This window comes from Variovorax sp. GW821-FHT09D05 (assembly GCF_059416325.1).
In genome coordinates, this window is the sequence record NZ_JBWKOZ010000005.1 from 54,430 (window position 1) to 165,219 (window position 110,790).

Below are 110,790 nucleotides of genomic sequence, written 5' to 3' on the forward strand. Positions count from 1 at the left end.
CCGCGCCCTCAGACGATCCGCACCGACAGCTCCGGCAGCCGGTCGATGTGGATCTCGATCAGGTCGCCGCGCACCACGGGCCCGACGTTCTCCGGCGTGCCCGAGTAGATGATGTCGCCCGGCTTCAGCTCGAAGGCCTGCGACAGCCGGCTGATCTGCTCGGCCACCGACCAGATCATGTGCTTGAGCGTGGCGCTCTGCTTCGTCTGCCCGTTCACCTTGAGCCAGATCGCGCCGTCGGTGAAGTGCCCGACCTTCGCCACCGGATGGATCGGTCCGATGGGCGCCGAATGGTCGAAGCTCTTGCCGATTTCCCATGGCTTCTTCTGGTCGCCCATCTCGCGCTGCAGGTCGCGGCGCGTCATGTCGAGACCGAGCGAATAGCCGTACACGTAGTCGAGCGCCGAGCTCGCCGGGATGTTGCGCCCGCCCTTGGCCAGCGCTACCACCAACTCCACTTCGTAGTGATAGTTCTTCGTGAGCGAGGGGTAGGGATGGTCGGCTACCACGCCGGGTGTCACGACCTGGATCGCGTCGGCCGGCTTCTGGAAGAAGAAGGGCGGCTCGCGGCTCGGGTCCGAGCCCATCTCGCGCGCATGGGCCTCGTAGTTGCGGCCGATGCAGTAGATGCGGCGCACCGGATAGACCTGCTCGCTGCCCACGATCGGGATGGTCGATGCGGCGACATCGAAAGGCGTTGCCTGCGTGCGGCTGGCGCCTGCGGGCAATGCACAGCCGGCAATGGCGCCCGTGGCCATGGCGGCGGAACCGGCCAGCAGGCCGCGACGGGAAGTGATCATGAGGGTCTCCTTGTTCTATGAAGAAATGCGCGTGCCTTACCCCGCACGGCCGGTTCATTCTGGGACGGCGAACTGCTGCCCAACCGTACGCATCTACGCAAAAACAGGACAGAACCCACCTGGCGCCCGCCAGGCCTCGTGCGCGAGGCGGAAGAGAAGAAAACTTCAGCCGAGCGCGCGCTCCACCAGCCGTGCAATGGCCAGCAGGTGGTCGTCGTCGTACCAGCGGCCCGCCAGCTGCAGCCCGATGGGCAGGCCGATCGCGCTCTTGCCGCAGGGCATCGAGAGCGCGGGATGGCCCGTCAGGTTCATCGGGTAGGTGTACGGATACCAGGCGCCGCGGATGGTGCCGGCGGGCCTGCCGCCGATCTCCACTTCGCCGCTCACGTCCATGTCGATGGGCAGCGGTGGCGCCGAGACGGTGGGCGACACCAGCACGTCGAAGCGTTTGAAGAGCGTCTGCAATTCAGTGAAACAGCGGGTCTTGGCGAAGGTGGCGTCGTGCAGGTCCACAGCGCTGTGGCGGCGGCCCTTTTGCACGGCGTCGATCAGCGTGGCGTCCAGCCGGTCGCCGAAGCGCTCGAGGTTGGCGCCCACGCGTGCGGCCAGCATCGACTGCAGCACCACGAGGAAGTGGCGTTCGAGCGCCACGAAGTTCAGCTGCACGGTTTCGACGATGGCACCTTCGCGTTCCATCGCCTGCACGGCGGCCGTCGTCACGGCCTCGACTTCGGGGTCGATCGGGTTGCCCGCCGTGGGCAACCACGCCACGCGCAGGCCGCGCAGCGACGTGGGCATCGCACGCTGCGGCACCGGCCCGCCCAACCCATAGGGATCGCGCGCGTCGAAGCCCTTGATGACATCGAACAGCAACTGCGTGTCGGCCACGTCGCGCGCCATCGGACCGGTGAAGGAATTGGCCGAGAACAGGTCGGGCGCCTGCAGGTTCGGCACCACGCCCAGCGTGGCCTTGAGCCCGACGATGCCGCAGCACGAAGCCGGAATGCGGATGGAACCACCGCCATCGGTGCCGAGCGCGAGCGAGCCGAGGCCCGCCGCTACCGCCACCGCCGCTCCGCTGCTCGACGCACCGGGCGTGTAGCGCGCGTCGATCGGGTTCAGCGTGCGGCCGAAGATCGGTGCGGTCGCCACCTGCTTGTGGCCGAACTCGGGCGTGGTCGTCTTGCCGATGAGGATGGCGCCGGCGGCCTTGGCGCGCGCCACCGCCACGGCGTCTTCCTTCGGCACGAAGTCTTCGTAGATGGCCGAGCCCATGGTGGTGCGCACGCCGGCCGTGAGCGTCAGGTCCTTCACCGAATACGGAACGCCGTGCAACGGACCGAGCGTCTCGCCGGCCATCACGGCGGCTTCGGCGCGTCGCGCGGCATCGATCGCCTGCTCGCCCGTCACGGTGATGAAGGCATTGAGTTCGCGGCGTGCCTCGATGCGCGAGAGCGCGTCGCGCACCGCCTCCACGGGCGAGGCTTCCTTGGTGCGGATCAGTGCGGCAAGTTCGCGCGCGCTGTGGTCCATCAGGTCCATGGTCGTGTCCTTGAAAAGAGGTCAGAGCATCCAGCGGCCGCCGTCGATCAGCAGCGTCTGGCCGGTGATGAAGCGCGCTTCGTCGCTCGCGAGGAAACGCACCGTGGCGGCCACGTCCTCGGGCGAGCCGACGAAGCCGGCGGGCGTGTCGTCCACGATCTTCGCGAGCACCTCGGGGCGCAGCCTGTCGTGTGCGCGCGTGCGAATTGCGCCGGGGCACACCGCATTCACGGTCACGCCATGCGGCGCGAGCTCCCGCGCCAGCGAGCGCGTGAAGCCCACCACGCCCATCTTGGCGGCGGCGTAGTCGGCCAGGCCCACGTCGCCGGCAAAGGCTGCGTCGGTGCTCATGTTGACGATACGCCCGAAGCCGCGCGCCTTCATGCCAGGCGCGATGCAGCGCGCGGCGCGCATGGTCGTGAGCAGCGACACCTCGATGACGAAGCGCCACACGGCCTCGTCCGATTCGGTGAACAGGCCACCGCGTTCGCGCGCGCTCTGGCCCACGTTGTTGAACAGGATGTCGACCGGGCCCAGTTCCTTTTCGACCCTGTCGAAGAAGGCCGAGACCACGGCGGCATCGGTGCAGTCGCCCGTCACGCAAAGGCAGCGCGCGGCGACTTTGGGCCTGGTCGCGAGTTGCTGCGCGAGTGGATTGCAGTCGAGATCCAGCACGGCGACGCGCGCGCCCTGGTCCAGAAAGTCGAGCACCGTGGCGGCGCCTATGCCCTGGCCGCCTCCGGTGACGACGGCGATGCGATGGTCGAAGCTCATGGCATCTGATCTTTCAGTGGAAGGTGCGCCCGCCGTCGACGGCCAGCGCGGTGCCCGTGATGTAGCTGGCACCCGGGCCGCTCAGGTAGAGCACGGCCTCGGCCACTTCCTCGGGCGCGGCGACACGGCCCAGTGCATAGCGCTGGCGGATCTCGTCGAGCGTGCGCGCCGGGTCGTCGCTGTGCTCGTAGCTGGTGCGAAACAGAGGCGTGTCGATGGCGCCGGGGCACACAGCGTTGACGCGGATGCCGTCCGCCGCCGCTTCAATGGACAGTGCCTTGCCGAACATGATGACGGCCGCCTTGGTGGCGCAGTAGGCGGTGCGATTCGGCAGCGGCCGCAGGCCTGCGCCCGACGCGATGTTGACGATGCTGCCGCCGCCCGCCGCGCGCAGGTGCGGCATGGTGGCGCGGCACATCAGCATCGGCCCCGTGAGGTTGACGGCCAGCGTGTGGGCCCACTCGGCGTCGTCGGTCTGCTCCAGCGGTTTCAGCGAATCGACGCCGGCCGAGTTGACCAGCGCGTCGATGCCGCCGAGCCACTGGGCGGCATGGTTTACCGCGGCCTTCACGGCCGGTGCGTCGGTCACGTCGCACACCAGCGGCAGCGCTGCGTCGCCCAATGCCGCGACGCATACCTGCAGCCGTGGCGCATCAAGGTCGAGCAGTACGACGCGTGCGCCACGTTCCACCGCGAGCCGTGCCACCGCGAAGCCGATACCGCTCGCGCCGCCGCTCACCACGAAACGCAAGGCGGCGGTCATGCCTTGACCGCCGCCTTCAGGCGCGGGCGCATGTCGTCGGAGATGCGGTCGCAGCGGTCGATCCACACACCCGAGTGCGCCAGCGCATGCTCGATGAGCCCTTCGAGCACCTTGAGCCGCGATGGCTGGCCGATGATCTGCGGGTGCATGCCGACCATCATCATCCGGTCTTCGGCGTACAGCATGTCGAACTCGCTCGTCCACGCCTCGAGCACGGCAGAGGGCGCCTGCAGTGTGCGGCCCGGCAGGGTGATCGAGTACTGGAAGAAGGGCGCGTCGTCGAGCACCCAGCGAAAGGGCAGCTCCACGATGTCGGTGCGCCGCCCGCCGATTTCCAGCAGGTAGGGTGAGTCGTCATCGAAGAAGTTCGACGAGTAGTCGAAGCCGTACTCCTTGAGCAGGTCGAGCGTGATGCTGCTGAACTCCGCCGCCGGCGAACGCCAGCCGCGTGGGCGGGTACCGGCCAGGCGGGTGAGCGTCTCCATGCCGCGCTCCATCTCCTCGCGCTCCTCGGCGGGGCTGAGGTTGACGATCCAGCGGTGGCTGTAGCTATGGTGCGCCACCTCGTGGCCCTTGTCGACCACTTCGCGCACCAGGTCCGGGTGCTTGTCGGCCACTTCGCCGGGAATGAAGAAGGTGGCGCTGATGTCATAGCGCGCCAGCAGCGCGAGGATGCGCGGCATGCCGACCTTCCAGCCGTAGGCGCCCTGCGACATGAGGATGGGGCGCTGCGCGTTGGCGGGGTCGCGGCCGGTCCACATGGTCTCCGCGTCGAGGTCGAAGGTCAGCATGAGCGGGAAGCCTTTGCTCGTGGTCGGCATCAAGAAACTCCTTGGCGAATGAGGTGAAAAGGGGGTGTGCTCAGACGTGCTTGTGGAAGCCTGTCCATCGCTCGGCCAGCAGTAGCACGACGCCGGTGGTCACGATCAGCAGGGTGGAGACGGCTGCCACGCTCGGGTCCACGCCCTGCTCGACCGAGGTGAAGATCTTCACGGGCAGCGTCGTTTGGCTCGCGGAGAGCAGGAACACCGAGACCGGCACGTTGTCGAGCGAAGTGATGAAGGCGAAGAGGCCGCCAGCGACGAGGCCGGGCTTCACCAGCGGCAACGTGACCAGGCGAAAGCTCGTGAAGCCGTCGGCGCCCAGCACGCGCGCCGCGTCCTCGAGCGACTCGTCGACCGCCGACAGGCTGCCCAGGCTCGCGCGCACCACGTAGGGCACGGTGATGACCACGTGTGCGAGCCACAGGCCCAGCGAGTTGCCGCGCAGGCCGGTCATCGTGTAGTACTGCAGCAGCGCCACGCCGAGCACCACCGAAGGCAGGATCAGCGGCGCCATGAAGAGCGAGGTGAGCGCACCCGCGCCTGGCACCATGCGGCGGTGAATGGCGTAGGCGGCAATGAGGCCCAGCACCAGCGCGGCGGCGGTCGATGCGGCGGCGAGCCACAGGCTGGTCCAGGCGGCGCTGAGGTACTCGGGGTCGCGCAGCACCACCTCGAACCAATGGAAGGTCAGGCCCTTGGGCGGGATCGTGAGGTAGGCCGTCTTGCTGAAGGCCGCGAGCATCACCACCAGCACGGGAATCTGCAGGAACACGACCACCGCGATGGCCGTGGCCGCGAGGAACGGCGCCTTCTTGCCTTCGATGCTCATGCGTTGCCTCCCCAGCGCCTGAGCACGCGGCTCGACAGGCCGATGACCACCAGCGTGAGCGCGGTGAGCGCGAAGGACATCGCGGCGCCTGCGGGCCAGTCGAGCGTCTGCAGGAAGTCGTCGTAGATCAGCGTGGCCATCACCTTGTAGGTGGGCCCGCCCAGCATGCGCGGCGTGACCAGTGCGCTGATGGTCAGCACGAACACCAGGATCGAGCCCGACAGGATGCCCGGCGCGCTCATCGGCAGCGTGATCGACCAGAACACGCGCAGCCGGCTTGCGGCCAGCGTGTACGCGGCCGCCTGCACGTCCTTGGAGATTGCCTGGATCGCCGGCACCAGCATCAGCACCATGAACGGCAGGAAGATGTGCGACATGCCGACCAGCAGGCCGAACAGGTTGAACATCATCTTGATCGGCCGCTCGATCAGGCCGATGTCGATGAGCAGGTTGTTCACCAGCCCGCGGTTGGCCAGCAGCGCGATCCAGCCGAACGAGCGCACCACCAGGTTCAGCAGCATCGGGAAGATGACGAGCATGGTGAGCGTAAGGCGCATCTTCGGGCCCGCATTCGCGATGTAGTAGGCCAGTGGGTAGCCCAGCAGCAGGCAGATGGCGGTGACGCCGAAGCCCAGTACCAGTGTGCGCACGACCACCTCGCGGTAGTACTCGTCGGTGAGGATGCTGGTGTAGTTCTCGAGCGTCCAGCCGGCGGCGATGCCGGTGCCGGGCACGTAGGGGTGCAGGCTCAGCGGAACCATCAGCAGCACCGGCGCGACGAATGCCAGCAGCAGGAGCAGCAGCAGCGGCGACGCCAGCAGAGTGCCGGTGATCTTGCGCGGCGTCATGCGGTGGCCTGGCTTGCCGTGGGTGTCACGTACACGTGCTGCGGCTCGACGCTCACCCGAACCGGTGCGTCGACCGCCAGGCCGGCGTGCGGGCCATTGGTGAGCGCCTCGGCGATGAGCTCGGTGCTGCCGAAGGCCAGCAGATATTGCACGCGCGAGCCGACGAAGGAACGCATGGCCACGCGGCCCGAAAGCGTCGGGCCGTTCGACGCCGCCGAGTCGGCGAAGCGGATGTCTTCCTGGCGCACCACCACGTCGACCGCCGTGCCCTGTGTCATGCCATCGGCAGCCGTGGCCGCAAGCACCGGGCCATCGTTCAACTGCACCGCAGCCGCGCCTTCGGGCGAGCGCACCACGCGGCCCGCGAGACGGTTGGGGCGGCCGATGAAGCTCGCGACAAAACCGGTGGCGGGGCGGTGGTAGATGGCCTCGGGCGTGTCGAACTGCTGCACCAGGCCGTGCGCGAGCACGCACACGCGGTCGGACATTGACATCGCCTCGCCCTGGTCGTGCGTGACGAACAGCGTGGTGATGCCCACTTCGCGCTGCAGGCGCTTGAGCTCGATCTGCATCTCGTCGCGCAGCGAGGCGTCGAGGTTCGACAGCGGTTCGTCGAAAAGAAGGATGCTGGGGCGCGGCGCGATCGAACGTGCCACGGCCACGCGCTGCTGCTGGCCGCCGGAGAGCTGGCGCGGCAGGCGATCGCCGAGCGCGGAGAGCCGCACGCTGGCCAGCGCCTGGTCGACGCGCTGCTTCAGTTCGCTGCCTTGTACGCCCTGGCGACGTAGGCCGAACGCGACGTTCTCGAACACGCTCATGTGCGGGAAAAGTGCGTACGACTGGAAGACCAGGCCGATGTTGCGCTTGTTGGTGGGCAGCGCCGTGACGTCGCGGCCATCGACGAGGATGCGCCCACCCGTCGGCTCGATCAGGCCGGCCACCATGCGCAGCACGGTGGTCTTGCCACAGCCCGAAGGGCCGAGCAGTGAGATGAACTCGCCGTCGTGCACTGACAGCGACACGGACTGTGCGGCAATGTGGCCCGGGTAGCGTTTCTCGAGGCGGTCGAGCGTGAGTGCCGGCATGTCGTTCGGTCCTGGAGGTTGCGACGGCTCAGCGAGCCACTTCGCGCTGCCAGCGCTTGGTCCATTCCGGCAGCGACTTGGCCACGGCCTCGAGGTCGGGCAACCAGAGGTTGTCGAAAGTCTCCTTGTAGGGAACGATCTTCGCGGCCTTGTCGCTGAGCTTGACCTGCGTGTTGACCGGACCCGCGTACTTGCGTTCTGCGAAGCAGGTCTGGCCTTCCTTGGACAGCACCTCGTCGATGTACTTGAGCGCCAGCGCAGGCGACTTCGCGCCCTTCGGGATCACCAGCGCAGGCAGGATGCCCACTGCGCCTTCTTTCGGATAGACGATGGCCAGCGGCAGGCCCTTGTCGATGGCCGAACCGGCACGGTCGGGGTACCACACGGCGGCGGCGATCTCCTGGCGTTCGAAGAGCGACACGATCTGGTCGGCCTGCGTGTAGAGCGTGACCGACGATTTCGCGATCGGCTTGATGGCCGTGAACCCCGCGTCCATGTTCGCGAGCGTGCCACCCTTCATGCGGTTGAGCGCCATCAGGAACTGCGAGCCCGAGGTGCCGCTGATGTCGCCGATGGCGAGCTTGCCGTCGTACTCGGGCTTTGCAAGGTCGGACCAGGAGGTGGGCGGTGTCTTGATCTGCTTGGTGTCGTAGACGATGACGGTCGCACCGGTCATGAACACGACGTACTGGCCGTCCTTGTCGAGTGCGCGCGGCGACACTTCGGCGGCGTTCGTGAGCTTGCTCTTGTCGATGGTCTCGAGCAGCTTCTCGTTCTTGAGTTGAGCGGCGAGCGAGTTGTCGATGTAGACCACGTCGAAGTCCGACTTGCCGCCGGTCGCGCGGATCGCGGCCGCGAACTGCGAGGAACTGCCCAGCTTGAGCGCGACCTTGGCCCCTGTTTTCTTCTCGAACGACGCAATGTGGCAGGTCTTGGAGTCGTCGGCGAACGAGCCGCCGAAGATGCCGACCACCAGCTCCTCGGCCTGTGCAGCGCCTGCGAAAAGAGCGGCCACCAAGCCGGAAACGAGACAGCGCGAGAACATGGTTTTCATGAAGAGCTCCTGTGGGGAAAACCCGGAACGAAGGGCCGGATGGCTGCGTTGGAATTCACTTTATCTTTCGCAAAAGATAAATGCAAGGCATTTAAGATAGGGACCAACCCGCGCCATCGCGCCGCACCACAATGGCAGCGCATGGGGCATCAACCTGGATGGAAAGCACGTCATGCCGCACAAAAAAGAAGCGTCGAATCGACGTCCGCCCCAAGGCGATGCAAGGCATCGCGACGATGCCGCTGAGGCCGCTGAGGCCGCCAAGCCCGTTGCACCGGCCGATGAAGCGCCGATGGAAGGCGGCGCAGACCTGGTCGAGCGCGGCATCCAGCAATGGAGGCGCGAGCGGCCTGACATCGACAGCAGCGGCAAGTCCGTGGTCGGCCGGCTGCTGCGGCTCGAAGAGGTGGTACTGCGCACGCTGAACCAGGTGCTGGAGCCCTTCGGCATGAAGTACCAGGAGTACGCGGTGCTCGCTACCTTGCGCGTGGCGGGCGCGCCCTACAGGCTGTCGCCGTCGCGGCTGCAGAGCACGCTGCTCTTCACTTCGGGTGGCTTGTCGAACCTGCTGAAGCGGCTTGAGAAGGAGGGCTGGATCAAGCGCTCGATCGATCCGAACGATGGCCGCGGCGTGCTGGTCAAGCTAACCGCCAAGGGCATTCGCCTGGCCGATGAAGCGATGCCGCGCCACGCGGCCGCCGAATTGCATTTGCTGCGCATGTTCGATGCGCCGCAGCGCGACGTGCTCTCGAGCCTGCTGAGCCAGATGATGACGGGCAATGCGCCCGAGACTGGCCCCGAGCCCGGCCAGGCGCTGCGCACGAAGAGCGACTGACCGAGAGAGCTATGCCGCGGCCTGAACGCCGAGCGCAATCAGCGGAACGCCCGCATAGGCCAGGCTGAACATCCGCAGAATCAGCGCCGCGTAAAGGCCCGTCAGGAGCCAGACTGCCGCACGGCCCCATGGCATGAGCGACACGCTGATGAGCGCGCCCGCCAGCGGCAGCAGCTGCTGTGCGTGCACGCCGAGGAAGTGCGGCACGCGCAGATCGCCGCCGGTGGCTGACCAGCCGAACAGGGGGAGCATTGTGCCGCCTGCAATGGCGCCGATGGTCGATCCCCCGTGCTGGCTGATCGCGATGCCCGCGCCCGCTCCGGCGACGAAGGTCAGGACCAGCCCCAGCACCACGGCCAGCCGGTAAGGCGCCGCCAGCGCGTCGCCGTGGCGCGCGAACAGCCACGCGAGCGGCAATGCCGTGGCGTTGAGCGACAGCGCACCCACACCCATCAGGCTGTACATGACGATGTGGAAGGTCGAGTCTTCATTGAAATGCGAGGCTTGCCCGAGGGCACCTTGCAGCGTGATGTAGCCGACTTCGAAGACGCCCGTGGCGATCACCACCGCGACGATGGCACGTTCGATGCGGCTGCCGCGTCGCTCGCGCGGCAGGTCGCCGAGCAGCCATGCAGTGGTCAGCGCGTAGAGGCTGACCGAAGCCATGAACTTCAGCGGCTTGACCCATACGCCTACGCCGTTCAGCGTGCGCGGATCGAGCCATGCAGCCACGAGGGCAGGCACCATCACCGCGAGCAGCAGGCCACCGAACCACGCCAGCTGCGGTTGTCGCCGATGCACTTCGCGCGCCAGCGCCATGCATGCGGGCGCGACCCGCAGCGCCAGGAAGGCCAATAGGCCGACTGGCCCGAACAGGAAGGTGAGAGCGAAGCAAGGAATGAGCAGCACTGGCGCGATGCCCGCGCGCTCTCCCTCGCGTGCGATCCACGTGCCCACGAACAGGTCGAAGGCGAGGTAGTGGAACCATCCGGCGGTGAGCAGGCCCGGATGCTGGAACAGCGCATGCACCGCCGACAGCGAGCTGTAGCCGCCACCGGCCGCGGACCAGTACGTCGCCATCAGCCACCAGTACGCCAGCCCCAGGCCAACGGGAATGACGATGCCCGTCGTTGCCCATATCACCGGCTTGGCACGCCCGAGCCACGGGGCTGCACCGAGCGCGGCCCAGGCAGGAAGGGCGACGGTGCTGCCTGCGCTGAAAAGTGAGTCGAACATGGAAGAGCCTCGCGTTCAAAAAAGGCATGCCGGGATTGGCATGGCATAATCTTTACACTGTTTAGATAAAAACGCCAGCAGATTCTTTAGAAGGTAGAGTCGCCCCTTTGAAGACCGAAAGCAGCAACCAGCCATGGCGGCAAAGAAAACAGAGGAAGCCCCCGCGCCCTATCACCACGGCGATCTGCACGCGGCGCTGATCGGGGCGACCGAAGCCCTGCTGGCCGAGCGCGGCATTGAGGGCTTCACCCTGCGCGAGGCGGCGCGGCGCGCCGGCGTGTCGGCGGCTGCGCCCATGCATCACTTCGGCAGCGCAGCCGGGTTATTGACCGAGGTGGCGATCCTGGGCTTCGAGGAACTCACACGCTGCCTGCGTACCGGCACGGAAACGGGTGGCACTGACCCCGCGCGTCGCTTGCGTGGGCAGGGCATGGGTTATGTGCGATTCGCGCTGGCCTACCCGGCGCGCTTTCAGCTCATGTTCCGCAAGGACCGGCTGACGCAAGACCTCCGGCTGCAGGCGGCCGGCGATGCGGCATTCGCCGAACTGGAGCAGGCAGTGCGCGACTACAACGGCTGGAGCAGCAAGAAGCCGCCGAACCGCGCGATGCAGGCCGCCGCGCTCGGCGCCTGGTCCGTCGTGCACGGCTTTGCGCATCTTGCGCTGGACGAGAAGTTCGGCGAGCAGGCCGGCAGCGCTTGCACGAACGATTTTGTCGAGAGCATGCTGCCGGAAATACTGAAGCAGTTCTGGCCCTGACCTTCACTGAGCCGGAAAGGGCGGTAGCCGCCTGCGGATCGTCTGCGCCTTCACGATGGAGGTGTTGGTCTCGGCCTTGCTCGCGATGCGGTCGAGAATGCCGTCGAGCTGTTCGAGCGATTGCAGGAACAGCCGCGCGACGAAGCAGTCTTCGCCTGTGACCTTGTCGCACTCGCAGAACTCGGGCGTGGCCTCGATCAGCTTCTGCACCGCCTGCAGTTGCCCCGGCAATGGGCGGATGCGCACGATGGCCTGGAACTGGTAGCCCAGCGCCTTCGGGTTCACGTCCAGCGTGTAGCCGCGGATCACGTCGCGCTCTTCAAGTCGTCGCAGCCGCTCCGACACGCTGGGCGACGACAGCCCCACGTGGTGGGCCAGTTCTTTCAGGGACATCCGCGCGTTGCCGGCCAATGCCTGCACGATGGTTTCGTCGATTGCGTCGAGCATGTTGCCGATCTCCGGTGAATAGGCTGCGATGGCTTGTTTTGAAAGGTCATCAGCGGTAATTGCCTTATTCAAAGCATATCCAATGCGCGCCGGACGTGGCACGCTTGCTCCTTCCTTTCTGCCATTCGAGACAGACATGCAGACAGAGCTTCGCGGTGCGCTGGAAATGAGCGTGGCCATGGTGATTTCCGGAACCATCGGATGGTTCGTCGTGCGATCCGGACAGCCGCTGCCCGACCTGCTGTTCTGGCGCTGCGTGTTCGGCGCGGCCACGCTGCTCATCGTGTGCCTTGCGCTGGGCCTGCTGCGGCGCGGCCTGACGTTGCGCAGCTTTGCGCTGGCCGCGTTGGGCGGCGTGGCGCTGGTCGTCAACTGGGTGCTGATCTTCGCTTCCTTCTCGCGCGCGTCGATCTCGATTGCCACGGCGGTCTACAACACGCAGCCCTTCATGCTGGTCGCGCTCGGCGCGCTGCTGCTGTCGGAACGGCTGACCGCGATGAAGGCCGTGTGGCTGTGCATCGCGTTCGCCGGCGTGGTGCTGGTGGCGCAGGCCAAGCCGGGCGGCGGGGCCGACGGTTCGGCCTATTTCGTCGGCGTGCTGATGGCATTGGGCGCGGCCTTCTGCTACGCGGTGGCCGCGATCATTGCGAAGAAGCTCGACGGCATCGCCCCGCATCTCATCGCGCTGATCCAGGTCTGCGTGGGCATCGTGATGCTCGCGCCGTTCGCGCATCTGAAGACGCTGCCCAGCGATGCGGCCACGTGGGGCGTGCACCTGGCCATGGGCGTGGTCTACACGGGGCTGGTGTTCGTGCTGTTGTACGGGGCACTGCAGAAGCTGTCGACGCCCGTGGCCGGCGCGCTGTCGTTCATCTATCCGCTGGTGGCCATCGGCGTCGACTACGTTGCCTTCGGCCAGCGGCTGGGCGCATTGCAGGTGGTGGGCGCCGCGGCCATCCTGATCGCCGCGGCGGGCATGACTTTCGGATGGACCCTGCCCGGCGTGCCGAGGCGCTCGCCCGCCACCGAAGAGCGCTGAGTCAGGACGTCGTCGCGTGCGGCCGCGCCGGGCGACCGCATGGTCCGTGATGGCGTTGACCGGCTGAGGCTAGCTGGCGCTTTGCTGACGCCGTCCCAGTGCGAACACCGAGTTCGGCGCGTCGACCACAAAAGGCTTGCGCGTGGCCGGCTGACCGGTCGGCGTGCGCCGGGTTTCGGTCCGTACTGCGGCTTGCACGCCCTTGGCCTTTTGTTCGTCGACCAGGCTTTGCAGCGAGATCGACTTGAGGAACTCGACCGCCCGCAGGTTCACGGTGGCCCAGAGTTCGTCGATTTCGCAGCGGCCGGTCTCGCCCGGGGCGTCGGCGTCGCGCCGGCGGGTGGATTCGGCATCGTGTTCCTCGATCGAGAGGACGATGTCGGCCACCGAAATCTCCGCCGCCTTGCGGCTGAGCGAATAGCCGCCGCCGGGGCCGCGGGTCGATTCGACCAGGCTGGCGCGCCGCAGCTTGCCGAAGAGCAGCTCCAGGTACGACAGCGACACGCGCTGGCGCAGGCTGATCGAGGCCAGCGTGACGGGGCCCGACCGGCCGTGCAGGGCGATGTCGATCATCGCGGTGACCGCGAAGCGGCCCTTGGTGGTGAGACGCATGGGATGTTCCTTTCCTTCCTTCGTGGGGAATTACTCGTCCCGGCCGCCCGCGATGCCCAGCAGGGCCAGCAGCGACTGGAAGACGTTGTAGATGCTGAGATACACACCCAGCGTGGCGGAGATGTAGTTGGTCTCCAGGCCGTCCTTCACGCGCTTGAGGTCGTGCAGGATGAAGGCCGAGAAGATGCCGATGGCCGCGACCGACAGCGTCATCATCAGCGCGCTCGACTGGATGAAGAAGTTGGCGATGCCAGCCACCAGCAGCAGGATGGCGCCGATGAAGAGCCACTTGCCCATGGCCGACAGGTCGCGCTTGATGACCGACGACAGCGTGGCCATGCCGAAGAAGATCGCGCCGGTGCCGGCGAACGCCGTCATCACCAGACTGGCTCCGTTGGCCAGGCCGAGCACGGAGCCCACCAGGCGCGACAGCATCAGGCCCATGAAGAAGGTGAAGGCCAGCAGCACCGGCACGCCGGCGGCCGATTCCTTGGTTTTCTCGATGGCGTACATGAAGCCGAAGGCGCCGCCGAGGAACACCATCAGGCCGATGCCCGGCGACATGGCGCGCGAGAAGCCGGTGGAAACGCCGATCCAGGCGCCCAGAACGGTGGGCACCATCGACAGCGCGAGCAGCCAGTATGTGTTGCGCAGCACGCGGTTGCGTTCCTGCGGCGAGGCGAGCGGGAGGTCGAAGCCGTCGTGATAGGTGGAGGGACTGTTGTTCATTGTGTTGATTCCTTGAAGCTGGACCGGTGCCGGCTGCACGCAATGGCGCATGCAAGGGGCACAGGGCCGGAAATGAGAGATGTCGTTGCTGCGATGCGGGGGCCGCCGGATGGCGGGGAGCCTGGATCGAAAGGGTGGGAGCCATGGCGGCTCCCGGTCGCGCAAGGCCTTGAGGGGCCTAGGCGACGAAGGACGCGGCGCGGGGTGGCCGCTTGGGTCGCGCGAGGAACGGCGCGACGGAGGTGGTCAGGCCGAGCTTCGGCGGCTGTTCCGTAAAGCGCAGCAGCGCGGGGGCGCCGTTGCGTGCGTCGACCAGTTCGGCATGCTCGGAGCCGGCTTCGTCGACGGAAAGGGAGTCGTCCGATGTCTTGTCGGCATCGCTTGCCGGCGTTGCTGCATCGGAGAAGTCAGCACTGACAACCAGCGCGGACTCCTGCTGTTCGCCGTGCGAATGGCCGCCACCGATCACGCTGTGGGCAAGCACGGCAAAGCCGTAGCAGGACAGCATGATGGACAGGACAGTGGCGACAAACCAGCGGGACATGTAGGGGTAATCTTACCTGCCGCGCCGTGGGGTGTTCACGGCGGGTGCTTTCAACCGACCGGATCGCATGGATGTTCGCTCAGGCTGGCGCGGTCGTGGTTTCGCTGCCTTCGGACTGCAGCCATTCGCGTGCATGGGTGCGCAACGCGTCTATCTGCAGCCAGATCAGACCGAGTTCGGTATGAAAAGTTCGCGCCTGCGGGTCGCCGCCGTCCCCGTTCTCGCCGCTGGCGGCAACGGCCTGCGTCAGTGCGGCGCGCGCGGTTGATTCCGCAACTGCATCGCCCGGCGCCTCGATCACGCCCTTTTCCAGCCCGGCCGCCAGCCCTTCCAGCGCTGCGATCGCCCCTTCAGCGGCAGTACGCAGCACCGCCATCTGCGCCGAGTCTGGCAGCGCCGCACGGTGGGCGCCCAGGGCCGAGAGGTAACTCAGCAGCGTGTGCGACCGGATCAGGAAGCGCAGCGCCACCCCCGCGCGCGGACGCACGTAGCCCGGCTCGCGGAACATGTCCGACACGGCCGTGGACAGCGCTGCATCCGCGTTGTGGTCGTTGCGCCGCGCCAGCCGGTAGTCGAGGTGGTCGCGCGCGCCGGTGCGGTATTGCCCGACGATCTGCCGCAGGTAGCCGGCATGGCCGCGCATGGCGGCCGCCGCCAGTTCGTTGATGCGCCGCGCCTGCCAGTGCGGCAGCACCAGCAGCACCGCCAGCCCGGCGATCGCGCTGCCGATGGCGGTGTCGACCAGCCGCGGCACCAGCAGCACGCCGCTGTCGCCGACCTGGTTGAAGCACATCAGCACCAGCAGCGTCATCGAGGCTGTGGCCAGCAGGTAGCGCGTGGCGCGGGTCGCGAAGAACAGCACGCCCGCCACCACCGCGATCACCGACTGCACCAGCGGCTGCGGAAACAGCTGCAGCAGCGCCCAACCGGCCACCACGCCGAGCGCGGTGCCGGCAATGCGCTGCCCCATGCGCGAAATGGTGTCGCCATACGTCTGCTGGCAGACGAACAGCGTGGTCAGCAAGATCCAGTAGCCCTGCGCCGGGTGAATGGCGCGCATCACGCCGTAGCCCGCCACCAGCGCCACCGACAGGCGCAGCGCATGGCGAAACAGCGGCGAGCGCGTGGTGAGCTGCCGCCGCACGCGCTCGACCGCATCGCGCCACGAGCGCGGCGAGCGGTCGAACAGGCCCATCTCCGTACGGCCCGCGCGCGCCGACGGCTGGCTGGCCCCGGCGAGTTGCCCGTCGAGCAGCGCGAGGTTGCGCGCCAGCGCCTCGACGGACGCCAGCAGCGCCAGCCGCCCGGGCGTATCGGCCCGCGCGCGCTCATGCTCGATGGCGCTGCGCAGGTCGGCCAGCGCCTGCACCGTCTCCGTGCCCACCTCGAAGGGCTCGCGCCGAGCGATCGAATCGGCCAGCCGCTGGCAGGCCAGGCCCTGCAGGCCCAGCAGGCGCTGACAGCGGTAGAGCAGGTCGCTGTGGAAGAAGGCGTCGGCCAGCGCGTTGTAGTCGTCGTGCGAGGAGCTGGCGCGCTCGTGCACGTCCTGCGCGATCAGGTAGAGCCCGCGGTAGCGCGAGAGGCGCCCGGTCGGCGCGCGCGCGCCGATGCGCAGGAAGATGCTTTCCTTCGCCGCGTTGAGCTCCGCCACCACTTCGGCATTGAGCTGCGCCAGTGCGAGCCGCTTGCGTTCGATGTCGATGCCGCGCAGCGGCTCGAACAGCGAGGCCTTGAAGCGCACGAAATTGCCCAGCACCGCGAACAGCGTCACGAGCCGCGCCTGCACCGGCTGCGCCGGAAAGGCCGCGCACCACAGCACCGAGAACACGCCGTACCACGCAGCGCCCGCCAGCAGCAGCAGCGGTTCGCGCCCGCGGTGCATCACGCCGTGCGCGCCCATGTTCTCGATGCCAAGCGTGGCGTACATCGCGAGGATCAGCGTCGCATAGGCAATCGCCTTGTAGCGCGCCCCCACCGCCCCAAGCATCGTGAGGCAGAAGGCCGCGAGCGCAAGCCCGGTGATGAACAGCAGTGGCAGGCCGAACGCCGCCTCGACCGCGAACGCGATGGCCGCGAAGCAGCCCAGCGTGACCACCTGCGCGCGCAGCCGGCCGCGCCAGCTGTCGTCGGTCTCGGCGAGCGCGCTGGCGATGGCGCCTAGGAACAGGGGAATCACCGCATCAGGATGGCCGGTCCAGGCGCAGGCCGCCATGAGGCTGCCGAGGGTGAGAAGGATGCGAACGGGTTGCGCGCGGGAAGCGAAAGACCGCAGCCGCTGGCGCAGCGCGTCGGGAGACAGGGGAAGCATGGGCTGATCTTGCACGATGCATGCCACGGCCGTGTGGCGCCTTGTGGCTAGGGCGCAGGCCGGCTGCGCAGGAAGCCGTGGCGCGGGGCGATCCACCGGGCTCGGGCGTCGTCGGCTGCGGGGGCAACCCCTGTGAGCAGCATCTCGTCCTCGACCTGCAGGAACTGGCGGGATTGCGCCCCGTCCGTACCCGGCAGCACGCGCAGCGTGGCGCCGCCCAGGTCAATCCGTTCGCCCGGTGCGGGCAGCACCGTGGAGGCATCGGGCCAGATATCGCGCAGGCCGTCGAAAGCGCCCATGGCTTCTTCCGATAACGCCTGCGTCGACAGGATCCATCGCACGCGCCCGGGTGCCGCTGCAACGAGGGCCGCGGTGTGCCCGGGGCTCGCGGGCAACGCATCGACCAGCGCGCAATCGCCGCCCTCAGCTCCCACGAAGTAGCTGTGCGCCAGTTCGCCCGATGCTTCGCCCGTAACCCGCAGAACCCGCGCCGACAGCCGCGTCACCAGCCCGGCCTCGTGCGCATAGCGGCCACCGCCCTTGCCGTCCGGGTCGAGATGCGCGACTTCTTCGTATGCCGGCTCGTCCATGTTCACCGGCCGTCGTCCCGCGGGCCCATCCGCCAGCCGGGGCATGACGCGCGGAATGTGCTGCAGGCCGCGCGCATGGTCCATGAGCTCGGCCGTGCTTGTGAACTGCGCGAGCTGCTCGAGGATGCGGCGCGTCACGTTCATCAGCTTGAGCCCGCGCGCCGGGTCCACGGCCTCGGCGGGGCGCAGCCACATGTGCTCGACCGTCTCGCGGCCATCGGGCTGCACGCTCTGCGCCTCGGGCATCGGCGCGATGAAGAAGCGCGTGTCGAAGCGGCGCGGCATGCCTGGCGGCGTGAGCCAGTAAGCGAAATAAGCGAGCCGGTCGGCCGCGAGCCGCCAGCCGTGCCGCTCGCACAGCGAGAGCAGCGCATCGGTGCCTTGCTCCGCCGCATGGCGCATGGCGGCGAGCTGGTCGGGCGGGAGGCTGTCCAGCGACACCAGCCGTTCGGTGCCGCCGTCGGTCGCAAACAGCACGCCGGCTTCCTCGAAGCATTCGCGGATCGCGGCGGCGTAGTAGTCGAGCCCGCCATCAGGCACCGCGAGGCGTTCGCTCGCGGCCCTGTCGTCCATGCCGGCGCAGTGCACGTGCAGGCCGCGGTCGTGCGCATCGATCACACCGCCCGGAAACACGCTGGCGCCGCTGTTCTGGTCGTTGGCCTTCTCGGCCCGCCGCAGCATCAGCACTTCGAGGCCGTGGCTTGCGTCGCGCAGAACGATGAGGGTGGCCGCCGAGCGCACGGGGCGCGGCGGCGAAGCGGGTTGTGGCGTGGCATCCGGAGTGCTGGCTGTCATGCACGCATTGTCGCGCCGGTGGCTGCTGCGAAGGCGACAGCAGGGGCCCCGGCTGTCGCGCGGAAGACCGTCCGGAATGCGGTGCGCGACGTACCTTCAAGGCACATCGACTGTTGCTGAAGGACGCACCATGCATTTCGAATTCACACCCAGGGTGACCGCGCTGCGCGAGGAACTGCTCAAGTTCATGGACGAGTTCGTCTACCCGAACGAAAAACGCCATGAAGAAGAACTGGCCGCCAACGCCCGCGCGGGCCGCCCCTACGCCGAGCTGCCGATGATGGCCGGCCTCAAGGCCAAGGCGCGCGAACGCGGGCTGTGGAACCTGTTCCTGCCCGAGTCGGAGCACGGCCCGGGGCTGAGCAACGTCGAATACGCCCCGCTGTGCGAGATCATGGGCCGGCGCTACTGGTCCTCCGAAATCTTCAACTGCTCTGCGCCCGACACCGGCAACATGGAAGTGCTGGCGCGCTACGGCACCAAGGCCCAGCAGGAGCGCTGGCTCACACCGCTGCTGGCCGGCGAGATCCGCTCTTCCTTCGCGATGACCGAGCCCGAGGTGGCGTCGAGCGACGCCACCAACATCCGCTGCAGCATCCGCCGCGAAGGCAATGAATACGTCATCAACGGGCGCAAGTGGTACATCACCGGCGCGATGAACGAGCGCTGCGAAATCTTCGTGCTGATGGGCAAGACCGACCCCGACAACGCAGATCGCCACAAGCAACAGTCGATGATCCTCGTGCCGAAGAACACGCCCGGCGTGACCATCGTGCGCGACATGGCACTGCTCGGCGTCTACGACCCGCCGTTCGGCCACCCCGAGATCGTGTTCGACAACGTGCGCGTGCCGGTCGAGAACATCCTGCTCGGCGAAGGCCGCGGCTTCGAAATTGCGCAGGGCCGCCTCGGGCCGGGGCGCATCCATCACTGCATGCGTGCCATTGGCATGGCCGAGGCTGCGCTGGAAATGATGTGCCAGCGCCTCGTGTCGCGTGTCGCATTTCACAAGCCGCTGTCGGAGCAGGGCGTGTGGCGCGAGCGCATTGCCGAGTCGCGCATGCTCATCGAGCAGTCGCGCTGGATGGTGCTCAACGCGGCCTACCGCATGGACACCGTGGGCAACAAAGTCGCCGCAAAGGAGATCGCGATGATCAAGGTGCTCACGCCCAACAACTGCGTGAAGGTGATCGACTGGGCGATGCAGGCCTTTGGCGCCATGGGCCTGAGCCAGGACACGCTGCTCACGCATTTCTACGCCTACGAGAGGCACCTGCGCGTGGCCGACGGTCCCGACGAGGTGCACCGCAACGCGATTGCCAAGCAGGAGCTGGCGGCGTACCAGTAAGGCGGGACCAGCCGTGCTGCTTCAGGGGCGGTCCGCTGCGGCGTCGCCGCCCACCCAGCAGCCTTCCTGCGCCATCGCCTCCGAAGGCAGCCCGACGTGGATGGCGGAGGGCGACCCCATGGCCTCGCCCTGGCGCACCGTCACCGACAGCGCGCCGCGGCCGACCAGGCCCAGATGGCGCAGCCCCCACGCGAGCGCGGCTGCGGCGATGCCCGTGGCAGCGTCTTCCGGATAGCCCGAAGACTTTGGAAACTGTCGCGCGCTGACTGTGTCGGCTGCGTCCTGTGACATCGCGAAGGGATAGAGCCCGGTGGACCCGAGTCGCTCGCACAGCGATTCGACGCGCGAGAAATCCACGCGCAAGCCATGCAGCTGCGCCGTGTCCGCCAGCCGCACCAGTGTCTTCACGCGGCTGGTGGCGGCATTGAGCACCGGCCCCGCGATCTGCGATGCGTCGATGCCCAGGCATTGCGCGATCTCTTCGACCAGTGCTTGCTTCGTCACCTCCTGCACCACCGCGCGCGGCTGGCTGATCTGCACCGTGCCATCGACACGCCGTCCCGTCACGGTGCCGCTCAGGGTCTCGATGGCGACCGGTGCGCCGTTCCATTCATCGCGCTGGTGCAGCAGCCACAGCGCGCCGACCGTGGCGTGGCCGCACATTTCCATTTCGTGGTTCGGCACGAAGTAGCGCATGCGCAGGGCATGAGCGGGCGTCGCGGGCTTCAGCACGAAGACCGATTCATGCCCGCTGCGCCGCGTGTATTCCTGCATCTGCGCGCTGGAGAGGTCGTCGGCATCGAGCCAGACCGGCGCGGGGTTGCCGCCGACCTTCGGGTCGGGCCCCACGAAGACGCGGATGTTGTGAACGCTGGCCATCGTCAATCGGCCCTCGCGTTCACCGAGCGCGCGATGCCGCCCCAGAGCTTGATGTCGCCGCGGATCTGCGCCTGGAACGCGTCGGGCTGCACGTTCCACGGCGTCACGCCCTTGGCGAGCATGTCGGCGCGCAGGGCCGGGTCGTTCATTGCCGTGTCGAGCGCGGCGCGCAGGCGCTGCATCACCGGCTGCGGCGTGGCTGCCGGGGCCATCAGGCCGTACCAGAGCTGCGGCTTGAAGTCCTTGATGCCGGCCTGCTCGAAAGTGGGCACGCCGTCGAAGCCGGCCGAGGGCTCGCTGATCGCCAGCGCCCGCATGCGGCTGCCGCGCACCTGCGCCAGCAGCGCGGGCGGGTTGTCGAACAGCGCCTGGATCTGCCCCGCCATCAGGTCGGCCTGCGCGGGCGCTGCGCCGCGGTAGGGCACGTGCGTCATCTCGATGCCGGTGCGCTGCTTGAACAGTTCACCTGTCAGATGGCTCAGGCTGCCGTTGCCGATGCTTCCGTAGTTGAGCGCCTGTGGATGCGCCTTGGCGTAGTCGATGAAGCCCTTTACGTCGCGTGCCGCCAGCGAAGGCGTCACCACCAGCACGAAGGGCGTGGTGCCGATGGTGCCGACCGGCACCAGGTCCTTGATCGGGTCGTAGGGCAGCTTGGAGTACACCGCGTCGGCCGATGCGATGGTCGACGTGGTGGCGGCCACGAGCGTGTAGCCGTCGGGGTTCGCCTTTGCGCCGAAGCCCGTGCCCACGGTGCCGCCCGCGCCGGAGCGGTTGTCGATGATCACCGACACGCCGAGCGCGGCCTGCAGCCGCTGCTGCACCGAGCGGAAGATCACGTCCGTGCCGCCGCCGGCGGGGAAGGGTACGATGATCGTGACCGGCTTGCCCGGATAGTCCGGGACCGCCCAGGAGGCTGCAGGGCCGTACAGAAGCCCGGCGGCTGCCAGACCGAGGAGCGCGCGGCGCAGAGGTTGGGGTTTCATGCTTCTTGCTTGCGGGAGTGGTGTTTCCCGATTCTGTTGAGCGTGCGCAAATGCGCGCGACCGATTGCGACATGCACGAATTCAAATGCGACAAGGAGCGGCCATGCAGCTGAACAACGCGCCCTCGACGCCCCGCCAGTCGCTGTTCGTCGAACGGCTCTCGCACCACGCCACCATGGTTGCGAGCACGCGCGACCGCTATGCCACCGACACCCATGTGCACGATTGCGACATGCTGTTCGTGCCCCTCGCGGGGCGCTTCAGCGTCGGCGATGCGCGGGGCGAGGCGCAGCGACTCGGTCCTGGGCACTTCGTGTGGTTTGCCGCCGGCAGCGCGCATTCGACGACCACGCTCACCGCAGGGCAGACGCACATCGCGGTCTATGTCGATCCCGCGCTGTGGGCCACCGCCTTGCAGGCGCAGGGTGTCTCGGGGCCGCCGCAGGGCATGCGCGCGGGCAGCACTGCGCTGCGAGCACTGTCGCAGCGGATGTTCGAGTCCGCGAAGACCGGCGCTGGCGAAAACTACGCGCTGTGCGGCGCGCTCGTCATGGAGGCGGCGCGGCTCAGCGGCAACCCCCTGTCGGACGGCGATCCGTCATCGGCCCTGCTGGTGGCCGAACTGCTGGCCGAAGCCATCGAAAGCGACCTGGCAGAGCCTCTGTCGCTGGAAGCCTTTGCCCAGCAGCACCGCCTCTCGCGCCGCCAGGTGGAGCGCATCTTCCGAGCGAAGTACGGCGTATCGCCGCTGGCCTGGCTGCAGCGCCGGCGCCTGGAGCGCGCGGCCTACCTGCTGGCGCACACGCGGGAGTCGGTGCTGTCCATCGCCCTGCAGGTGGGCTGGGAGTCGGGCTCGTACCTGTCGCGGATGCTGGAGAAGACCTGGGCGAAGACCGCGACGCAGATCCGCGCCTCGGGACCCGGCTCTAGCCTTTACAGCGTCATTCCCCCGTCCACATGAATCACCTGCCCTGTGATGAAGGCCGCCGCCGGACTCAGCAGGAAGGCAATCGGGGCCGCGATGTCGTCGGGGGTTGCGAGCCTGCCCATGGGCACCTGTCCCAGGGCCGTCTTCCATTGCTGCTCGTTGAGCGCGCCTGCCTTCGCACTGTCTTTCCGGACATAGCCCGGCGCCACTGCATTGACGGTCACGCCGCGCGGCGCCATTTCGGCGGCCGCGGCTTTCACCAGAGCTTCCACGCCGGCCTTGGCAGCCGCCGTCGCGGGAAATGTGGAGCTGCCCAGCCGGAAGCGGTGCGCGACGAACGAACTCACCGCAACGAAGCGGCCCTGCCCGCTCGCCTCCAGCAGAGGCAGGCTTCTGCGCAGGAGATGTGCCAGCGAAACGACCATGACGTGCAGAGAACGCTCGACGCTGTCGTCGTCCAGTTCCGCGAGCGAGCGCCGGTCGGCAAAGCCGGCGTTGGCCACCACGCCGCGCAGGCCGCCCTGGGCTTGCGCGGCATCCAGCAGGGTGTCGATCGTCTCCGGCGTGCCTACATCCCCAACCACGACGGTGCTTCGCACCGCGCCGCATTGCTGCGCCACCGCTTCGGCCGCCGCGCGGTTGCTGCCTGTGTGGATCACAAGGTCGATGCCTTGCGCTGAAAGGAGCCGGCAGGTCGCGGCGCCGATACCCGAGCCTGCACCGGTCACGATGACGGTGTTCATGCCAAAGCCGGCGCTTCAGGCCGAGAACGCGATGCGTTGCTTCTCGACGATCTTCCAGTCGATGTCGACACCGATACCCGGACCGCTCGGTACATGCACGTGCCCCGCTTCCGCTGGCGTCATGCGGACCAGGATGTCCTCCTGGAAAACATACTTCGGCATGTAGAACTCGCAGCCCAGAGAGACGTTGGCACTTGCCGCAATGAAGTGCGACGCGGCCGCCAGTGCAACGCCGCCCTCCCACAGCGTGCCGCCGTAGCAGGGAAGACCCGCCGCCTCGGCGATCGCGTTCACCTTCATGGCCTTGCCGATGCCACCGGCCTTCATGAGCTTGATGCTGATGATGTCGGCGGCGCGCTCCTGCACCGTGCGCAGCGCCTCGGCCGGGGAGAACACGCTTTCGTCGGCCATGATCGGCGTGTCGAGTGCCGCTGCAATCTGCGCCATGGCCGCGATGGCATCGCGCGGCACCGGTTGTTCGATGAAGGTGGGCTTGAACTGCTCGACGTCACGCAGCTGCTGCAGCGCGTTGTAGGGCTGCAGGCCCTGGTTGTAGTCGATGCGCAAATCGAACTCGAAGCCCAGATGCTCTCTCAGCAGCGAGAGCCGGCGCATGTCTTCCGCATGCGAGGCAAAGCCCGTCTTCACCTTGAAGATGCGATGCCCGGCGGAGAGCATCTGCTTGGCGAGCTCGATGTCGGCGTCGATGTCGGGATTGGCGATGGAGAAAGAAAAGGGAATCCTGTCGCGCACCTTGCCGCCGATCAGCGAATACAGCGGCAGGTTGGCCGCCTTGCCGCACAGGTCGAACAGGGCCATCTCCACCGCGGCCTTGGCTTCGGGGCTGCCGACCAGCGCCCGGTCGCAATCGGCCATGCGCTGCGGAATGTCGCGCGGGTCTGTGCCCAGGAGCACGGGGCGCAGGTATTGCGCAATGCCGTGGAACAGGTTCTCGTTGGTGCCCGAGAACACCTCCCAAGCCTGCCCCTCGCCGATGCCATCGATGCCCTGGTCGGTTCGCACGCGGACCACCACGCGCTTGATGGAGGCCTGGATGCTTCCCACGCCCTGCGACCGCTTCATCTTGATGGGCGATTCGAGCAGATGAACTTCGATGTTCTGGATCTTCATGATGATGGTGCCCGGGAGTGATCGTCAGACCTTGATTTGCGGCGGGATCTTGTCTTCGCTGACGCCCCCGACGGACTTGAGGTTCGAGATGAAGGTCTTGCGGATGTTTCCGCTTGCGCGTTCGCTGGCGAGCCATCCGTTGACGTGCTTGAGCCAGCGTGTGTCGGCCTCCTTGCGAACGCCGCCATTGGAGGTTGCGACTTCTTCAGGCGTCAGGATGACCACCTGGCCCACCGCGGGATTCTTGCTGGCCAGGCTCAGGGCCAGCGGCAGGACGAGGATCTGGGCGTCGGCGCGCCCGACCTGCAGCGCAAGCGTTGCATCGACGGCGCTGTCCAGCCGGGTGATCCCCGCGTTCTTGAGCAGGCGCGTGGCGAGCGTGTCGTGCGAAGAGCCCTTGTCGACCACGACGCGGATCGTGGGCTGGTCGAGCTCTGCCCAGGTCTTGGGCGCATAGCCCTTCTTGCAGACCGCGGCAAAGGCGATGTTCAAAACCGGGTCAGTGAAGTCGATCACCTGCAGGCGCGCGGGCGTCGGGTTCAGGCCGAAGAAGATGTCGATCTTTTGCGATTGCAACTCGAGCACGGAATTGCCCCAGCTGGTGGGCGTGATGTCGAGCTTTGCGTCCAGGCTCTTGGCCAGGCCGCGATAGAAATCGGCCATGCAGCCGAGCCACTCCCCGCTCACCATGTCCTTCTTGTAATAGGGCAGTCCGCCATCGACCGCGCCGACGCGCATGACCTTGGTGCGCGTTACGCGCTCCCATGTCGATTCGCTCGCCTGCGCCAACGCGGTCGCCCACGGAGCGGCACCCGCCGCCAACATTGAACCAGCAACAAAATCGCGACGCTTCATGATGAATACTCCGTTTTCAGGGCTCGGGGGGAAGGAAAAAACAAGGCATCGGCTTCGACTTGAAGCGATGACAGTCTTCGGTGGGTGTGATCGTAGGTACGACAGGAGACCGAAGGTAGAGACCAGATCGTCGAAAGAACACTCGATCTCGTCGTTTCGACGACGGCGGATGCCGATATGCGATCCCTCGGAATGAGCAAGTCACGGCGGAATCGAGCAAGAAGCTTGCCATTGCAACGATGGATTACTGACTGGCTGGCTGGCAGTCAGGAAGCGCCGCCCCGGGCCCTTACATTCACACGAACCACTGAAAGCTCCCCATGCCCCGCCCCGTTCTCGAAGAAGCCCGCATCCACCCCGCCATCCGCGCAAGGCTGGCCGACAGCCGCCAGACTTTCGTGCGCGAAGTCATGGCGGCAGTTGCCGAGCACGACGTGGTCGTGGTCGGCATGGGCATCAACCCGTTCCCCAAGAAAGCGCGCCAGGCCCTCGACCGGATCGGGCAGCCGTACAAGTACCTCGGGTACGGCAGCTACCTGAGCCGATGGCGCGACCGCAACGCGCTCAAGATGTGGACCGGGTGGCCGACCTTTCCGATGGTGTTCGTCAAGGGCATGCTGGTCGGCGGCGCCACGGACTTGCAGAAGCTCATCGACAGCGGGGAGCTCAAGACTCTTCTCGCCAGCCGATAGCCACCGGCTAGCCCGGCACTTCCCACGCAAAGCCGACGCCGTACACCGACCGTATCCAGTCGTGCTCGGGCGTGACCGAGCCGAGCTTGCGGCGCAGGTTCTTCACGTGGCTGTCGATGGCGCGTTCGGTCACGTCAACCGTGTCGTCGTAGGCCAGTTCGAGCAGGCGGGAGCGCGAGAAGATGCGCCCCGGGTGCCGCGACAGCACCTGCAGCAGCCCGAACTCGCGCCGCGTGAGGTTCAGCGGCGTGCCTTCGAGCGAGGCGCGCCAGTGCACGTCGTCGAGCACCAGTCCCGGCGCGTCGCTCTGCGAGGCCGAGCCCTGCGCCAGCCCCGGTGCGGTGCGACGCAGCACGGCGCGCACGCGCGCCACCAGCTCGCGCGGCGAGAAGGGCTTGCACACGTAGTCGTCGGCGCCCAGCTCCAGGCCCAGCAGCCGGTCGACCTCCTCGATGCGCGCGGTCAGCATGATGATCGGGTGCGCCGTGTGCTCGCGCGCGCGGCGCAGAACCTCGATGCCATCGAGCCGCGGCAGCATGATGTCGAGCAGCGTGAGGTCGGGCGGTGCGGCGACGATGCTTTCCAGCGCGCTTTGCCCGTCGGTGAAGTGCTCGGTTTCGTAGCCCGCGTGGCGCAGGTAGTCCTGCACCACCGAGGCGATGTCGGTTTCGTCTTCGACGATGACGATGCGTGTCATGAGGATGTCCCCAGTGGAAGGGTGATGGTCACGCGCAGCCCGCCCAGGGGCGAGGCTGACGCATCGATGGTGCCGCCGTGCGTCTCGATGGTCGCGCGGCAGATCGAAAGGCCGAGCCCGGAGCCACCGTGTTCGCGGCTGCGCGAGGCTTCGCCGCGGAACAGGCGGTCGAACAGGCGCGGCAGCTCGGACTCGGGCACGCCCGGCGCGCTGTCGTCGAACAGCAGGGTGAGGCAGTTGCCGGTCCATGCGCCCTCGACCGTGACGTCGATGCGCAGCTGTCCGCCCTGGTCGGTGTAGGCCAGCGTGTTCTCCAGCAGGTTCATGAAGACCTGGTGCAACCGGTGCGCGTCGCCGTCGATGGTCGGCTGCGCGGCGGCGCCGATGAGGTCGATGGCGCGCCGGTCCACCGTGATGCCACGCGCGGCGAAGCGGTCGCGCGTGTGGTCGAGCGCTTCTTTCAGCAGCGACAGCGGAAACACCGTGGCCGTGAGCAGGTCGCTCTGCGGCTCGCGCATGCTGCTGCGCAGGTCGTCGACCAGCTGGCCGAGCCGTATCACCTGCCGGTGCAGCCGCAGCGCGGTGCGTTCGTCGAAAGTGCGCACGCCGTCCTGCAGCGCCTCGATTTCCGCGCGCATGGCGGCCAGCGGCGTGCGCAGCTCGTGCGCCGCATCGGCCAGCCAGGCGCGGCGCGAGGCCTCGACCGTGTCCAGGCGCTGTGCCATGTCGTTGAAGGTGCGCCCGAGCAGCGCCAGCTCGTCCGAGCCCTGCACCGCGACGCGGGTGGAGAGCCGGCCGCGCGCCAGGTCTTGCGCGGCCTGCGTGAGTTCGTCGATGGGCTTGAACCAGCGGCGTGCCAGCAGCCACGACAGCACCAGTGCGAAGCCGAGGCCGCACAGGCCCGTGAGCACGATCACGCCCGACTGCCGCGCCACGAAGGCGCGGTCGGCCTCGCTTTCGAGGCCCTGCAGCGGCGTGAGCGCCAGATAGCCGACGACCGTGCGGTCGCGCCGGATCGGCGTGCGCGCGGCGTTCGCCAGGTCGACGTCGGCGCCCACCACGCGCGCGCCGTGCGCGTCGAGCACGGCCAGCCGCTGGAAGATGGAGTCGGGCGATTCCCGTGGATCGCGAAAGAACCACGGCGGCGGCATGGTCGGCAGCCGGCGCGGCATCAGGTCGAGCTGTGGCGACGACAGCGTCGTCTCCGAGGGCGGCGGGGGCGGCGGGCTGCCGTCGGCACCGTTGTCGTGCTGTGGAGGGGCGGAAGGATTGCCGCCGCGCATGGCGCGGTAGTCGTACCAGGGCGGCAGCCGCCGCTCGTCGCCGGCGTTGCTGCCGTTGCTGGTGCTGTCGAGCAGGGCAGCCATCCGGCCCATCTGCAGGCGGCGCCAGGCGTCGTCGTTGTCGCGCAGGCTCTTCCAGTCGCCGTTGGCGACGTAGTGCTTCAGCAGCAGGTCGGTGAGCCAGTCCATGCGCCGGATCTCGATCTCGGCCACGTAGGAGCCCAGGCCGCGTTGCAGCGCGATGATCGACAGGCCCGCGAAGCTGATCAACAGCACGATCAACAGGGCGGCCAGCGCCAGGAAGATCTTCCTGGAAAGTGTCAGGTGAGGCATGGACTGGGGGGAGGCATGGCCGCATTCTGCGGCATGCATGGCGGGCAGGCGAAGGGGTACTTCATGGGCAAGCGGCCGATCATTGCGGCCGAATGTGGAGGAAATTGGGAGGAAATTTCTCCACCATTTCTCCTGAATCGGCCCGCACGATGCAGGCCATGAACCCTCCTCACATGGGCCTGCCGCTGCAGCTGGCGATCACGGTTTTTTTCTGGCTGATCGCCCAGGCGTGGACGCTGTTCGTTTTCTGGGCGGAGGGATGCGCCACGCAGCCCTCCGCGTCCGGCGCCGGACCGATCGACAAGGAAAAGACGCCATGACACCCCCCGATTCGCTGCTCCCCGGGCGCCGCGGACTGCTGGCCGCCTTCGGCGCCGCGGGCCTGTCGGCATCGGCACGCCCGGCACTGGCCGCGCCGCGCCGCCTGCCGCTGACTGCGCAGGCCACCGAAGGGCCGTACTACCTCGACCTCGCACTGGAGCGCCGCGACATCACCGAAGGGCTCGACGGCGTGCCGCTGGACGTGCGCTTCACTGTGTGCGACGCGGCCGGCCGGCCGCTGCCCAGGCTGCGCGTGGACCTGTGGCACTGCGACGCGCAGGGACGCTACTCGGGCTTCGGCGAGCAGGGCGACGACCGCGCCCAGTCGTTCGAAGGCAAGACCTTCCTGCGCGGCAGCCAGCACACCGACAGCGAGGGCGCCGTGTCCTTCGGCACCGTGTACCCGGGCTGGTATGCAGGGCGCACCACGCACATCCATTTCAAGGTGATCAAGGGCGCGCACGCCGTGCTCACCTCGCAGTTCTTCCTGCCAGATGCGCTGAGCGAGTTTCTCTACACGCAGATGCCGCTCTATCAGCGCGCGCGGCTGCGCGACACGCTCAACAGCGTGGACGGCATCGCATTGAAGGCCGGCGCAACGGTGCTCGGCGCGGTGCGCGAGGAGCGGCAGCGCTACGTTGCAACGCTCGCGCTGGTGGTGGACCCGGCGGCGAGCCCGGGGGGCGACCGGCCGCCGCGGCCGGGTGCTGGCTTTGGGGGCGCTGGTGGCCCACCGCCCGGCGGTATGCCGCCCCCCGGTGGCGGTGGCATGCGTCCGGTGCGGCCCCGCGCGCTGGAAGGCACGGCGCGCGCCCGCGCGTTGGTGCCGCCGCGCGCCGAAGGCTGACTCTCGCAAGCCACGCTTGCAGCGGGCGTGCGGGCTCAGGCCGGCCGCTCCGCGAAGCTGAAGCCCACACCGTAGACCGAGCGGATCCAGTCGTGCGAAGGCACGGCGGCCGCGAGCTTCTTGCGCAGGTTCTTGATGTGCCCGTCGACCGCGCGCTCGTTGACGTCGAACGCCTCCGGAAACGCGGCTTCGAGCAGCTTGGAGCGCGTGAACACCCGGCCGGGGTCGCGTGACAGCGCCCGCAACAACAGCAGCTCGCGGCGCGTCAGCCTCAGCGCGCGACCCTCCAGGCAGGCGTTGCCGCGCGGATCGTCGAAGCGCACCGCTGTCGAGGGCCGGGCGGCCGTATCGCGCCACTGCGCATGCCGGCGCAGCACCGTGTGGATGCGCGCCACCACCTCGCGCGGCGAAAAGGGCTTGCAGACATAGTCGTCGGCGCCCAGGTCGAGCGCCAGCAGCCGGTCGGCTTCCTGCGCGCGCGCCGTCAGCATGATGATCGGGTGGTTGCCGTACGAGCGCACCGTCTCCAGCACCTGGATGCCGTCGATGCGCGGCAGCACGATGTCGAGCAGGGTGAGCGCCGGCGGCATGCTCAGGATGCGCTCCAGCGCCGCCGAGCCGTCTTCGACCTGCTCGACCTCGTGGCCTGCGCCTTGCAGGTGGCCGAGCAGCAGCGGGGCGCTGCTGTCGCGTCCGTCTTCCACCAGCAGGATGCGAGCCATGGCCAGGGTACTCCGCTCAGAAGGAGGTTCCGATCTGGAACTGGAAGCGCTGCGTGCGGTCGGCCGAGATGCCGTTGGCCGTGTCTTCCTTCTGGTAGATCAGCGGCACCGCGTAGGCCAGTCGCAGCGGGCCGAGCGGCGAGATCCAGCTGATGCCGATGCCGGTCGACGCGCGAATGCGGTTCTGCGCCTTCCATTGCGCGTCCGTCATGCTGGCGGTGCGGTCGGCGAACACGTTGCCCGCGTCAAAGAAGGTGTACAGGCGCAGCGTCTTGTCGTTGCCCGCGCCGGGGAAGGGCGTGCTGAACTCCATGTTGAAGATCGCCTTGCGCGTGCCGCCGAGCGCACCGGCCGTGACCGAGTCGAGCGGGCCGAGCGAGTTCTGCTCGAAGCCGCGGATCGAGCCCAGGCCGCCGGCGTAGAAGTTCTTGAAGATCGGGTAGGTGCTGTCGCCCAGCGCCCGCGCATAGCCGAGCTGGCCGTTGATGGCCAGCGTGTACTGCTTGGACAGCGGGAAGTACTGCTGGTACTGGTAGTTGGTCTTCAGGTAGCGCAGTTCGCTACCCACGCCGATTTCGAGGTTGGCGCTCTGCAGCCGGCCGCGCGTGGGCACCAGTGCGCTGTCGCGGTCGTCGCGCGACCAGCCCAGCGTGGCCGGGATACCCACCACGCTCGACTTGGCGCAGGTCACGCTCGGCGCGGTGCCCGTGCACTTGAAATAGTCGAGGTAGGCCTGCGGCGTGGCGGTGTACACGTACGAGCCGTCGACCAGCGTGTAGGTGCCGTTGGTGCCGGGCGTGAAGGACCAGCGCTCCAGGCCGATGCCGAGAAACACCGTGTCCTGCTCGCCCACCGGAAAGCCGAAGCGGATGGAGCCGCCTTCGCTCGCGAGCTTGTAGTTGCCGTCGGCCTCGTAGTACGGCCGCGTGGTGGTATGGAACACGTTGATCGTGCGCGAGATGCCGTCCTTGGTGAAGTACGGGTCGGTCGCCGTGACCGAGATGGTGCGGTTGTACGAACTCGTGTTCACGTTCAGCCCCAGGTAGTTGCCGCTGCCGAACACGTTCTCCTGCGTGATGCCGAAGCTCAGCGAGACCTTGTCGGTGGACGAGTAGCCCGCGCCCAGCTGCAGCGAGCCGGTCGGCTTCTCGGCCACGTTCACCACCAGGTCGACCTGGTCGGGCGAGCCGGGCACATCGACGGTGTCGACGTTCACTTCGGTGAAGAAGCCCAGGCGGTCGACCCGGTCGCGCGAGGCGCGGATCTTGTTGCCGTCGTACCAGGCGCCCTCGTACTGGCGGAACTCGCGGCGGATCACCTCGTCGCGCGTGCGCGCATTGCCGCCGATGTTGATGCGCCGCACGTACGCACGGCGAGAGGACTCGGCCTTCAGCACCAGCGTGACGCGGTTGTTCTCGCGGTCGATCTCGGGCTCGGCCTTCACGCGTGCGAAGGCATAGCCGAAGGTGCCGAAGTAGTCGGTGAAGGCCTTGGTGGTGGCGGCCACGTCTTCGCCGTTGTAGGGCGCGCCGGGGCGGATGGTCACCAGCGTCTTGAACTCGTCCTCGTGGCCCACGTAGTCGCCCGCGAGCTTCACGCCGGCCACCACGAACTTCTGGCCTTCGATGATGTTGATGGTGAGGGTCAGCGTCTGCCGGTCCGGCGAAATGGCGACCTGCGTCGACTCGATGCGGAACTCCAGGTAGCCGCGCGTGATGTAGTAGGAGCGCAGCGTCTCCAGGTCGCCGTTGAACTTGGTGCGCGAGTACTGGTTGGACTTGGTGTACCAGTCGAGCCAGCCGCCGGTGTCCTGGTCGAACAGGTCGAGCAGCGTGCTTTCGCTGAAGGCCTTGTTGCCGACCACGTGCACTTCCTTGATGCGCGCGGACTCGCCTTCGGTCACGGTGAAGGTCAGGTTCACGCGGTTGTTCTCCAGCGGCGTGACGGTGGTGATGACCTGTGCGTTGTAAAGACTGCGGCTGATGTACTGCCGCTTGAGCTCCTGCTCGGCCCGGTCGGCCAGTGCCTTGTCGTAGGCCTGTCCTTCTGCGATGCCCACCTCGCGCAGCGCCTTCTGCAGCGCGGCCTTGTCGAACTCCTTGGTGCCCACGAAGTCGACGTCGGCGATGGAGGGGCGCTCTTCCACCACCACCACCAGCACGTTGCCGTTCACGTCGATGCGCACGTCCTTGAAGAGGCCGAGCTTGAACAGCTCGCGGATGGCGGCGCTGCCGCGCTCGTCGCTGTAGGTGTCGCCGGCGCGCAGGCCCATGGTGGCGAAGACGGTGCCGGGCTCGACGCGCTGGAGGCCCTCCAGCTTGATGTCCCTGACGGTGAACGGTTCGACGGCCCAGGCGGGAAGAGCGACGAGAGGGGCGACGAGAGAGGCAAGCAGCGCGCTGGCCGCTGCGAGGGACTTGGGAAAGTGCATCGACGGATGGTCTTTGCCAATGTCGGAGAAATTTGGGACTTTTCTCCGGCTGCCCCGGGCCACTCGGGGTCTTTACCTTGGTCTTTACATTACTGCAACCCCATGGCGTTTGAGACCGGCCATGCCGGCGCCGCCTGTTCGCCCGCGACGAACCCGGCTCTTTCGCGGCAGTTCTGCAGATGCTCTTCGAGCGACAGGGACCCCTGTATCTGCAGCAGGCGCTCCACCGTGCGGTCGACGGCCTCTTCGTCGAGCAGCCGGTAGGTGCGCGCGGTACGGCCGTTGTTGCGCACCAGGCGCGCGATGTAGGGCAGGTCTTGCTGGGTGATGACGGCCGCCGGCATCACGCCTTCGAGCTCGATGCCTTCGCACGGCAGCAGCACGAAGTATTGCAGCCGCAGGTCGTCGGGCAGCAGGCTGCGCAGCTGGGTGGTCTTGCGTCCGCCCTGCCATGCGGGGTCTTTCACCTCGCGCGCGCTCTTGCCGCCGTTCAGGCGCAGGAACCAGCGCGGCGGGGACTGGTCCGACTTCTTGCGATAGACAAAGGCGTTGCGCCAGGCCTTGATCTCGAACAGGTAGAGGCCGGTTTCGCACACCACCACGGCGTCGATGCGCGCGGTGCGCACCGCATGCCCCTCGGGCATCGGAATGATGAGGTTGCGAAGAATGCGCAGGTAGGAAAAGGCGGGGCTGAATGCGCTGGTCAGCTGCTGCACACCCAGCGAGGTGGCGACGGTGCTTGGCATGGCAATGGTCATGGATGACTCCTTCGGTCGCCGAGCATTGCGCTGCTTTTGGGAGACTTCTTGTGTGAGGTGTTTCCTCCGGTTGTGCGGGGCTTCTCCCGGCGCAGTGCACGCAAACAACAGTTCACGCAAAGCAGAGGCATTCACAAGATTCCTCCGAATTTGAACGAGACGATGCGTGCCTGCTGCTCGATGGAGAGCCGCTGCAACTGGAGAACCCTGAATGAAGAAAACCCTCACGGCATTCGCTGCCCTGGCCGTCTGCGGCCTGGCTTCTGCCCAATCGTCCGTCACGTTGTTCGGCGTCGTGGACGCTGGCCTGACCTACCAGTCGAGCACCTCGCGCGACACGACCACCGGCGCGTCGGTCAAGCAAAGCAAGACGAGCCTGGGCAACTCGGCCTACAACTCCAGCCGCATCGGCTTCCGCGGCACCGAAGACCTCGGCGGCGGGCTGGCAGCGAGCTTCTGGCTCGAAGCGCCCATCACCAACGACGACGGCGCCACCGGCATCTCCACCTTCGCGCGCCGCTCCACCGTGAGCCTGTCGGGTGGCTTCGGCGAGCTGCGCCTGGGCCGCGACTACACCGCCACCTTCTGGAACGACACCGTGTTCGACCCGTTCGGCACCAACGGTTCGGGCACCAACGTCATCAGTACCGTCAGCGGCAACACCACCATCAACAACGCCAACTACGTGCGTGCCAGCAACTCGATCGGCTACTTCCTGCCGCCGAACCTGGGCGGCTTCTACGGCCAGGTGCAGTACAGCCTGCACGAGAACGCCAGCACCGACGCCACCAGCACCACGGCAGCTTCCAGCAGCACGGCTGGGCGCTACGTCGGTGGCCGCTTCGGCTATGCCAACGGTCCCCTGGACGTGGCGCTGGCCGTGGGCCAGAGCACCGTCGTGGACACCACCGCGCTGGAGCGCAGGGTGCAGACCATCAACCTGGGCGCTTCGTACGACTTCGGTCCTGTGAAGCTGTTCGGCGAGCTGTCGAACGTGAAGAACAAGTTCGACTACGCGGCAGCGGCTGACACGCACGACACCTACAACGGCTACCTGATCGGTGCGACCGTGCCGGTGGGCGCAGGCCTGATCCGCGTGGCGTACTCGCAAGTGCGCTACAACGAAGGCACGGCCGGCATCACGGGCGAAGACCCGATGGCACGCAAGTTCGCAGTTGGCTACGTGCACAACCTGTCCAAGCGCACGGCGCTGTATGCGACGGTGGCGCGCGTGAACAACCGCAACGACGTGAACTACACGGGCAGCCTGGTGTCGGCCAGCACCACGGGCTACGGCAGCACGGGCACCAGCTACACGGGCCTGCCGCGCTCTTCCACCGGCTACGACTTCGGTATCCGCCACGCGTTCTGATGCAGGACGCGCGCCGCGCGGGAGAAAGGGGCCTCAGTGCTCTTTTTCTCCCGCGCGGCTTTTTCGTTTCTACCCAGCAGTGAGCTTCTTCCAATGAACCGAATTGCACTCCTCGCGGGCGTGCTGGCTGCCACCGGCCTGACCGGCTGCATCATGCTGCCCCCGCCGCCCATGCCCTACCGTCCGCCACCGCCGGGCTTTCGCGGTGAAGGGCCGCCGCCGATGTTCTATGGCGCCCGCAGGCCGCCCCCTCCAGGATGGGACGCCTGCGATGGCGTACGGGACGGCTGCGCGCGCGGCATGCCGGGCGAACCCGGGATGCAACAAGCCCCGGGAGCACGCTGATGAGCGGGGGACAACTGCATTCCGGCAACCTCGGCGTCATCATCGCCGGCGTGATCCTTCTCGGCCTTGGTGGCGTGGTCTGCTTGATGGCCTCGCTGTTCATCGCCAACATGCGGAACGGCGCAAAGGCGCGCGAGCTCGCGGCACAGGCCCGCAGCGAGGCGCGGCAAAGAATGAGCGCGAGCCGCGTGCAAGACCTGCGACCGCTGCTCGATGCCGCCCCGGACTGCCAGGGCATCCGTCTCGACATCCAGCTGCCGGCTGAAGCCGTGCCCGTGCTGGCGATCGAGGCCGAGCTGCGCGAGCTGCTCGCCAAGGTGACGGACTACGCGGCCAGCGTGATGCGCGCGGGCGCCACGCTGCAGGTTCGCGCGCATGCGGAAGGCACGCAGGCCGTGATTCACTGGCGCGACCTCGATGCCGTCGACGTGCGCCCTCCGCTCGCGCGGTTTTTCGACACCGCGCAGGCCGCGATTGCGGGGGCCAGCGCCAAGGCCTGCGAACGCATTGCCGGCCATCATGGTGGACGCATCTATTCAGCCCCGGATGCCGGCGGCGTGCTGGGACTGACACTGCGCCTGCCATTGCTGGCCGACGAGCGCGCTCACTGATCGACGCAAGGCCGGCAGGGACGGGCCTCGTGGAACTCCGCGTCATACTCGCGGTCCCACGGTGCCGCCGCTTTTCCCCGATGCCAGACGTGCGATCTCTTGCCTCCCTGACGACTTTTCTCCGTGCGCTCGCCGCGAGCGCGACCCTTCTCGCCGCCGGTGCGCTGCATGCGCAGGCCTTGCCGCCGGGCGTGCGGCTGGGCATGACAGCCGAAGAGCTGCAGGCCGCATTGCCCGCAGCCGAGCGCGTGCAGCGGCCGCAGCGCCTCGGCGGTGGCCTCGTCGGCAACTGGCGCGCGGCGCCCGTCGAGATCGCAGGACTGCTGTTCGAGCCGACCTTCTTCTTCGCCGCCTCGGAGCTGCGGCGCGTCGAATACGTCGCGGCGGCGCAGGCCACGCCCGACAACGGCGCCGCGGCCTTCGCGGCGCTGGTGCAATGGGGCCGCGGGGCGTTCGGCAACGAACTCGCATCGCGCGACCCGGGCAGCGCATACGCCGCCTGGGTGAGCAACGACACCGACGTCTACGTGCAGCAGGTCAGCGACCCGCGCCGTGCGAGCGTGCGGCTGGTCTACAAGGCGCGACAGCTGCGGGACGGCAGCGAGCTCTGAACGGGGTGCCTCAGGCGGCGCCGCGCTGATCGAGCTTTTGCAGCGCCACCGCCAGTTCCTCTACATCGACCGGCTTCAGCAGGTGATGGTCGAAGCCGGCCTGCGCAATGCGCAGCCGGTCGTCGGGCTGGCCCCAGCCCGTGAGCGCGATCAGCCCGATGCCATGCAACCGCGGATGCGTCCGCAGGCGGCGCGCCAGTTCGCAGCCGTCCATGCCGGGCATGCCGATGTCCAGGATGGCGACCGAAGGCTGGAAGTGCTCGGCCTTCGCCAGTGCATCCAGGCCGCTGAAAGCCACGGTCGCCTGCGCGCCGAGCAGGCCCAGCAGCGCCCCGAGTGACTCGGCCGCGTCGCGGTTGTCGTCCACCACCAGAATGCGGTGCTGCACCGCCATCGTGGCCTCCGAGGCTCCGGCCTTCGCGCCGGCCCGCAACCCGTGGTCGAGCAGCGGCAGGGACACGGTGAACTCGCTGCCCTGGTTCGCGCCGTCGCTCCTGGCGCTGACCGTGCCGCCGTGCAGCTCCACCATGCTCTTCACCAGCGTGAGGCCGATGCCCAGGCCGCCCTGCGCGGCGCGCGCGGTGCCGCTCACTTGCACGAACATGTCGAAGATCGCGCCCAGCATGGCGGATGGAATGCCCACGCCGCTGTCTTTCACGCGCACCACCGCATGGCCGTGGCCGTCGTGCTCGACGAACACGTCGATGCGTCCGCCCTCGGGCGTGTACTTGGCGGCGTTGTTCAGCAGGTTCGCGAACACCTGCGTGAGGCGCACGCCATCGCCCTTCAAGGCCAGCGAGGCATCGGCGACGTGCACTCCGAGCGTGTGGCGGCCGGCGTCCATCAGCGGGCGGCTGAGCTCCACCGCGCCGCGGATCACCTGGTCGAGCGCGAGCTCGTCCAGTTGCAGTTCGATCTTGCCGCGCGTGATGCGCGAGACCTCCATCAGGTCGCTCACCAGCCGCACCATGTGGTCGAGCTGGCGGCCCATGAGGTCGTAGTAGGGCCGGGCGGCTTCCGACGTGAGCGGCTTGCGCTTGAGGATGGCCAGCGCGGTGCTCAGCGGCGCCATCGGGTTGCGCAGCTCGTGCGCCAGGGTGGCCAGGAATTCGGTCTTGCGCCGGTCGGCCTCGTTGAGGTCTTCCAGGATGCGGCGCAGCTCGTACTGCCGCCGCCGTGCGCGTAGCGCGCTGCGCAGTGCGCTCACCAGCGAGGCCACGCGGATCGGGCGCTCCAGCACGGTGACGTTGGCCATGCCTTCCATGGCGGTGGTGATGGCGCGCGAATCGGCGCCTTGCCGCGCGAGTATCAGCACCGGCAGGTCGGACCAGGGGGACTGGGTCGCCACGGCCGCGGCGAGTTCGGTGGCGCCGCTGCCCGTGAGCATTTCTTCGGACACCAGCAGCGCGCCGGCGCCGCGTTCGGTTTCGCGCAGCAGTTCGGGGAGGTCGGCGCACACCTGCGTCTCGATGCCCGCCTGCAGGAGCACGGCGGCGGCCATCACGGCGTCCTTCGCGGTGGCCGTTCTCATCAGCACGCGCAGCTGCGGGTCTCGCAGCTGCGGCAACTGGATCGTGGGGCCGTCGGTCACTGCGGGGGCGTGGCAATGCCGTCGATCGGCACGGGCACGCCAGTCAGGATGCCTCTGAAATGGCGCAGCGGCTCTCCTACGTTCAGGCCCCGCCGGTCCATCGAGAACGCACGGATGGAGCGCTCGTGCGCGCCGCCGCGCTTCTTGAGCACCGAGATGGCCTGGCGCACTTCGCCTTCGGCCTCGTAGTAGCGCAGCAGCACCACGGCGTCGGCAAGGTAGCTGGCGTCCACAGGTGTCTGCATCTGCATGCCGATGAGCCCGTGCTGCGCGCCGACCAGCAGCGTGGCCACACCGGACTGCCCGAGGTAGGTGAGCAGCTCGTGCAGCTGCACGATGAGAAAGCGCTCGTCGGGCATCGCGTTGAGATAGCCGTTCAGGCTGTCGATGACGACCACCTTCGCGCCGTGCTGCGTCACGGCCTGGCGGATCTCGTGCACCAGCTCGCCGGGGGAGAGTTCCGCCGGGTCGACCTGCTTGATGCGGATGCGGCCCGATTGCAGGTGGGGATCCAGCGCCATGCCCAGGCCGGCGCTGCGCGTGCGCAGGGTGTTGACGCTCTCGTCGAAGACGAAGAGCGCGGCCGTCTCGCCGCGCTCGGCCGCCGCAATGGCGAATCGCACCGCCACGGACGACTTGCCCGTGCCTGGCGCGCCGACGAACAGGGTGCTGGTGCCCTTCTCGAGGCCGCCGCCCAGCAGCGCGTCGAGCGCCTCGATGCCGCTGGGCAGCTTGGTCAGCGCGGTGTCGTTGACGTGCTCGGCCGCCACCAGGCGCGGGAACACCTGCAGGCCGCCGCGGTGAATCTTGTAGTCGTGGTAGCCGCCCCGGAACGACTGGCCCCGGTATTTCACGACCAGCAGCCGGCGGCGCGCGGAGCCGTAGTCGGAGTTCGACTGCTCCAGCCTCACCACTGCGTGCGCGATGCTCTGCACCTGCAGGTCGTGCTCGGTGGCGGTCATGTCGTCCAGCAGCAGCACCGTGCACTGGCGCCCCGCGAAGAACTGCTTGAGCGCCAGGATCTGCCGGCGGTAGCGCAGCGAGGTGCCCGAGAGCAGCCGCAACTCGGAGAGCGAATCGAACACGATGCGCGAGGGCTTGATGGCCTCCACGTCGCTCAGGATGCGCAGCGTGGTTTCGCTCAGCTCCACCTCGGAGGGGTGGAACATGGTGTATTGCTCCTCGGGCTGCAGGCTGTCCTGCGTGGGCAGCATCTCGCGCACGTGGACGCCGGAGATGTCCCAGCCGTGCGAGACGGCCACGCCGCGTAGCTCGTGCTCGGTTTCGGACAGCGTCACGTACAGCACCGACTCGCCGCGCGCCGCGCCTTCGAGCAGGAACTGCATCGCGATGGTCGTTTTGCCGGCGCCCGGCGTGCCTTCGAGCAGGTAGAGCCGGTTGGGCTCGAGGCCGCCGCCGAGCACGTCGTTCAGGCCCGGTACGCCCACGCTCAGCAGTCGCTGGTGATCAGGCTCCATGGTGGCTTCTCCATTCCATGAGTGAATGAGGTCAATGCCAAATTCAAACATCGAAGCCGTGGGGCCGCGTGCAGGACGGCGCCGCGTGGCGCGCCACGGGGAGCGACTATGGGAAATGTCCTGCACGGGGCAGCGGAATCGTCCGGCTGGCCGGGTAGGGCGGATGGAGAAACTGCCTTACCGGCTCCCGCCGCCCCTTCCTTCTTAATTTGGCTCTTCAGGAGAAGACGATGCGCGAAGACACAGAGATCCGCATTCCCCAGGACGATGAACGGATCGACGTCACGGACCTCAAGGAGGTCGACTACTGGACCCAGTGGTTCGGCGTGAGCGAAGAGCGCCTGCGCATCGCAGTGGCCTCGGCGGGCACCGGCAAGGACGACCTGCGGGTCTACTTCGGCCTGCCTTGATTCTTTCCGGAGGCCTCAGCCCGCGGCGAGCATGCCGCGCTCTTCGATGAACGCGACCACCTCGGCCACGCCCGTGAGCGTCTTGAGGTTGGTCATCACGTAGGGGCGCTGGCGGCGCATGCGCTGCGTGTCCTGCTCCATCACGTCAAGGTTGGCGCCAACGTAGGGCGCAAGGTCGGTCTTGTTGATCACGAAGAGGTCGCTCTTGGTGATGCCGGGGCCGCCCTTTCTCGGAATCTTCTCGCCAGCGGCCACGTCGATCACGTAGATCGTGAGGTCCGACAGCTCGGGGCTGAAGGTGGCCGCGAGGTTGTCGCCGCCAGACTCGACGAACACGATGTCGGCATCCGGAAAGTCTTCGAGCATGCGGTCGATGGCTTCGAGGTTGATCGAGGCGTCTTCTCGGATCGCGGTGTGCGGGCAGCCGCCCGTCTCCACGCCCATGATGCGTTCGGCCGGCAGCGCGCCGGCCACGGTCAGCAGGCGCTGGTCTTCCTTGGTGTAGATGTCGTTGGTGATGGCGATCAGGTCGTACTTGTCGCGCATCGCCTTGCAGAGCATTTCGAGCAGCGTGGTCTTGCCCGAGCCGACCGGGCCGCCGATGCCAACGCGCAGCGGGGGCAATTTCTTGGTGCGATGGGGGATGTGGTGCAGGGCGGAGGTCATGGAGGAGGTGTCCGGTTCAGCTTCGGAAGAGGCGGGAATATTGTGTTTCATGGCGGGCCGACAACACAGCCAGCAGGGGCGCGAAGGCCTGGCGTTCGTCGTCGCCGAGGGCCATGGCGCGTGTCACGGCCTCGGGAATTTCCTGCGCCAGCCGCCCGAGGATGCGCTGGCCCGCGCTCTGGCCCAGCGGCACGGCCTTGACGGCGGCGGCGACCATGTTCTCGGCCCAGCCGAAGGCGAAGGCCAGGCAGCAGTCGTGCACGCTGGCGTCGGTGCGGCTGGCCGCGAAGGCGAAGGCGATGGGGTAGCTGGCGGGCAGGTCGGCGAACACTTGAGCCGTGTCGGCGTGGTGCAGCTTGAGCCATTCGACGAAGGAGCGGCCCATCTGCTCGGTCTGCAGGAAGAATTCGGCGGATTCGCGGGTGGTCAGCACCCACTCGTTGAGCTGGCGGATTCGTTGCGTGTCGTTGGCGCGCCAGGCCATGACGGCTTGCGCGAAGACGGCGAGGTCGCCGCGCGCGAAGCTCAGGTGCAACTGATCGGCGAGCCATTCGGCGGCGCGCGGTTCGGAGTCGATGCCGGCCCATTCGACTGCGGCCTCGACGCCTTCGGAGTACGAGAAGCCGCCTACGGGCAGGGCTGGGGAGGCCAGCCAGATTAGCTGGAGAAGGCTTTGAGCGGCTGGGTCTGGCATGTCAGCTGAAGGTTTCCTTTGAGCGGCTGGGTCTGGCTGGAATGTCAGCTTTTCAGCGCGCGCTGTATTTGCGTGTCCGGGGTGCGTGCGAATGACACCGGGTGCTCCCCTCCGCGAATGTCCCCCGCCTTCGGCTCCTCCTTTATTTCGCTGCGGGGAGCACCCGGTGCCATTCGCACATGAGCGGAGTCGTTGTGCCGGCCGCATGAGCGCCGCGCCCATCGATCACGTCGATGGGGTGCCTTGCGCAGCGAAATAAAGGAGGAGGCCGCAGGCCGGAGGACATTCGCGGAGCAAGGTACCCCGTCGGCGTGATCGCACCCCGAATAGCCCGCAACACGCCGAAGCTGTTTCATTCAGTGGGAGTGGCCGTGATGGCCGTGGTCGTGACCATGATCGTGCGAGTGGTCATGCGCGTCGAGCAGTTCCGGCGCGAGCACGAGCGGCTTCGGCCCCTTGCTGCTGCCATGGGAGTGCCCATGGTCATGACTGTGACCACCGCCGTGCGAATGCTCATGCGATCCGTATGCACCGCCCTCGGGCTCGAAAGCCTCATCGACCGCCACGACGATCAGGTGCATCGAACGCAGCATGTCGGCCAGCACGTGGTCGGGCTCGATCTTGAGGTGGTCGGGCTTCAACTCGATCGGCACGTGCCGGTTGCCCAGGTGATAGGCCGCGCGCGTCAGGTCGAAGGGCGTGCCGTGGGCCGTGCAATGCGTGATGCGCAGCACCGGCTGCGGCGCAGCGATCACGCGGACCAGCGAACCGTCTTCCGCCACGAGAACGTCGCCGCCCCGCACGGCGGTGCCGCGCGGCAGGAACACGCCGATCTGGCGGCCCTGCGAGTCGGTGGCGTCGAAACGGCTCTTCTGGCGGATGTCCCAGTCGAGCTCGATGGTGGCGGCGCGCTTGAGCAGCACGGGCGCAAGGCCGCGGCCCTGGGGCATGAGTTTGTTGGCGGTGAGCATGGTGCGAAGGGAGCGCCCCGGGGCGCTCGTTGGCTGGATGAATACCTTCGAGGATACGCAGCCTGTCAAGCAGGCGCATACCCCGGCTTCAAAACAGGAAATACCGCTGCGCCATTGGCAGCAGCTTCGCCGGCTCGCAGGTCAGCAGATGCCCGTCGGCGCGCACTGCATAGGTCTGCGCGTCGATCTCCATCTTTGGCGCATAGCCGTTGTGGATCAGGTCCTTCTTGCGCACGTGGCGGATGTTCTTCACCGCGCTCAGGTGCTTGCTCAGGCCGTAGCGCTCCTTGATGCCCGATGCCAGCCCGGCCTGCGAGACGAAGGTCAGCGAGCTCTTTGCCAGCGAGCCGCCGTACGCACCGAACATCGGGCGGAAGTGCACCGGCTGCGGTGTGGGAATGGATGCGTTCGGGTCACCCATCGCCGCCATTGCGATGGTGCCGCCCTTCAGGATGGTGAACGGCTTCACGCCGAAGAAGGCCGGCTTCCAGATCACGATGTCGGCCCACTTGCCGACTTCGAGCGAACCCACTTCGTGCGCGATGCCGTGCGCAATGGCAGGGTTGATCGTGTACTTGGCGACGAAGCGCTTGGCGCGGAAGTTGTCGTTGCGCTCGTTGTCTTCGGGCAGCTTGCCGCGCTGCAGCTTCATCTTGTGCGCGGTCTGCCAGGTGCGGATGATGACCTCGCCGACGCGGCCCATGGCCTGGCTGTCGGAGCTGAACATGCTGATGGCGCCCAAGTCGTGCAGCACGTCTTCGGCGGCAATGGTTTCCTTGCGTATGCGCGACTCGGCGAAGGCCAGGTCTTCTGCGATGCCGGCGTCCAGGTGGTGGCACACCATGAGCATGTCGACGTGTTCGTCGAGCGTGTTCACGGTGTAGGGCATCGTGGGGTTGGTGGAGGAGGGCAGAAAGTTGGCCTCGCCCACCACGCGCAGGATGTCGGGCGCATGGCCGCCGCCCGCGCCTTCGGTATGAAAGGCGCAGATGGCGCGGCCGCCCACGGCCGCAATCGTGTTCTCGACGAAGCCCGATTCGTTGAGCGTGTCGCTGTGGATGGCCACCTGCGTGTCGGTGGCGTCGGCCACGTCCAGGCAGTTGCTGATGGCCGCGGGCGTGGTACCCCAGTCTTCGTGCAGCTTCAGGCCGATGACGCCGGCTTCGATCTGCTCGTGCAGCGCGTGCGGCAGGCTGGCGTTGCCCTTGCCGAGAAAGCCCAGGTTCATCGGAAACGCGTCGGCCGCCTGCAGCATGCGCTCGATGTGCCAGGGGCCGGGCGTTGCGGTGGTGGCGAAGGTGCCGGTGGCGGGGCCGGTGCCGCCGCCGAGCATGGTGGTCACGCCGGAAGACAGCGCCTCTTCGATCTGCTGCGGGCAGATGAAGTGGATGTGGCTGTCGATGCCGCCGGCGGTGACGATGTTGCCCTCGCAGCTGATGATCTCGGTGCCGGGGCCGATGACGATGTCGACGCCCGGCTGCACGTCAGGGTTGCCGGCCTTGCCGATGGCAGCGATGCGGCCGTCCTTCAGGCCGATGTCGGCCTTGACGATGCCCCAGTGGTCGAGGATGAGCGCGTTCGTCAGCACGGTGTCGACGGCGCCTTGCGCGCGGGTGCGCTGCGATTGCGCCATGCCGTCGCGGATGGTCTTGCCGCCGCCGAACTTCACCTCTTCGCCGTAGCCGCCGGCTCGCAGGGTGTAGTCGGCTTCAACCTCGATCAGCAGTTCGGTGTCCGCAAGACGGACGCGGTCGCCCACGGTGGGGCCGAAGATTTCTGCATAGGCGCGTCGCCCGATGGTGGCCATGTTTCAGAGCTTCCCTTGAACGAGGCCGCGAAAGCCGTAGACGATGCGATCGCCGGAAAAATCGACCAGTTCGACCGTGCGCTGCTGGCCAGGCTCGAAGCGCACTGCTGCGCCCGAGGCAATGTTCAGCCGCATGCCACGCGCGGCCTCGCGGTCGAAGCCGAGTGCGCCATTGGTCTCGGCGAAGTGATAGTGCGAGCCGACCTGGATCGGCCGGTCGGCGGTGTTTTGCACCACCAGCGTGAGGGTGCGGCGGCCGGGGTTGAGCGCGTGCTCGCCGTCGTCGGTGAAGAGTTCGCCGGGAATCATGGCCGGCCTCAGATGGCTTGGGCCAGCAGCGTCGCGCCCAGGCCGAGCACCGCGGCGCCAGCCACGCGCGGCAGCCATGCGTTGGCGCGGCGCAGCGCCCAGCCCATTGCGATGCCGGCGGCATGCAGCAGCACCGTGGCGCAGACCATGCCGGCCAGCGTGAGGGCCGCGCCTTGTTCGCTGGCCAGCTCGTAGCCGTGGGCCACGCCATGGAATACCGCGAACACGCCGACCACCGCCATGGCCACCACCGCCGGCAGACGCACGCGGGTGACGACCAGCAGGCCCAGCACCAGCAGCGAGGCCGCGATCATCGGCTCGACCGCCGGCAGCTGCACGCCGGCCAGGCCCATCAGCGCGCCCACCAGCAGCATGCCGGCGAAGGCGAGGGGCGCCCAGAGCAGATCGGGCCAGGCACGGCGCGCGGCCAGTGCGCTCCAGAAGCCGACCGCAACCATCGCCGCCAGGTGGTCGGCGCCGGTCAGCGGATGCAGGAAGCCGGTGGTGAAGCCGTGGTGCAGGCCGCCATCGACGCCGGTGTGGGCGCTGGCTGCGAGTGGCAGCAGGAGGGCGAGCAGGGCGAGGGTTCTGGAGGCGTTGTGGCGCATGGAAAGTCCTTTTGTTCTTTGAATTTCAGACGATGGGCTGGTGCACGGTGACCAGCTTGGTGCCGTCAGGGAAGGTGGCTTCGATCTGGATGTCCGGAATCATCTCGGCGATGCCGTCCATCACGTCGGCACGGGTGAGCACGGCGCGCCCGTCGCTCATGAGCTCGGCGACGCTCTTGCCGTCGCGGGCGCCTTCCATCACGGCGGCCGAAATCAGGGCGATGGCTTCGGGGTAGTTGAGCTTCAGGCCGCGGGCCTTGCGGCGTTCGGCGAGCAGCGCCGCGGTGAAGATCAGCAGCTTGTCTTTTTCGCGCGGAGTCAGTTCCATGGGATCGGCATCGGGTGGCAGAGAGTGGCGGCCATTATGGGCAAGCCGGCTTCTTTGCAACAGTCGTGCCCTGTTCGCCAAAAGCCGTACGGGTGGCATGAAAGATGCACCGAAACGGTGTGAACCCCGACGCCGTACCCACCACCCCTGACGACGCGCCGCAGCGCATCGTCAAGGTTCGGCGCGACTACAACAGCTGGGTGGCCAGCGAGACGCTGGAAGACTACGCGCTGCGCTACACGCCGCAGCGCTTTCGCAAGTGGTCCGAATGGCGGGTGGCCAACACGGCCTTCGGGGCGGCGTCGTTCCTGATCCTGGAGGCGGTGGGCGCCACGCTGCTGGTGCAGTACGGCTTTGCCAACGCCTTCTGGGCGATCCTGGCGACGGGGCTCATCATCTTCCTGGCGGGCGTGCCGATCAGCGTGTACGCGGCGCGCTACGGCGTCGACATGGACCTGCTCACGCGTGGCGCGGGCTTCGGCTACATCGGCTCCACGCTCACCTCGCTGATCTACGCGAGCTTCACTTTCATCTTCTTCGCGCTCGAGGCGGCTGTGATGGCCTACGCGCTGGAGCTGGCGCTGGGCATCCCGCCGGTCTGGGGCTACCTGGTGTGTGCGCTGGTGGTGATTCCGCTGGTCACGCACGGGGTGTCGGCCATCAGCCGGCTGCAGTTGTGGACGCAGCCGCTGTGGTTGCTGATGCTGGTGGTGCCTTTTGCCTACGTGCTGGTGCGCGATCCTGGTGCGTTCGCGGGCATCATGCACTACAACGGGGTTCGCTCCGGCACCAAAGGCTTCGATCTGCACCTGTTTGGCGCTGCCCTGACGGTCGGCATTGCGCTCATTACGCAGATGGGTGAGCAGGCCGACTATCTGCGCTTCATGCCCGCGCGAACCGCGACCACGGCGCGCCGCTGGTGGGCCGGGGTGCTGGCCGGCGGCCCGGGCTGGGTGGTGCTGGGGGTGCTCAAGATGCTGGGCGGGGCGCTGCTGGCCTACCTGGCGATCACGCACATGGTGCCGGCCGACCGCGCGGTCGATCCGAACCAGATGTACCTCGCGGCCTACGAGTACGTGTTTCCGAACTATGGCTGGGCGGTGGCGGCCACGGCGCTGTTCGTGGTGATCTCGCAGCTCAAGATCAACGTGACCAACGCTTATGCGGGCTCGCTGGCCTGGAGCAATTTCTTCTCGCGCGTGGCACACAGCCACCCGGGGCGCGTGGTGTGGGTGGTGTTCAACGCGCTCATCGCCTTCATGCTGATGGAGATGAACGTGTTCGAGGCGCTGGGCGACGTGCTCGGCCTGTTCGCCAACATCGCCATCGCCTGGATGATGGCCGTGGTGGCCGACCTCGTCATCAACAAGCCGCTGGGGCTGTCGCCGCCGGGCATCGAGTTCAAGCGCGCGCACCTGTGGGACATCAACCCGGTGGGCGTGGGCGCGATGGCGCTGGCGTCGGTGCTGTCGATCACCGCGCACCTGGGCGTGTTCGGGCCGCTGGCGCAGGCCTTCTCGGCGCTGATCGCACTGGGCACGGCGCTGGTGGCATCGCCGCTGCTGGCCTGGGCGACGGGCGGCAAGTACTACCTTGCGCGCGGCACCGACGAGGCGCATGGCGCGGTGGCCTTCGCGCCCGCCGAGGGCCCGCGCGCGGTGCGCTGGGCGAAGGTCGAAACCGGCAGCTACCAGCGCCTGAAGGTGCAGCACTGCGTGATCTGCGAGCGCGAGTACGAGGGGCCGGACATGGCGCACTGCCCGGCGTACCAGGGTGCGATCTGCTCGCTGTGCTGCACGCTCGACGCGCGCTGCGGCGATTTGTGCAAGCCGCATGCGAGCCTGTCTTCGCAATGGTCGACGGTGCTGCGCTGGCTGCTGCCGCGCCGCAGCTGGCGCTACCTCGACACGGGGCTGGGGCACTTCCTGCTGCTGATGCTCGTCATCGTGCCGCTGCTGGCCGTGGTGTTCGGCGTGCTCTACCAGCAGGAGCTGCGTGCCTTCGGCGAAGGCGCACTGGAGCTGGCGTCGGAGGCCGACGTGGCCGCGGCGCTGGCTGGCGTGCAGAAGCTGTCGCTGCGCTCGGGCTTCCTCAAGGCGTACATGGCGCTGCTGGTCATCGCGGGCATCGTCGCGTGGTGGCTGGTGCTGGCGCACCAGAGCCGCAAGGTGGCGCAGGAAGAATCGAACCGCCAGACTCATCTGCTGGTGCGCGAAATAGAGCTGCACCGCGAGACCGACCGCGCCCTGCAGGCCGCCAAGCAGGCGGCCGACGAAGCCCGCGAGATCGCGGAGCAGGCCAAGCTCGCGGCCGAGCTGGCCAAGCAGGCGGCCGACCAGGCCAACCAGGCGAAGAGCCGCTACATCAGCGCCATCAGCCACGAGCTGCGCACGCCGCTCAACAGCATCCTGGGGTATGCACAGCTGATGGGCGAAGACCATTCGGTGCCGCCGCACCGCCAGCAGGCGGTGGCGGTCATCAAGCGCGGCGGGGAGCATCTGCTGTCGCTCATCGAAGGCACGCTGGCCATCGCGCACATCGAGGCCGGCAAGCTCACGTTGCATGCGCGGCCCATGCGCTTTGCCGACACGCTGCGCGAGCTGGCCGACATGTTCGAGCTGCAGGCCGCGGAGAAGGGGCTGCAGTTTCGCTTCGAGGCGGCGGGGCCGCTGCCCGAGGTGGTGCGTGCGGATGAAAAGCGCGTGCTGCAGATCCTCATCAACCTGCTGGGCAATGCGATCAAGTTCACGGCGGCGGGGCAGGTCACGCTGCGGCTGGCCTATGCGCGGGAGTTCGCGTCCATCGAGATCGAGGACACCGGCCCCGGCATGCCGGCCGAGGACATCGAGCGCATCTTCGAGCCCTTTGCGCGCGGCAATGCGGCGGGCATGTCGGCCGCACCGGGCGCGGGGTTGGGGCTCACCATTGCCAAGATGCTCACCGACCTGATGGGCGGCGAGATGAAGGTGCAGAGCACGCCGGGCGAGGGCTCGCTCTTCTGTGTGCGCCTGTTCCTGCCGCGCGTGCACGACACGGTGGCCGGCACCGGCCGCCCGATGCCGGTGCAGCGCGCGCGGCGCGGCTACGAGGGCCCGCGCCGCCGCCTGCTGGTGGTCGACAACGAGGAGGCCGACCGCGACCTGCTGGGCCATGTGCTCGCGCCGCTGGGCTTCGAGCTGCGCAGCGCGGCGAGCGGGCACGATGCGCTCGACCTCATCGCAGCCGGCTATAGGCCCGACGCGATGTTCGTCGACCTCGCGATGCCCGGCATCGACGGCTGGGAGACCATTCGCCGCGCGCGCAAGCTGGGGCTGACCGAGGCCTCGGTGGCCATCGTCTCGGCCAACGCCTTCGACAAGGGGCTCGACAACGACGTGGGCATTGCGCCGGAAGATTTCTTCGTCAAGCCCGTGCGCCACACCGAGCTGCTCGACTGGCTTGAACGCCGGCTCGGGCTGCAATGGACCGATGCCGCCGCGAAGCCCGTCGCCGCCGTGGCGCCGCGCGTGATGCAGGCGCCTTCGCTGGCCCGCCTGCGTGCGCTCGACGAGGCCGTGAGCCTGGGCTACTTTCGCGGCATCATGAACCAGCTCGACGACATCGACGCCGCGCAGCCCGAGTGCGCGTCGTGGACTGAAGCCCAGCGCGTGCTGGCCCGCCAGTTCCAGTTCGAGGCCATGAGCCGTGCACTGGCCGAAGCCGTCGAAAGCGCCGCATGACTTCGACGACGCCACCTCCCGCCATGGAAACATCACCGCTCGCCAAGACCCTGCGCGAGCAGCAGGGCGCCAACAGCGACCTCGTGCTGATCGTCGACGACGTGCCCGACAACCTCGCGGTGCTGCACGACGCGCTCGACGAGTCGGGCTACACCGTGCTCATTGCCACCAATGGCGAGCAGGCGCTGCAGCGCGCTGCGCAGGCCCGGCCCGACATCGTGCTGCTCGACGCGATGATGCCGGGCATCGACGGCTTCGAGGTCGCGCGCCGGCTCAAGGCCGATGCGGCGACGGCGCACATTCCCATCGTGTTCATGACGGGACTCACCGAGACCGAGCACCTTGTGGCCGCGCTCGAAGCCGGCGGCGTCGACTACGTCACCAAGCCCATCAAGCCGAAGGAAGTGCTGGCGCGCATGAACGTGCATCTGCAGGGCGCGCGCCGCGCACGGCAGGACGCGCGGCAGGCCGGTCAGGCGCGCAATGCGCTCGATGCCTTCGGCTACGCGAGCATCACCGTGCGCCTGCCCGAAGGCCGGCTGATCTGGCAGACCGCGCTGGCGCGCGACCTGCTGCAGCGCTACTGCGACACGCGCGCGCCCGAGACGCCGCCCGCCGTGCTCGAATGGCTGCGCAGCCACACGCCCGATGCGCGCCAGCGCGGCATCGAACCGCCGGCGCTGTCCATCGTGCAGGGCGCGAGCAGCCTCACGCTGCGGCTGCACCAGCAGACCAGCAGCGACGACGACGGCGACGAGTGGATGATCATCATGCGCGAGGTGTCCGACACCGCCGTCATCGAAGCCATGAGCCTGAGCCTGAAGCTCACGGCGCGCGAGGCCGAAGTGCTCTACTGGGTGGTCAAGGGCAAGACCAACAAGGACATCGGCGAGATCCTGGGCAGCAGCCCGGCCACCGCCAAGAAGCACCTGGAGCGGGTGTACGTGAAGCTCGGCGTGGAGACGCGCACGGCCGCGGCCGGCGTGGCCATCAAGCGCATCCGCGAGCTGCAGCCCCAGTTCGAAATCTGAAGAAGGCCGGCTGATTGCGGCCGGCGCCGCCTGCGTCATGGCGACTACTTTCGGCGTCCCTAGAATGGTTCGAGGGCTCCGGGATGCGCACGATGAAGAACAACAGGCACGACAGAACGACAACCCGACCGCCAAGCAGCGGCTGGATGCTTGCTGCTTCCTGCCTGTTCGCGAACCTGGCCGCGAGCCCGGGCGCACACGCCGCAGGGCATTTCGACGTGGACGACGCGAGCACGCTCGACCCGGGCCAATGCCAGTACGAGACCTGGTGGGGCCGCACGGGTGTGGAGCCTGTCACGGGGTTTCACTTCGGGCCCGCCTGCCGCGTCGGGCCGGTCGAGCTGGGCCTGAACTTCGACCGCACCTCGGTGAGCGGCGTTCATTCGGTCACCGGCGGACCGCAGCTCAAGTGGAATTTCTACGGACAGGCGGCCGACGCGCCGTTCAGCGCCGCAGTGTCGATGGGCGCGGTGTTCGACCTGAAGCGCGGCGGCCGCGCGGGCGGGCAGTTCGTGGTGCCTCTGACGTGGCGGCCACTCGAGAGCCTGCAGATCCACGCCAACGCAGGCGCCGACTGGGCCAACGGAACCGGTGCGCGCACGCCGCGCGGCGGCATTGGCGTCGAATGGGCGCTGAACGACACCGTATCGCTCATCGCGGAGCGCAACCGGGCGGCGGGCCTGTGGACCTCGCGCATCGGCGGGCGCTTCAGCATCACGCCGCTGATCAGCGTGGACGTGAGCACATCGCGCACCGGGCCGCAGGGCGTGCGCGGCTTCGTGATCGGGCTGAACCACGAGTTCACCTGGAAGTGAACCGTGGGGGATCAGCGCAGGTAGCGCTGTATCCGCTTCTCGTCCTCGGCCAGCTGCTGGCGCATCAGCGAAATGAAGTCCCTCGCCGTGGCCGAGAGCACCTTGCCTGCCGGCAGCGCCAGCAGGCAGGTGAAGTACACGTCGACCGAAAACTTGCGCACCACCAGCCCGCGCTCCGCGTAGTCGAGCGCGGTGATCGGGTTGACCAACCCCACGCCCAGGCCGCGCAGCGCCATCTCGCACACGCTGGCCGCATAGGGCGTCTGCACCAGCACCCGCAGCGCCACGCCGTGCGGGGCCAATGCGGCTTCGAGCCGCTGGTGCGAAGGGTCTTCGGGGTTGAGCGAGAGAAAGGGCGCTTCGGCCAGTTGCTCGGGCTTGATGGTCTTGAAGCGGGCCAGCGCGTGGCCTGCCGGCATCACCACCACGCCGGGAAAGCGCGAGAAGGTGGAGTGGTCGATGCCTTCGAGCGAGAGCTCGTCGGCCATCAGCCCGAAGTCGGAGATGCCCATGGCCACGCGGTCGCGCACGTCCTTGGAGCTCAGCACCTGCAGCGACACCTGCGGCCAGGGGCTCGCGCCGCGGTGCGCCTTCAGCCGTGCCAATGCGCGCGGCATGAAGCCCAGGCCGTAGGCGGGAAAGCTGCTCAGCTCCAGCTGGCTGACGCCGAAGTCGCGCAGGCTGCGCACGCGGTGCTCGATGGCGTCCATGCCGATGAACACCCGCTCCACCTCGACCCACAGCGCGCGTGCCTCGGGCGTGGGCACCAGCCGCCCGCCGGTGCGCTGGAACAGCAGCATCCCCGCTTGCGTCTCGAGGCGCTTGAGCGATTGGCTGATGGCGGGCTGCGTCACATGCAGCAATGCAGCGGCCTTGCGGGTGGAGCTGCCGCGCATGAGAGCCCGGAAGGTTTCGATCTCGCCGAATCGCATCGATAAGTCTTGTTATCGGTTGAGTATCTGAGGCTGCATAATTTTATTTCCGATTGCATAAGATTTGGTCACAACTTCTGACGCATGACCCGTGACGACATTGCCCGTTCTGGACTTCAAGTTCGCCGCTCCTCCCCCGGATCCCCTGGCTCATCCTCCGGGTAATCCCTTGGGGCTGGTGCGTGACCAGGCACCCAAGCCTGTGCGCAACCCGAACCTGCGCGGCCTGCAATGCCTGCGATGCGATGCGCTCTACCCGGTCACCCTGTCGCACGACGGCTGCCCCGCATGCAAGCGCACGGGCTTCCATGTGGCGCTGCGTGCCAGCTACCTGCCCGACAGCGCCGAGGCGATGCCCATGCCCTACACCTCCGGCTTCGCGCTGGGGGAGGGGCAGACGCCGCTGGAGGACATGCCGGAGCTGGCGCAGCAGTTCGACGTGGCGCGCCTGGCCCTCAAGGACGAATCGCGCAACCCCACCGGCTCGCACAAGGACCGCATGACAGCGGTGGGCGTGGCGCAGGCGCTCGACTTCGATGCCCACACGCTGGTGCTTGCCTCCTCGGGCAACGCGGCCGTGTCGGCGGCGCACTACGCATGGGCCGCGGGCCTGGGCTGCGAGGTCGCAACCTACGAAGGCATGCCGGCCACCTACGCGCGACAGCTCGATGCACTTGGCGCGCGGCGCTATGTGTTCGCCGACAACGCGGGCCGCTGGGCCTTCGTGCGCGAGCGTTCGCAGCACCCAGGCTACTTCGCACTGACCAACTATCGTCTGCCCGCGCTGGGCAGCGCGCCGCTGGCCATCGAGGGCTACAAGCCGATCGCACTCGAATGCGTGGCCGATGGCGGCCTGCCGGACCACATCGTGATTCCCACCGCGCGCGGCGATCTGGCCTGGGGCATCTACGCGGGCTTTCGTGACCTCATGGCCGCGGGGCGCATCGGGCGCCTGCCCAGGCTCTGGCTGGTGGAACCGTTCCCGCGCCTGGCGCGAGTGCTCGCGGGCGGCGCCATCAACGGCAGCTACCCGGGCCACACTGCGCAGTTTTCCACCGCGGGGGCCACCGTCACCTACCTGCAGTGGCAGGCCGCGACCGCCACGGGCGGCGGCGCGGTGGTCGTGGGCGACGACGAAGCGCGCGCCGCACGGCGGCTGCTCAGCTCGCTCGGCGTCAGCGCCGAGCTCTGCGCTGCCGGCGGCCTGGCCGCATTGCGCCAGCTGCGCGAGAGCAACGCCATTGCGGCCGATGCGCACGTGGTGCTGATGCTGACCGCCAATGCGGCCGGCGACCCGAGCTGGCCCGACCGCCCGATCTAACTTCCTTCAGGAATTCACCATGCCGACGATGCAACGCCGGGCCTTTCTGGCCGCCGGCTCTACGGCCCTGCTCGCTTCGTTTCGACCGGCGTGGGCGGCCTACCCCGACAAGCCCGTGAAGCTCATCGTGCCGTGGGCCGCCGGCGGCAGCACCGACGCCATTGCACGGGCGATGGCGCAGCGCATGAGCCAGACCCTCGGCAGCCCGGTGATCGTGGACAACCGGCCCGGCGCCGCCGGCATGATCGGCACCGACGCGGCGGCCAAGGCCGCGCCTGACGGCTACACCATCGCCATCGTCGAGCTGCCGCACGCGATTGCGCCGGCCGTGACGGCGAAGCTGCCCTATGACCTGCTGCGCGACTTCACGCCTGTGACCATGATCGGCACCTCGCCGCTGGTGTTCTTCGCGGGCATGGACGACGACAGCAAAGACTTCAAGACCTTCCTGAAGACCGCGGCTGCAAAGAGTGCTCCGCCAGCCATCGCGCACAGCGGCGCGGGCACGGTGAGCCACCTTGCCGCCGAACTGCTGGCGAGCCGCACGAAGATCAGGTTCAACATGGTCCCGTACCGCGGCTCGGCACCCGCGCTCACCGACGTGGCGGCGGGCACGGTGGCGGGGCACTTCGCGACGCTGGCCAGCGGCTCCAGCCTGCTGGGCGCCAACCGCATCCGCCCGCTGCTGGTGACGAGCACGCAGCGCGTGACGAACATTCCCGGCCTGCAGAACGTGCCCGCGCTCGCGGAGAACGGGCTCAAGGGCCTGGAGATCGACCAGTGGTGGGCCATGGTCGCGCCGGCCACCACGCCGCTCGACGTGATCGAGAAGCTGCGCCGCGAGGCCATCGCTGCGCTCGACCATCCGTCGGTGAGGGAGCGCCTGTCGGTGCTGGGCGTGCAGATGAAGGGCTCGACGCCGGCGGAGTTGCGAGCCTTCCTGCGCTCGGAGGCCGAGCGCTGGCAGAAGGCCGCGCACGAGATCGGCCTGCAGCCGCAGTAAGCGGGCTGAACAGGTTGGGCCTTACTTCGCGTCGCTGTAGACCGTGGCGCGCGACACGCCCATGTGCGCGGCGGCAATCTCGGCGCCGCGGCGAACTTCCAGCAGGCCTGCCTTCTTCAGTTCCTGCACCAGCTGCTTGCGGTCGGCCGGCTTCAGCGAGCGCGAGGTGGTCGCGCGCGCGGCCGCGAAATCGTCGATGCGCGCGTGGATGCGGTCCGAGTGGTTGCCGCCGGCCTCGATGTGCTCGTGCACTTCCTTGTCGTCAATCTTGGTGAACTGCGAGATCGCGGCCTGGAAGCTCTGGAACAGCGTGAGGTCGACGTTGAGGCACAGCGCGGCCACGTACTCGCCGCTGTCGTCCTTGACGCCGATGGATGTGCTCTTGACCTTGCGCCCGTCGGGAAAGGTGTTGGCGTAGTTCGCGATCACCGCCGGAAACTCCGGGTCTTGGATGCGCGCGAGCCCCAGCTCCGTGACCGACTGGCCGACCTCCCGGCCACTGAGGCTGTTCTCGATGGCGTAGATCGCGTTCTTCGGATTGCTCAGGTCGTGCACCACGACTTCGCAGAAGGGCGCAAAGGTCTGGCCCAGGCCTTCGGCCATGTTGCGCAGCATCTCCAGGACCTGCTTGTTCGACTTTTTCTTCATGCCGGGGAATGTATCCAGCTCTGGACGAACAATCCAATTTGTACAAAAAGTACAGTGTTGGATGTATTATCCAATTTTGACCAGGAGCCTCGAATGACCGCGAGAGAACGCGCACGCTATGTCGACCCACGCACCGGCAGGCACTACGACCTGTCCGAACGCCGATGGCGCTCGGACGACGGCCATCCGATGATGGTCACGCCGCTGCCCGGCATCTCGCGCGACGACATCGATTCGCGCATCCGCTCGCTCTGGCGCTATCGCGCGGCGCTGCCCGTGGCAATCGACGAGCCCGCGAGCATGGGCGAAGGCTGCACGCCGCTGGTGCAGAAGCGCTGGGGCAGCCTCGAGCCGTACTTCAAGCTCGAGTGGTTCAACCCGACCTGCAGCTTCAAGGACCGCGGCGCGGCGGTGATGATGTCCTTCCTGCGCCAGATCGGCGTCGACGCGGTGCTGGAAGACAGCTCGGGTAACGGCGGCGCAGCCATTGCCGCGGCAGGCGCGGCGGCTGGCATGCGCGTGAAGGTGCTCGCGCCGAGCTACACGCCCGCGCCGAAGGTGGCGCAGATCCGGGCCTTCGGCGCAGAGGTGCAGTTGGTGCCGGGGCCGCGCGAAGAGTCGGAGTACGAGGCGGTGCGCCAGTCGGAGTCGATCTTCTATGCGAGCCACAACTGGCATCCGTTCTTCCTGCAGGGCACGAAGACGCTGGCGTATGAGCTCTGGGAAGACCTGGGCTTTGTCGCGCCCGACAACGTCGTCATTCCGACTGGAGCGGGCAGCAACGTGCTCGGGTGCTGGATCGGCTTCAAGGAGCTGCTGGCGGCGGGGCAGATCAGCAAGCTGCCGCGCATTTTTGTCGCGCAGCCGCTGAACTGCTCGCCGATCGATGCGAGCTTCACCGCCGGAGTCGACACGCTGGTGGACCGTGTCGTGCAGCCGACCATTGCCGAAGGCACTGCGATCAAGCGGCCCGTGCGGCTTCAGGAAATCCTGCAGGCGTTGCGCGAGACGAACGGCAAGACCGTTGCGTTGACCGAGGAGCAGATCGCGGCTGCGGTGCGCCGGCTGGCAGCAAGCGGGCTCTATGCGGAGCCGACCTCCGCTTCGGCCGCGGCGGCCATCGAGGTGCTGGCGCAGCGCGGCGACATCAAGGCCAGCGAGACGACTGTCGCCTTGTTGACCGGCACCGGTCTGAAGTCGACGCAGTTCATGACCGAGCTGTTTGGCGGCGCTGCCGCCGTCGCCTAGCGAACTGCTGTCTATCGAAACCAGGCACCGGCACCGCAGGCCGACTCAGTGGCTTGTTACTTCCACTTCCAGCCGATGCCGGCGTTGACGCCCCACTCCTTGCCCGTGGTCGACAGGCCCGCACCCCAGGACATCTTGCCGTCGTCGGACAGTGCCTTGAAGGTCAGCGCCACCGCGCTGTAGCCCTTGTAGTTGCCAAGGCCCACGCCCACCGTCTTCTCGCCGGGAGACAGCGTTGGCAAGTAAGCGCCGGACATCGCGAAGGCCATCGCCGTGCCCGAGTAGGCGATGCGGGCCACGTCGCCGACCTGGCTCTGCACCTGATTCAGCTGGCTCATGTTGACCGCGTCGCCCGGCAGGATGCCCGGCGCCACGTTGCCGATGCGCGTGCCGCCCGGCGCCTGGCCGTTGCCCAGCGTGATCTGGTTGTAGTTGACCGAGCCGTCCGGGTTGGTCGCGTACTGCACGCTGCTGGCCTTCACGGTGGCTGCAGATGCCTTGAGCTGTGCGACGTTGGCCGCATCGCTGTCGGCCGTTCCCGCGGCCACGGCCGTGATCTGGCGGTACTGGCCGTTGGCCACGTCGCCCACCGACGCTGCTGCCTGCGTGCTGGTGGTCGCCTGGATGGCCACGCGGTGCTGCGCTGCTGCACCAGCCGGCACATAGCCGGCCACGCCCGCTGCTGTGGAGGCCACCGAGCCCGCGCCCAGTGCGACGCCGCCGCTTTGCTGCGCGATGGCGCCGAAGCCGATGACCGTGCCCTTGGAGATGTTCGGCGCCTGGCTCAGCGGCGTGCCGCCGGCGTCCGCGTTGTCACCCAGCGCCACGCCACCACCACCCGCTCGGGCATTGGCGCCGATGGCCTGCGAGCCCGTGGCCAGCGCCCCGGTGCCGACGGCGATCGCGTTCAGACCCGTGGCCTGTGCACCGCTGCCCGCTGCGAAGGAGTTGGTGCCGCTGGCCACGGACAGCGGGCCGATCGCCACCGCTTTCTGGCCGCTGGCCACCGAATCGCCAGCCGTCGAATTGGTGTGGAAGTACTTGGTGCCCTTGTCGTTGATCGTGTTGACCGTCGTGCTCAGGCTGCCGAGGTTGCCATTGGTTGTGTTCAGGCTCGTCGAGAGATTGCTCACACCGGTCGAGAGACTGCCGATGCGGCTGGTCGCAGTGCTCAACCTAGCCGAGGTGGATGTAGACAGGCTGTCGATGTTGCCGGCAACGATGCCCAGCCCTGTGGAAGTCGATGTCGACAGGCTCGCAACGGAGTTGTTCGTTGCGGTCAAACTGGTGGACAGGCTGGCCACGTTGCTGTTCGTCGTGTTCAGGCTGGTGGACAACGAAGCAGTCGCCGTCGACAGCTGGCTGACATTGACGGCATCCGTCGGAGCGCCGCCTGCGGCGACGTTGGTGAGCCTGCGTTCGCTACCGCTTGCCCCTACAGACACTTCACCAGCCGGCGTCGCACCGGAGATCGCAGCGCCCGGGGAAGGTGTGTAGCCGGCTACGCCTTGCAATGCGGCGAGCGAATCCGCCGTCTTGCTGGCCGCTCCGATGGCCACGCTGTTGTCGTATTTCGCGTCAGCCCCATTGCCAAGAGCCATGCTGCCTTGGCCGGCAGCGGTAGCCGCCCCGCCAATCGCGATGCTGTCCGAGGCGGTCGCTTGAGCCCCTCTGATCGAGTTGCTGCCGATGGCAATGGCCCCGGCGCCTGAAGCGGTCGTTGAATTGGCGGCCGATAGAGCCGTACTTCCGTCGCCACCGGCTCCGCCGATTGCAACCGAGTTCAGGCTTTGAGCTTGTGCGCCAAAGCCAAGCGCGGTGCTTCCGGTGCCGGAAGCATTTGCCGAGAGGCCAAGCGCGCTGGCCCACTGGCCGGCAGTGCTGGAGAACCCGAAAACGGCCGCTCCGTTTCCAACCCCTTGGGAGTAGGTTCCGAACACCGATACGGCATCCAGACCGTTGCCACTCGTATTGCAGCCAAGGATGTTGGACCATGGCCCGGTTCCATCGACCGGTTGAGCGTTTGTTCCGGTAACAGCCACCTGCCCGATGGTCGCCGTGGTTGTGGAGTTGCAGTTGGCCGGTGCGTAGGTGGATGCGCTGGCATCCGATGCCGTCACCTGCAGGCCGGCAGCCAGAATTGCGGCAACTACTGCCGACAGTCTGAAGCTGCCTTTGCCATGAGTCTTGGTGATTTCGGTGGCTGCTAGCCATGCGCCGGGCGACTCGCTCCAGATGCCGCGATACAAATTATTCATAACAATCAATGAGGGAAAGGAAATCTAAAAACATGAAATCAAAGACGGATTTGCGTGCGCGCGAAATTGCGATGCGATTTGCGGCATGAATTCCGGAGAGCCCGCGCCTCGTGCTTCCAGGCGCAAGGCGTGTTGCCGTACTCCGCCAGGACCTCTCGGGCCGCGGAATGTATCGACTGACGCTCGAGTTGGACAATGACGTTTGCTGTCAATTAATGACCGCCGTCAATGGATTCAACGGCCCGCTGAGGGGCGAGCTTTTATCTCGGACTGGGAAGAATTTCGCGCTTTCCAAACGGCATTCGCGTAAGGCCGTTGTGCGCGCTCTTGTTCGTTGCCGATTAATGACAAGAATTAGCAAAAAATGTCATTCGGCGGCGCTGAAAATGTTTTCTTCTTTGAAGCAAAAAGTTCACGCTTTCAGCGCAGGAGCCCCGATGTTGTGGTGCTTCGGGAACTGCGGTGGCTTCGCACAAGCCACCTCGGCACGTTCAAGGAATTCGTGCCGGTTTCTCGCTACCAGGGCCAGGCGATGCGTGTGCCCATGCCCGCTTCAGCCGCACGCGCATGCAGCAGGCGCGCGACAGTCAGGTCCTGAAGCGCGAGGCCTGTCATGTCGAAGACGGTGATGTCGTCGGCGGCTCGTTCGACAGCCGTCTTGCCGCTCAGCAGGTCGCCGAGTTCGACGCATGGCGTGTCGGGCGACCACTGCGTTTCGCCGATCTGCTGCGCCTGCGTGCGATCGTCGACGAACAGCCGCACGCGTGGCAACAGGCCTTCGGGAAGTTCGCGCTTGCCGCGGGTGTCGGCGCCTACGCAGTTCAGGTGCGTGCCGGGCCGCACTGCTTCGAGGTCGAAGAGGGCGCCGCCGCCCGGCGTGGCGGTGATCACGATGTCGCTTTGGGCAACAGCGGCGTTGCTGTCGCTGGCCGGCGCGATGTCGCAGCGGCCGGTGAAGTGGGCCTCGAACGCCGCATTGCGCTGGCCGCTCGTACTTATATAAAGAACTTCGCGCAGCGATGGCACCAGGCGCAGCGCGAAGTCGAGCTGGATGCGCGCCTGCACGCCGGTGCCGAAGACGCACAGCCGCGTGCTGTCGGGCCGTGCAAGCTGCTGGAGGCCGAGCCCGCCTGCCGCGCCCGTGCGCACTGTCGTCACCGTGTTGCCGTCGATGACGCACAGCGGCCGGCCGGTCGCTGGGTCGATCAGCAGGATCGTCGCTTGATGGGGCTCGCCGCCGCGTTGCCGGTTGGCCGGCCAGAAGCCCGCGGCCTTGAAGCCAAGCAGGCCCTGGGCCTGCACGTCACCAGACTTGATGCCGAACACCCCGCCCGTGCGCAGCGGCTCTCGCACGACCGGGAAGACGCGGCCCTCGCGTTCGCTGTGCAGCACGAAGGCTTCTCGCACGGCCTGAAGAACGTCGTCGGGGGAGAGGAGGGTGTCGACCTGGTGCTTGTCGAGCAGCAGAAGTTGGGCGTCCGAAGGCGCGGGGGATGTTGTCATCTGGAAATATTATCTACTTCCAGACGAAAGATCAAAGGCAATGCAGGCTGGCTGCTCAGCGGCCGGTATGCACCTTGATCCGGATCGTCGCCACGTCCCATCCCCGGTTCTTGAGCCGCGTCACCAGCATCGGCGACAGCTGGCGCAGCTTGGCGGCCGCGGCGCTGCCCTTGACCAGCAGGCACCACACGTCGCCTTCGGCCGGCCCGGCCTGCACGGCACCGCGCATGGCCGGCGGAATCAGCCCTTCCACGGCCTTGAGCCGCTCCGCGGTGTCGCGCGCGCGCGCCATCAGGCTGCCCAGGGTGGGCGCGCCTTCTGCAGCTTGCTGCAGTGAAATGGCGGGGGGAAGTCGGCGATACATGCGTAATCCAGGGGTTAGAAACAAGACAGCTAAAATGCCCGGTTTGCCGGCGTTCGCGCCGGAAAAAGGCTGCTTGCTTTCATTGAAAGCGCGCCCAACTGCTTTCACCATATCTTAGGGAATCCGGTCGAAGTGCCTGCCGTATCAGGTGCCCGCCCATCTCCACCCATGGCAACCAACTTCCTGACCCAGATTTTCGGCAGTCGCAACGACCGGCTCCTCAAGCAGTATCGCAAGACGGTGGAACGCATCAATGCGCTCGAACCCGAGTTCGAGAAGCTCAGCGACGATGCGCTGCGTGCCAAGACGCAGGAATTCAAAGAACGCGTCACCAAGGGAGAATCGCTCGACGACCTGCTGCCGGAAGCCTTCGCCACGGTGCGCGAAGGCTCCAAGCGCGTCATGAAGATGCGCCACTTCGACGTCCAGTTGCTCGGCGGCATGGCGCTGCACAACGGCAAGATCTCCGAAATGCGCACCGGCGAAGGCAAGACGCTGACCGCCACGCTGCCGGTGTACCTGAATGCGCTGTCCGGCCAGGGCGTGCACGTGGTCACGGTGAACGACTACCTGGCCAATCGCGACGCGACCTGGATGGGCCGCCTCTACAACTTCCTCGGTCTCTCGGTGGGTATCAACCTGCCGCAGATGCCGCGCGAGGAAAAGCAGGCCGCCTACCGCAGCGACATCACGTACGGCACGAACAACGAGTACGGCTTCGACTACCTGCGCGACAACATGGTCTACGAGCCCGGCGACCGGGTGCAGCGCGGCCTGAACTACGCCATCGTCGACGAAGTGGACTCGATCCTGATCGACGAGGCCCGCACCCCGCTGATCATCAGCGGCCAGGCCGAAGACCACACCGACCTCTACCTTGCCATCAACAAGGTGGTGCCGCTGCTCAAGAAGCAGGAAGGCGAAGCCGACCCGCGCACGGGCGAGGGCGTCACGGTGCCCGGCGACTTCACGGTCGACGAGAAGACGCACCAGGTGTTCCTGACAGAAGACGGCCACGAGAACGCCGAGCGCATCCTGGGCGAGTTCAAGCTGCTGCCCGAGGGCGCCTCGCTCTACGACCCGGCCAACATCACGCTGATGCATCACCTGAATGCAGCGCTGCGTGCCCGCCACCTGTACCACCGCGACCAGCACTACGTGGTGCAGCAGGGCGAAGTGGTGATCGTCGACGAATTCACCGGCCGCCTGATGACGGGCCGCCGCTGGAGCGACGGCCTGCACCAGGCCGTGGAGGCCAAGGAAGGCGTGGAGATCCAGGCCGAGAACCAGACGCTGGCGTCCATCACCTTCCAGAACTACTTCCGCCTGTACGGCAAGCTGGCCGGCATGACCGGCACGGCCGACACCGAGGCCTACGAGTTCCAGGAAATCTACGGTCTCGAGACCACGATCATTCCGCCCAACCGCATCAGCAAGCGCGAAGACCAGCTCGACCGCGTCTACAAGACGACGCGCGAGAAGTACGAGGCGGCCATCCAGGACATCCGCGAGTGCTACGAGCGCGGCCAGCCGGTGCTGGTGGGCACCTCGTCCATCGAGAACTCCGAAATCATCGACGGCCTGCTGACGCAGGCGGGCCTGCCGCACCAGGTGCTGAATGCCAAGCAGCACGCACGCGAAGCCGACATCGTGGCGCAGGCCGGCCGCACGAAGATGATCACCATTGCGACCAACATGGCCGGCCGCGGTACCGACATCGTGCTGGGCGGCAACATCGAGAAGATGATCGAGGCCATCGAGAACGACGAAGGTCGTGACGAAGCCACCAAGAAGGCCGACATCGAGCACGTGCGCGCCGAATGGGCCAAGGACCACGAGTTCGTGAAGTCGCTCGGCGGCCTGCGCATCATCGCGACCGAACGCCATGAGTCGCGCCGCATCGACAACCAGCTGCGCGGCCGTTCGGGCCGCCAGGGCGACCCGGGTTCGTCGCGCTTTTACCTGAGCCTGGACGATCCGCTGATGCGCATCTTCGCGGGTGACCGCGTGAAGGCGATCATGGACCGCCTGAAGATGCCCGACGGCGAAGCCATCGAAGCCGGCATCGTCACGCGCAGCATCGAGAGCGCGCAGCGCAAGGTCGAGGCGCGCAACTTCGACATCCGCAAGCAGCTGCTCGAATACGACGACGTGTCGAACGACCAGCGCAAGGTGATTTATCAGCAGCGCAATGACATCCTCGATGCGGGCGACCTCACGGCGCAGATCGCGGCGCTGCGCGAAGGCTGCTTCACCGACCTCGTGCGCCAGTACATTCCGAGCGAATCGGTCGAAGAGCAATGGGACCTCGACGGCCTCGAGAAGAGCCTCTTCAACGAGTGGGGCATCGACATGCCGCTCAAGAAGGAAGTCGAGGCCTCGGACGCCATCGCCGACGAAGACATCGTCGAAAAGGTGCTGAAGAACGCCAACGAGACCTTTGACGCCAAGGTCGCGCTGATCGGCCAGGAAAACTTCACCCAGTTCGAGCGCATGGTGCTGCTGCAGAGCATCGACACCCACTGGCGCGAACACCTGGCCTCGCTCGACTACCTGCGCCAGGGCATCCACCTGCGCGGCTATGCGCAGAAGCAGCCCAAGCAGGAATACAAGCGCGAAGCCTTCGAACTCTTCGGCCAGTTGCTCGACTCGGTCAAGAACGAAGTCACGCGCCAGCTGATGACGGTGCGCGTGCAGTCGGGCGAGCAGCTCGAAGAGGCCGCCGAAGCGCTCGAAAGCCGTGGCGAGAACGTCGCCAACATCACCTACAGCGCGCCGACCGAAACCGGTGAAGTCGAGGTGCGTGTCGACGAGGAAAGCCAGCGCCGCTTGGCGGCCGCCGGTCTGGGCACGCTGAGCGCCGAAGCCCTGGCCTTCGCCCGCGTCGGCCGCAACGATCCGTGCCCTTGCGGCAGTGGCAAGAAGTACAAGCAGTGCCACGGCAAGCTCAGCTGAAGTCCGCAACACATTCACCGAGAGAAACCCCATGCCCGTGAACCTGTCTGCCCCTGATCCCGCCGCCTTGTTCGCGGTGCCCGGCGTTCGCATCGGCGTAGCCGAAGCGGGCGTGCGCAAGGCCAATCGCAAGGACCTGACCGTCGTGCTGATCGACGAAGGCTCGGCGGTAGGCGGGGTGTTCACCCAGAACCGTTTCTGCGCCGCGCCGGTGCAGGTCTGCCGCGACCACCTGGCCGCGAACTACGGCATCCGGGCGATGGTCATCAACACCGGCAACGCCAATGCCGGCACGGGCGAAGACGGGCTGATGCGCACGCGCTCCACCTGCATCGCGCTCGCGCGCAAGCTGGAGATCGCGCCTGAGCAGATCCTGCCGTTCTCGACCGGCGTGATCATGGAGCCGCTGCCCGTGGACCGCATCGAAGCGGGCCTGCCGGCCGCGCTGGCCGATGCCGACGCGAACCACTGGGCGCGTGCGGCCGAAGGCATCATGACCACCGACACGATTCCCAAGGCCTTCAGCCAGCAGGTTCAGATCGGCGGCGTCACCGTCACCATCACCGGCATCAGCAAGGGCGCCGGCATGATCCGCCCGAACATGGCGACCATGCTGGGCTTCATGGCCACCGACGCGCAGATCGATCCGTCGCTGATCCAGCCGCTGGCCAAGCTGCTGGCCGACGCCTCGTTCAACCGCGTGACCATCGACGGCGACACCTCGACCAACGACTCGTTCGTGGTTATCGCCACGCAGAAGGCGTCGCACGCGACCATCACGTCGCTCGATTCGGCCGACGGCAAGGCGCTTGTGGCCGCGATGCAGAACGTGGCCCGCCAACTGGCGCAGGCCATCGTGCGCGACGGCGAAGGCGCAACCAAGTTCATCACCATCCAGGTCGAAGGCGGCCGCGATGCCGCCGAGTGCAAGCAGGTGGCGTATGCCGTGGCGCATTCGCCGCTGGTCAAGACGGCTTTCTACGCCAGCGACCCGAATCTGGGCCGCATCCTGGCGGCCGTCGGCTATGCGGGCATCGCTGACCTCGACCAGACCGGCATCGACCTGTTCCTCGACGACGTGCACGTCGCCGTCAAGGGCGGGCGCAACCCGTCGTACCGCGAGGAAGACGGCCAGCGCGTGATGAAGCAGAGCGAGATCACGGTGCGCATTGGCCTCGGCCGCGGCACGGCCAGCGAGACGGTGTGGACCTGCGACTTCAGCCACGAATACGTGACGATCAACGCCGACTACAGATCGTGATGACCCCCACGCTCCGCACTTCGTGTCGTCGCTGCCCCCCGAGGGGGAGCTCAACGCCCTTCGGGCGGCCGGGCGGGCGTCGATGAACGAGCAGTTCCAGAAGCTGATCGAGCGCGCCGAGCAGCTCATTTCCCGCATCGAATCGATTCTTCCGCAGCCGCTGGCCGCGCCCGCCGACTGGAACGCATCCATCGCCTGGCGCTACCGCCGCCGCAATTCGGGCCATGGCGTGCTCGAGCCAGTGAAGCACGTGGCTGCGATGGCGCTCGATTCGCTGAAGGAAATCGACGTCCAGAAGGAAAAGATCGCGCGCAACACGCAGCAGTTCGTCGAAGGCAAGCCGGCCAACAACGTGCTGCTGACGGGCGCGCGTGGCACGGGCAAGTCGTCGCTCATTCGCGCTTGCCTGCAGGCCTATGCGCCGCAGGGCCTGCGCCTGATCGAAGTGGACAAGGCCGAACTCGTCGACCTGCCCGACATCGTCGAAGTTGTGTCGCAGCGCCCCGAGAAATTCATCGTGTTCAGCGACGACCTGAGCTTCGACGAAGGCGAGCCGGGCTACAAGGCGCTGAAGTCGATCCTCGACGGGTCGATTGCGGCCTCGACGCCCAACGTGCTGATCTACGCGACCAGCAACCGGCGCCACCTGCTGCCCGAGTACATGAAGGAAAACCTCACGTACACCCACACCGACGATGGCGAAGTCCATCCCGGCGAGGTGATCGAGGAAAAGATCTCGCTGTCGGAGCGCTTCGGCCTCTGGGTGAGCTTCTATCCCTTCAGCCAGAACGAGTACCTGACGATCGTGGGGCAGTGGCTCTCGTCGTTCGGCGTGGACGACGCAGCCATCGCGGCGGCGCGGCCCGAGGCGCTCGTGTGGGCGCTGGAGCGCGGTTCGCGCAGCGGCCGCGTGGCCTACCAGTTCGCGCGCGACTACGCGGGCCGGAGCGCCGCGTGAGCGAGCCTCGCAAGCACACGGAAGTCGCGGTCGGCGTGCTGATTCGCCTGTCCGACGACGCGCTGCTGCTCTCGAGCCGGCCCGAAGGCAAGGCCTATGCGGGCTTCTGGGAGTTTCCCGGCGGCAAGATCGAGGCGGGCGAGACGGTTGAAGAGGCACTGCGGCGCGAGCTGCAGGAAGAACTCGGCATCACCATCGACGGCGCCGAGGTCTGGAAGATCACGGAGCATGACTACCCGCATGCGCTGGTGCGCCTGCACTGGTGCAAGGTGACGGCCTGGAGCGGCGAGTTCGAGATGCGCGAAGGCCAGCAGATGGCCTGGCAACAGCTGCCGCTGGACGTGACGCCGGTGCTCCCGGGCGCGTTTCCGGTGCTGCAATGGCTGTCGGAAGAGCGCGGCCTGCCGTTCGTGCCGCCGCCGGTCGTCGCGCCTGTTGCGCCGGCCAACTGACTGATTGATGCATCCCAAGTACCGTCCGGACATCGATGGGCTGCGCGCGATCGCGGTCGGGTCCGTGCTGGTGTATCACGCCTTCCCGACGGCGCTGATGGGCGGCTTCGTCGGGGTCGACATCTTCTTCGTGATCTCGGGCTTCCTGATCACGACCATCATTCTCCAGAGCCTCGCGGCGGGTGACTTCAGCTACCGCGACTTCTATGCGCGGCGCATCCGGCGGATCTTTCCGGCGCTGATCGTGGTGCTGCTGGCGACGCTGTGCGCCGGCTGGTATCTGTTGCTGTCCGACGAGTTCGCCGAGCTCGGCAAGCAGACCGTGGGCGGCGCGGCGTTCGTCGCCAACCTGGTGTTCTGGGGCGAGTCGGGGTACTTCGACACCGCAGCCGAAACCAAGCCACTGCTGCACTTGTGGTCGCTGGGCATCGAGGAGCAGTTCTACATTTTCTGGCCGCTGCTGCTGGGGCTCGCATGGCGCAAGCGCTGGCCGATCGTGCGCGTGGTGCTGGTGGTCGCGGTGGTCTCGTTCCTGGTGAACGTGACGACGGTGCATCCGTTGCCGGCGGCGTCGTTCTACTCGCCGGCCTCCCGTTTCTGGGAGCTGATGGTGGGCGGCATCCTGGCCTGCATGCGGCTGAAGCCACCGGCGCCGAGCGCGTGGCGCAGCCACTTGCAGTCGGTGCTGGGCGTCGGGTTGATCGTGCTCGGGCTGGTGATGATCCGCAGCAACAAGGCGTTCCCGGGCTGGTGGGCGCTGCTGCCCACGCTGGGCGCGGTGAGCTGCATCGCCGCGGGGCCGAACGGCGTGCTGAACAAGTACCTGCTGTCGAACCGGGTGATGGTGTGGCTCGGGCTCATCAGCTATCCGCTGTACCTGTGGCACTGGCCGCTGCTTGCGTTCGTGCGCATCGTGGAGGCCGACCCGCTGCATCCGTCGCCGGTCTACCGCGCCGGCGCGATGGTGGCCAGCGTGCTGCTCGCGTGGGCCACGTACCGCTTTGTCGAGCGCTATGCGAGAAACCGCCCCGGCGCGGGCACGCTCAAGGCACTGGGCGCGGGGATGGTGCTGCTGGCCGCCGCAGGCACGGCGATCTTCTTCGGCGTGCCCGAGCCGCGCAACAACAGCGCCCAACTGCAGATCGTCGCCAACGCCGGACTGGATGCCGACTACTACCAGGGCTTCAAGCTCGACATGATCGGCGACCAGCTGGTCTACAAGGTTGGCGGTGGGCCCAAGCGGGTGCTGTTCCTGGGCGACAGCCACGTGCAGCAGTACGCGCCGCGCGTGATGGAACTGGCCCGCACGCTGTCGATGGAAGACAAGTCGGCCTGGTTCGTGACCCAGGGCGCGTGTCCGGCGGTGCCGGGGGTCTTTGCGGACAAGAACATCGGATGCGCCGAGCGGCGCACTGCGTTGCTGGCCTATGCGCTGAGCCCCGAGGTCGATTCAGTCGTCATCGGCGGCTGCTGGAACTGCTACTTCGTCGGCCACGGCGCCCTGGAGTACTACTACCGCGGCGCGGACAACGTGGTCCATCCGTTCCAGGGCGGCGACGGCATCGAACGCTCGCTGGCTTCGCTGGAGGTCACGCTGCGCGAGCTGGCACGCCACAAGAAGGTCTACTTGCTGCTCGACAACCCCGGTGGTCCCGAGTTCACGCCGAAGCGCCTGATCGAGGGCAGCCGCCTGACGCACATGGAGGCTTCGGTCTCGACGCCGACGACGCCGCTGCCGGCCGACCAGAAGCAGCTCAATGACCGGTTGCGCGCGATCGCGCAGGCAAGCGGAGCCGAGGCCATCGATGCGATGGCGGTGCTGTGCAAGGACGACCAGTGCATCCGCACGATGCCCGACGGTTCGCCCGCCTACAAGGACGCCGACCACCTGCGCCCGCGCTACACCCGGGAAGAGGCGAGCTACTTCGACCGCACGGTGCGCGCCGTGCAACAGCCGTCGCGCTGAGCGAGGCTGAGCGAACGATGCATCCCAAGTACCGCCCGGACATCGACGGCCTGCGCGCCATCGCGGTGGGCTCGGTGCTGGCGTACCACGCCTTTCCGAGCCTGCTGCCGGGCGGCTTCATCGGGGTCGACATCTTCTTCGTGATCTCGGGCTTCCTGATCACGACCATTCTTCTGCAGAGCCTGACGGCGGGCGATTTCAGCTATCGCGACTTCTATGCGCGGCGCATCCGGCGCATCTTTCCGGCGCTGGTGCTCGTGCTGCTCGCGACGCTGGCCTTCGGCTGGTACGTGCTGCTGCCGGGCGAGTTCTCGCAGCTCGGCAAGCAGACCACGGGCGGGGCCGCCTTCTTTGCCAACCTCGTCTTCCTGGGCGAGGCCGGGTACTTCGACGCCACGGCCGAGACCAAGCCGCTGCTGCACCTGTGGTCGCTGGGGATCGAGGAGCAGTTCTACATCTTCTGGCCGCTGATGCTCGGGCTGGCCTGGCGCAAGCGCTGGCCCATCTTGCGCGTGACGTTGGCGGTGGCCGCGATCTCGTTCCTGGTCAATGTGCTGACGGTGCAGCCGCATCGCGCGGCGGCGTTCTATTCGCCGCTGTCACGCGCCTGGGAACTGATGGCCGGCGGGTTGCTGGCGGCGATGCGGCTGCAGGCTGCCAGCGGTTCGGCCCAGCCGCGTGCGTGGACGAAGCATGTGCAGTCCGTCGTCGGCGTGGGCCTTATCGTGCTCGGCCTCTTCATGACGCGCAGCACGAAGGCGTTTCCGGGCTGGTGGGCGCTGCTGCCGGTGCTGGGGGCGGTGAGCTGCATCGCGGCCGGGCCGAACGGCGTGCTCAACCGGTATCTGCTGTCGAACCGCGTCATGGTGTGGATCGGCTTGATCAGTTACCCGCTGTACCTCTGGCACTGGCCGCTGCTTTCGTATGCGCGCATCGTGGTGGGCGGAGAGCCTTCGCTGCAGGTGCGCATCGCGCTGGTGGTGGCATCGGTCGTGCTGGCGTGGGCCACGTATCGCTTCCTCGAGCGCTTCGTCAAGCTTCATCTCTCGCAGACGATGCTGCGCGGGTTGGCGGGCAGCGGCGCTGCGCTGGCGCTGGCCGGGGTGCTGGTTTTCCTGGGCACGCCGCCGCCGCGCAACGACAGCCAGGCCCTGCAGGCGGTGGCGGATGCAACGCGCGAAGACAACTACTACAACGGCTTCGAAGAGGCTGCGCTGGGCGGGCAGTTCGTCTACCGCACCGGCAGCGGCAAGCACAACGTGCTGCTGATCGGCGACAGCCACGTCGAGCAATACGCGCCGCGCGCGCTCGAAATGGTGCGCACGCAGCCCGGCAAGGCCCGCACGGTGTACTTCGCGACCAAGGGCTCGTGCCCGCCTGTGCCGGGCCTGTTCAGCGGCGCCGATACGGCGTGCGAAGAGCGGCGCGCAGCGGTGCTCGACCTGGCGCTGAAGCCGGAGATCGATTCGGTGGTGCTCGGGGCATGCTGGAGCTGCTACTTCACGGGGGCCGGACCCACGGTGAACTACTTCGTCGACGACAAGAAGGCCGTGCACCCGTTCCTCGGCGGGGACGGTGTCGACCTGTCGCTGAAGTCGCTGGGCGAGACGCTGAAGCGCCTGTCGGCGCACAAGACGGTCTACCTGGTACTCGGCAATCCGGTCGGCATGGATTTCGATCCGCTCAAGCAGATCCAGGGTAGCCGGCTGGGCGGCATGACGGCGGCCGCCGGGCAGCTCAAGGCGCCGATGCCGCAAGACCAGGCGCAGTTCAATGCGCGGCTGAAGCAGGTGGCCGAGGCCAATGGCGCGAAGGTCATCGAGCCGTTTGCCAGCCTGTGTGCCGATGGCCAGTGCATTCGCAGCATGCCGGACGACGGTTCGCCGGCCTACAAGGATATCGGGCACTTGCGGCCCCGGTACGCGCGCAGCTTCGCGACCTACATCGACCCTGCCTTGCTCGACGAAGACGCGGGCGGCAAGTAGCCAGCCCCGCGGCTGCCCGGCTGCCTACTGGATCTTGGGGTCGCCGAAAGGCTCGTCGTCAGGCGGCGCTTCGGCCGGCATGCGGAATTCTTCGCTGGCCCAGGCACCCAGGTCGACACCCTTGCAGCGCGCGCTGCAGAAGGGCCTGTAGGCGTTGCTCGGTGCGTAGATGCTGTCGCCGCCGCACGTGGGGCAGCGGACGATCCGTTCGCCCTTGCTGTTCAACCGTGTCGTCATGCGCAGAGGGTCAGCTCGAAAGGCGCGTCGTCCGAGCTTTGGTGGAGGCGGTCGTCCGCGTCATGGCGCATCAGGCGCACCGAGACCATGAGGCGGTTGCCGCTGATTTCAGGAATCAAGCCAAGCTTGGGGTCGATGCGCAGGCGCAGCAGCTGGAAGCTGCGGCCCTGCGGCAGGTTCTGCTGGAACTGGCCGTTGGTGGCGATCACCTTGTAGGGCACGTCGGCATCGCGCAGCAGCTTGAGCAGCAGGTAGATCGACGAGGCCAGCGGCGAGAGGGTGTTCGACCAGCGTTCGAGGTCAGCGCGGCGGCTGGCGGCGGGGCGGTGCTGCCAGGCGTAGTAGGCGGGCAGGTCGAACTCGCAGGTGCCGCCCGGAATGCCGGCGCGGCTGCGGATGCTCATGAGCCACTCGTTCTCAGTCAGCGCCTGCCCGGCCTTGCCGGCCACGCTGTTGAGGGTGGCGAAGTTGCCTTCGAGCTGGCCGACGACCTGGTCGAGCACGGCCTCGGCAATGGCCGGATTGCCCCGGTAGCTGTTGAAGACGTTCTTGTGCTTGTCCAGGTCGCGCAGCACGTCGGCCTTGAGGTCGGCGCGCGCGGCGACGTCCATGATCTCGAAGATCGTGACCAGGGCGTAGTGGTGGGACAGAGGCGATTCGGCGGGCACCAACTCACCGAGGCGGCGAAACAGGTGCTCCAGCCGCAGGTACGTGCGGATGCGCTCGTTGAAGGGGTACTCGTAGAGGATCACGCGTATCGTTTTTTCACGTCGGGTTCGAGCTCATTGTGATTTGGCAACCGGGGTGGGCATCACCTGGCGCACAGCCTCCAGCATACGCTGCCCGAAAAGAATGTAACCCCGGGTCGAGACGTGGGTCTCGTTGGCGGGGAAAAGATCCATCATCTTGAAGCGGTTCTCTTCTGCCAGCGCGAACAGGTCCGGTCCGATATTTTGCGGGTTGAATTCGGCCCGGAACGCATCGGCATGGTTTTGTTGCAAATACACGGTGCTCTTGTTGGGGACCACCATCCACACCACCTTGTAAGGCGCAGCGGTGCTTTCGAAGCGCTTCATGAACTGCGCGGACTCGGCCGTCAACGCCGCGTTGACGCGGTCTTCGGCGGTCATGAGCAGCTTGTCGCAGGCGCGGTGGCTGAACTGCTTGCAGCCGTCGGGCACCGCGCGAGCGTCGATCAGCGGGCCCCAGCGATCGGGCGTGTTGGTCCAGCTGTCGGAGGCCATGATGGCCTTCGTGTTTTGGTATGTGAACCAGCCGCTGAGCAACTGGGCATCCCAGTTGAGCTGGAAGCCGGGGGCGGGCTTGGCCGGGTTCTCAAAGGGCGGCGGCGTCGGCTTGAAGGCATGCTTCATCGTCTTGCAGCTCTCGGACTTCTCGATGCGGTCCTGCAGCAGGCGCTCGATGCTCTCGACGATGACCACTTTGCCCTTGAAGCCGGATTTATCGAGCCAACCAGAGAAGTCGTCGCACAGGGTGCCGCCGAGGTTGTCCCAGTGCGTCGTGGTGACCTTGTAGCCGGCGCCCACGAGCGCCGATTGCCACGCGTAGCGCACGGAGAAGCTGTCGCCGATCACCAGGATGTCGGACTCCTGGATCGGCCACGTCTTGATGTCCGCATCGGGGATAGGTGGTGGCGGCACGTGCCAGCCGAACTCGCGTTCCGAGATGCGTCCGATGCGGGTCAGGTCGCCGTAGGGAATGGGGGTGAAGAGGCTGGCGACCAGCAGCGCGCAGCACACCAGATAGCCCGCTACAAAGATGCGTAGCCAGGTCCTGGCCGATTTCGTGTCTTCCATGTCAGAACTGGAAATAGAGGAACGGGCTGTAGTTGCCGAACTTCGACACGCACAGGCCAAAAAGATAGATGCAGCCCAGGCCCGTGACCCAGGTGGCCAGGCGCTGGAGGCGGGGGCGGCCGGCCAGCCCCGCGACGTTCGGGATCCAGCGGTCGAGCGTGATGGTGGGCGGCAGCGCCAGGCAGATCACCAGGCCGACGAGGATGGTCTGGAAGAACTCGGGCTTGCGGAACGGCACGCGGAACTCGCTGAAGGCCGACACGGGAGCGCCGTGCATGCCCAGCATCCCCTTGTAGATCTCGACGGCGGCCGTCATGCTGTCGGCCCGGAACACCACCCAGGCGATCATCACGCACAGGAAGGTGATGAACCAGCCGACCGCGCGGCCGTACCACGTGGTCCTGGTGTTGCCGCGGCGCACCTTGGCGTTCCAGAAGTGGTTGACCATCAGGTAGGCGCCGTGCAGTGCGCCCCAGATGACGAAGGTCCAGGCGGCGCCGTGCCACAGGCCGCCCAGCAGCATTGTCAGGAAAAGGTTGATGTAGCGCCGGGCCGGCCCCTTGCGGTTGCCTCCGAGCGGCACGTAGAGGTAGTCGCGCAGGAAAGTCGACAGCGAAATGTGCCAGCGGCGCCAGAACTCGATCATGTTGGTCGACTTGTAAGGCGACCTGAAATTGAGCGGCAGCTGCACGCCCACGCACAGAGACAGGCCGACCGCCATGTCCGAGTAGCCGGAGAAGTCGAAGTAGATCTGCAGCGTGTAGGCCAGCACCCCGAACCAGGCCGTGTACAGCGAGGGCAGCACGCCTTCGTGCACGCCCTTGAACATCATGTCGGCGTACTGCCCCAGCGGGTCGGCGATCAGCATCTTCTTGGCCAGGCCGAAGACGAAGATGCCCAGTCCGAGCGCCATGTTGTTGGCGTTGAACCGGTAGGTGGCCGGGTTGTTGAACTGCGGCATCATCTGCGCGTGATGCAGCACCGGACCCGCGATCAGGTGCGGGAAGTAGGTGACGAACAGCGCGTAGTGCACGAAGCTGCGCTCCCGCACCTTGCCCTGCCAGCAGTCGACCAGGAAGGCGATCTGCGTGAAGGTGTAGAACGAGATGCCGATCGGCAGCACGATGTGCACCAGGTCGATCTGCGCGAAGCCCGCGGCGGCCAGGCCTGCATCGATGTTTTCCAGGAAGAAGTTGGCGTACTTGAAGACGGCCAGCACCCCGAGGTTGACCACCAGTGCGATGATCAGCAGGGCCTTGCGGTGCTTGTCTTCCCGGCCGGGCGAGGGCGTGAGCCGCAATCCGAACCAGTAGTTGATGCAGATCGACCCCAGCAGCAAGGGCAGTGCCTTGACGCTCCACCACCCGTAGAAGAACAGCGAAGCCAGTGCCAGGAAACCCGCCGCCGACCGGGGGCTGCGCGCACCGATCAGGAAGAAGCCGATCAGGACCAGCGGGAAGAAAACAAAGATGAAAGGGTACGAATTGAAAAGCATCGTGAGGGGCGCTGAGGCGTGCGCCGTTTGACGTGATCGTCGTGTAGCCGTCGCGGCGTCAACCCCAAATTATCGCGTGCCCGGCCGAACCCACCGTTCCCAGAGACCCCGTACCTGCTGAGCGAGTTCCTCCAGCGTCAAAGACTCGTTGAAAACGACCGCGTCGGCGGCTGCCCGGCGCGCCCGGCGCGTGGCCTGCTGGGCGATCACCGCCTTGACCGCTTCCGGCGCCCAACCAGAGCGTGCGACGACGCGCTTGAGCTGCGTTTCCTCGGTGGCGTCGACCACCAGCACCCGGTCGACGATGGCGCGCCAGCGGCCGGATTCGACGAGCAGGGGAACATCGAACACGACGACCGCATCCTCGCCCGCTGCTGCGGCCTGGCGCTGGGTTTCGGCGCCGATCAAGGGGTGGAGGATGGATTCGAGGCGCACCTTGGCTCCCGCATCCGCGAACACGATCTGTCGCATGGCGGCCCTGTCCAGGCCGCCGTCCGGGGCGATGACCCTGGGGCCGAAGGCTGCCTCGAGGGCCGGCATGGCGATGCCGCCTGGGAGTGCGATGGCGCGCGCGATGGCGTCGGTGTCCACCAGCACAGCTCCCTGGGCCACCAGCAGCCCGGCGACGGTGCTCTTGCCGCTGCCGATGCCGCCCGTCAGACCGATGCGCCGCACCATGCGGTGTGTCAATGGATCAGTGCGCCAAGGGGGAAGGCGAACGGAATCCATTGCCTCACGACTTCCGGGCCCGCCACCAGGCAGACGAGGCCCGCTCCGGCCAGGAAGGGGCCGAAGGCGATGGGAATGTCCTTGTGCGCCAGCTTGCCGGCGATGCGCAGCGTCACGCCAATCACCGCGCCCACCAGCGAAGAGACGAGGATGATCGCGATGAGGTAGTCGGCGCCGAGCCAGGCGCCCAGCGCAGCGAGCAGTTTGAAGTCTCCATAGCCCATGCCTTCCTTGCCCGTGACCAGGCGAAAGCCATGGTACACAAGCCAGAGGCTCAGGTAGCCGAACACCGCGCCCCAGACCGCCGAGCTCAGCGGCACGCCGGTCCAGCCCATGGCCGCGCCGATCAGGCCGAGCCAGAGCAGGGGGTAGTTGAGCGAGTCAGGCAGGAACTGGGTGTCGAAATCGATCAGGAACTGGCAGATCAGCAGGGCGCCGAACGCAGCCCACAGCGCCCCGGCCGGCGTGATGCCGAAGCGCCAGGCACAGAGGGCGAACAAGGCGCCCGTGACCAGTTCGACCATCGGGTAGCGCGGGCTGATCGAGGTCTTGCACGACGAGCAGCGCCCGCGCAGCACGGCGTAGCTCAGCACGGGGATGTTCTCGTACCAGCGGATCTTGTGCCCGCACGTTCCGCAGCGCGACGCTGGACGGGTCAGGTCGAAAGGAGGCTGTGCCTCGATGACGGCGGCGGCCTTGTCGGCTGCCGCTTCCAGCTCCGCAGGGGGCGCGACCTTCGGACCGAAGGCCAGCGACCACAGCGAGGACGCGTCCTTCGACGGCATGAGATTGGCGACCGCGTCGGCGAGCCAGTCGCGGTACATCATCACCGGCGTGCGGTAGATGACGACATTCATGAAGCTGCCGATCAATAGCCCCAGCACACCGGCGAAAACGGTGTCGAACTCCCGCGAAACGAGCATCAAACGACCTGGCCGAGCTTGAAGATAGGCAGGTACATCGACACCACGATGCCGCCGATGATGGTGCCCAGAAACACGATGATGATGGGTTCCATCAGGCTGGAGAGGCCCGCGACCATGTCGTCCACTTCGGATTCGTAGAAGTCGGCGGCCTTGCCCAGCATGTGGTCGATGGAGCCGGATTCCTCGCCGATGGCGGTCATCTGGATCACCATGGACGGGAACAGGTTGGCGTTGGTCATGGCCGTGGTGAGGCTGGTGCCTGTGGAGACCTCCTGCTGGATCTTCGCCGTGGCGTCGCCATAGACGGTATTGCCCGAGGCACCGCCCACCGAGTCGAGGGCTTCGACCAGCGGCACGCCGGCGGCGAACATGGTTGCCAGCGTACGGGTCCAGCGAGCCACGCAGGATTTTTCGATCAGCGTGCCGAAAATCGGCACCTTCAGCAGTGCCCGGTCCATGACTCTTTGAAAGCGCTCGTTGCGCTTCCAGGCCTGCATGAAGAAGTAGAGCCCGCCGCCAATGCCGCCGAAGATCAGCCACCAGTACGAGACGAAGAACTCGCTCATCGCCATCACGAACAGCGTTGGTGCAGGCAGATCGGCCCCGAACGAAGTAAACACCTGCTTGAATGCCGGAATCACGAAGATCATGATGATGGCCACCACCACGAACGCCACAACGACCACGGAAGTGGGGTACATCAGGGCCGACTTGATCTTGGACTTGATCGCCTCGGTCTTTTCCATGTAGGTGGCCAGCCGGTCCAGCAGTTCTTCGAGAATACCGGCTGCTTCGCCGGCCTCCACCAGGTTGCAGTAGAGGTTGTCGAAGTACTTCGGGAACTTGCGGAAGGCGGCCGACAGCGAGGTACCGGTTTCCACATCGCTGCGGATGTCGTTGAGCAGCTTGGCCACGCTCGCGTTCGCATTGCCGCGCCCGACGATGTCGAAGGACTGCATCAAGGGCACGCCGGCCTTCATCATGGTCGCCAGCTGGCGCGTGAAGATGGCGATGTCCTTGGGCTTGATCGCCTTGCCGGAGCGCATGCGGCGCTTCTTGATCTTGGACGCGAGCACGCCCTGGCGACGCAGGGCAGCCTGCACCTGGTTTTCGCCGGCGGCACGAAGTTCGCCGCGCACCATCTTGCCGTTGCGATCTTTGCCTTCCCATTCGAAGACAAACTCCTTGAGCCCATCACGTGAGCGGGTGGATGCCACTGTTGCCATTCGATCTCCGGTTTTCAGTGTGTTCGTTATTCGTTGGTGCAGGCCACGACTTCTTCCAGAGAAGTGAGACCTTGCATCACTTTGCGCAGACCCGACTGGCGCAGCGAGCGTACGCCCTCTGCCTCGGACTGCTGTGCGATGTCGAGCGCGCTGCCGTCCCGCAGGATGATTTCCTGGATGGCCTCGGTGATCGGCATCACCTGGTAGATGCCCACGCGGCCCTTGTAGCCGCCGCTGCAGGCGGAGCACCCGACGGGGCGGTAGGGCTTCCATGTGCCGTCCAGGTCTTCTTCCCTGAACCCCGCGTCGAGCAGCGCTTCGCGCGGGACGTCGGCCGGCACGCGGCAGACGGTGCACAGCCGCCGTGCAAGGCGCTGCGCCGTGATCAGGATCACGCTGGACGCGATGTTGAACGGCGCGATGCCCATGTTGCGCATCCGCGTGAGCGTGGTCGGCGCGTCGTTGGTGTGCAGCGTGGAGAGCACCAGGTGGCCCGTTTGCGCGGCCTTGATCGAGATGTCGGCGGTTTCGAGGTCGCGGATTTCGCCGACCATGATGATGTCGGGATCCTGGCGCAGGAAGGCGCGCAACGCGGTCGCGAAGGTCAGGCCGGCCCGTTCGTTGACGTTGACCTGGTTGACGCCGGGCAGGTTGATTTCCGACGGGTCTTCTGCCGTCGCGATATTGACGCCCGGCTGGTTCAGCAGGTTCAGGCAGGTGTAGAGCGACACCGTCTTGCCCGAGCCCGTGGGGCCGGTGACGAGCACCATCCCGTACGGGCGGCCGATGGCATGCAGGAGCCGCGCCTTTTCATCCGCGTCGTAGCCCAGGGCATCGATGCCCAGACGCGCGCTGCTCGGGTCGAGAATACGAACGACGATCTTCTCGCCGAACAGCGTGGGCAGCGTGCTCACGCGAAAGTCGATCACGCGGTCGGGCCCGATCTTGAGCTTCATGCGGCCGTCCTGCGGCACGCGCTTCTCGGAGATGTCGAGCCGGGAAATGACCTTGATGCGCGATGCCAGCTTGTCCTTGATGACTGTGGGCGGGCTGGCGATCTCGCGCAGTTCGCCGTCGACCCGAAAGCGCACGCGGTAGTGGTGCTCGTAGGGCTCGAAGTGAATGTCCGAGGCCCGCATGCCGACGGCGTCGAGCAGCATCTTGTGAAGGAAGCGCACGACCGGTGCGTCCTCGACTTCGGCGATCGCCTGCTCGTTGCTGTCGCCTGAGGTGTCGGCTGAGACATCGTCGAACTCGAACTCGCTGCCGACGATGTTGTTGATGCTCTCCGCTGCCGTCACTGCGGCGGCTTCGATCATTCGGGACAGCTTGTCGTATTCCGCGATGACCCAGTCGACACCCATCTGGGAGGCGAACTTGATCTTCTCCGCCGCCTGCTGGTCCGAGGGGTCGGCTGTTGCAACAATCAGACGGTTGTTGCGTTTGCTGAGGACAACGATGCGGTACGCGTGACACAGCTTTGCGTCGAGCAGATCCTTCGGCAGGCGCTGGGGATCGATGGCGTCGAGATCGAGCAGCGGCGCGCCGAAGGCGGTGGAAAGGGTGTGGGCGAGATCGGCGGCCGAGACGGCGCCGGAGCCGGTCAGCTCCGCGATGAAGCTGGTGCGACCACTCAGGGACTTCTGGTAGATGTCTTCGGCGGCCCTGGCAGGAAGCTTGCCGGCCGACACCAGGGCGCGCGCGAGCCCGGGGAGGGCAATCTGCGAGGATTCTTTAACTGGAAGTTCGGCAGCGGCCATTCAGCGAATGAAAAAGATGTGAAAAAGTGCTTCACGATCATCGCTGAACAGCCCAGTGCTGTAAATCGCTACACAGCAACAGGCATGGCCATTTATTTATGCCAGCCAAAGGCTGGTCGGGGTGAGAGGATTCGAACCTCCGGCCTCTACGTCCCGAACGTAGCGCTCTACCAGGCTAAGCTACACCCCGATGGTTGCAAGAAAAAAGAAATCGTCCTAGATGCCAACTCAGGAGAGGTGTTCAGGCACGTCGCTCAAGCAACTGAGCCGCCAATTGTAGCAAACCTGAAGCGTGCGAATTGGACGGGAAGCCGTTCAGCGCATGAATTGCGCGTTGTGCTTCGGCGGCGGCGGCCGCGCGGGAGGCATCCAGGGCTCCAGTTTCGCGAACGATCTCGACGACCTTGCCCAACTGGGCGGTGTCGCCCGCCTCGATGGCGGCGCGCACCAGGTCGCTCTGAGCCGAGGTGCCTCGCTGCATTGCGAAGATGAGCGGGAGCGTGGTCTTGCCTTCGCGCAGGTCGTCGCCGACATTCTTTCCTGTCTCGTTGGCGTCGCCCGCGTAGTCCAGCACGTCGTCGATCACCTGGAAGGCGGTGCCGAGTGCCTGTCCGTAGGTTGCGCAGGCTTCTTCCACTTCGGGTGTGGCGCCTGCCAGCACCGCCGCGAGGCGGGTGCTGGCCTCGAAGAGCTTCGCGGTCTTCGAGCGGATCACGCGCAGATACGCTGCCTCGTCCAGCGATGCGTCGTGCATGTTCATCAGCTGGAGCACCTCGCCCTCGGCGATCACATTGGTGGCTTCGGCCAGGATCTGCATGACGCGCATGTTGTTGGCATCCAACATCATCTGGAATGCGCGCGAATAGAGAAAGTCGCCGACCAGCACGCTGGCCGGGTTGCCGAACGATTCGTTGGCGGTCGCCCGACCGCGCCGCAGGGTCGATTCGTCGACCACGTCGTCGTGCAGCAGGGTGGCCGTATGGATGAATTCCACAACGGCCGCCAGATTGAAGCGCTGCTCGCCGGTGTAACCCAGCGCGCCCGACATCAGCAGCAGGAGTGCCGGCCGCAGGCGTTTGCCGCCAGCGGAAATGATGTACCTGGAAACCTGGCTGACCAGCGGCACGCCCGTGTCGAGGCGGCGGGCTATCACACGGTCGACTTCGACCATGTCGCCGGCAATCAGGTCCAGCACGGTGGCGGTGGGGGAGGTGTCGGCGGCGGGAACTGGCAAAGCGGAGGCGCGGAGCGCTGCTGAGGATGATGGCGACCCAGGCGGAGGAAGGGCCGGAAGGCGCAAATTATAGGGAGCCGCGGCGGTTTGCCGGGATTGCGCTGGGCCGAAAGTGGTTAGCAACCACAAACCGCGCTATAATCTTGGGCTCTGCGGAATTCGCTGCGGAGACTCATTTCTAAGAGGTTTACATGTACGCGGTCATAAAAACCGGTGGCAAGCAGTATCGCGTTGCTTCCGGCGAGAAAATTAAAGTAGAACAGATTGCTGCGGACGTAGGCCAGGAAATCGTGATCGACCAGGTTCTGGCCGTCGGAAACGGCGCTGAAATCAAGGTTGGCACGCCCCTGGTGTCCGGCGCAACGGTGACAGTCACGGTACTGTCGCACGGCAAGCACGACAAGGTCCACATCTTCAAGATGCGCCGTCGCAAGCACTATCAGAAACGTCAAGGCCATCGCCAGCAGTTCACCGAACTGCAAATCGGCGCGATCGCCGGCTAAGGAGCAGATTCCATGGCACAGAAAAAAGGCGGCGGCTCAACGCGAAACGGGCGCGATTCCAAGCCCAAGATGCTCGGCGTGAAGGCTTTCGGCGGCGAGCTGATCAGCGCAGGCTCGATCATCGTGCGCCAGCGCGGCACCCAGTTCCACCCCGGCGTGAATGTCGGCGTGGGCAAGGACCACACGCTGTTTGCCCTGGTCGACGGCCACGTGTCGTTCGGTACCAAGGGTGCACTCAACAAGCACACGGTCAACGTGACCCCCGCGGCGTAAGCCTCGAGTCACTTCGACCTGCCCGAGGCCCCGCATTGCCGGGGCTTCTTCATTTGTAAACTGGACATCCCATGAAGTTCGTCGACGAAGCCTTCATCGACATCGCCGCCGGCGATGGCGGCAACGGCTGCGTGTCGTTCCGTCATGAGAAGTACAAGGAATTCGGCGGCCCCAACGGCGGCGACGGCGGCCGTGGCGGCCACGTGTTCGCGGTTGCCGACTCGAACCTCAATACGCTGGTCGATTTCCGCTACTCCCGCCGCCACGAGGCAAAGCGCGGTGAGCACGGCATGGGCTCCGACATGTTCGGCGCCGCGGGCGACGACATCACGCTCAAGATGCCGGTCGGCACGATCATCTCCGATGTCGAAACCGGCGAGGTGCTGTTCGAGCTGTTGAAAGAGGGCGAAGTCATCACCATTGCCAAGGGTGGCGACGGCGGCTTCGGCAACATGCGCTTCAAGAGCGCCATCAACCGCGCGCCGCGTCAGAAGACGCCCGGATGGCCCGGTGAAAAGCGCAGCGTCAAGCTGGAGCTGAAGGTGCTGGCCGACGTCGGCCTGCTCGGCATGCCGAATGCCGGCAAGTCGACGCTGATCAGCGCCATTTCGAATGCCCGCCCGCGCATCGCCGACTACCCCTTCACTACGTTGCACCCGAACCTCGGCGTGGTGCGCGTCGGCCCGGAGCAGAGCTTCGTGGTGGCCGACCTTCCCGGTCTGATCGAAGGCGCATCCGAAGGTGCGGGCCTCGGCCATCTCTTCCTGCGTCACCTGCAACGCACGCGCCTGCTGCTGCACGTGATCGACATGGCACCGTTCGACGACAACATCGACCCCGTCGCTCAGGCCAAGGCCATCGTCGGCGAGCTCAAGAAGTACGACGCCGCGCTCTACGAAAAGCCGCGCTGGCTCGTGCTCAACAAGCTCGACATGGTGCCGACCGAAGAACGCGCGGCGCGCGTCAAGGACGTCGTGAAGCGCCTGCGTTTCAAGGGCCCCGTGTTCGAAATCTCGGCACTCACCCGCGAAGGCTGCGAACACCTGGTGCAGGCTGTTTATCAGCAGGTCAAGGCGCAGCAGGTGGCCGAGCACGCGCCGGTCGTCGTCGATCCGCGCTTCACGCCGTTGCCTTCCGAGGGCGCCTGAGCGGCGTTGCCGCATCCCCCGCGGCCCTGCCAACAGATAGATAGACAGACAGCAACCCACGCAGCATTCAAGACCGTTACAACCCGAAAATGACCTCGAACTCCGGATCCACTGCCTTGCGGGATGCCCGCCGTATCGTCGTCAAGGTGGGTTCCAGCCTCGTGACCAACGAGGGGCGCGGTCTCGACGAGGCCGCCATCGGCGAGTGGTGCCGGCAACTGGCTGCGCTGGTGCGCGAAGGGCGTGAGGTCGTGATGGTGTCGAGCGGGGCCATCGCCGAAGGCATGAAGCGCCTCGGCTGGCGCACCCGACCACACGAAATCAACGAGCTTCAGGCCGCTGCGGCCGTCGGACAGATGGGCCTGGCCCAGATGTACGAAACCAAGCTGCGCGAAAACGAAATCGGCAGCGCGCAGGTGCTGCTGACCCACGCCGACCTGGCCGATCGCGAGCGCTACCTCAATGCCCGCTCGACACTGGTCACGCTGCTCAAGCTGGGTGTGGTGCCGGTCATCAACGAGAACGACACGGTCGTCAACGACGAGATCAAGTTCGGCGACAACGACACGCTCGGTGCGCTCGTGGCCAACCTCGTCGAGGCCGACGCGCTGGTCATCCTCACGGACCAGAAGGGCCTGTACACGGCCGACCCGCGCAAGGACCCGGAAGCCAAGTTTGTGCACGAAGCCGCCGCGGGCGATCCGGCGCTCGAAGCGATGGCGGGTGGGGCGGGGTCGAGCATCGGCAAGGGCGGCATGATCACAAAGATCCTCGCGGCCAAGCGCGCCGCGGGCTCTGGCGCCTCCACCGTCATCGCCTGGGGTCGCGAGGCCGATGCCCTGCTGCGCCTGGCGCGGGGCGAGTCCATCGGCACGCTGCTGGTGGCGCAGACTGCCAAGCACCAGGCCCGCAAGCGCTGGATGGCCGACCACTTGCAATTGCGCGGTGCCGTTGTCGTCGATGCAGGCGCGGCCGCGAAGGTGCGAGCCGAGGGCAAGAGCCTGCTGCCGATCGGCATGACCAGCGTTTCAGGCGAGTTCTCGCGCGGCGACGTGATCGCGGTGCGCGACGTCGATGGCGTCGAGCTGGCCCGGGGCCTTGCCAACTATTCGAGCGTGGAGGCGCGCCTGCTGTGCCGCAAGCCCTCGAGCGAATTCGAGCGCCTGCTGGGCTATGTTGCGGAACCCGAGATGGTGCACCGCGACAACATGGTGCTGATGCCCAGTTGATGATCCAGACAACAACGGGGCGCAAGGCCCCGTCGTTGTTTGGACTACTGCACTTCCCGCACCGGGTTGCGCATGTTCTGCACCATTTCCCCGATCGAGGCGCGCGGCGCATTGCCGCGACACAGGGCCTGGGTCGACAACGCCCGTGTGTAGCTGGAGTTCAGGTCGTTCAGGCGTTTCCACTCCGGCTTTGCGACGTCCTGCCAGGCGCCGTTGTTGTAGCGCGCATAGCTCTTCATTTCCGCCGTAGAGCAGCGCACGCCCTCGTAGAAGGCGTTGACGGCACCGCCGTTGCGGTTGTGTGCCACCACCACGTAGCGCACGATCCCGTCGCCAGTGATTGCGATCGTGTTCGGGTCGACGCCGAACTTCAGGCTCATGTAAGGCGGCATCTCGATCGGCAGCAGACGGCTTTCGCTGAAGGCCGGCGGCGGCGGCGTTGCCGTTTCTTCCCATTCCTTGTCCGTTTCGGACCGCTTCGGCGGCGGCGGGCTGCCGGCCTGCGCCCAGTCGGGGTTGTCGGTGTCGTGCTGGCCCGAGGCGCAGCCCGCGAGGACGCCGAAGCAGATCAGAAGAAGGGCGCGCTCAGCGTTGCGTCGGAAGGAACGGCGCTTTGTTGTTGTGGACAGGAGGTTCATCGCTCGCAGAAGGAATGTCGGGATGCGGATCGAAACTGCCGCCGGGCGGCAGATCCAGTCCGGGAGGCGCCCCGGCGTCTGGCGAATGGCGCTCGAATTCTCGGGCGCGCACGTTGCTGCGCAGGAAGCGGTTGCGGAAATCCTGCCTTGGCAGGTAGCGAGCAAGCTCGGTGAGCGCCATCTCGTAGACGCCGCGCTTGAACTCGACGACCACGTCGAGCGGCACCCAGTAGTCGTGCCAGCGCCAAGCATCGAATTCGGGATGGTCGGTGGCACGCAGGTTGAGATCCCAGTCGTGGCCGACGAGTTGCAGCAAATACCAGATTTGTTTCTGGCCCTTGTAGTGGCCCCGTGCGTCACGGCGGATGAACCGATCCGGCACCTCGTAGCGCAACCAGTCGCGGGTACGGGCCACGATGCGCACGTGCTCCGGGTGGAGCCCCACTTCCTCGTGCAGTTCCCGGAACATGGCTTGCTCGGGACTTTCGCCGCGGTCGATGCCGCCTTGCGGAAACTGCCAGGAATGCGTGCGTATGCGTTTGCCCCAGAAAACCTGGTTTCTCTGGTTGAGCAGGATGATGCCGACGTTGGGCCTGAAGCCGTCCCGGTCGAGCATAATCAAACCCCAATTTTTGAACTGAGTCGATTATGCATGCCGGGTTGCCCTCGGCAAGCTGCCGATGCCAGGCTCTCAGGGTCTCTCCGGGGGAGCAGTCCCCCACTTCCCATTTTCGAATCCAGCGAATCCATCACACCGATCCCGATGAAAGCTTCCCGATTTTTTGTCTCCACTCTCAAGGAAGCGCCTGCTGACGCAGAGGTCGCGAGCCACCGGCTCATGATGCGGGCCGGCATGATCAAGAAGCTCGGCACGGGCATCTACACCTACATGCCCATGGGGCTGCGCGTGATCCGCAAGGTCGAGGCCATCGTGCGCGAGGAGATGAACCGCGCTGGCGCCGTCGAGATGACGATGCCCGTGGTGCAGCCGGCCGAGTTCTGGCAGGAGACCGGCCGCTTCGAGAAGATGGGCCCTGAGCTGCTGCGCATCAAGGACCGGCATGACCGCGACTACGTGATCCAGCCGACCAGCGAAGAGGTCGTGACCGACATCGCGCGCCAGGAGATCCGCAGCTACAAGCAGCTGCCGAAGAATTTCTACCAGATCCAGACCAAGTTCCGCGACGAGCGCCGTCCGCGCTTCGGCCTGATGCGCGGGCGCGAATTCATCATGAAGGACGCCTACAGCTTCGACCGCGACCTCGACGCGGCCAAGGCCAGCTACCAGACCATGGCGCAGGCATACCGCAACATCTTCGACCGCTTCGGCCTGCGCTACCGCGCCGTGGCGGCCGACAGCGGCGCCATCGGCGGCGACCTGAGCGAAGAGTTCCAGGTGATCGCCGCGACCGGCGAAGACGCCATCGTCTACTGCCCCGACAGCGAATACGCCGCCAACATGGAAAAGGCCGAGGCGCTGGCCCCGGCCGGCCCGCGCCTCGCGGCCGCCAAGGCGCTCCAGAAGACTCCGACCCCCGGCAAGAGCACCTGCGCCGACGTGGCCGAGCTGCTCGGCGTGCCGCTCTCGACCACCATCAAGTCGCTGGTGCTGGCCACCGATATCGTCGATGAGGCCGGCAATCCGAAGGGCTCGCAGGTATGGTTGCTGCTGCTGCGCGGCGACCATGACATGAACGAGATCAAGGTCAGCAAGCTGCCCGGCCTGAACCAGGGCTTCCGCTTTGCGACCCTCGCCGAGATCGAGGACCACTTCGGCTGCAAGCCCGGCTACCTCGGTCCGCTGAACCTCAAGAAGCCCGTCAAGCTGGTGGCCGATCGCGAAGCTGCCGTCATGGCCGACTGGATCACCGGCGCCAACGAAGTCGACTTCCACATGACCGGCGTCAACTGGGGCCGCGACCTGCCCGAGCCCGACCTGATCGCCGACATCCGCAACGTGGTCGCGGGCGACGCCTCGCCCGACGGCAAGGGCGTGCTGGCCATCGAGCGCGGCATCGAAGTCGGCCACGTGTTCGTGCTGGGCACCAAGTACAGCAAGGACATGAACGCAACTTACCTCGACGAAGGCGGCAAGCCGCAGTTCCTCGAAATGGGCTGCTACGGCATCGGCATCACCCGCCTGCCGGCCGCCGCCATCGAACAGAACCACGACGAGCGCGGCATCATCTGGCCCGACGCGCTGGCTCCGTTCACGGTGGTGGTCTGCCCCATCGGCATGGACCGCAGCCCCGAGGTCAAGGTCGCGGCCGAAGCGCTCTACGAAGAGCTGCTTGCCAAGGGCGTCGACGTGCTGCTCGACGATCGCGGCGAGCGCCCCGGCGCGATGTTCGCCGACTGGGAGCTGATCGGTGTGCCGCACCGCGTGGTCATCTCGGATCGCGGTCTCAAGGAAGGCCAGCTCGAATACCAGGGCCGGCGCGACACCGCGGCCACCAAGGTGCCTGCGGCCGGCATCGCCGACTTCATCACCGGCAAGCTCGCCAAATGAGCCTCGAGGGCGGCCTCTCGCGACGCCAGTGCCTGGGCGGCGCCGTGACGGCGGGCGCCCTCGCAATGCTGTCGCTGCCGCAGACCGCCCTGGCCGGCGCGCAGATCGAGGAGCCGCTGATCGATTCGGTGCGCACCGCACTGAGCTCCGCCATCCACAACAAGGCGCCGCCGGTGCCCCAGTTCGCGAACACCGAAGCCCGCCTGGCCTACCTGCGCTGGCTCGGCGAGATGAGCGAACGCCTCAAGAAGAAGATCGCCGACGCGCCCTCGCGCATCGAATTCCTGCAGACCGCCTGGTACGAAGCCAAGCGCTCGGGGCTCGAGGTGAGCCTGGTGCTCGGGCTGGTGCAGGTCGAGAGCAATTTCCGCAAGTTCGCGGTGTCGAGCGCCGGCGCGCGCGGCTACATGCAGGTCATGCCGTTCTGGACGCGCGTGATCGGCGACAGCGATTCGGCCAAGCTCTTCCACATGCAGACCAATCTGCGCTTCGGCTGCGTGATCCTGCGCCACTACCTCGACCGCGAGAACGGTGACCTGTACATGACGCTGGGCCGCTACAACGGCAGCCGCGGCAAGTCGCCTTACCCGAACGCGGTGTTCGCCAACCAGCGGCTCTGGGTGTTCAACGACAAGGAACGCGAGAGGGAAAAGGACAAGGACCGGTCGGCAGCCTGAGTCTGCAAGCCAGCCAGTCCAGTCAGCTCGCCGGCGCCTTGGCGGTGCCCGAGCCCTTCGTGACCATCACCTGGTCGATGCGGTAGCTGTCCACGTCCATCACCTCGAAGGTGTAGCCGCCCCAGGTCACGTTGTCGGTGCGCTTGGGCACGCGACGCAGCATCACCATCAGGAAGCCCGCGAGCGTTTCGTATTCCTCGGCATGCGGCAGCTCGTCGATGTGCAGCGCGCGCTGCACGTCCTGAATGGGCGTGATGCCGTCGATGAGCCACGAGTTTTCGTCGCGCTGCACGATCTGCTCTTCGTCGGGCATCGACACCAGGTCGCCCATCACCGTGCTCATCACGTCGTTGAGGGTGATCACGCCCACCACCAGGCTGTATTCGTTGACGATGATCGCGAAGTCTTCGTGCGCTTGCTGGAACTGCTCGAGCACCTCGGTCAGCGACAGCCGGTCGGGAATGACCAGCGCCTTGTGCAGCGGCAGGCCCTGGTCGAAGGCCAGCGGCTGGCCGCTGAGCACACGCTGGAACATGTCCTTGGCGTCCACATAGCCCAGCACGTGGTCGATGTCGCCGTCGCACACCGGATACGCCGAGAAGGGCTCGGCCACGATGCGCGCGCGCAGCACCGACTCGGGGTCGTCATGCAGGAACCAGGCGATGCTGTCGCGTGCGGTCATCACGCTGCTCACAAGGCGTGTTTCCAGCTCGAACACGTTGGCGATCACCTGCTGCTCGCGCACAGCGAGCACGCCGGCCCGGGCGCCGGCCTCGGTCATCGCGAGGATGTCGGCCGAGGTGATCTTGTCGTCGCGCACCATCGGCATGCCGAGCAGCTTGAACAGCAGGTCGGTGCAGCGCGTGAAGAACCACACCAGCGGCTTGAAGGTGGTGATCAGCAGCTGCATCGGCCCGACCATGCGTACCGCCAACTGCTCTGGGTTGCTCATGCCCAGCCGCTTGGGGAACAGGTCGGCGAACACCAGGAACACCGCGATGATGATGATGAACGAGCACAGGAAGGCCGCGCTGGCCGAAGCCTCGACGCTGAGCCACTTCTCGAAGAAGACTGCGAAGTAAGGGCTGAGCGAGCCTTCGCCCACGACGCCGCCGAGGATCGCCACCGCGTTGAGCCCGATCTGCACCACGGTGAAGTAGTGGCCGGGCTGCTCCTGCACGCGCAGCACTTTCTCCGCGCGCGGGTCGCCTTCGTCGGCCATCTGGCGCAAACGCAGGCGGCGCGAGGCAGCCAAGGTGATTTCGGCAAGGGAGAAGAAGGCGCTCAGCGCGATCAGCAACGCGATGATGAGCAGGCTTTGGGTCAGGGTCATGGTGGCACGTCGAAGACGGCCACCATGGTGCCATGACTCGGCACCGGAAAAACGCTCAGACCCCGCCGTGGGGGTGAGTCGGGTCGACCCAGAGCACCGATTCAGGTTTTTCCACAGGCTCGATGTCGAGGTTCACCGCCACGGCCTCGCCGTCGCTGCGGCACAGCACGCATTCGAGCGTCTCGGTCGCGCTGGCGTTGATTTCCTGGTGCGGCACGAAGGGCGGCACGTAGATGAAGTCGCCCGGCCCGGCCTCGGCAGTGAACTCCAGCTTCTCGCCCCAACGCATGCGGGCCCGGCCGCGCACGACGTAGATCACCGATTCGAGGTGCCCGTGGTGATGGGCGCCGGTCTTGGCATCGGCATGGATGGTCACGGTGCCGGCCCAGAGCTTCTGCGCACCCACGCGGGCGAAGTTGATGGCGGCCGCCCGGTTCATGCCGGGCGTCTGCGCGGTGTTGACGTCGAGCTGGTTGGCTCCGATCACCCGCACGCCGTCGTGCTTCCAGGCCGGGGCGCCTTCGCCGTCATCGCCGTCATGCGAATGGCCGTGATCCGCGTCGTGATCGTGGCTCATGACCGGCTTCGTTGGTTCAGGCGGCAGCGCCGTTCACCACTTGCTGCAGCTCGCCCGATTCGTACATCTCCATCATGATGTCCGAGCCGCCGATGAACTCGCCCTTCACGTAGAGCTGAGGGATCGTGGGCCAGTTGCTGTATTCCTTGATGCCCTGGCGGATGCCGTCGTCTTCGAGCACGTTGACGGTCTTGAGCGTCTTCGTGTCGACGCCGACCGCCTTCAGGATCTGGATCGCGCGGCCAGAGAAGCCGCACATCGGAAAGCTTGCATTGCCCTTCATGAAGAGCACGAGGTCGTTGGTCTTGACGAGGTCGTCGATGCGTTGCTGGGCGTCGGACATGGGGACTCCTGAAAAAATAGGCTGGGGGGATTATTTCACCGTGCGCCAGATTCCGCCGGAGCAGCGCTGGATGCCGGCGAGGTCGTCGCGGCTTTGCACTTCGGCGAAACCGCGCGCGGCGAGCAGTTGGCGCACGGCGGCGGCCTGGTCATGGCCGTGTTCGAGCAGCAGCCAGCCGCCCTCCGCGAGGTGGGTGGGGGCGTTCTGCACGATCTGGCGGATGTCGTCGAGCCCGTCGGTGCCCGCGACCAGCGCGGAAGAAGGCTCATGGCGCAGCGCAGGCAGATGCGGGTCGCCAGCGGCGATGTACGGCGGATTGCTGGCGATGACCGTGTAGCCGTTGCCGGCGCCGTCGAGCCAATTCGCCTGGGTGAAGCGTACGGGTAGGCCGAGGCGCCGGGCGTTGGCCTGGGCGACCGTGAGCGCATCGGCGCTTGCATCGACCGCGTCGACCTGTGCATCGGGGCGGGCGTGTTGCAGGGCCAGCGCGATCGCGCCGCTGCCCGTGCCGAGGTCAAGCGCGCGCGGGGCGGCATGGCCTTCGAGGCACTGCAGGGCCCATTCGACCAGCGTTTCCGTGTCGGGGCGCGGCACCAGCACGCGGGCATCGACCTGCAGGTTGAGGCCATGGAATTCCTTCTCGCCCAGCAGGTAGGCCACCGGTTCGCCAGCGCGGCGCCGCGACAACTGCGCAGCCAGCGTGGACCACGCTGCATCGGGCATCGCATCGGTGTCGTGCGCCAGCAGCCAGGCCCGGTCGTGCGGCGCGCGACCCAGCGCGTGCAGCAGCAGCAGCTGGGCGTCGAGCCGGTCGATGCCCAGGGCGACAGCCGCGGTCAGCGCCTGCGCCACGGTCGACGGCAATGGGTTCTCGGTGGTGGTCATCACGCCGGCAGGCTTGATTCGAGCTCGGCCAGCTGCTCGGCCTCGCGTGCGGCGCGCAATGCGTCGAGCACGTCGCCGAGGTCGCCTTCCATGATGGCGAGCAGCTTGTAGAGCGTGAGGTTGATGCGGTGGTCGGTCAGGCGCCCCTGTGGAAAGTTGTAGGTGCGGATGCGGTCCGAGCGGTCGCCGCTGCCGATCAGCCCCTTGCGCATCGCCGCGTCCTTGGCGGCGCGTTCGCTGCGCTCCTTTTCCTGGATGCGCGCCGACAGCACCTGCAGCGCCTTGGCCTTGTTGCGGTGCTGGCTGCGGTCGTCCTGGCATTCGGCCACGATGCCGGTCGGGATGTGCGTGATGCGCACGGCCGAGTCGGTCTTGTTGATGTGCTGGCCGCCGGCGCCGCTAGCGCGGTAGGTGTCGATGCGCAGGTCGGCCGGGTTGATCTGCACGGCCACGGTCTCGTCGGGCTCGGCCAGCACGGCAACCGTGCAGGCGCTGGTGTGGATGCGGCCCTGCGTCTCGGTGGCGGGCACCCGCTGCACGCGATGGCCGCCCGATTCGAAGCGCAGGTGACCGAACACGTCGTCGCCGACGATGCGGATCACCACTTCCTTGTAGCCGCCGAGTTCGCTCTCGCTTTCGCTCACCACCTCGCAGCGCCAGCCGGCACGCTCGCAGTAGCGCGTGTACATGCGCAGCAGGTCGCCCGCGAACAGCGCCGATTCGTCGCCGCCCGTGCCCGCGCGGATTTCGAGGAAGGCATTGCGCGCGTCGTCGGGGTCCTTGGGCAGCAGCAGGCGCTGCAGTTCTTCTTCGAGTTGCACCAGCTCGGCCTCGGCGCCCGCGATTTCTTCCTTCGCCATCTCGGCCATGTCGGGGTCGTCGAGCATCTCCTTGGCTCCGGCGATGTCGGCCTCGCGCTGGCGGTAGCGCTCGTAGCGGCCGGCGATCTGCGTGACCTCGGCATGCTCGCGCGAGATGGTGCGGTACTGCGCCATGTCGCTCATGATGTCTTCGCGCGAGAGCAGGAAGTCGAGCTCGCCCAGGCGCTGGGCGTAGCGTTCGAGTTGATGGCGCAGAAAGGATTTCACGGGGGAAAGAGGCTCGAAAAAATGGGAGGGTGCTGCCGAGCGAGGGCAGGGCGCATGAAGAAGATCGCGGCCGGTCGGGCCAGGCGATGACGAGCGTCGCTAACGCTCTTTGCGCAGGAACAGGCGCGAGATCGTCTGAGCCGTCTGCTCGCGCGAGGCGGCATCGCCCGCGTGCAGCTCGGCCATGGCGCCGTGCATCATCTTCTGCGTGAGCCCGCGCGACATGGCTTCGAGCACCGCATCGACCGATTCGCCCTTGGCCAGCAGCTTGCGCGCACGGGCCATTTCGGCGGCGCGCCACTCGTCGGCCTGCGCGTTGAGCTGCTGGATCAGCGGCACGGTGCCGCGCTGGCCCAGCCAGTGCATGAAGCTCTGCACGCCGGCGTCGATGATCACTTCGGCCTGTGCCACCGCGGCCTGGCGGTTGGCCTGGCCCTGTTGCACGACTTGGGCGAGGTCGTCGACGGTGTAGAGATAAATATCCTCGAGCGCCTTCACTTCGGGCTCGATGTCGCGCGGCACGGCCAGGTCGACCATGAACATCGGGCGGTGCTTGCGTGCCTTGAGCGCCCGCTCGACGGCGCCCAGGCCGATGATCGGCAGCGTGCTCGCGGTGCAGCTCACCACGATGTCGAACTCGGCGAGCCGCGAGGGAAGGTCGGCCAGCCGCATCGCCTCGCCGCCGAAGCGCGAGGCCAGCTTCTCGCCGCGTTCGAGCGTGCGGTTGGCAATGGCGATCGACTTGGGCTCCTTGGCCGCGAAATGCGTGGCCGCAAGGTCGATCATTTCGCCCGCGCCGACGAACAGCACGCGCGTTTGATGCAAATCTTCGAAGAGCTGCCCGGCCAGCCGGACCGCCGCGGCGGCCATGCTGATGGAGTGCGCGCCGATCTCGGTGGCGGTGCGGACCTCTTTCGCGACGGCAAAGGAGCGCTGGAACAGCTGGTTCAGCGTGCTGCCGAGCGCGCCGGCCGTCTCGGCCGCGCGCACGGCGTCTTTCATCTGGCCGAGGATCTGCGCTTCGCCGAGCACCATCGAATCGAGCCCGCTGGCCACGCGGAAGGCATGGCGCGCGGCTTCGTCGTCGTGCAGGGTGTAGGCGTGCGAGCGCAGCAGGGCAGGGGCTACGCCGCCGCTGGCTGCCAGCCAGCCGAAGGTGTGGTCGAGCGCGATGTGTTCCGAGGCGCAATAGATCTCGGTGCGGTTGCAGGTGGAGATGATCGCGGCCTCGACCTGGGGGTGGCGGCCGGAGGCAAAGGAACTGCGCAGGCTCTGCAGCGTGGGGGCTATCTGGTCGAGCGCGAACGCGAAACGACCGCGCAGATCGAGCGGCGCGGTCGTGTGGTTCAAGCCGAGAGCCCAGACTGACATGGCCGTGATTATAAAATCAGCAGCCGCACGAGGCTTGCGGAAGGACAAATGGCTTTCCCTATGACAGCCATAACCTTCCGCGCATGTTCCGGCACGTGTGCAACCCCTCCCGATGGACCTGCTGGCCCTCTTGAATCACCTGCTTAATTTTGTAGCACCCGCGGCCTTCCTGGCCCTGGTGCTGGCCTTTGCCGGGCGGTTCCTGGGCGGCAACCGCGCCGGCGTCCCGCGCTGGTGGGTGCAGTGGGCGCTGACCTTTGCGGCCGGCGTGGGGGTATCGGTTGCCGGCCTCGCGGTGTTCGGGCGTGACGGAGCGATGGTGACCTACGCCGCGCTCGTGGTGGTTTGCGGCACTGTCCAGTGGCTGGCGATGCGCGGCTGGCGCCGCTGAAAACCAGTCAGCCGAGCCGGCGGATCATGTAGACCGACTCGCCGGGGTAGGTGGCGAGCCGGGCCTGCTGCCCGGTGCCGGCGGGCTGCGTGGCAGCATAGCCCTGGCGCAGCCAGAAACCCACCGAGGATTGCACCGACACCAGCGTCGAATGCCGCCAGCCGGCCTGTGCCGCGTGAGCCCAGGCATGGCGTACCAGCAAGGGCCCCAGCCCCAGGCCCGAGGCGTCCGGGTGCACAGCCAGGTCGTGCAGGTATAGCGAATCGGGCTGTTCGGCCACTTCGAACTCCCCGTGCAGCGGAGTGAGCTTGCCGACTACCGATGGATACCCGGCCAGATAGGCCCGCACACCGCCTTCATGCTCGGCCACCCAGCCCGTATGCGGCGCGGCAGCGAGCCGCCGGGCGATCAGTGTGCCGTCCTCCACGAACCCCGCGCCATAGCAGGCGAGCTGGATCGCGAGCACGGCGTCGAGGTCGCCGGCGCGCATGCCGCGCACGAAGGGGGCGTCCGACACCATCAGGCCAGCAGCAGCTTGTCGTCGTCCAGCTTCTCGCCGCGGGTCTGCTCGAACATGCGCAGCAGGTCGGGCACGTCGAGCCCCGAGCGCTCCGGCCCGGCCACGTCGAGGATCACCTGGCCCTCGTGCAGCATCACCGTGCGCGAACCGTAGTCCAGCGCCTGGCGCATGCTGTGCGTCACCATCATCGCGGTGAGCTGGCTGCCTTCGACGATCCTGGCGGTCAGCTCCAGCACGAAGGCGGCGGTCTTCGGGTCCAGCGCAGCCGTGTGCTCGTCCAGCAGCAGGATGCGCGAGGGCTTGAGCGAGGCCATCAGCAGGCTCACCGCCTGCCGCTGCCCGCCCGAGAGCAGGCCGATGCGGTCGGCCAGCCGGTTCTCCAGCCCCAGCTTCAGGATCGACAGCTTCTCGCGGAACAGCTCGCGCAGGTTGCGGTTGAGCGCAAAGCCGAAGGCCCGGCGCTCGCCGCGTTTCCAGGCGAGCGCCATGTTCTCCTCGATGGTCAGCGCCTCGCAGGTGCCGGCCATCGGGTCCTGGAACACGCGGGCCACCATGCCCGAGCGCTGCCAGGCGTTCAAGCGGGTCACGTTCTTGCCGTCGATCTCGATGCTGCCTTTGTCGACGATCAGGTCGCCGCTCACCGCATTCAGAAAGGTCGACTTGCCTGCGCCGTTCGAGCCGATCACGGTGACGAACTGGCCGGTCGGAATTTCCAGGCTGAGCCCGCGCAGCACGCGGTTCTCGATCGGCGTGCCCGGGTTGAAGGTCATCTCGAGTTGTTGGGCGCGCAGCATCAGTTCTTCCCCTTGAAAAGCCCGCCCAGCTTGCGCTTGTAGGCTGGCACCAGAAGCGCGAACGCCACCAGCACGGCAGTCACCAGGTTCAGGTCTTGCGCCTGCAGGCCCATGAAGTCGGTGTTCAGCGCCATCGCGATGAAAAAGCGATACAGCAGCGCACCCAGCACGCACGCCAGGGTGGTGACGACCATGCTGCGCGCGGGCAGCAGCGTCTCGCCGATGATCACCGCGGCCAGGCCGATGACGATCGTGCCCACGCCCATCGAGATGTCGGCCGTGCCCTGGCTCTGGGCGAACAGCGCGCCGGCCAGCGCCACCAGCGCGTTCGACAGCGCCAGGCCTGCCATGGTGTGGAAGTCGGTCGAGATGCCCTGGGCCCGTGCCATGCGCGCGTTGCCGCCGGTGGCGCGCATCGCCAGGCCGGCTTCAGAAGCGAAGAACATGTCGACCAGGATCTTCGCGACGATCACGATCAGCAGCAACAACAGCGGCTTGGCCCACTGCTCAGGCATGCCGCCGAAGTCGACCATGCTGAACACAGTTGGCTCGGTGATGAGCGCCACGTTGGGCTTGCCCATCACGCGCAGGTTGATGGAGTACAGCGCGATCATCACCAGGATGCTCGCGAGCAACTGCATGATCTTCAGCTTGACGTTGAGCCAGGCCGTGACCCAGCCCGAGACGGCGCCGGCCACGCAGGCCACGGCGGTGGCGGCCACCGGGTTCCAGCCCGCGACGATCAGCGTCGCGGCCACGGCGGCGCCCAGCGGAAAGCTGCCGTCCACCGTGAGGTCGGGAAAATTGATGATGCGAAACGACATGAAGACGCCCAGCGCGACCAGTCCGAATATCAGACCGATCTCGATGGCGCCCAGCGAAGCGATGAGCGACATGAGAGAAAAAGACTCGGGTGCTTACTTCGTGCTCACGACCTTGGCGGTCTTCAGCAGCGATTCGGACAGCGTCACGCCCTGCAGCTTGGCTGCGCCGGGGTTCACCACCAGCTCGAAGTTGGTGCTGGTCTGCGAGGCGATCGTGCCGGGCTTCTCGCCCTTGAGGATGCGCACCACGATCTTGCCGGTCTGGCGGCCGATGTCGCTGTAGTTCAGGCCCAGGGCAGCAACGGCGCCGCGCTCGACGGTGGCCGTGTCGGCTGCCACCACCGGCAACTTGGCCTGCTGCGCCACCTTCACGATGCCTTCGAAGGCCGAGACCACGTTGTTGTCGGTGGGCGTGTAGATCACGTCGGCCTTGCCGACCAGGCTCTGGGCCGCGGTAGGCACGTCCACGGTGCGGGCGGCGGCGGCTTCGACCACGGTCATGCCGGCGTCGGCGGCGGCCTTCTTCAAAGAGGCGACGATGGCCACCGAGTTGGCTTCGCCGGGGCTGTAGATCACGCCGATGCGCTTGGCGTTCGGCACCACCTGCTTGATGAGGCCGACGTGCTTTTCGAGCGGCGACAGGTCCGACACGCCCGTCACATTGGTGCCCGAGGGCTCCCAGTTTTTCACCAGCTTGGCGGCCACCGGGTCGGTGATTGCCGAATACACCACCGGAATCGTCTTGGTGGCGGCCACCACGGCCTGCGCCGACGGCGTGGCGATGGCGACGATCGCATCGGGCGCATCGCCCACGTATTTGCGGGCGATCTGGGCTGCGGTGCCCACGTTGCCCTGCGCGCTCTGGTAAGTGAACTTGAGGTTCTTGCCTTCTTCGTAGCCGGCCGCCTTCAGCTCGGCCTTCACGCCGTCGCGCACGGCGTCCAGCGCCGGGTGCTCGACGATGGCGGTCACGGCCACCGACTTGGTGTCGGCCGCGAACGAAGGCGCGGCGGCCAGCATGCCGAGGGCCAGGGCCACTGCGCTGAAGGGTGTGCGAAGCAAAGCGTTTTTCACGGGAAAGGGTCTCCGGGTGGGGGTGTGGATGCGTCTGAAGCCGCCGGCGGGCGCCGGTGGCGAGGAATTCAGCGGCCCTGGATCGCGGCATGCGTCCCGGGCGCCTCGGAGTCTAGATCGTACTTTGCACAATTAAGGTGCATGAACGGCTCGGGCTTACCCCGCTTTGCGCCATAAAATTGCATGAATTTGGTGCATTGGGAGAAGAAATTGCATGAGATCGAACTCGACCGGATCGACCGGAGGATTCTTGAGCACCTGCAGGTGCATGGCCGTGCATCCAACCTCGAACTGGCCGAGGTGGCCAATCTCTCGCCGGCGCAGTGCCTGCGGCGCCACCGGCGGCTGGAAGAGCTGGGGCTCATCAACGGCTACGCGGCGCGGCTGAATGCGCGCCACATCGGGCTGGGCGTGATCGCCTTCATCCACGTGACCATGGCGCGCGGCCATGTCGACGAGCTGCCCAAGTTCCAGGACCTGATCGCCGACCTGAAGCAGATCCTGGAGTGCTACTCGGTGACGGGCGACTTCGACTACGTGCTCAAGGTCGTCGCGCAAGACTTGGAGGCGCTCTCGCAGTTCCTGATGCACACGCTGATGCACATGCCCGGCGTGTCGGCGGTGCGTTCGAGCGTGTGCCTCAACGAGATCAAGTTCACTACGGCGCTGCCGCTGGAGTGACTGCTACAGCGCCTCAGCCCGGCATGCCCGGAATCGGCGAGGCGGGCGACGAAGGCACGGAGGGCGTCGCGAGCGCTTCCGGCGCGGTAGCCGTCATCACCATCGTCGGCACAGCCAGCGGCAGCGAGGCCTTCTTCAGTTCGTCGAGGATTACGAACAGCAGGTCGCTGCGCACGCCGCCCGCGAGCCGGGGGCTCGCCACATAGGCGATCGCCTGGAAGATCAGCAGCCCGTTCTCGATGCCCTCGAGCGTGAGCGACGGCGCCGGGGTTTCCAGCACGCCTTCGTGCGCCTTGCAGGCCGCGAGGATCAGGTCGCGCACGCGCTGCGCGTCGGTGGTCAACGGCATCGGCAGGCGGATCAGCACGCGTCCCTCGGCGTTGGCCAGCGTCATGTTGCGCACGGTCTTGGTGATGAACTCCGAGTTCGGCACGATCAGCGTCGAGCGGTCGCCCAGCTGGATCTCGGTGGCGCGCACGTTGATGCGCCGCACGTCGCCCTCGGCCGTGCCCAGCACCACCCAGTCGCCAACCTTCACCGGCTGCTCGGCCAGCAGGATCAGCCCCGAGATGAAGTTCTGCACGATCGCCTGCAGGCCGAAGCCGATACCCACCGACAGCGCGCTCGCCACCCACGCGATGCGCTCGATGCCGATGCCCAGTGCGGAAAGCGCAAACGCCACCACCAGGATGCCGCCCACGTAACCCAGCAGCGTGGTGATGGAGCTTTGCATGCCCGGCTCGAACTTCGTGTTCGGCAGGTAGGCTCTTTCGAGCCAGCGCTTGAAGATTCGCAGCACCACGAAGCCCACCACCGCCACCGCGATCGCGCTCAGGATCGCTCCCGGCACCAGCTGGAACTCGCCCACCTTCACGCCGGTGCCGAACTTGCCGCTGCGCTGGAACACCTCGCCCGGCCCCGTGCCCAGCGGCGCGGCCAGCGCTATCAACATGTAGAAGAACAGCGCCACCCGGCTCAGCGCCGACAGCACCGTGGCGACCTGGTCCAGCGTCTGCGGCGCGAGGTTGAAGCTCTTCTGCAGCCGCTGGCCGAAGGCGGCGCGCGACGACACCGTGGCCATGAACACGTCGTCCGCGAACTTGAACAGCACGTAGAAGGCGGCAGCCACGATGCCGCTCCAGGTGAGCTGCGAGGCCAAAAAGCTCGCCAGCGCCACGTAGCCGACAGCCACCAGCACCCAGATCGCGATCATCAGCGCGCCGATCAGCGCCACCAGCAGGCCGACCCACATCGGCCGCTCGGGCAGGCCGGCCTCGGCCGCATCGGCGCGCAGCGGCTTCACGACATAGAGCACCGTGGCGACCAGCGCCGTCAGCACCAGCGCCGTGAGCACGTGCGTGGCCACTACGGCCGCGAAGCTCGCGTCGATCAGCGCGTTGACCTCCGCCGGGGTCCACGCCAGCGCGGCCACCAGCGCCACCAGCCAGGGCAGGGCGGCGAGCCGCGTGGCCATGGCGTCGGGAATCGGCGGCAGGCGCCACGAGGGCCGGCGCGTGGCCAGCAGCCCGCGGCCCAGCCCGATCACGAAGGCCATGAACACCAGCGCCTGGGCCGTCGAATTAAGTACCTTGCGCGCCTGCGGCTCCCAGGTGGCGAATTCTTTCAGCACCTCGACGAAGCCGTGCGCGGCCACGGCCACGAGCAGCACATGGCTCGCGACGATGCCGATCACCAGCACCGAACGCCGCAGCCGCCCCGCCGGCAGGACGCGCGCGGCCAGCCGGGCGAGCAGGACTTCGGCCGCCCAGTTGCCGAACACCGCGAGCAGCAGCGCCCCGATCAGGGCCGCGATCACCTGCAGGCGCGTTTCGGGTTGGGTCGCGGCCACCAGGCCGTCGTTCACCGAGGACACCATCGCCTTCAGCCGTGCCTGGTCGTCGGGCCAGGCCTCGCGCAGGTCGTTCCAGAACTCGGCGGTCAGCGGCGAGGCCGCGCGCTCGGTGAGCTGCGCCTCGAACAGCGCCCGGCGCTGCGTGACCAGCTCGGTGCCGCGCTGCCGTACGTCGACCGACAACAGGCGCGCAAGGCGGATGTCGGCGTCGAGTGCGTTGCGCTCCTTGGTCAGGCGCGCGCGCTGGCGGGTGATGTCGGGGTCTTCGGTGGCGCCCGCGGCGGGCGGGCTGCCGAGTTCGCCGAGCCGGGCGTTCAGATCGGCAAGCTCGCCGGTGCGCGCGGTGACGAACTTGTCGGCCTGGGTGCCGATGTCGTTGATCTGTGCGAGCAGCTTGCGCGCGTCCTCGTCGGTCTCGGCGGCGGTGCTGAGCTTGGTGAACTGCTCGCGCAGTTCGGCCACTGTGGGGGCGGGGGCTGCTGCGGCCGCGGCAGCACTGTTGGCGTTGCCGCCGAGGTCTGGCTGCGCCGAGGCGACGCCGCACATGCACAGGGCTGCGAAGCAGAAGCTCGCGAAGCGTAGGGTCCAACTCATGGCCGCATCATAGAAGCCGCCATTTCGTAAGGGCCGGTAAGAAGTAAGTGCGTAGGTGCGGCCTCAGCCGCGCAGCTTCAGCCGGCGGGGCTGAACAGGTCCACCCTGTCGGTGATGATGCCGTCGGTGCCCAGGTCGATCAGCCGCTGCGCCGCCCACTCGTCGTTCACCGTGTAGCTCAGTGCGCGCAGGCCTGCGCCGTGCACTTGTGCCACCACCGCCGCGTCCCACAGCGCGTGGTTGCAGACGATGGCCACGCAGTCCAGCTGCTGCGCGGCCTCGAGCCAGCCGTTCCACAGCGTGTCGAGCAGCAGGCCGCGCGGCAGCTCGGGCTGCACCGCCTGCGCGCCTTTGAGCGATTCGACCTGGAAGGACGTGAGCAGCGGTGGCACGGCCGCGCCCTGCCACAGGCGGGCGGCCTCGCGCGCCACCACTTCACCGGTTTCGCGCTCGACGCCGGGCGTCGGCTTGATCTCGATGTTGAGCAGGTGCCCGTTGGCCAGGCAGAAGCGTGCGATGTTCTCCAGCGTGGGCAGCGGCTCGCCCGCGTAGGCGCGCGAGTGCCAGCCGCCCGCGTCGAGCTGCGCCAGCGCGCTCCAGGGCTGCGCGCCGCCGATGCCGTGGCCGCTGGTAGTGCGGCCGAGCGTGGCGTCGTGCATGAGGAAGACCACGCCGTCGGCGCTGAGCTTGGCGTCGCACTCGAACATGCGGTAGCCGTGCGAGGCGCCGAGCTTGAAGGCCGCAAGCGTGTTTTCGGGTGCCAGCTTGCCGGCGCCGCGATGCGCGACCCAGCGGGGATACGGCCAGGGTGTCGACAAGGCCATCGTTCAGTCTGCGCGCTTGCCCGAACCGGCGTCGAACCAGTGCAGCTTGTCTTCGCGCGCCGCGATCTTCACGGTGTCGCCCGCGACCGGCGGATGGTCGCCTTCGTCGGTGCGCATGATGATCTGCTCGTCGCCGATGCGGCCGTACACCAGGCGCTCGGCGCCCAGCAGTTCGACCTGCTCGACCTGCACCGTCCAGCCGCTTTCGTCGAGCTTCAGGTGCTCGGGGCGAATGCCCAGGATCTGGCCCGGGCGCACGCCCGGCGCGTGCCGCAGCAGGTTCATCGGAGGAGAGCCGATGAAGCTCGCCACGAAGGTGGTGGCGGGGCGCGAGTACACCTCTTCGGGCGTGGCGAACTGGTCCATCACGCCGCCGTTCATCACGATGATGCGTTGCGCCAGCGTCATGGCCTCGACCTGGTCGTGCGTGACGAACAGCGAAGTGATGCCGAGCTCGCGGTGCAGCTTCTGGATTTCAAGGCGCGTCTGCGCGCGCAGCTTGGCGTCGAGGTTCGACAGCGGCTCGTCGAACAGGAACACCTGTGGCTGGCGCACGATGGCGCGGCCCATGGCCACGCGCTGGCGCTGGCCGCCGGAGAGTTCGCGCGGCTTGCGTTCCAGCAGGTGGCCGAGCTCGAGGATCTTCGCGGCCTTGTCGACGCGCACCTTGATCTCGTCGACCGGCACCTTGGCGATCTTCAGGCCATAGGCCATGTTTGCGAACACGCTCATGTGCGGGTACAGCGCGTAGTTCTGGAACACCATGGCGATGTCGCGCTCGGAGGGTTCGAGCTGGTTCACCACCTTGTTGCCGATGGCGATCTCGCCGGCCGAGACTTCCTCCAGGCCCGCCACCATGCGCAGCAGCGTGGACTTGCCGCAGCCCGAGGGGCCGACGATGACGATGAATTCATGGTCGGCGATCTCGGCGCTCACGCCGTGGATGACCTGGTTGGCTTTCGGCCCGTGGCCGTAGCGCTTGATGACGTTGCGTAGGGAGAGAGCAGCCATAACTTATTTTTCAGTGTCCACGAGGCCCTTGACGAACCACTTTTGCATCAGCACCACCACCAGCGCGGGCGGCAGCATGGCTAGGATGGCGGTGGCCATCACGACGTTCCATTCGTTCTGGCCATCGCCGCCGGCAATCAGCCGCTTGATGCCGACGACGATGGGGTACATGTCTTCGTTGGTGACCGCCAGCAGCGGCCAGAGGTACTGGTTCCAGCCGTAGATGAACTGGATCACGAACAGCGCGGCGATCGAAGTCTTCGACAGCGGCAGCAGCACATCGAAGAAGAAGCGCATCGGACCGGCGCCATCCATGCGCGAGGCCTCGGTGAGCTCCTCGGGCACCGTCAGGAAGAACTGGCGGAACAGGAAGGTGGCCGTGGCCGACGCGATCAGCGGCACCGTGAGGCCCGCGTACGAGTTCAGCAGGCTCAGGTCCGACAGCACCTTGTAGGTGGGCAGGATGCGCACTTCCACCGGCAGCATCAGCGTCACGAAGATGGCCCAGAAGCAGATCTTCTTGAACGGAAAGCGGAAGTAGACGATGGCGAAGGCCGACAGCAGCGAGATCGAGATCTTGCCGATGGCAATGACCATGGCCGTCACCAGGCTCACCCACATCATGTGCGCAACAGGCGCGTTCGATCCGGCGCTGGTGGCGCGGCCGAAGAGCGCGGCCTTGTAGCTGTCCAGCATGTGGCTGCCGGGCAGCAGCGGCATGGGCCGCTGCACGATCTCCTGCGCGGTGTGGGTGGACGCCACGAACGCAAGGTAGATGGGGAAGGCGACGATGATGACTCCCAGGATCATCACCACGTGGGCCAGGATGCCCTGGGTGCTTCGTTTTTCAACCATGTCAGTACTGCACCTTCTTTTCGACGTAGCGGAACTGCACGATGGTCAGCGCGATGACGATCACCATCAGCACCACCGACTGTGCGGCCGAGCCGCCAAGGTCCAGTGCCTTGAAGCCGTCGTGATAGACCTTGTAGACGAGGATTTCGGTGTCCTTGCCGGGGCCGCCCTCGGTGGCAGCGTGGACGATGGCGAAGGTGTCGAAGAAGGCGTAGACCACGTTCATCACCAGCAGGAAGAACGTGGTGGGCGACAGCAGCGGGAACTGCACGGTCCAGAACCGGCGCCACGGGCGCGCGCCATCGATGGCTGCGGCCTCGATCAGCGATTTCGGAATGGACTGCAGGCCGGCCAGGAAGAACAGGAAGTTGTAGGAAATCTGCTTCCACACAGCCGCCATCACGATCAGCGTCATTGCGTGCCGCGAATTGAGCAGATGGTTCCAGTCGATGCCGATCTTGCCGAGTGCATAGGCCACCACGCCCAGCGACGGCGAGAACATGAAGACCCACAGCACGGCCGCCACGGCGGGTGCCACCGCGTACGGCAGGATCAGCATGGTCTTGTAGAACATGCCGCCGCGAACGATGCGGTCGGCGAACACGGCGAGCGCCAGCGACAGGCTGATCCCGATGCCGGCCACCAGCACCGAGAAAACGGCGGTGGTCTTGAACGACTCGGCGTAGGCCGGGTCGTGGAACAGCTCCTTGAAGTTCTGCAGCCCGACGAACTCGACCGATGTGCCGAACGCATCCTGCTGCTGCAGCGATTGCAGGATGGCCTGCCCCGCCGGCCAGAAGAAAAACACGAGGATCACCGCCATCTGGGGTGCCAGCAGCAGCCAGGGCAGCCAGCCCGAGCGAAAGAAGACGCGTTTTTCCATGAACCCTCTACGTAAAAAATCCCGCCGCGCCCACTCTTGTAGAAGAGTGAGCGGGGGCGGGCGATATTAGCCGGACACGAGGGGCCCGGTCGTCAATCGTCAGCTCTTGTTTGCCTTCTGGAAGCGTTCCAGCTGCTCGTTGCCGCGGGTCACGATGGCGTCGAGGGCTTCCTTGGCCGTCTTCTTGCCGTTCCAGACTTGTTCGAGCTCTTCGTCTTCGATGGCGCGGATCTGCACGTAGTTACCCAGGCGGATGCCGCGGCTCTTGTCGGTGACCTTGCGGATCATCTGCGTCACGGCCACGTCGGTGCCGGGGTTCTGCTTGTAGAAGCCCGACTCTTCGGTGAGCTTGTACGAAGCGGTGGTCACGGGCAGGTAGCCCGTGCGCTTGTGGCTGGCGGACTGCACTTCAGGCGTCGAGATGAAGCTGAAGAACTTGGCCACGCCCTTGTATTCGGCCGGCTTCTTGCCCGACATGACCCACAGGCTGGCGCCGCCGATCACGGTGTTCTGCGGTGCGCCCGGCACGTCCGGGTAGTAGGGCAGGGGCGCCAGGCCGTAGGCGAACTTGGCGTTCTTTGCCACGTTGCCGTAGAAGCCCGAAGAGGTGTTGATCATGGCGCACTCGCCCGATACGAACGAGGCCTCGGGCACGTTGCCGCGGCCCTTGTAGATGAACAGGCCCTGCTTGGCCATGCTGGCCAGGTTCTCGATGTGGCGCTGGTGCAGCGGCGAGTTCACCTTAAGGCGCGCGTCCAGGCCCTGCAGGCCGTTGGCCTTGCTGGCGAATTCCACGTTGTGCCAGGCCGAGAAGCTCTCCACCTGCGTCCAGTTCTGCCAGGCCGTGGTGAACGGGCACTTGTGGCCGCTGGCCTTGAGCTTGGCGGCGGCGGCAACCACCTCGGGCCAGGTCGACGGCGCCTTGTCGGTGGGCAGGCCGGCAGCCTTGAAGGCGTCCTTGTTGAAATAGAAGATGGTGGTCGAGCTGTTGAACGGGAAGCTCAGCATCTGGCCATTGGGGGCGGTGTAGTAGCCGGCCACGGCAGGGATGTAGGCGGCCGGGTCGAACTTCTCGCCCGCGTCCTTCATGACCTGGCCGACCGGCACGATGGCGCCCTTGCTGGCCATCATGGTGGCGGTGCCCACTTCGAACACCTGCAGGATGTGCGGTGCGTTGCCGGCGCGGAAGGCCGCGATGGAAGCCGTCATCGATTCGTCGTACGTGCCCTTGAAGGTCGGGATGACCTTGTATTCCTTCTGGCTCTCGTTGAACTGCTTGGCCAGATCGTTGACCCACTCGTTGTTGACGGCGGTCATGGAATGCCACCACTGGATCTCGGTCTGGGCCTGTGCCACGTTGAACAGCGTGGCGGCCAACGCCGATGCCAGCGCAAGCGTCTTGAATCGCATGAAGACTCCTGAAGGGAAAAATGGAAAGCGCGGATGCTAGGGCATGTGCATGACACAGCCGCGTCACATTGGCGCATGGAGCGCGGGTTGCTTCCAATCGGGGAAACCCCTTTGGCCCTGTTTGCATCAGGCCCGGCGCGGGCTGCGGCCCTGCTTGCTGCGCCGCACCATGCTAGCATCGCCCTCCCTTTTTTGGCCTAGCCTGTCGCCACGGCCGGGACTTCTGCGAGAGCGCCATGAGCAGCAAAACCTCCCTCGACAAAAGCAGGATCAAGTTCCTCTTGCTCGAAGGCATTCACCCCTCGGCCGTGGAGGTGCTGCGCGCCGCCGGCTACACCAACATCGAGTCGCTGCCGGGCGCGCTGCCCGACGCCGAGCTCAAGGCGAAGATCGCCGACGTGCATTTCCTGGGTATCCGCTCGCGCACCCAGCTGACGGCCGAGGTGTTCGCCGCCGCCCACAAGCTGGTGGCCGCCGGGTGCTTTTGCATCGGCACCAACCAGGTCGACCTCGAAGCTGCCCGCGAGCACGGCGTGGCGGTGTTCAATGCCCCGTATTCCAACACCCGCTCGGTGGCCGAACTGGTGCTGGCCGAAGCCATCCTGCTGCTGCGCGGCGTGCCCGAGAAGAGTGCGGTGGCGCACCGCGGCGGCTGGCTCAAGTCGGCCGACAACGCGTTTGAAATCCGCGGCAAGACGCTGGGCATCGTGGGCTACGGCTCCATCGGCGCGCAACTGTCGGTGCTGGCCGAGGCGCTGGGCATGCACGTGGCCTTCTTCGACGTGGTCACCAAGCTGCCGCTGGGCAATGCGCGCCAGGTGCGCGAGCTGCACCAGTTGCTGGCCCAGAGCGACATCGTGACGCTGCACGTGCCCGAGACGCAGGCCACGCAATGGATGATCGGCGCGGCCGAGATCGCGGCCATGAAGCCCGGCGCCATCCTGATCAATGCCTCGCGCGGCACGGTGGTCGAGATCGACTCGCTGGCCGAGGCCCTGAAGGCGAAAAAGCTGCTGGGCGCCGCCATCGACGTGTTCCCGGTGGAGCCGCGCAGCAACAAGGACGAGTTCCAGTCGCCGCTGCGGGGCCTCGACAACGTGATCCTCACGCCGCACATCGGCGGCTCGACGATGGAGGCGCAGGCCAACATCGGGCTGGAAGTGGCGGAAAAGCTGGTCAAGTACAGCGACAACGGCACTTCGACGTCTTCCGTCAACTTCCCTGAAGTGGCGCTGCCTGCGCACCCTGGCAAGCACCGGCTGCTGCACGTCCACCGGAACGTGCCTGGGGTGCTGTCCGAGATCAACAAGATCTTTTCGGACAACCAGATCAACATCTCCTCGCAGTTCCTGCAGACGAACGAGAAGATCGGCTATGTGGTGATGGACATCGACGCGGCATCCTCGGACCTGGCGCTGGAGAAACTGGCGAAGGTGGGCGGGACGATTCGCAGCCGCGTGCTGTTCTGAGTTTCCTTGAGAAGGGGCGGGGAGCCCTCCGGGAGCCATGCTTAGCACAAGGCCGTAGCAACCGTCACGAGGCAAGTCCCCAGGCGCTGCCCTAAAATCCCCAGCCCGGCTATGGGCGCGCAGCGCCCGGCCGAGGCGCCCCACCCGATGAATGCTCCGACTGCGTTGAACACGCTGTTGGCACAGGCCGCAGAGCCTGTCCGACTGCGCGAGATCCCGTACAACTACACCAGCTTCTCCGATCGCGAGATCGTGATTCGCCTGCTGGGCGAACGCGGCTGGGAACTGCTCCAGACCTTGCGCGCCGAGCGCCGCACCGGCCGATCGGCCCGCATGCTCTATGAAGTGCTCGGCGACATCTGGGTGGTGCAGCGCAATCCGTACCTCGTCGACGACCTGCTCGACAATCCGCGCCGCCGCGGCCAGCTGGTCGATGCTCTCAGGCACCGCCTGACCGAGGTGCAAAAGCGCCGCACCCCCGACAGCGACCTGCCGCGCGACCAGCTCGTGGGCGAACTCACCGGCCTCGTGGGCGAGGCGGTAGCCGCCTTCGACACCAAGTTCCGCGACGTTGCCGCCCTGCGCCGCAAGGCCACGCGCGTGCTGGGCCGGCTCACGGCCAAGGACAACATCAAGTTCGACGGGCTGTCGCGCGTGTCGCACGTCACCGACGCCACCGACTGGCGCGTGGAATACCCCTTCGTCGTGCTGTGCCCCGACACCGAGGTCGAGATGGCGCTGCTGGTGAAAGGCTGCATCGAGCTGGGCCTGACCATCATTCCGCGCGGAGGCGGCACCGGCTACACCGGCGGCGCCATCCCACTGACCTGGAACAGCGTCGTCATCAACACCGAGAAGCTCGAGGCGATGACCGAGGTCGAGCACGTCTCGCTGCCCGGCCTGGCCGACCCCGTGCCCACCATCTGGACCGAAGCCGGAGTGGTAACCCAGCGCGTGGCCGATGCGGCCGAGCGCTCGGGCTTCGTGTTCGCGGTCGATCCGACGTCGGCCGAGGCTTCGTGCGTCGGCGGCAACGTCGCCATGAACGCCGGCGGCAAGAAGGCCGTGCTCTGGGGCACGGCGCTCGACAACCTCGCCTCGTGGCGCATGGTCACGCCGCAGGCCGAATGGCTCGAAGTCACGCGCATCGGCCACAACCTCGGCAAGATCCACGACGCCGAGAGCGCCGTGTTCGAGCTGCAGTACTACGCGGCCGACGGCAAGACCAAGCTGCGCACCGAGCGCCTCGACATCCCTGGCCGCACCTTCCGCAAGGAAGGCCTGGGCAAGGACGTGACCGACAAGTTCCTCTCGGGCCTGCCGGGCATCCAGAAGGAAGGCTGCGATGGCCTCATCACCAGCTGCCGCTGGGTGGTGCACAAGATGCCCTCGCACACGCGCACCGTGTGCCTCGAATTCTTCGGCAATGCCAAGGACGCAGTGCCCAGCATCGTCGAGATCAAGGACTTCATGTTCGCCGAGCAGAAGCGCTCTGGCGTGCTGCTGGCCGGCCTCGAACACCTGGACGACCGCTACCTCAAGGCGGTGGGCTACGCCACCAAGTCGAAGAAGCACGGCGGCCTGCCGAAGATGGTGCTGTTTGGCGACATCGCCGGCGACGACGCCGATGCGGTGGCCCGTGTCACCTCCGAGGTGGTGCGGATCGCCAACTCGCGCAGCGGCGAAGGCTTCATCGCCATCAGCCCCGAGGCGCGCAAGAAGTTCTGGCTCGACCGCAAGCGCACGGCCGCCATCAGCAAGCACACCAACGCCTTCAAGATCAACGAAGACGTGGTGATTCCGCTGCCGCGCATGGCCGAGTACAGCGACGGCATCGAGCGCATCAACATCGAGCTGTCGCTGCAGAACAAGCTCGCGCTCACCGACGAGCTCGAAGCCTTTCTCATGCGCGGCAACCTGCCGCTGGGCAAGACCGACGATGCGCACGAGATTCCGGCGGCCGAGCTGCTCGAAGACCGCGTGGCACAGGCCGTGGCGCTGGTGCAGGAAGTGCGTACGCTCTGGGCTGGCTGGCTGCAGAACGTCGATGCGCTGTTCCCGCAACTGCAGGACCACAGCCTGCGTGCGAGCTGGAAGACGCAGCTGCGCCAGCCGCTGCAGGAGATTTTCTCGGGCGCCGAGTTCGCGCCGATCCTGGCCGAGTGCACGGCCATCCACAAGCGAGTGCTCAAGGGCCGCGTGTGGGTCGCGCTGCACATGCACGCGGGCGACGGCAATGTGCACACCAACATCCCCGTCAACAGCGACAACTACGACATGCTGCAGACCGCGCATGCCGCGGTGGTGCGCATCATGGCGCTGGCGCGCAGCCTCGACGGCGTGATCTCGGGCGAGCACGGCATCGGCATCACCAAGCTCGAATTCCTGAGCGACGAAGAGCTGCGCCCGTTCACCGAATACAAGGCCAAGGTCGACCCCGAAGGCCGCTTCAACAAGGGCAAGCTGCTGCGCGCGCCTGCCGGCGAGGCGCAGACGCTGCACGCCGACCTGACCAACGCCTACACGCCGAGCTTCGGCCTCATGGGCCATGAGTCGCTGATCATGCAGCAGAGCGACATCGGCGCCATTGCCGACAGCGTGAAGGACTGCCTGCGCTGCGGCAAGTGCAAGCCTGTGTGCGCCACGCACGTGCCGCGTGCCAACCTGCTGTACAGCCCGCGCAACAAGATCCTCGCGACCTCGCTGCTGGTGGAGGCCTTCCTCTACGAAGAGCAGACGAGGCGCGGCATCAGCATCAAGCACTGGGAAGAGTTCGAGGACGTGGCCGACCACTGCACCGTGTGCCACAAGTGCCTCACGCCGTGCCCCGTGAAGATCGACTTCGGCGACGTGTCGATGAACATGCGCAACCTGCTGCGCAAGATGGGCCAGAAGAGCTTCCGTCCTGGCAACGCTGCTGCGATGTTCTTCCTGAACGCCACCAATCCGCAGACCATCAAGGCGGTGCGCGCGGGCATGGTGGGCATCGGCTTCAAGGCGCAGCGCATGGCCAACGACCTGCTGCGCGGCCTCGCGAAGAAACAGACGGCGGCACCGCCAGCCACGCTCGGCCCGGCGCCGATCAAGGAGCAGGTGATCCACTTCATCAACAAGAAGATGCCGGGCAACCTGCCGAAGAAAACGGCGCGTGCACTGCTCGACATCGAGGATGCCGACTACGTGCCGATCATCCGCAACCCGAAGGCGACCACCTCCGAGACAGAGGCCGTCTTCTACTTTCCGGGCTGCGGTTCGGAGCGCTTGTTCTCTCAGGTCGGCCTCGCCACGCAGGCGATGCTCTGGCATGCGGGCGTGCAAACCGTGCTGCCGCCGGGTTACCTGTGCTGCGGCTATCCGCAACGCGGCAGCGGCCAGTTCGACAAAGCCGAGAAGATGATCACGGACAACCGCGTGCTCTTCCACCGTGTGGCCAACACGCTCAACTATCTCGACATCAAGACGGTGGTGGTGAGCTGCGGTACCTGCTACGACCAGCTGCAGGGCTACCAGTTCGACAAGATCTTCCCGGGCTGCCGGATCATCGACATCCACGAGTACCTGCTCGAAAAGGGCATCACGCTTGCCGATGCGGGCGGTGGCGGCTACCTGTACCACGATCCCTGCCATTCGCCGATGAAGCTGCAGGACCCGATGAAGACCGTGAAGGCGCTGGTCGGCGACAACGTGCTCAAGAACGACCGCTGCTGCGGCGAATCGGGCACGCTGGGCGTGTCGCGGCCCGACATCTCGACGCAGATCCGCTTCCGCAAGGAAGAAGAGCTGAAGAAGGGTGAAGCCGCGCTGCGCGACTCCGGCAAGGTCGGCGCACAGGACAACGTGAAGATCCTCACCAGTTGCCCGAGCTGCCTGCAAGGCCTCTCGCGCTACGGCAACGACCTGAACAACGGCCTGCTCGAAGCCGACTACATCGTGGTCGAGATGGCCAACAAGATCCTCGGTGCCGACTGGATGCCGACCTATGTTGCCGCAGCCAATCAGGGCGGGATCGAGCGGGTGCTGGTGTGACGAGGGTACAGGGCTGCGTGCTGTGCGAGGGGCCGGGTGGCCGCCTCGTGTTCGAGGGCGCGAAGCTGCGCGTCATCCATGCGGAAGAGGCCGGCTTTCCGGCTTTCTATCGCGTGGTGTGGCGTGACCATGCGGCGGAGTTTTCCGACCTTGATGCCGCAAATCGCACGCTGTGCATGGAAGCAGTGGCGGTCGTCGAGCAGTGCCTGCGCGAGCACCTGAAGCCAACGAAAATCAATCTCGCCGCGCTTGGCAACATGGTGGCGCATCTGCACTGGCACGTGATCGCGCGCTTCGCAGACGACAGCCATTTCCCGGGCTCGGTGTGGGCGCCGGTGCAGCGCGAACGCAATGCGGCGCAGGAAGCGGATATCGCCGCGCGCCTGCCAGCCCTCGAGGCTGCGATGATCGAACGCTTGGGCAACAGGAGTTTCTGATGGCAGGCTTGAAACCGGGCGCACCGACGCCGCAATCGATCACCGTGCACGGCCAGTCGCGCGTGCTCGAAGTGGGCTTCTCCGATGGCGCGACCTTTCGAATCCCTTTCGAGCTGATGCGCATCTACTCGCCGTCGGCCGAGGTGCAGGGCCACGGCCCGGGCCAGGAAATCCTGCAGACGGGCAAGCGCGAGGTCGAACTCGTCGACCTCGAAGCGGTCGGCAACTACGCCGTGCAGCCGACCTTCAGCGACGGCCACAACACGGGCATCTACTCGTGGGACCTGCTCTACGAACTGGGCGAGAAGCAGGCCGAGCTGTGGGCCACCTACGAGCGCCGCCTGCTCGAGGCTGGCGTCGACCGCGACACGCCGATGATCGACAAGAGCGGCCACGCCTGCGGCAGCCATTGAGCGCGCGAATTCGCCTGAAAATCCGCGCCGCGCTATTGAAAAGATAGCCCTACCCCCAGGAAGGGCGGGACGAAAAAAGCAACAAATGCCCGCCGTGCGCGCGGGGTCGTCGGCTTGATGTGAAGGCTTCCGGCCTAACATCGGTTGCATGAGTACCACACACTTCGGCTTCGAAACAGTCGACGAAAGCGAGAAGGCCCGCCGCGTTCGCGGTGTCTTCGATTCAGTTGCCTCGCGCTACGACGTCATGAACGACCTGATGTCGGCCGGCCTGCACCGCGCCTGGAAGGCGTACACCGTGATGGTCGCGAACGTGGGCGAAGGCTCGCGCGTGCTCGACATCGCGGGCGGCACCGGCGACCTCGCGCTGGCCTTCGCAAAGAAGGTCGGCGCCAGCGGGCAAGTGGTTCACACCGACATCAACGAGGCCATGCTGCGCACTGGTCGCGACCGCCTGCTCGATGCCGGCGTGGTGCTGCCCACCATGGTCTGCGACGCCGAGAAGCTGCCTTTTCCTGACAACCACTTCGACGTTGTCACGGTGGCCTTCGGCCTGCGCAACATGACGCACAAGGACATCGCGCTCAAGGAAATGAACCGCGTGATCAAGCCGCGCGGCAAGTTGCTGGTGCTCGAATTCTCGAAGGTCGCGAAGCCGCTCGCAAAGGCCTACGACTGGTACTCCTTCAACGTGCTGCCCCGCCTGGGCAAGCTCGTGGCCGGCGACGACGCGAGCTATCGCTATCTCGCCGAATCGATCCGGATGCACCCCTCGCAAGAGGAGCTCAAGACCCTCATGAAAGAGGGCGGTTTCGGACATGTGGACTATCACAACATGACGGGTGGCATCGCCGCCCTGCATGTTGGAATCAAGTGTTGAAAGTGTTGATCAAGCGAATCTTTCGCTCAAGAGGAGACGACATGAAAAGTTTGGGTTCTTTGTTTTTGGCAGCTGCATTGGTGCTGGTCAGTGTCCAGGCCGAGGCTGCCCGCATGGGCGGTGGCAAGTCGGTGGGGCGCCAGTCGTCCAACGTGACGCAGCGCGAGTCCGCATCGCCCAGCGCGCCTTCGCAGCAGAGTGCGACCAACGCGGCGGCGGCGAAGCCCGCAACGCCCGCACCCGCCGCCGCTGCACCGAAACGTCCGTGG

General features: G+C 66.7%; 106 protein-coding genes and 1 tRNA gene (1 of these 107 only partly in view). 39 read left to right on the plus strand and 68 right to left on the minus strand.

All coding sequences use genetic code 11. The annotated features are described in order from the left end of the window. Positions 1-8 precede the first annotated feature (8 nt). From AC07O3_RS14540 to AC07O3_RS14580, 9 genes are all read right to left on the minus strand, one after another. On the minus strand, positions 9-800 hold the full coding sequence (locus AC07O3_RS14540) for a fumarylacetoacetate hydrolase family protein (RefSeq protein ID WP_495339668.1): 792 nt from the start codon (positions 798-800) through the stop codon (positions 9-11). A 165-nt stretch (positions 801-965) separates the two neighbouring features. Beyond that, on the minus strand, positions 966-2,342 hold the full coding sequence (locus AC07O3_RS14545) for an amidase (RefSeq protein WP_495339669.1): 1,377 nt from the start codon (positions 2,340-2,342) through the stop codon (positions 966-968). 21 nt (positions 2,343-2,363) lie between these two features. Then, positions 2,364-3,116, minus strand: coding sequence for an SDR family NAD(P)-dependent oxidoreductase (locus tag AC07O3_RS14550; protein ID WP_495339670.1), 753 nt, complete (start codon positions 3,114-3,116; stop codon positions 2,364-2,366). A gap of 13 nt (positions 3,117-3,129) precedes the next feature. Beyond that, positions 3,130-3,879, minus strand: coding sequence for an SDR family NAD(P)-dependent oxidoreductase (locus AC07O3_RS14555; protein ID WP_495339671.1), 750 nt, complete (start codon positions 3,877-3,879; stop codon positions 3,130-3,132). Further along, positions 3,876-4,700, minus strand: a complete 825-nt coding sequence (locus AC07O3_RS14560; RefSeq protein WP_495339672.1) for a polysaccharide deacetylase family protein — start codon at positions 4,698-4,700, stop codon at positions 3,876-3,878. The genes AC07O3_RS14555 and AC07O3_RS14560 overlap by 4 nt, the downstream gene beginning before the upstream one ends. A 40-nt stretch (positions 4,701-4,740) precedes the next feature. After that, positions 4,741-5,532 (minus strand): ABC transporter permease, encoded by a 792-nt coding sequence (locus tag AC07O3_RS14565; RefSeq protein ID WP_093057393.1) that lies wholly within the window; start codon positions 5,530-5,532, stop codon positions 4,741-4,743. Continuing rightward, positions 5,529-6,380 carry an ABC transporter permease gene (locus AC07O3_RS14570; protein WP_093057394.1) on the minus strand — a complete coding sequence of 284 codons (852 nt, stop codon included), beginning with the start codon at positions 6,378-6,380 and terminating at the stop codon, positions 5,529-5,531. The genes AC07O3_RS14565 and AC07O3_RS14570 overlap by 4 nt, the downstream gene beginning before the upstream one ends. Next, complete coding sequence (locus AC07O3_RS14575) at positions 6,377-7,465, minus strand: ABC transporter ATP-binding protein (RefSeq protein ID WP_495339673.1); 1,089 nt, start codon at positions 7,463-7,465, stop codon at positions 6,377-6,379. The genes AC07O3_RS14570 and AC07O3_RS14575 overlap by 4 nt, the downstream gene beginning before the upstream one ends. Before the next feature lie 28 nt (positions 7,466-7,493). Next, positions 7,494-8,519 (minus strand): ABC transporter substrate-binding protein, encoded by a 1,026-nt coding sequence (locus AC07O3_RS14580; protein ID WP_495339674.1) that lies wholly within the window; start codon positions 8,517-8,519, stop codon positions 7,494-7,496. Positions 8,520-8,691: 172 nt separating this feature from the next. On the opposite strand from AC07O3_RS14580, the gene AC07O3_RS14585 reads away from it, so the two are divergent. Next, complete coding sequence (locus AC07O3_RS14585) at positions 8,692-9,354, plus strand: MarR family winged helix-turn-helix transcriptional regulator (protein WP_218132240.1); 663 nt, start codon at positions 8,692-8,694, stop codon at positions 9,352-9,354. A gap of 9 nt (positions 9,355-9,363) precedes the next feature. On the opposite strand, the gene AC07O3_RS14590 is transcribed toward AC07O3_RS14585, so the two are convergent. Then, positions 9,364-10,590, minus strand: coding sequence for an ABA4-like family protein (locus AC07O3_RS14590; protein ID WP_495339675.1), 1,227 nt, complete (start codon positions 10,588-10,590; stop codon positions 9,364-9,366). Positions 10,591-10,723: 133 nt separating this feature from the next. Here AC07O3_RS14590 and AC07O3_RS14595 point away from each other — a divergent pair, with 133 nt between their 5' ends. After that, on the plus strand, positions 10,724-11,350 hold the full coding sequence (locus AC07O3_RS14595; protein ID WP_495339676.1) for a TetR/AcrR family transcriptional regulator: 627 nt from the start codon (positions 10,724-10,726) through the stop codon (positions 11,348-11,350). A gap of 3 nt (positions 11,351-11,353) precedes the next feature. Here AC07O3_RS14595 and AC07O3_RS14600 read toward each other — a convergent pair whose 3' ends face one another. Then, positions 11,354-11,797, minus strand: a complete 444-nt coding sequence (locus AC07O3_RS14600) for an Lrp/AsnC family transcriptional regulator (RefSeq protein WP_093057399.1) — start codon at positions 11,795-11,797, stop codon at positions 11,354-11,356. A gap of 136 nt (positions 11,798-11,933) precedes the next feature. On the opposite strand from AC07O3_RS14600, the gene AC07O3_RS14605 reads away from it, so the two are divergent. After that, complete coding sequence (locus tag AC07O3_RS14605) at positions 11,934-12,836, plus strand: DMT family transporter (RefSeq protein ID WP_495339677.1); 903 nt, start codon at positions 11,934-11,936, stop codon at positions 12,834-12,836. Between the two features lie 69 nt (positions 12,837-12,905). Here the strand turns inward: AC07O3_RS14605 and AC07O3_RS14610 are convergent, their stop codons facing one another. The 5 genes from AC07O3_RS14610 to AC07O3_RS14630 form a co-directional block, all read right to left on the minus strand. Beyond that, the gene (locus tag AC07O3_RS14610) at positions 12,906-13,448 is read right to left on the minus strand and encodes an Rrf2 family transcriptional regulator (protein WP_093057401.1); all 543 of its coding nucleotides are present in this window, start codon (positions 13,446-13,448) and stop codon (positions 12,906-12,908) included. 30 nt (positions 13,449-13,478) lie between these two features. Next, positions 13,479-14,177 (minus strand): Bax inhibitor-1/YccA family protein, encoded by a 699-nt coding sequence (locus tag AC07O3_RS14615; protein WP_093057402.1) that lies wholly within the window; start codon positions 14,175-14,177, stop codon positions 13,479-13,481. A 178-nt stretch (positions 14,178-14,355) separates the two neighbouring features. Next, positions 14,356-14,721 carry a hypothetical protein gene (locus AC07O3_RS14620; RefSeq protein WP_257014574.1) on the minus strand — a complete coding sequence of 122 codons (366 nt, stop codon included), beginning with the start codon at positions 14,719-14,721 and terminating at the stop codon, positions 14,356-14,358. A gap of 79 nt (positions 14,722-14,800) precedes the next feature. Next, positions 14,801-17,029: a YccS family putative transporter gene (gene yccS, locus AC07O3_RS14625; protein WP_495339678.1), complete on the minus strand. Its 2,229-nt coding sequence runs from the start codon at positions 17,027-17,029 to the stop codon at positions 14,801-14,803. Between the two features lie 47 nt (positions 17,030-17,076). Beyond that, a complete protein-coding gene (locus tag AC07O3_RS14630) occupies positions 17,077-18,414 on the minus strand; it encodes an NUDIX hydrolase (RefSeq protein ID WP_495339679.1) in 1,338 nt (445 codons plus the stop codon). A gap of 130 nt (positions 18,415-18,544) precedes the next feature. On the opposite strand from AC07O3_RS14630, the gene AC07O3_RS14635 reads away from it, so the two are divergent. After that, a complete protein-coding gene (locus tag AC07O3_RS14635; RefSeq protein ID WP_495339680.1) occupies positions 18,545-19,762 on the plus strand; it encodes an acyl-CoA dehydrogenase family protein in 1,218 nt (405 codons plus the stop codon). A gap of 21 nt (positions 19,763-19,783) precedes the next feature. On the opposite strand, the gene AC07O3_RS14640 is transcribed toward AC07O3_RS14635, so the two are convergent. Both AC07O3_RS14640 and AC07O3_RS14645 read right to left on the minus strand, forming a co-directional pair. Then, entirely contained in the window at positions 19,784-20,641 is an 858-nt protein-coding gene (locus tag AC07O3_RS14640) for a PhzF family phenazine biosynthesis protein (RefSeq protein ID WP_495339681.1), read from the minus strand. A gap of 2 nt (positions 20,642-20,643) precedes the next feature. Continuing rightward, a complete protein-coding gene (locus AC07O3_RS14645; protein ID WP_495339682.1) occupies positions 20,644-21,624 on the minus strand; it encodes a Bug family tripartite tricarboxylate transporter substrate binding protein in 981 nt (326 codons plus the stop codon). A gap of 103 nt (positions 21,625-21,727) precedes the next feature. Here AC07O3_RS14645 and AC07O3_RS14650 point away from each other — a divergent pair, with 103 nt between their 5' ends. After that, positions 21,728-22,585, plus strand: coding sequence for an AraC family transcriptional regulator (locus tag AC07O3_RS14650; RefSeq protein ID WP_495339683.1), 858 nt, complete (start codon positions 21,728-21,730; stop codon positions 22,583-22,585). Here AC07O3_RS14650 and AC07O3_RS14655 read toward each other — a convergent pair. The 3 genes from AC07O3_RS14655 to AC07O3_RS14665 are packed head-to-tail and all read right to left on the minus strand — an operon-like array spanning position 22,558 to position 25,281. Continuing rightward, on the minus strand, positions 22,558-23,295 hold the full coding sequence (locus tag AC07O3_RS14655) for an SDR family NAD(P)-dependent oxidoreductase (RefSeq protein WP_495339684.1): 738 nt from the start codon (positions 23,293-23,295) through the stop codon (positions 22,558-22,560). The genes AC07O3_RS14650 and AC07O3_RS14655 overlap by 28 nt on opposite strands. 15 nt (positions 23,296-23,310) lie before the next feature. Next, positions 23,311-24,426: an enolase C-terminal domain-like protein gene (locus AC07O3_RS14660; RefSeq protein ID WP_495339685.1), complete on the minus strand. Its 1,116-nt coding sequence runs from the start codon at positions 24,424-24,426 to the stop codon at positions 23,311-23,313. Between the two features lie 24 nt (positions 24,427-24,450). Beyond that, complete coding sequence (locus AC07O3_RS14665) at positions 24,451-25,281, minus strand: transporter substrate-binding domain-containing protein (protein ID WP_495339686.1); 831 nt, start codon at positions 25,279-25,281, stop codon at positions 24,451-24,453. A 320-nt stretch (positions 25,282-25,601) separates the two neighbouring features. Here AC07O3_RS14665 and AC07O3_RS14670 point away from each other — a divergent pair, with 320 nt between their 5' ends. Beyond that, positions 25,602-25,973, plus strand: coding sequence for a glutaredoxin domain-containing protein (locus tag AC07O3_RS14670; RefSeq protein ID WP_426390136.1), 372 nt, complete (start codon positions 25,602-25,604; stop codon positions 25,971-25,973). Between the two features lie 7 nt (positions 25,974-25,980). On the opposite strand, the gene AC07O3_RS14675 is transcribed toward AC07O3_RS14670, so the two are convergent. Both AC07O3_RS14675 and AC07O3_RS14680 read right to left on the minus strand, forming a co-directional pair. After that, the gene (locus tag AC07O3_RS14675; protein WP_093057410.1) at positions 25,981-26,670 is read right to left on the minus strand and encodes a response regulator; all 690 of its coding nucleotides are present in this window, start codon (positions 26,668-26,670) and stop codon (positions 25,981-25,983) included. Then, complete coding sequence (locus tag AC07O3_RS14680; RefSeq protein WP_495339687.1) at positions 26,667-28,286, minus strand: ATP-binding protein; 1,620 nt, start codon at positions 28,284-28,286, stop codon at positions 26,667-26,669. The genes AC07O3_RS14675 and AC07O3_RS14680 overlap by 4 nt, the downstream gene beginning before the upstream one ends. Positions 28,287-28,435: 149 nt before the next feature. On the opposite strand from AC07O3_RS14680, the gene AC07O3_RS14685 reads away from it, so the two are divergent. Together AC07O3_RS14685 and AC07O3_RS14690 are read left to right on the plus strand one after the other, a co-directional pair. Further along, complete coding sequence (locus AC07O3_RS14685; RefSeq protein WP_495339688.1) at positions 28,436-28,606, plus strand: hypothetical protein; 171 nt, start codon at positions 28,436-28,438, stop codon at positions 28,604-28,606. Beyond that, complete coding sequence (locus tag AC07O3_RS14690; RefSeq protein WP_495339689.1) at positions 28,603-29,454, plus strand: intradiol ring-cleavage dioxygenase; 852 nt, start codon at positions 28,603-28,605, stop codon at positions 29,452-29,454. The genes AC07O3_RS14685 and AC07O3_RS14690 overlap by 4 nt, the downstream gene beginning before the upstream one ends. A gap of 35 nt (positions 29,455-29,489) precedes the next feature. Here the strand turns inward: AC07O3_RS14690 and AC07O3_RS14695 are convergent, their stop codons facing one another. The 3 genes from AC07O3_RS14695 to AC07O3_RS14705 form a co-directional block, all read right to left on the minus strand. Then, positions 29,490-30,176, minus strand: a complete 687-nt coding sequence (locus AC07O3_RS14695) for a response regulator (RefSeq protein ID WP_093057412.1) — start codon at positions 30,174-30,176, stop codon at positions 29,490-29,492. A gap of 16 nt (positions 30,177-30,192) precedes the next feature. After that, positions 30,193-32,607 (minus strand): outer membrane protein assembly factor BamA, encoded by a 2,415-nt coding sequence (bamA, locus tag AC07O3_RS14700; protein WP_093057413.1) that lies wholly within the window; start codon positions 32,605-32,607, stop codon positions 30,193-30,195. Between the two features lie 89 nt (positions 32,608-32,696). Further along, the gene (locus AC07O3_RS14705) at positions 32,697-33,365 is read right to left on the minus strand and encodes a nuclease-related domain-containing protein (RefSeq protein ID WP_354339465.1); all 669 of its coding nucleotides are present in this window, start codon (positions 33,363-33,365) and stop codon (positions 32,697-32,699) included. A 211-nt stretch (positions 33,366-33,576) separates the two neighbouring features. Between AC07O3_RS14705 and AC07O3_RS14710 the strand changes: the two genes are divergently transcribed. The 4 genes from AC07O3_RS14710 (at position 33,577) to AC07O3_RS14725 (ending at position 36,304) form a co-directional block, all read left to right on the plus strand. Beyond that, positions 33,577-34,737, plus strand: coding sequence for a porin (locus AC07O3_RS14710; protein ID WP_093057368.1), 1,161 nt, complete (start codon positions 33,577-33,579; stop codon positions 34,735-34,737). Positions 34,738-34,830: 93 nt separating this feature from the next. Beyond that, positions 34,831-35,082: a hypothetical protein gene (locus AC07O3_RS14715; RefSeq protein WP_101952286.1), complete on the plus strand. Its 252-nt coding sequence runs from the start codon at positions 34,831-34,833 to the stop codon at positions 35,080-35,082. After that, positions 35,082-35,693, plus strand: coding sequence for an ATP-binding protein (locus tag AC07O3_RS14720; protein ID WP_495339690.1), 612 nt, complete (start codon positions 35,082-35,084; stop codon positions 35,691-35,693). The genes AC07O3_RS14715 and AC07O3_RS14720 overlap by 1 nt, the downstream gene beginning before the upstream one ends. Before the next feature lie 80 nt (positions 35,694-35,773). Continuing rightward, the gene (locus AC07O3_RS14725; RefSeq protein ID WP_093077511.1) at positions 35,774-36,304 is read left to right on the plus strand and encodes a hypothetical protein; all 531 of its coding nucleotides are present in this window, start codon (positions 35,774-35,776) and stop codon (positions 36,302-36,304) included. A gap of 10 nt (positions 36,305-36,314) precedes the next feature. Here the strand turns inward: AC07O3_RS14725 and AC07O3_RS14730 are convergent, their stop codons facing one another. Together AC07O3_RS14730 and AC07O3_RS14735 are read right to left on the minus strand one after the other, a co-directional pair. Beyond that, complete coding sequence (locus AC07O3_RS14730; protein WP_256329435.1) at positions 36,315-37,895, minus strand: hybrid sensor histidine kinase/response regulator; 1,581 nt, start codon at positions 37,893-37,895, stop codon at positions 36,315-36,317. Then, on the minus strand, positions 37,892-39,373 hold the full coding sequence (locus AC07O3_RS14735; RefSeq protein ID WP_097198181.1) for an ATPase domain-containing protein: 1,482 nt from the start codon (positions 39,371-39,373) through the stop codon (positions 37,892-37,894). The genes AC07O3_RS14730 and AC07O3_RS14735 overlap by 4 nt, the downstream gene beginning before the upstream one ends. A gap of 230 nt (positions 39,374-39,603) precedes the next feature. On the opposite strand from AC07O3_RS14735, the gene AC07O3_RS14740 reads away from it, so the two are divergent. After that, positions 39,604-39,783, plus strand: coding sequence for a DUF3606 domain-containing protein (locus tag AC07O3_RS14740; protein WP_093057417.1), 180 nt, complete (start codon positions 39,604-39,606; stop codon positions 39,781-39,783). Positions 39,784-39,798: 15 nt separating this feature from the next. On the opposite strand, the gene ureG is transcribed toward AC07O3_RS14740, so the two are convergent. The 7 genes from ureG to AC07O3_RS14775 form a co-directional block, all read right to left on the minus strand. Then, positions 39,799-40,449: an urease accessory protein UreG gene (gene ureG / locus AC07O3_RS14745; protein WP_093057418.1), complete on the minus strand. Its 651-nt coding sequence runs from the start codon at positions 40,447-40,449 to the stop codon at positions 39,799-39,801. Positions 40,450-40,465: 16 nt separating this feature from the next. After that, positions 40,466-41,143: an urease accessory protein UreF gene (locus tag AC07O3_RS14750; protein WP_495339691.1), complete on the minus strand. Its 678-nt coding sequence runs from the start codon at positions 41,141-41,143 to the stop codon at positions 40,466-40,468. Positions 41,144-41,499: 356 nt separating this feature from the next. Beyond that, positions 41,500-42,114 carry an urease accessory protein UreE gene (gene ureE, locus AC07O3_RS14755; protein ID WP_495339692.1) on the minus strand — a complete coding sequence of 205 codons (615 nt, stop codon included), beginning with the start codon at positions 42,112-42,114 and terminating at the stop codon, positions 41,500-41,502. Positions 42,115-42,202: 88 nt separating this feature from the next. Then, positions 42,203-43,921 (minus strand): urease subunit alpha, encoded by a 1,719-nt coding sequence (ureC, locus tag AC07O3_RS14760; RefSeq protein WP_093057421.1) that lies wholly within the window; start codon positions 43,919-43,921, stop codon positions 42,203-42,205. Positions 43,922-43,924: 3 nt separating this feature from the next. Beyond that, positions 43,925-44,230 carry an urease subunit beta gene (locus tag AC07O3_RS14765; protein ID WP_093057422.1) on the minus strand — a complete coding sequence of 102 codons (306 nt, stop codon included), beginning with the start codon at positions 44,228-44,230 and terminating at the stop codon, positions 43,925-43,927. Positions 44,231-44,238: 8 nt separating this feature from the next. Continuing rightward, positions 44,239-44,838 carry a HupE/UreJ family protein gene (locus AC07O3_RS14770; protein ID WP_495339693.1) on the minus strand — a complete coding sequence of 200 codons (600 nt, stop codon included), beginning with the start codon at positions 44,836-44,838 and terminating at the stop codon, positions 44,239-44,241. A gap of 25 nt (positions 44,839-44,863) precedes the next feature. Beyond that, entirely contained in the window at positions 44,864-45,166 is a 303-nt protein-coding gene (locus AC07O3_RS14775) for an urease subunit gamma (protein ID WP_093057424.1), read from the minus strand. A gap of 104 nt (positions 45,167-45,270) precedes the next feature. Here AC07O3_RS14775 and AC07O3_RS14780 point away from each other — a divergent pair, with 104 nt between their 5' ends. The 3 genes from AC07O3_RS14780 (at position 45,271) to AC07O3_RS14790 (ending at position 50,731) form a co-directional block, all read left to right on the plus strand. After that, complete coding sequence (locus AC07O3_RS14780) at positions 45,271-48,885, plus strand: hybrid sensor histidine kinase/response regulator (RefSeq protein WP_495339694.1); 3,615 nt, start codon at positions 45,271-45,273, stop codon at positions 48,883-48,885. A gap of 23 nt (positions 48,886-48,908) precedes the next feature. Then, positions 48,909-49,916 (plus strand): response regulator transcription factor, encoded by a 1,008-nt coding sequence (locus AC07O3_RS14785; RefSeq protein WP_093057426.1) that lies wholly within the window; start codon positions 48,909-48,911, stop codon positions 49,914-49,916. Positions 49,917-50,062: 146 nt separating this feature from the next. After that, positions 50,063-50,731, plus strand: a complete 669-nt coding sequence (locus tag AC07O3_RS14790) for a PA4824 family protein (protein WP_256331006.1) — start codon at positions 50,063-50,065, stop codon at positions 50,729-50,731. Positions 50,732-50,742: 11 nt separating this feature from the next. Here AC07O3_RS14790 and AC07O3_RS14795 read toward each other — a convergent pair whose 3' ends face one another. Then, a complete protein-coding gene (locus tag AC07O3_RS14795; RefSeq protein WP_093057427.1) occupies positions 50,743-51,663 on the minus strand; it encodes a LysR substrate-binding domain-containing protein in 921 nt (306 codons plus the stop codon). A gap of 91 nt (positions 51,664-51,754) precedes the next feature. Between AC07O3_RS14795 and AC07O3_RS14800 the strand changes: the two genes are divergently transcribed. Both AC07O3_RS14800 and AC07O3_RS14805 read left to right on the plus strand, forming a co-directional pair. Beyond that, the gene (locus tag AC07O3_RS14800; protein WP_097198187.1) at positions 51,755-52,984 is read left to right on the plus strand and encodes a threonine synthase; all 1,230 of its coding nucleotides are present in this window, start codon (positions 51,755-51,757) and stop codon (positions 52,982-52,984) included. 19 nt (positions 52,985-53,003) lie between these two features. After that, the gene (locus AC07O3_RS14805) at positions 53,004-53,987 is read left to right on the plus strand and encodes a Bug family tripartite tricarboxylate transporter substrate binding protein (RefSeq protein WP_495339695.1); all 984 of its coding nucleotides are present in this window, start codon (positions 53,004-53,006) and stop codon (positions 53,985-53,987) included. 21 nt (positions 53,988-54,008) lie between these two features. Here the strand turns inward: AC07O3_RS14805 and AC07O3_RS14810 are convergent, their stop codons facing one another. After that, positions 54,009-54,635 (minus strand): helix-turn-helix transcriptional regulator, encoded by a 627-nt coding sequence (locus AC07O3_RS14810; protein WP_093057430.1) that lies wholly within the window; start codon positions 54,633-54,635, stop codon positions 54,009-54,011. 93 nt (positions 54,636-54,728) lie between these two features. On the opposite strand from AC07O3_RS14810, the gene AC07O3_RS14815 reads away from it, so the two are divergent. Next, on the plus strand, positions 54,729-55,883 hold the full coding sequence (locus tag AC07O3_RS14815; protein ID WP_495339696.1) for a threonine synthase: 1,155 nt from the start codon (positions 54,729-54,731) through the stop codon (positions 55,881-55,883). A gap of 56 nt (positions 55,884-55,939) precedes the next feature. On the opposite strand, the gene AC07O3_RS14820 is transcribed toward AC07O3_RS14815, so the two are convergent. From AC07O3_RS14820 to AC07O3_RS14830, 3 genes are all read right to left on the minus strand, one after another. Next, positions 55,940-58,141 (minus strand): YadA-like family protein, encoded by a 2,202-nt coding sequence (locus AC07O3_RS14820; RefSeq protein WP_495339697.1) that lies wholly within the window; start codon positions 58,139-58,141, stop codon positions 55,940-55,942. A 516-nt stretch (positions 58,142-58,657) separates the two neighbouring features. Further along, positions 58,658-59,644 (minus strand): ornithine cyclodeaminase family protein, encoded by a 987-nt coding sequence (locus AC07O3_RS14825; protein ID WP_495339698.1) that lies wholly within the window; start codon positions 59,642-59,644, stop codon positions 58,658-58,660. Positions 59,645-59,699: 55 nt separating this feature from the next. After that, positions 59,700-60,008 (minus strand): hypothetical protein, encoded by a 309-nt coding sequence (locus tag AC07O3_RS14830; RefSeq protein WP_093077492.1) that lies wholly within the window; start codon positions 60,006-60,008, stop codon positions 59,700-59,702. A 168-nt stretch (positions 60,009-60,176) separates the two neighbouring features. Between AC07O3_RS14830 and secA the strand changes: the two genes are divergently transcribed. The 6 genes from secA (at position 60,177) to AC07O3_RS14860 (ending at position 69,585) form a co-directional block, all read left to right on the plus strand. Then, positions 60,177-62,963, plus strand: a complete 2,787-nt coding sequence (gene secA / locus AC07O3_RS14835; protein WP_093077491.1) for a preprotein translocase subunit SecA — start codon at positions 60,177-60,179, stop codon at positions 62,961-62,963. 31 nt (positions 62,964-62,994) lie between these two features. After that, positions 62,995-64,224: a bifunctional glutamate N-acetyltransferase/amino-acid acetyltransferase ArgJ gene (gene argJ / locus AC07O3_RS14840; protein WP_495339699.1), complete on the plus strand. Its 1,230-nt coding sequence runs from the start codon at positions 62,995-62,997 to the stop codon at positions 64,222-64,224. Between the two features lie 82 nt (positions 64,225-64,306). Next, on the plus strand, positions 64,307-65,182 hold the full coding sequence (locus tag AC07O3_RS14845) for an ATP-binding protein (protein ID WP_093057437.1): 876 nt from the start codon (positions 64,307-64,309) through the stop codon (positions 65,180-65,182). Further along, on the plus strand, positions 65,179-65,634 hold the full coding sequence (locus tag AC07O3_RS14850; RefSeq protein ID WP_093179193.1) for an NUDIX domain-containing protein: 456 nt from the start codon (positions 65,179-65,181) through the stop codon (positions 65,632-65,634). The genes AC07O3_RS14845 and AC07O3_RS14850 overlap by 4 nt, the downstream gene beginning before the upstream one ends. Before the next feature lie 7 nt (positions 65,635-65,641). Beyond that, positions 65,642-67,600: an acyltransferase family protein gene (locus AC07O3_RS14855; protein WP_093057439.1), complete on the plus strand. Its 1,959-nt coding sequence runs from the start codon at positions 65,642-65,644 to the stop codon at positions 67,598-67,600. A 17-nt stretch (positions 67,601-67,617) separates the two neighbouring features. Continuing rightward, positions 67,618-69,585 (plus strand): acyltransferase family protein, encoded by a 1,968-nt coding sequence (locus tag AC07O3_RS14860; RefSeq protein ID WP_495339700.1) that lies wholly within the window; start codon positions 67,618-67,620, stop codon positions 69,583-69,585. A 24-nt stretch (positions 69,586-69,609) separates the two neighbouring features. On the opposite strand, the gene AC07O3_RS14865 is transcribed toward AC07O3_RS14860, so the two are convergent. The 10 genes from AC07O3_RS14865 to AC07O3_RS14910 all read right to left on the minus strand — a co-directional run bounded on the left by AC07O3_RS14865 (position 69,610) and on the right by AC07O3_RS14910 (position 79,009). Further along, complete coding sequence (locus tag AC07O3_RS14865; protein WP_007833230.1) at positions 69,610-69,822, minus strand: DNA gyrase inhibitor YacG; 213 nt, start codon at positions 69,820-69,822, stop codon at positions 69,610-69,612. Further along, entirely contained in the window at positions 69,819-70,574 is a 756-nt protein-coding gene (gene zapD, locus AC07O3_RS14870; protein WP_093057441.1) for a cell division protein ZapD, read from the minus strand. The genes AC07O3_RS14865 and zapD overlap by 4 nt, the downstream gene beginning before the upstream one ends. 30 nt (positions 70,575-70,604) lie before the next feature. After that, entirely contained in the window at positions 70,605-71,639 is a 1,035-nt protein-coding gene (locus AC07O3_RS14875; protein WP_093077481.1) for an alginate O-acetyltransferase AlgX-related protein, read from the minus strand. Position 71,640: 1 nt separating this feature from the next. Next, positions 71,641-73,134, minus strand: a complete 1,494-nt coding sequence (locus tag AC07O3_RS14880; protein ID WP_093077480.1) for an MBOAT family O-acyltransferase — start codon at positions 73,132-73,134, stop codon at positions 71,641-71,643. Positions 73,135-73,203: 69 nt separating this feature from the next. Continuing rightward, a complete protein-coding gene (coaE, locus tag AC07O3_RS14885; RefSeq protein ID WP_489016556.1) occupies positions 73,204-73,812 on the minus strand; it encodes a dephospho-CoA kinase in 609 nt (202 codons plus the stop codon). 8 nt (positions 73,813-73,820) lie between these two features. After that, positions 73,821-74,786: a prepilin peptidase gene (locus AC07O3_RS14890; protein ID WP_495339701.1), complete on the minus strand. Its 966-nt coding sequence runs from the start codon at positions 74,784-74,786 to the stop codon at positions 73,821-73,823. Continuing rightward, positions 74,786-76,015, minus strand: coding sequence for a type II secretion system F family protein (locus AC07O3_RS14895; RefSeq protein WP_093057445.1), 1,230 nt, complete (start codon positions 76,013-76,015; stop codon positions 74,786-74,788). Before AC07O3_RS14895 ends, AC07O3_RS14890 begins: the two co-directional genes overlap by 1 nt. Before the next feature lie 26 nt (positions 76,016-76,041). Continuing rightward, positions 76,042-77,775, minus strand: a complete 1,734-nt coding sequence (pilB, locus tag AC07O3_RS14900; protein WP_495339702.1) for a type IV-A pilus assembly ATPase PilB — start codon at positions 77,773-77,775, stop codon at positions 76,042-76,044. A 113-nt stretch (positions 77,776-77,888) separates the two neighbouring features. After that, positions 77,889-77,965 (minus strand) — tRNA-Pro (locus AC07O3_RS14905). Positions 77,966-78,016: 51 nt separating this feature from the next. After that, entirely contained in the window at positions 78,017-79,009 is a 993-nt protein-coding gene (locus tag AC07O3_RS14910; protein WP_093057447.1) for a polyprenyl synthetase family protein, read from the minus strand. A 191-nt stretch (positions 79,010-79,200) separates the two neighbouring features. On the opposite strand from AC07O3_RS14910, the gene rplU reads away from it, so the two are divergent. The 4 genes from rplU to proB all read left to right on the plus strand — a co-directional run bounded on the left by rplU (position 79,201) and on the right by proB (position 82,162). Then, positions 79,201-79,512: a 50S ribosomal protein L21 gene (rplU, locus tag AC07O3_RS14915; protein WP_007833243.1), complete on the plus strand. Its 312-nt coding sequence runs from the start codon at positions 79,201-79,203 to the stop codon at positions 79,510-79,512. 12 nt (positions 79,513-79,524) lie between these two features. Next, complete coding sequence (gene rpmA, locus AC07O3_RS14920) at positions 79,525-79,785, plus strand: 50S ribosomal protein L27 (RefSeq protein WP_093057448.1); 261 nt, start codon at positions 79,525-79,527, stop codon at positions 79,783-79,785. A 71-nt stretch (positions 79,786-79,856) separates the two neighbouring features. Beyond that, positions 79,857-80,933, plus strand: coding sequence for an Obg family GTPase CgtA (cgtA, locus tag AC07O3_RS14925; RefSeq protein ID WP_258353227.1), 1,077 nt, complete (start codon positions 79,857-79,859; stop codon positions 80,931-80,933). An 89-nt stretch (positions 80,934-81,022) separates the two neighbouring features. Further along, a complete protein-coding gene (gene proB / locus AC07O3_RS14930) occupies positions 81,023-82,162 on the plus strand; it encodes a glutamate 5-kinase (RefSeq protein WP_093057450.1) in 1,140 nt (379 codons plus the stop codon). Positions 82,163-82,206: 44 nt separating this feature from the next. Here the strand turns inward: proB and AC07O3_RS14935 are convergent, their stop codons facing one another. Both AC07O3_RS14935 and AC07O3_RS14940 read right to left on the minus strand, forming a co-directional pair. Then, positions 82,207-82,800 (minus strand): CNP1-like family protein, encoded by a 594-nt coding sequence (locus tag AC07O3_RS14935; protein WP_176928885.1) that lies wholly within the window; start codon positions 82,798-82,800, stop codon positions 82,207-82,209. Continuing rightward, a complete protein-coding gene (locus tag AC07O3_RS14940) occupies positions 82,748-83,416 on the minus strand; it encodes an RNA pyrophosphohydrolase (RefSeq protein ID WP_093057451.1) in 669 nt (222 codons plus the stop codon). The genes AC07O3_RS14935 and AC07O3_RS14940 overlap by 53 nt, the downstream gene beginning before the upstream one ends. Before the next feature lie 147 nt (positions 83,417-83,563). On the opposite strand from AC07O3_RS14940, the gene AC07O3_RS14945 reads away from it, so the two are divergent. Beyond that, entirely contained in the window at positions 83,564-85,309 is a 1,746-nt protein-coding gene (locus AC07O3_RS14945; protein WP_495339703.1) for a proline--tRNA ligase, read from the plus strand. Next, positions 85,306-85,986: a lytic transglycosylase domain-containing protein gene (locus AC07O3_RS14950; RefSeq protein ID WP_495339704.1), complete on the plus strand. Its 681-nt coding sequence runs from the start codon at positions 85,306-85,308 to the stop codon at positions 85,984-85,986. The genes AC07O3_RS14945 and AC07O3_RS14950 overlap by 4 nt, the downstream gene beginning before the upstream one ends. Positions 85,987-86,008: 22 nt before the next feature. On the opposite strand, the gene paeA is transcribed toward AC07O3_RS14950, so the two are convergent. The 6 genes from paeA to hemA all read right to left on the minus strand — a co-directional run bounded on the left by paeA (position 86,009) and on the right by hemA (position 91,583). Next, entirely contained in the window at positions 86,009-87,319 is a 1,311-nt protein-coding gene (gene paeA, locus AC07O3_RS14955; RefSeq protein WP_258353232.1) for a polyamine export protein PaeA, read from the minus strand. Between the two features lie 55 nt (positions 87,320-87,374). After that, positions 87,375-87,896: a cupin domain-containing protein gene (locus tag AC07O3_RS14960; RefSeq protein ID WP_093077471.1), complete on the minus strand. Its 522-nt coding sequence runs from the start codon at positions 87,894-87,896 to the stop codon at positions 87,375-87,377. Between the two features lie 16 nt (positions 87,897-87,912). Continuing rightward, positions 87,913-88,239, minus strand: coding sequence for a Grx4 family monothiol glutaredoxin (gene grxD, locus AC07O3_RS14965; protein ID WP_093057456.1), 327 nt, complete (start codon positions 88,237-88,239; stop codon positions 87,913-87,915). A 30-nt stretch (positions 88,240-88,269) separates the two neighbouring features. Next, positions 88,270-89,124 carry a peptide chain release factor N(5)-glutamine methyltransferase gene (gene prmC, locus AC07O3_RS14970; RefSeq protein WP_426393203.1) on the minus strand — a complete coding sequence of 285 codons (855 nt, stop codon included), beginning with the start codon at positions 89,122-89,124 and terminating at the stop codon, positions 88,270-88,272. Next, on the minus strand, positions 89,124-90,212 hold the full coding sequence (gene prfA, locus AC07O3_RS14975; protein ID WP_093057458.1) for a peptide chain release factor 1: 1,089 nt from the start codon (positions 90,210-90,212) through the stop codon (positions 89,124-89,126). Before prfA ends, prmC begins: the two co-directional genes overlap by 1 nt. A gap of 99 nt (positions 90,213-90,311) precedes the next feature. Beyond that, the gene (hemA, locus tag AC07O3_RS14980) at positions 90,312-91,583 is read right to left on the minus strand and encodes a glutamyl-tRNA reductase (RefSeq protein WP_093057459.1); all 1,272 of its coding nucleotides are present in this window, start codon (positions 91,581-91,583) and stop codon (positions 90,312-90,314) included. A 112-nt stretch (positions 91,584-91,695) separates the two neighbouring features. Here hemA and AC07O3_RS14985 point away from each other — a divergent pair, with 112 nt between their 5' ends. Then, a complete protein-coding gene (locus tag AC07O3_RS14985; protein ID WP_093077466.1) occupies positions 91,696-91,974 on the plus strand; it encodes a hypothetical protein in 279 nt (92 codons plus the stop codon). A gap of 7 nt (positions 91,975-91,981) precedes the next feature. Here the strand turns inward: AC07O3_RS14985 and AC07O3_RS14990 are convergent, their stop codons facing one another. From AC07O3_RS14990 to AC07O3_RS15005, 4 genes are read right to left on the minus strand one after another with little or no spacing between them, the layout of a single operon-like run. Further along, positions 91,982-92,494, minus strand: coding sequence for a GNAT family N-acetyltransferase (locus AC07O3_RS14990; RefSeq protein WP_495339705.1), 513 nt, complete (start codon positions 92,492-92,494; stop codon positions 91,982-91,984). Next, positions 92,494-93,288, minus strand: coding sequence for an ABC transporter ATP-binding protein (locus tag AC07O3_RS14995; RefSeq protein WP_093178737.1), 795 nt, complete (start codon positions 93,286-93,288; stop codon positions 92,494-92,496). Before AC07O3_RS14995 ends, AC07O3_RS14990 begins: the two co-directional genes overlap by 1 nt. Beyond that, on the minus strand, positions 93,288-94,184 hold the full coding sequence (locus AC07O3_RS15000; protein ID WP_495339706.1) for an ABC transporter permease: 897 nt from the start codon (positions 94,182-94,184) through the stop codon (positions 93,288-93,290). The genes AC07O3_RS14995 and AC07O3_RS15000 overlap by 1 nt, the downstream gene beginning before the upstream one ends. Positions 94,185-94,205: 21 nt before the next feature. Then, positions 94,206-95,132, minus strand: a complete 927-nt coding sequence (locus AC07O3_RS15005) for an ABC transporter substrate-binding protein (protein WP_093057501.1) — start codon at positions 95,130-95,132, stop codon at positions 94,206-94,208. 264 nt (positions 95,133-95,396) lie between these two features. Between AC07O3_RS15005 and AC07O3_RS15010 the strand changes: the two genes are divergently transcribed. Continuing rightward, entirely contained in the window at positions 95,397-95,867 is a 471-nt protein-coding gene (locus tag AC07O3_RS15010; RefSeq protein ID WP_495339876.1) for an Lrp/AsnC family transcriptional regulator, read from the plus strand. Between the two features lie 13 nt (positions 95,868-95,880). Here the strand turns inward: AC07O3_RS15010 and AC07O3_RS15015 are convergent, their stop codons facing one another. From AC07O3_RS15015 to ugpB, 6 genes are all read right to left on the minus strand, one after another. Beyond that, positions 95,881-98,313, minus strand: coding sequence for a DUF3772 domain-containing protein (locus tag AC07O3_RS15015; RefSeq protein ID WP_495339707.1), 2,433 nt, complete (start codon positions 98,311-98,313; stop codon positions 95,881-95,883). A gap of 77 nt (positions 98,314-98,390) precedes the next feature. Continuing rightward, the gene (gene ugpQ, locus AC07O3_RS15020; RefSeq protein ID WP_093077459.1) at positions 98,391-99,137 is read right to left on the minus strand and encodes a glycerophosphodiester phosphodiesterase; all 747 of its coding nucleotides are present in this window, start codon (positions 99,135-99,137) and stop codon (positions 98,391-98,393) included. Positions 99,138-99,140: 3 nt separating this feature from the next. After that, positions 99,141-100,148: a sn-glycerol-3-phosphate ABC transporter ATP-binding protein UgpC gene (gene ugpC / locus AC07O3_RS15025; protein WP_093057466.1), complete on the minus strand. Its 1,008-nt coding sequence runs from the start codon at positions 100,146-100,148 to the stop codon at positions 99,141-99,143. A gap of 3 nt (positions 100,149-100,151) precedes the next feature. Next, positions 100,152-101,003 (minus strand): sn-glycerol-3-phosphate ABC transporter permease UgpE, encoded by an 852-nt coding sequence (gene ugpE, locus AC07O3_RS15030; RefSeq protein ID WP_093057467.1) that lies wholly within the window; start codon positions 101,001-101,003, stop codon positions 100,152-100,154. A gap of 1 nt (position 101,004) precedes the next feature. Continuing rightward, the gene (gene ugpA / locus AC07O3_RS15035) at positions 101,005-101,886 is read right to left on the minus strand and encodes a sn-glycerol-3-phosphate ABC transporter permease UgpA (protein ID WP_093057468.1); all 882 of its coding nucleotides are present in this window, start codon (positions 101,884-101,886) and stop codon (positions 101,005-101,007) included. 99 nt (positions 101,887-101,985) lie between these two features. Further along, complete coding sequence (gene ugpB, locus AC07O3_RS15040; protein ID WP_093057469.1) at positions 101,986-103,296, minus strand: sn-glycerol-3-phosphate ABC transporter substrate-binding protein UgpB; 1,311 nt, start codon at positions 103,294-103,296, stop codon at positions 101,986-101,988. Positions 103,297-103,532: 236 nt separating this feature from the next. On the opposite strand from ugpB, the gene serA reads away from it, so the two are divergent. The 6 genes from serA to AC07O3_RS15070 all read left to right on the plus strand — a co-directional run. Continuing rightward, positions 103,533-104,765: a phosphoglycerate dehydrogenase gene (gene serA / locus AC07O3_RS15045; RefSeq protein ID WP_354337676.1), complete on the plus strand. Its 1,233-nt coding sequence runs from the start codon at positions 103,533-103,535 to the stop codon at positions 104,763-104,765. 147 nt (positions 104,766-104,912) lie between these two features. Beyond that, positions 104,913-108,791: a DUF3683 domain-containing protein gene (locus tag AC07O3_RS15050; RefSeq protein ID WP_495339708.1), complete on the plus strand. Its 3,879-nt coding sequence runs from the start codon at positions 104,913-104,915 to the stop codon at positions 108,789-108,791. After that, positions 108,788-109,228 carry an HIT family protein gene (locus tag AC07O3_RS15055; RefSeq protein ID WP_093077454.1) on the plus strand — a complete coding sequence of 147 codons (441 nt, stop codon included), beginning with the start codon at positions 108,788-108,790 and terminating at the stop codon, positions 109,226-109,228. The genes AC07O3_RS15050 and AC07O3_RS15055 overlap by 4 nt, the downstream gene beginning before the upstream one ends. After that, positions 109,228-109,641: a gamma-butyrobetaine hydroxylase family protein gene (locus AC07O3_RS15060; RefSeq protein WP_093057472.1), complete on the plus strand. Its 414-nt coding sequence runs from the start codon at positions 109,228-109,230 to the stop codon at positions 109,639-109,641. The genes AC07O3_RS15055 and AC07O3_RS15060 overlap by 1 nt, the downstream gene beginning before the upstream one ends. A 148-nt stretch (positions 109,642-109,789) precedes the next feature. Next, positions 109,790-110,521: a bifunctional demethylmenaquinone methyltransferase/2-methoxy-6-polyprenyl-1,4-benzoquinol methylase UbiE gene (ubiE, locus tag AC07O3_RS15065; RefSeq protein WP_093057473.1), complete on the plus strand. Its 732-nt coding sequence runs from the start codon at positions 109,790-109,792 to the stop codon at positions 110,519-110,521. 41 nt (positions 110,522-110,562) lie between these two features. Next, on the plus strand, positions 110,563-110,790 hold the beginning of the coding sequence (locus AC07O3_RS15070) for a Tim44 domain-containing protein (RefSeq protein ID WP_495339709.1). 795 nt of this gene lie beyond the right edge of the window; the window shows 228 of its 1,023 coding nt (coding positions 1-228); it begins with the start codon at positions 110,563-110,565; its stop codon lies off the right edge, out of view.

Bases quoted from the DNA above. Each gene is read 5' to 3' on its own strand.
- AC07O3_RS14570 (WP_093057394.1), bottom strand. From the start codon at position 6,380: ATGACGCCGCGCAAGATCACCGGCACTCTGCTGGCGTCGCCGCTGCTG.
- AC07O3_RS14565 (WP_093057393.1), bottom strand. From the start codon at position 5,532: ATGAGCATCGAAGGCAAGAAGGCGCCGTTCCTCGCGGCCACGGCCATC.
- prmC (WP_426393203.1), bottom strand. From the start codon at position 89,124: ATGACCACCACCGAGAACCCATTGCCGTCGACCGTGGCGCAGGCGCTG.
- ubiE (WP_093057473.1), top strand. From the start codon at position 109,790: ATGAGTACCACACACTTCGGCTTCGAAACAGTCGACGAAAGCGAGAAG.
- coaE (WP_489016556.1), bottom strand. From the start codon at position 73,812: ATGGTGCGGCGCATCGGTCTGACGGGCGGCATCGGCAGCGGCAAGAGC.
- ugpQ (WP_093077459.1), bottom strand. From the start codon at position 99,137: ATGGCCTTGTCGACACCCTGGCCGTATCCCCGCTGGGTCGCGCATCGC.
- AC07O3_RS14740 (WP_093057417.1), top strand. From the start codon at position 39,604: ATGCGCGAAGACACAGAGATCCGCATTCCCCAGGACGATGAACGGATC.
- ugpE (WP_093057467.1), bottom strand. From the start codon at position 101,003: ATGGTTGAAAAACGAAGCACCCAGGGCATCCTGGCCCACGTGGTGATG.
- ugpA (WP_093057468.1), bottom strand. From the start codon at position 101,886: ATGGAAAAACGCGTCTTCTTTCGCTCGGGCTGGCTGCCCTGGCTGCTG.
- AC07O3_RS14960 (WP_093077471.1), bottom strand. From the start codon at position 87,896: ATGAGCCACGATCACGACGCGGATCACGGCCATTCGCATGACGGCGAT.
- grxD (WP_093057456.1), bottom strand. From the start codon at position 88,239: ATGTCCGACGCCCAGCAACGCATCGACGACCTCGTCAAGACCAACGAC.
- AC07O3_RS14770 (WP_495339693.1), bottom strand. From the start codon at position 44,838: ATGCGCCACAACGCCTCCAGAACCCTCGCCCTGCTCGCCCTCCTGCTG.
- AC07O3_RS14935 (WP_176928885.1), bottom strand. From the start codon at position 82,800: ATGAACCTCCTGTCCACAACAACAAAGCGCCGTTCCTTCCGACGCAAC.
- AC07O3_RS14680 (WP_495339687.1), bottom strand. From the start codon at position 28,286: ATGCCTCACCTGACACTTTCCAGGAAGATCTTCCTGGCGCTGGCCGCC.
- AC07O3_RS14830 (WP_093077492.1), bottom strand. From the start codon at position 60,008: ATGTATCGCCGACTTCCCCCCGCCATTTCACTGCAGCAAGCTGCAGAA.
- AC07O3_RS14545 (WP_495339669.1), bottom strand. From the start codon at position 2,342: ATGGACCTGATGGACCACAGCGCGCGCGAACTTGCCGCACTGATCCGC.
- AC07O3_RS15005 (WP_093057501.1), bottom strand. From the start codon at position 95,132: ATGCTGGCCGCCGCGCCTTCGTTCGCGGCCGACACCAAGTCGGTGGCC.
- AC07O3_RS14720 (WP_495339690.1), top strand. From the start codon at position 35,082: ATGAGCGGGGGACAACTGCATTCCGGCAACCTCGGCGTCATCATCGCC.
- AC07O3_RS14595 (WP_495339676.1), top strand. From the start codon at position 10,724: ATGGCGGCAAAGAAAACAGAGGAAGCCCCCGCGCCCTATCACCACGGC.
- AC07O3_RS14845 (WP_093057437.1), top strand. From the start codon at position 64,307: ATGAACGAGCAGTTCCAGAAGCTGATCGAGCGCGCCGAGCAGCTCATT.
- AC07O3_RS14600 (WP_093057399.1), bottom strand. From the start codon at position 11,797: ATGCTCGACGCAATCGACGAAACCATCGTGCAGGCATTGGCCGGCAAC.
- AC07O3_RS14645 (WP_495339682.1), bottom strand. From the start codon at position 21,624: ATGAAACCCCAACCTCTGCGCCGCGCGCTCCTCGGTCTGGCAGCCGCC.
- AC07O3_RS14780 (WP_495339694.1), top strand. From the start codon at position 45,271: ATGCACCGAAACGGTGTGAACCCCGACGCCGTACCCACCACCCCTGAC.
- AC07O3_RS14575 (WP_495339673.1), bottom strand. From the start codon at position 7,465: ATGCCGGCACTCACGCTCGACCGCCTCGAGAAACGCTACCCGGGCCAC.
- AC07O3_RS15060 (WP_093057472.1), top strand. From the start codon at position 109,228: ATGGCAGGCTTGAAACCGGGCGCACCGACGCCGCAATCGATCACCGTG.
- AC07O3_RS15015 (WP_495339707.1), bottom strand. From the start codon at position 98,313: ATGAGTTGGACCCTACGCTTCGCGAGCTTCTGCTTCGCAGCCCTGTGC.
- bamA (WP_093057413.1), bottom strand. From the start codon at position 32,607: ATGCACTTTCCCAAGTCCCTCGCAGCGGCCAGCGCGCTGCTTGCCTCT.
- AC07O3_RS14735 (WP_097198181.1), bottom strand. From the start codon at position 39,373: ATGGAGCCTGATCACCAGCGACTGCTGAGCGTGGGCGTACCGGGCCTG.
- AC07O3_RS14675 (WP_093057410.1), bottom strand. From the start codon at position 26,670: ATGACACGCATCGTCATCGTCGAAGACGAAACCGACATCGCCTCGGTG.
- AC07O3_RS14785 (WP_093057426.1), top strand. From the start codon at position 48,909: ATGGAAACATCACCGCTCGCCAAGACCCTGCGCGAGCAGCAGGGCGCC.
- proB (WP_093057450.1), top strand. From the start codon at position 81,023: ATGACCTCGAACTCCGGATCCACTGCCTTGCGGGATGCCCGCCGTATC.
- AC07O3_RS14620 (WP_257014574.1), bottom strand. From the start codon at position 14,721: ATGTCCCGCTGGTTTGTCGCCACTGTCCTGTCCATCATGCTGTCCTGC.
- AC07O3_RS14825 (WP_495339698.1), bottom strand. From the start codon at position 59,644: ATGACAACATCCCCCGCGCCTTCGGACGCCCAACTTCTGCTGCTCGAC.
- ugpB (WP_093057469.1), bottom strand. From the start codon at position 103,296: ATGCGATTCAAGACGCTTGCGCTGGCATCGGCGTTGGCCGCCACGCTG.
- AC07O3_RS14765 (WP_093057422.1), bottom strand. From the start codon at position 44,230: ATGATTCCCGGCGAACTCTTCACCGACGACGGCGAGCACGCGCTCAAC.
- AC07O3_RS14655 (WP_495339684.1), bottom strand. From the start codon at position 23,295: ATGAACACCGTCATCGTGACCGGTGCAGGCTCGGGTATCGGCGCCGCG.
- AC07O3_RS14615 (WP_093057402.1), bottom strand. From the start codon at position 14,177: ATGAACAACAGTCCCTCCACCTATCACGACGGCTTCGACCTCCCGCTC.
- AC07O3_RS14795 (WP_093057427.1), bottom strand. From the start codon at position 51,663: ATGCGATTCGGCGAGATCGAAACCTTCCGGGCTCTCATGCGCGGCAGC.
- AC07O3_RS14585 (WP_218132240.1), top strand. From the start codon at position 8,692: ATGCCGCACAAAAAAGAAGCGTCGAATCGACGTCCGCCCCAAGGCGAT.
- argJ (WP_495339699.1), top strand. From the start codon at position 62,995: ATGCCCGTGAACCTGTCTGCCCCTGATCCCGCCGCCTTGTTCGCGGTG.
- AC07O3_RS14880 (WP_093077480.1), bottom strand. From the start codon at position 73,134: ATGCTTTTCAATTCGTACCCTTTCATCTTTGTTTTCTTCCCGCTGGTC.
- secA (WP_093077491.1), top strand. From the start codon at position 60,177: ATGGCAACCAACTTCCTGACCCAGATTTTCGGCAGTCGCAACGACCGG.
- AC07O3_RS14665 (WP_495339686.1), bottom strand. From the start codon at position 25,281: ATGAAGCGTCGCGATTTTGTTGCTGGTTCAATGTTGGCGGCGGGTGCC.
- AC07O3_RS14635 (WP_495339680.1), top strand. From the start codon at position 18,545: ATGCATTTCGAATTCACACCCAGGGTGACCGCGCTGCGCGAGGAACTG.
- AC07O3_RS14650 (WP_495339683.1), top strand. From the start codon at position 21,728: ATGCAGCTGAACAACGCGCCCTCGACGCCCCGCCAGTCGCTGTTCGTC.
- AC07O3_RS14705 (WP_354339465.1), bottom strand. From the start codon at position 33,365: ATGACCATTGCCATGCCAAGCACCGTCGCCACCTCGCTGGGTGTGCAG.
- AC07O3_RS14945 (WP_495339703.1), top strand. From the start codon at position 83,564: ATGAAAGCTTCCCGATTTTTTGTCTCCACTCTCAAGGAAGCGCCTGCT.
- AC07O3_RS14605 (WP_495339677.1), top strand. From the start codon at position 11,934: ATGCAGACAGAGCTTCGCGGTGCGCTGGAAATGAGCGTGGCCATGGTG.
- AC07O3_RS14560 (WP_495339672.1), bottom strand. From the start codon at position 4,700: ATGCCGACCACGAGCAAAGGCTTCCCGCTCATGCTGACCTTCGACCTC.
- AC07O3_RS14815 (WP_495339696.1), top strand. From the start codon at position 54,729: ATGACCGCGAGAGAACGCGCACGCTATGTCGACCCACGCACCGGCAGG.
- AC07O3_RS14855 (WP_093057439.1), top strand. From the start codon at position 65,642: ATGCATCCCAAGTACCGTCCGGACATCGATGGGCTGCGCGCGATCGCG.
- ureG (WP_093057418.1), bottom strand. From the start codon at position 40,449: ATGACCTCCGCCCTGCACCACATCCCCCATCGCACCAAGAAATTGCCC.
- AC07O3_RS14985 (WP_093077466.1), top strand. From the start codon at position 91,696: ATGGACCTGCTGGCCCTCTTGAATCACCTGCTTAATTTTGTAGCACCC.
- AC07O3_RS14555 (WP_495339671.1), bottom strand. From the start codon at position 3,879: ATGACCGCCGCCTTGCGTTTCGTGGTGAGCGGCGGCGCGAGCGGTATC.
- AC07O3_RS14990 (WP_495339705.1), bottom strand. From the start codon at position 92,494: ATGGTGTCGGACGCCCCCTTCGTGCGCGGCATGCGCGCCGGCGACCTC.
- AC07O3_RS14810 (WP_093057430.1), bottom strand. From the start codon at position 54,635: ATGAAGAAAAAGTCGAACAAGCAGGTCCTGGAGATGCTGCGCAACATG.
- paeA (WP_258353232.1), bottom strand. From the start codon at position 87,319: ATGACCCTGACCCAAAGCCTGCTCATCATCGCGTTGCTGATCGCGCTG.
- serA (WP_354337676.1), top strand. From the start codon at position 103,533: ATGAGCAGCAAAACCTCCCTCGACAAAAGCAGGATCAAGTTCCTCTTG.
- AC07O3_RS14550 (WP_495339670.1), bottom strand. From the start codon at position 3,116: ATGAGCTTCGACCATCGCATCGCCGTCGTCACCGGAGGCGGCCAGGGC.
- AC07O3_RS14790 (WP_256331006.1), top strand. From the start codon at position 50,063: ATGCTTGCTGCTTCCTGCCTGTTCGCGAACCTGGCCGCGAGCCCGGGC.
- AC07O3_RS14660 (WP_495339685.1), bottom strand. From the start codon at position 24,426: ATGAAGATCCAGAACATCGAAGTTCATCTGCTCGAATCGCCCATCAAG.
- ugpC (WP_093057466.1), bottom strand. From the start codon at position 100,148: ATGGCTGCTCTCTCCCTACGCAACGTCATCAAGCGCTACGGCCACGGG.
- AC07O3_RS14580 (WP_495339674.1), bottom strand. From the start codon at position 8,519: ATGAAAACCATGTTCTCGCGCTGTCTCGTTTCCGGCTTGGTGGCCGCT.
- AC07O3_RS14890 (WP_495339701.1), bottom strand. From the start codon at position 74,786: ATGCTCGTTTCGCGGGAGTTCGACACCGTTTTCGCCGGTGTGCTGGGG.
- AC07O3_RS14860 (WP_495339700.1), top strand. From the start codon at position 67,618: ATGCATCCCAAGTACCGCCCGGACATCGACGGCCTGCGCGCCATCGCG.
- AC07O3_RS14670 (WP_426390136.1), top strand. From the start codon at position 25,602: ATGCCCCGCCCCGTTCTCGAAGAAGCCCGCATCCACCCCGCCATCCGC.
- AC07O3_RS14710 (WP_093057368.1), top strand. From the start codon at position 33,577: ATGAAGAAAACCCTCACGGCATTCGCTGCCCTGGCCGTCTGCGGCCTG.
- AC07O3_RS14610 (WP_093057401.1), bottom strand. From the start codon at position 13,448: ATGCGTCTCACCACCAAGGGCCGCTTCGCGGTCACCGCGATGATCGAC.
- rplU (WP_007833243.1), top strand. From the start codon at position 79,201: ATGTACGCGGTCATAAAAACCGGTGGCAAGCAGTATCGCGTTGCTTCC.
- AC07O3_RS15050 (WP_495339708.1), top strand. From the start codon at position 104,913: ATGAATGCTCCGACTGCGTTGAACACGCTGTTGGCACAGGCCGCAGAG.
- AC07O3_RS14630 (WP_495339679.1), bottom strand. From the start codon at position 18,414: ATGACAGCCAGCACTCCGGATGCCACGCCACAACCCGCTTCGCCGCCG.
- AC07O3_RS14950 (WP_495339704.1), top strand. From the start codon at position 85,306: ATGAGCCTCGAGGGCGGCCTCTCGCGACGCCAGTGCCTGGGCGGCGCC.
- AC07O3_RS14865 (WP_007833230.1), bottom strand. From the start codon at position 69,822: ATGACGACACGGTTGAACAGCAAGGGCGAACGGATCGTCCGCTGCCCC.
- AC07O3_RS14695 (WP_093057412.1), bottom strand. From the start codon at position 30,176: ATGGCTCGCATCCTGCTGGTGGAAGACGGACGCGACAGCAGCGCCCCG.
- AC07O3_RS14940 (WP_093057451.1), bottom strand. From the start codon at position 83,416: ATGCTCGACCGGGACGGCTTCAGGCCCAACGTCGGCATCATCCTGCTC.
- AC07O3_RS14995 (WP_093178737.1), bottom strand. From the start codon at position 93,288: ATGCTGCGCGCCCAACAACTCGAGATGACCTTCAACCCGGGCACGCCG.
- pilB (WP_495339702.1), bottom strand. From the start codon at position 77,775: ATGGCCGCTGCCGAACTTCCAGTTAAAGAATCCTCGCAGATTGCCCTC.
- AC07O3_RS14725 (WP_093077511.1), top strand. From the start codon at position 35,774: ATGCCAGACGTGCGATCTCTTGCCTCCCTGACGACTTTTCTCCGTGCG.
- AC07O3_RS14685 (WP_495339688.1), top strand. From the start codon at position 28,436: ATGCAGGCCATGAACCCTCCTCACATGGGCCTGCCGCTGCAGCTGGCG.
- ureE (WP_495339692.1), bottom strand. From the start codon at position 42,114: ATGCTCACCGCCAACAAACTCATGCCCCAGGGCCGCGGCCTTGCGCCC.
- AC07O3_RS14820 (WP_495339697.1), bottom strand. From the start codon at position 58,141: ATGAATAATTTGTATCGCGGCATCTGGAGCGAGTCGCCCGGCGCATGG.
- ureC (WP_093057421.1), bottom strand. From the start codon at position 43,921: ATGGCCACCATCGGGCGACGCGCCTATGCAGAAATCTTCGGCCCCACC.
- cgtA (WP_258353227.1), top strand. From the start codon at position 79,857: ATGAAGTTCGTCGACGAAGCCTTCATCGACATCGCCGCCGGCGATGGC.
- AC07O3_RS14715 (WP_101952286.1), top strand. From the start codon at position 34,831: ATGAACCGAATTGCACTCCTCGCGGGCGTGCTGGCTGCCACCGGCCTG.
- AC07O3_RS14640 (WP_495339681.1), bottom strand. From the start codon at position 20,641: ATGGCCAGCGTTCACAACATCCGCGTCTTCGTGGGGCCCGACCCGAAG.
- AC07O3_RS15000 (WP_495339706.1), bottom strand. From the start codon at position 94,184: ATGTCGCTCATCGCTTCGCTGGGCGCCATCGAGATCGGTCTGATATTC.
- yccS (WP_495339678.1), bottom strand. From the start codon at position 17,029: ATGCTTCCCCTGTCTCCCGACGCGCTGCGCCAGCGGCTGCGGTCTTTC.
- rpmA (WP_093057448.1), top strand. From the start codon at position 79,525: ATGGCACAGAAAAAAGGCGGCGGCTCAACGCGAAACGGGCGCGATTCC.
- AC07O3_RS14805 (WP_495339695.1), top strand. From the start codon at position 53,004: ATGCCGACGATGCAACGCCGGGCCTTTCTGGCCGCCGGCTCTACGGCC.
- AC07O3_RS14895 (WP_093057445.1), bottom strand. From the start codon at position 76,015: ATGGCAACAGTGGCATCCACCCGCTCACGTGATGGGCTCAAGGAGTTT.
- AC07O3_RS14590 (WP_495339675.1), bottom strand. From the start codon at position 10,590: ATGTTCGACTCACTTTTCAGCGCAGGCAGCACCGTCGCCCTTCCTGCC.
- hemA (WP_093057459.1), bottom strand. From the start codon at position 91,583: ATGTCAGTCTGGGCTCTCGGCTTGAACCACACGACCGCGCCGCTCGAT.
- AC07O3_RS14540 (WP_495339668.1), bottom strand. From the start codon at position 800: ATGATCACTTCCCGTCGCGGCCTGCTGGCCGGTTCCGCCGCCATGGCC.
- AC07O3_RS14750 (WP_495339691.1), bottom strand. From the start codon at position 41,143: ATGCCAGACCCAGCCGCTCAAAGCCTTCTCCAGCTAATCTGGCTGGCC.
- AC07O3_RS14875 (WP_093077481.1), bottom strand. From the start codon at position 71,639: ATGGAAGACACGAAATCGGCCAGGACCTGGCTACGCATCTTTGTAGCG.
- AC07O3_RS14775 (WP_093057424.1), bottom strand. From the start codon at position 45,166: ATGGAACTGACTCCGCGCGAAAAAGACAAGCTGCTGATCTTCACCGCG.
- AC07O3_RS14690 (WP_495339689.1), top strand. From the start codon at position 28,603: ATGACACCCCCCGATTCGCTGCTCCCCGGGCGCCGCGGACTGCTGGCC.